At 36.6% G+C, this 115343-nt stretch carries 91 protein-coding genes, 7 tRNA genes and 1 pseudogene (1 of these 99 only partly in view); 28 read left to right on the top strand and 71 right to left on the bottom strand.

From position 1 onward, the window contains the following. From ME3_RS05035 to mazG, 7 genes are all read left to right on the top strand, one after another. Positions 1-2108, top strand: the 3' portion of a protein-coding gene (locus ME3_RS05035; protein WP_007477685.1) for an NADP-dependent malic enzyme. 226 nt of this gene lie to the left of the window's left edge; 2108 of the gene's 2334 nt are visible here — the last part of the coding sequence; the start codon falls outside the window, past its left edge; it ends in the stop codon at positions 2106-2108. A 200-nt stretch (positions 2109-2308) separates the two neighbouring features. After that, on the top strand, positions 2309-2593 hold the full coding sequence (locus ME3_RS05030) for an acyl carrier protein (RefSeq protein ID WP_007477683.1): 285 nt from the start codon (positions 2309-2311) through the stop codon (positions 2591-2593). An 11-nt stretch (positions 2594-2604) separates the two neighbouring features. Next, the gene (locus tag ME3_RS05025; protein WP_007477681.1) at positions 2605-3780 is read left to right on the top strand and encodes a beta-ketoacyl-ACP synthase; all 1176 of its coding nucleotides are present in this window, start codon (positions 2605-2607) and stop codon (positions 3778-3780) included. Between the two features lie 11 nt (positions 3781-3791). Continuing rightward, entirely contained in the window at positions 3792-5069 is a 1278-nt protein-coding gene (locus ME3_RS05020) for a beta-ketoacyl-ACP synthase (protein ID WP_007477679.1), read from the top strand. Between the two features lie 61 nt (positions 5070-5130). After that, the gene (locus tag ME3_RS05015) at positions 5131-6159 is read left to right on the top strand and encodes a zinc-binding dehydrogenase (protein WP_007477677.1); all 1029 of its coding nucleotides are present in this window, start codon (positions 5131-5133) and stop codon (positions 6157-6159) included. A gap of 30 nt (positions 6160-6189) precedes the next feature. Next, on the top strand, positions 6190-7095 hold the full coding sequence (locus ME3_RS05010; RefSeq protein ID WP_007477675.1) for a lipid A biosynthesis lauroyl acyltransferase: 906 nt from the start codon (positions 6190-6192) through the stop codon (positions 7093-7095). Positions 7096-7128: 33 nt separating this feature from the next. Then, positions 7129-7950, top strand: coding sequence for a nucleoside triphosphate pyrophosphohydrolase (gene mazG / locus ME3_RS05005; protein WP_007477673.1), 822 nt, complete (start codon positions 7129-7131; stop codon positions 7948-7950). Between the two features lie 46 nt (positions 7951-7996). On the opposite strand, the gene ME3_RS05000 is transcribed toward mazG, so the two are convergent. Beyond that, positions 7997-8371 (bottom strand): iron-sulfur cluster assembly accessory protein, encoded by a 375-nt coding sequence (locus tag ME3_RS05000; RefSeq protein ID WP_007477671.1) that lies wholly within the window; start codon positions 8369-8371, stop codon positions 7997-7999. A gap of 293 nt (positions 8372-8664) precedes the next feature. On the opposite strand from ME3_RS05000, the gene ME3_RS04995 reads away from it, so the two are divergent. Then, positions 8665-8741, top strand: a tRNA-Pro gene (locus ME3_RS04995). A 406-nt stretch (positions 8742-9147) separates the two neighbouring features. On the opposite strand, the gene ME3_RS04990 is transcribed toward ME3_RS04995, so the two are convergent. Next, positions 9148-9648 carry an Hsp20 family protein gene (locus ME3_RS04990; protein WP_007477669.1) on the bottom strand — a complete coding sequence of 167 codons (501 nt, stop codon included), beginning with the start codon at positions 9646-9648 and terminating at the stop codon, positions 9148-9150. 830 nt (positions 9649-10478) lie between these two features. On the opposite strand from ME3_RS04990, the gene cpdR reads away from it, so the two are divergent. Beyond that, a complete protein-coding gene (cpdR, locus tag ME3_RS04985) occupies positions 10479-10841 on the top strand; it encodes a cell cycle two-component system response regulator CpdR (protein ID WP_007477667.1) in 363 nt (120 codons plus the stop codon). Positions 10842-10948: 107 nt separating this feature from the next. Beyond that, positions 10949-11023: transfer RNA gene (locus ME3_RS04980), tRNA-Val, on the top strand. A gap of 1300 nt (positions 11024-12323) precedes the next feature. On the opposite strand, the gene ME3_RS04975 is transcribed toward ME3_RS04980, so the two are convergent. The 3 genes and pseudogenes from ME3_RS04975 to ME3_RS04965 all read right to left on the bottom strand — a co-directional run bounded on the left by ME3_RS04975 (position 12324) and on the right by ME3_RS04965 (position 16433). Next, positions 12324-13700 (bottom strand): amino acid permease, encoded by a 1377-nt coding sequence (locus ME3_RS04975; RefSeq protein ID WP_007477664.1) that lies wholly within the window; start codon positions 13698-13700, stop codon positions 12324-12326. 460 nt (positions 13701-14160) lie between these two features. Then, positions 14161-15700: pseudogene (gene hutH / locus ME3_RS04970) on the bottom strand (histidine ammonia-lyase). Positions 15701-16356: 656 nt separating this feature from the next. Beyond that, positions 16357-16433: transfer RNA gene (locus tag ME3_RS04965), tRNA-Arg, on the bottom strand. A gap of 226 nt (positions 16434-16659) precedes the next feature. Between ME3_RS04965 and ME3_RS04960 the strand changes: the two genes are divergently transcribed. Both ME3_RS04960 and ME3_RS04955 read left to right on the top strand, forming a co-directional pair. Then, positions 16660-17433 carry an NAD kinase gene (locus ME3_RS04960; RefSeq protein WP_007477660.1) on the top strand — a complete coding sequence of 258 codons (774 nt, stop codon included), beginning with the start codon at positions 16660-16662 and terminating at the stop codon, positions 17431-17433. Between the two features lie 141 nt (positions 17434-17574). Continuing rightward, positions 17575-18978 carry a DEAD/DEAH box helicase gene (locus ME3_RS04955; protein WP_007477659.1) on the top strand — a complete coding sequence of 468 codons (1404 nt, stop codon included), beginning with the start codon at positions 17575-17577 and terminating at the stop codon, positions 18976-18978. A gap of 76 nt (positions 18979-19054) precedes the next feature. On the opposite strand, the gene gltX (ME3_RS04950) is transcribed toward ME3_RS04955, so the two are convergent. From gltX (ME3_RS04950) to rpiA, 6 genes are all read right to left on the bottom strand, one after another. Beyond that, positions 19055-20437 carry a glutamate--tRNA ligase gene (gene gltX, locus ME3_RS04950; protein ID WP_007477658.1) on the bottom strand — a complete coding sequence of 461 codons (1383 nt, stop codon included), beginning with the start codon at positions 20435-20437 and terminating at the stop codon, positions 19055-19057. 10 nt (positions 20438-20447) lie between these two features. Further along, a complete protein-coding gene (locus ME3_RS04945; RefSeq protein WP_007477657.1) occupies positions 20448-22124 on the bottom strand; it encodes an NAD+ synthase in 1677 nt (558 codons plus the stop codon). 122 nt (positions 22125-22246) lie between these two features. Further along, a complete protein-coding gene (locus ME3_RS04940; RefSeq protein ID WP_007477656.1) occupies positions 22247-23626 on the bottom strand; it encodes a class II 3-deoxy-7-phosphoheptulonate synthase in 1380 nt (459 codons plus the stop codon). A 76-nt stretch (positions 23627-23702) separates the two neighbouring features. Next, positions 23703-25091: a glutathione-disulfide reductase gene (gene gor / locus ME3_RS04935; protein WP_007477655.1), complete on the bottom strand. Its 1389-nt coding sequence runs from the start codon at positions 25089-25091 to the stop codon at positions 23703-23705. 194 nt (positions 25092-25285) lie between these two features. Next, positions 25286-25840: a DUF2059 domain-containing protein gene (locus ME3_RS04930; protein ID WP_007477653.1), complete on the bottom strand. Its 555-nt coding sequence runs from the start codon at positions 25838-25840 to the stop codon at positions 25286-25288. A gap of 92 nt (positions 25841-25932) precedes the next feature. Next, positions 25933-26637, bottom strand: a complete 705-nt coding sequence (rpiA, locus tag ME3_RS04925; RefSeq protein WP_007477652.1) for a ribose-5-phosphate isomerase RpiA — start codon at positions 26635-26637, stop codon at positions 25933-25935. Between the two features lie 531 nt (positions 26638-27168). On the opposite strand from rpiA, the gene bfr reads away from it, so the two are divergent. Then, complete coding sequence (gene bfr / locus ME3_RS04920) at positions 27169-27651, top strand: bacterioferritin (protein ID WP_007477650.1); 483 nt, start codon at positions 27169-27171, stop codon at positions 27649-27651. Between the two features lie 88 nt (positions 27652-27739). Here bfr and ME3_RS04915 read toward each other — a convergent pair whose 3' ends face one another. Continuing rightward, positions 27740-30037: a ComEC/Rec2 family competence protein gene (locus tag ME3_RS04915; RefSeq protein WP_007477648.1), complete on the bottom strand. Its 2298-nt coding sequence runs from the start codon at positions 30035-30037 to the stop codon at positions 27740-27742. Between the two features lie 111 nt (positions 30038-30148). Between ME3_RS04915 and gltX (ME3_RS04910) the strand changes: the two genes are divergently transcribed. The 6 genes from gltX (ME3_RS04910) (at position 30149) to ME3_RS04885 (ending at position 36650) form a co-directional block, all read left to right on the top strand. Then, positions 30149-31576 carry a glutamate--tRNA ligase gene (gltX, locus tag ME3_RS04910; RefSeq protein ID WP_007477646.1) on the top strand — a complete coding sequence of 476 codons (1428 nt, stop codon included), beginning with the start codon at positions 30149-30151 and terminating at the stop codon, positions 31574-31576. Positions 31577-31838: 262 nt separating this feature from the next. Beyond that, positions 31839-33128, top strand: coding sequence for a citrate synthase (gltA, locus tag ME3_RS04905; protein ID WP_007477644.1), 1290 nt, complete (start codon positions 31839-31841; stop codon positions 33126-33128). Between the two features lie 413 nt (positions 33129-33541). Beyond that, positions 33542-34294 (top strand): transporter substrate-binding domain-containing protein, encoded by a 753-nt coding sequence (locus ME3_RS04900; RefSeq protein WP_007477642.1) that lies wholly within the window; start codon positions 33542-33544, stop codon positions 34292-34294. Between the two features lie 71 nt (positions 34295-34365). Continuing rightward, the gene (locus ME3_RS04895; protein WP_007477639.1) at positions 34366-35079 is read left to right on the top strand and encodes an ABC transporter permease; all 714 of its coding nucleotides are present in this window, start codon (positions 34366-34368) and stop codon (positions 35077-35079) included. A 4-nt stretch (positions 35080-35083) separates the two neighbouring features. Then, complete coding sequence (locus ME3_RS04890) at positions 35084-35791, top strand: ABC transporter permease (protein ID WP_007477637.1); 708 nt, start codon at positions 35084-35086, stop codon at positions 35789-35791. A 79-nt stretch (positions 35792-35870) separates the two neighbouring features. Beyond that, positions 35871-36650 (top strand): amino acid ABC transporter ATP-binding protein, encoded by a 780-nt coding sequence (locus tag ME3_RS04885; RefSeq protein ID WP_007477634.1) that lies wholly within the window; start codon positions 35871-35873, stop codon positions 36648-36650. Between the two features lie 27 nt (positions 36651-36677). On the opposite strand, the gene lpxB is transcribed toward ME3_RS04885, so the two are convergent. The 13 genes from lpxB to ME3_RS04820 all read right to left on the bottom strand — a co-directional run bounded on the left by lpxB (position 36678) and on the right by ME3_RS04820 (position 50859). Further along, the gene (gene lpxB, locus ME3_RS04880; protein WP_007477632.1) at positions 36678-37862 is read right to left on the bottom strand and encodes a lipid-A-disaccharide synthase; all 1185 of its coding nucleotides are present in this window, start codon (positions 37860-37862) and stop codon (positions 36678-36680) included. Beyond that, positions 37855-38727 (bottom strand): LpxI family protein, encoded by an 873-nt coding sequence (locus ME3_RS04875; protein ID WP_007477631.1) that lies wholly within the window; start codon positions 38725-38727, stop codon positions 37855-37857. Before ME3_RS04875 ends, lpxB begins: the two co-directional genes overlap by 8 nt. 2 nt (positions 38728-38729) lie before the next feature. Further along, positions 38730-39554: an acyl-ACP--UDP-N-acetylglucosamine O-acyltransferase gene (gene lpxA, locus ME3_RS04870; protein ID WP_007477629.1), complete on the bottom strand. Its 825-nt coding sequence runs from the start codon at positions 39552-39554 to the stop codon at positions 38730-38732. Between the two features lie 10 nt (positions 39555-39564). After that, positions 39565-40044, bottom strand: a complete 480-nt coding sequence (gene fabZ, locus ME3_RS04865) for a 3-hydroxyacyl-ACP dehydratase FabZ (RefSeq protein WP_007477628.1) — start codon at positions 40042-40044, stop codon at positions 39565-39567. A 1-nt stretch (position 40045) separates the two neighbouring features. Then, the gene (gene lpxD, locus ME3_RS04860) at positions 40046-41092 is read right to left on the bottom strand and encodes a UDP-3-O-(3-hydroxymyristoyl)glucosamine N-acyltransferase (RefSeq protein ID WP_007477627.1); all 1047 of its coding nucleotides are present in this window, start codon (positions 41090-41092) and stop codon (positions 40046-40048) included. Between the two features lie 68 nt (positions 41093-41160). Beyond that, on the bottom strand, positions 41161-43557 hold the full coding sequence (bamA, locus tag ME3_RS04855; protein WP_007477626.1) for an outer membrane protein assembly factor BamA: 2397 nt from the start codon (positions 43555-43557) through the stop codon (positions 41161-41163). 229 nt (positions 43558-43786) lie between these two features. Then, the gene (rseP, locus tag ME3_RS04850) at positions 43787-44938 is read right to left on the bottom strand and encodes an RIP metalloprotease RseP (RefSeq protein WP_007477625.1); all 1152 of its coding nucleotides are present in this window, start codon (positions 44936-44938) and stop codon (positions 43787-43789) included. 16 nt (positions 44939-44954) lie between these two features. Next, positions 44955-45770, bottom strand: a complete 816-nt coding sequence (locus ME3_RS04845) for a phosphatidate cytidylyltransferase (protein ID WP_007477624.1) — start codon at positions 45768-45770, stop codon at positions 44955-44957. Positions 45771-46598: 828 nt separating this feature from the next. Then, a complete protein-coding gene (gene frr, locus ME3_RS04840; RefSeq protein WP_007477623.1) occupies positions 46599-47159 on the bottom strand; it encodes a ribosome recycling factor in 561 nt (186 codons plus the stop codon). 36 nt (positions 47160-47195) lie between these two features. Continuing rightward, positions 47196-47915: a UMP kinase gene (pyrH, locus tag ME3_RS04835; protein WP_007477621.1), complete on the bottom strand. Its 720-nt coding sequence runs from the start codon at positions 47913-47915 to the stop codon at positions 47196-47198. 148 nt (positions 47916-48063) lie between these two features. Continuing rightward, positions 48064-48987 carry a translation elongation factor Ts gene (gene tsf / locus ME3_RS04830; RefSeq protein WP_007477619.1) on the bottom strand — a complete coding sequence of 308 codons (924 nt, stop codon included), beginning with the start codon at positions 48985-48987 and terminating at the stop codon, positions 48064-48066. Positions 48988-49093: 106 nt separating this feature from the next. Continuing rightward, positions 49094-49870, bottom strand: a complete 777-nt coding sequence (rpsB, locus tag ME3_RS04825) for a 30S ribosomal protein S2 (RefSeq protein WP_007477617.1) — start codon at positions 49868-49870, stop codon at positions 49094-49096. A 164-nt stretch (positions 49871-50034) separates the two neighbouring features. Then, positions 50035-50859 carry a cell envelope integrity EipB family protein gene (locus ME3_RS04820; RefSeq protein WP_039952635.1) on the bottom strand — a complete coding sequence of 275 codons (825 nt, stop codon included), beginning with the start codon at positions 50857-50859 and terminating at the stop codon, positions 50035-50037. 148 nt (positions 50860-51007) lie between these two features. On the opposite strand from ME3_RS04820, the gene ME3_RS04815 reads away from it, so the two are divergent. Both ME3_RS04815 and ME3_RS04810 read left to right on the top strand, forming a co-directional pair. Beyond that, entirely contained in the window at positions 51008-51469 is a 462-nt protein-coding gene (locus tag ME3_RS04815; protein ID WP_007477613.1) for a RidA family protein, read from the top strand. Between the two features lie 146 nt (positions 51470-51615). Then, positions 51616-52038, top strand: coding sequence for an HIT family protein (locus tag ME3_RS04810; protein WP_007477611.1), 423 nt, complete (start codon positions 51616-51618; stop codon positions 52036-52038). Positions 52039-52046: 8 nt separating this feature from the next. Here the strand turns inward: ME3_RS04810 and clpA are convergent, their stop codons facing one another. Then, positions 52047-54407 carry an ATP-dependent Clp protease ATP-binding subunit ClpA gene (gene clpA / locus ME3_RS04805; RefSeq protein ID WP_007477609.1) on the bottom strand — a complete coding sequence of 787 codons (2361 nt, stop codon included), beginning with the start codon at positions 54405-54407 and terminating at the stop codon, positions 52047-52049. Positions 54408-54420: 13 nt separating this feature from the next. Continuing rightward, positions 54421-54780 carry an ATP-dependent Clp protease adapter ClpS gene (gene clpS, locus ME3_RS04800; protein ID WP_007477607.1) on the bottom strand — a complete coding sequence of 120 codons (360 nt, stop codon included), beginning with the start codon at positions 54778-54780 and terminating at the stop codon, positions 54421-54423. A 234-nt stretch (positions 54781-55014) separates the two neighbouring features. On the opposite strand from clpS, the gene ME3_RS04795 reads away from it, so the two are divergent. Further along, positions 55015-56364 (top strand): D-alanyl-D-alanine carboxypeptidase, encoded by a 1350-nt coding sequence (locus ME3_RS04795; protein ID WP_007477605.1) that lies wholly within the window; start codon positions 55015-55017, stop codon positions 56362-56364. Between the two features lie 32 nt (positions 56365-56396). After that, the gene (locus ME3_RS04790; RefSeq protein WP_007477604.1) at positions 56397-56675 is read left to right on the top strand and encodes a hypothetical protein; all 279 of its coding nucleotides are present in this window, start codon (positions 56397-56399) and stop codon (positions 56673-56675) included. 474 nt (positions 56676-57149) lie between these two features. On the opposite strand, the gene ME3_RS04785 is transcribed toward ME3_RS04790, so the two are convergent. The 14 genes from ME3_RS04785 to ME3_RS04720 all read right to left on the bottom strand — a co-directional run bounded on the left by ME3_RS04785 (position 57150) and on the right by ME3_RS04720 (position 74329). After that, positions 57150-58547, bottom strand: coding sequence for an L-serine ammonia-lyase (locus ME3_RS04785; RefSeq protein ID WP_007477603.1), 1398 nt, complete (start codon positions 58545-58547; stop codon positions 57150-57152). 353 nt (positions 58548-58900) lie between these two features. Beyond that, entirely contained in the window at positions 58901-59578 is a 678-nt protein-coding gene (locus ME3_RS04780; RefSeq protein ID WP_007477601.1) for a nitroreductase, read from the bottom strand. Positions 59579-60250: 672 nt separating this feature from the next. Then, a complete protein-coding gene (rpoC, locus tag ME3_RS04775; protein ID WP_007477600.1) occupies positions 60251-64462 on the bottom strand; it encodes a DNA-directed RNA polymerase subunit beta' in 4212 nt (1403 codons plus the stop codon). 170 nt (positions 64463-64632) lie between these two features. Then, positions 64633-68781: a DNA-directed RNA polymerase subunit beta gene (gene rpoB, locus ME3_RS04770; protein WP_007477599.1), complete on the bottom strand. Its 4149-nt coding sequence runs from the start codon at positions 68779-68781 to the stop codon at positions 64633-64635. Between the two features lie 281 nt (positions 68782-69062). Further along, complete coding sequence (gene rplL / locus ME3_RS04765; RefSeq protein WP_007477598.1) at positions 69063-69434, bottom strand: 50S ribosomal protein L7/L12; 372 nt, start codon at positions 69432-69434, stop codon at positions 69063-69065. Between the two features lie 103 nt (positions 69435-69537). Beyond that, the gene (gene rplJ, locus ME3_RS04760; protein WP_007477597.1) at positions 69538-70056 is read right to left on the bottom strand and encodes a 50S ribosomal protein L10; all 519 of its coding nucleotides are present in this window, start codon (positions 70054-70056) and stop codon (positions 69538-69540) included. A gap of 359 nt (positions 70057-70415) precedes the next feature. After that, the gene (rplA, locus tag ME3_RS04755; RefSeq protein ID WP_007477596.1) at positions 70416-71114 is read right to left on the bottom strand and encodes a 50S ribosomal protein L1; all 699 of its coding nucleotides are present in this window, start codon (positions 71112-71114) and stop codon (positions 70416-70418) included. 4 nt (positions 71115-71118) lie between these two features. Further along, positions 71119-71547 (bottom strand): 50S ribosomal protein L11, encoded by a 429-nt coding sequence (rplK, locus tag ME3_RS04750; RefSeq protein ID WP_007477594.1) that lies wholly within the window; start codon positions 71545-71547, stop codon positions 71119-71121. A 155-nt stretch (positions 71548-71702) separates the two neighbouring features. Next, a complete protein-coding gene (gene nusG / locus ME3_RS04745; RefSeq protein WP_007477592.1) occupies positions 71703-72233 on the bottom strand; it encodes a transcription termination/antitermination protein NusG in 531 nt (176 codons plus the stop codon). Positions 72234-72250: 17 nt separating this feature from the next. After that, on the bottom strand, positions 72251-72466 hold the full coding sequence (gene secE, locus ME3_RS04740) for a preprotein translocase subunit SecE (protein ID WP_007477590.1): 216 nt from the start codon (positions 72464-72466) through the stop codon (positions 72251-72253). Positions 72467-72673: 207 nt separating this feature from the next. After that, positions 72674-72749: transfer RNA gene (locus ME3_RS04735), tRNA-Trp, on the bottom strand. A 46-nt stretch (positions 72750-72795) separates the two neighbouring features. Then, positions 72796-73971 (bottom strand): elongation factor Tu, encoded by a 1176-nt coding sequence (tuf, locus tag ME3_RS04730; RefSeq protein ID WP_007477058.1) that lies wholly within the window; start codon positions 73969-73971, stop codon positions 72796-72798. 174 nt (positions 73972-74145) lie between these two features. Beyond that, a tRNA-Gly gene (locus ME3_RS04725) sits at positions 74146-74219 on the bottom strand. Between the two features lie 26 nt (positions 74220-74245). Then, positions 74246-74329, bottom strand: a tRNA-Tyr gene (locus tag ME3_RS04720). Positions 74330-74533: 204 nt separating this feature from the next. On the opposite strand from ME3_RS04720, the gene ME3_RS04715 reads away from it, so the two are divergent. Then, positions 74534-75364, top strand: a complete 831-nt coding sequence (locus tag ME3_RS04715) for a TrmH family RNA methyltransferase (protein ID WP_007477588.1) — start codon at positions 74534-74536, stop codon at positions 75362-75364. Here ME3_RS04715 and ME3_RS04710 read toward each other — a convergent pair. The 7 genes from ME3_RS04710 to ME3_RS04680 form a co-directional block, all read right to left on the bottom strand. Next, a complete protein-coding gene (locus tag ME3_RS04710; RefSeq protein ID WP_007477586.1) occupies positions 75354-76091 on the bottom strand; it encodes a rhomboid family intramembrane serine protease in 738 nt (245 codons plus the stop codon). The genes ME3_RS04715 and ME3_RS04710 overlap by 11 nt on opposite strands. A gap of 107 nt (positions 76092-76198) precedes the next feature. Continuing rightward, positions 76199-76510 carry a hypothetical protein gene (locus ME3_RS07195; RefSeq protein ID WP_007477584.1) on the bottom strand — a complete coding sequence of 104 codons (312 nt, stop codon included), beginning with the start codon at positions 76508-76510 and terminating at the stop codon, positions 76199-76201. Between the two features lie 307 nt (positions 76511-76817). Beyond that, positions 76818-77243: a DUF2155 domain-containing protein gene (locus tag ME3_RS04700; protein ID WP_007477581.1), complete on the bottom strand. Its 426-nt coding sequence runs from the start codon at positions 77241-77243 to the stop codon at positions 76818-76820. An 84-nt stretch (positions 77244-77327) separates the two neighbouring features. Further along, entirely contained in the window at positions 77328-77723 is a 396-nt protein-coding gene (locus tag ME3_RS04695; RefSeq protein WP_007477579.1) for an NADH:ubiquinone oxidoreductase subunit NDUFA12, read from the bottom strand. A gap of 194 nt (positions 77724-77917) precedes the next feature. Then, the gene (gene gatB / locus ME3_RS04690) at positions 77918-79417 is read right to left on the bottom strand and encodes an Asp-tRNA(Asn)/Glu-tRNA(Gln) amidotransferase subunit GatB (protein ID WP_007477577.1); all 1500 of its coding nucleotides are present in this window, start codon (positions 79415-79417) and stop codon (positions 77918-77920) included. A 123-nt stretch (positions 79418-79540) separates the two neighbouring features. Beyond that, positions 79541-80953, bottom strand: a complete 1413-nt coding sequence (gene tig / locus ME3_RS04685; protein WP_039952632.1) for a trigger factor — start codon at positions 80951-80953, stop codon at positions 79541-79543. Between the two features lie 132 nt (positions 80954-81085). After that, positions 81086-81168 (bottom strand) — tRNA-Leu (locus ME3_RS04680). Positions 81169-81357: 189 nt separating this feature from the next. Here ME3_RS04680 and trmFO point away from each other — a divergent pair. Then, the gene (gene trmFO, locus ME3_RS04675; protein WP_007477573.1) at positions 81358-82752 is read left to right on the top strand and encodes a methylenetetrahydrofolate--tRNA-(uracil(54)-C(5))-methyltransferase (FADH(2)-oxidizing) TrmFO; all 1395 of its coding nucleotides are present in this window, start codon (positions 81358-81360) and stop codon (positions 82750-82752) included. A 491-nt stretch (positions 82753-83243) separates the two neighbouring features. Here trmFO and ME3_RS04670 read toward each other — a convergent pair whose 3' ends face one another. The 7 genes from ME3_RS04670 to ME3_RS04640 all read right to left on the bottom strand — a co-directional run bounded on the left by ME3_RS04670 (position 83244) and on the right by ME3_RS04640 (position 94434). After that, complete coding sequence (locus tag ME3_RS04670) at positions 83244-83522, bottom strand: HU family DNA-binding protein (RefSeq protein WP_007477571.1); 279 nt, start codon at positions 83520-83522, stop codon at positions 83244-83246. 245 nt (positions 83523-83767) lie between these two features. Next, on the bottom strand, positions 83768-86191 hold the full coding sequence (gene lon, locus ME3_RS04665) for an endopeptidase La (protein WP_007477569.1): 2424 nt from the start codon (positions 86189-86191) through the stop codon (positions 83768-83770). Positions 86192-86363: 172 nt separating this feature from the next. Then, entirely contained in the window at positions 86364-87638 is a 1275-nt protein-coding gene (gene clpX / locus ME3_RS04660) for an ATP-dependent Clp protease ATP-binding subunit ClpX (RefSeq protein ID WP_007477568.1), read from the bottom strand. Between the two features lie 217 nt (positions 87639-87855). Continuing rightward, positions 87856-88488: an ATP-dependent Clp endopeptidase proteolytic subunit ClpP gene (gene clpP / locus ME3_RS04655; protein WP_007477567.1), complete on the bottom strand. Its 633-nt coding sequence runs from the start codon at positions 88486-88488 to the stop codon at positions 87856-87858. A 949-nt stretch (positions 88489-89437) separates the two neighbouring features. Next, positions 89438-90814 (bottom strand): Trk system potassium transporter TrkA, encoded by a 1377-nt coding sequence (gene trkA, locus ME3_RS04650; protein WP_007477566.1) that lies wholly within the window; start codon positions 90812-90814, stop codon positions 89438-89440. Positions 90815-90817: 3 nt separating this feature from the next. After that, positions 90818-92173 (bottom strand): nitrogen assimilation response regulator NtrX, encoded by a 1356-nt coding sequence (gene ntrX / locus ME3_RS04645; RefSeq protein WP_007477565.1) that lies wholly within the window; start codon positions 92171-92173, stop codon positions 90818-90820. 47 nt (positions 92174-92220) lie between these two features. Then, on the bottom strand, positions 92221-94434 hold the full coding sequence (locus tag ME3_RS04640; RefSeq protein ID WP_007477564.1) for a sensor histidine kinase NtrY-like: 2214 nt from the start codon (positions 94432-94434) through the stop codon (positions 92221-92223). A 169-nt stretch (positions 94435-94603) separates the two neighbouring features. On the opposite strand from ME3_RS04640, the gene rirA reads away from it, so the two are divergent. Together rirA and ME3_RS04630 are read left to right on the top strand one after the other, a co-directional pair. Further along, entirely contained in the window at positions 94604-95017 is a 414-nt protein-coding gene (gene rirA, locus ME3_RS04635) for an iron-responsive transcriptional regulator RirA (RefSeq protein WP_007477563.1), read from the top strand. Positions 95018-95079: 62 nt separating this feature from the next. Then, complete coding sequence (locus ME3_RS04630; protein WP_007477562.1) at positions 95080-96279, top strand: bifunctional 2-C-methyl-D-erythritol 4-phosphate cytidylyltransferase/2-C-methyl-D-erythritol 2,4-cyclodiphosphate synthase; 1200 nt, start codon at positions 95080-95082, stop codon at positions 96277-96279. A gap of 448 nt (positions 96280-96727) precedes the next feature. Here ME3_RS04630 and ME3_RS04625 read toward each other — a convergent pair whose 3' ends face one another. The 13 genes from ME3_RS04625 to tpiA all read right to left on the bottom strand — a co-directional run bounded on the left by ME3_RS04625 (position 96728) and on the right by tpiA (position 110058). After that, positions 96728-97189 carry a type II toxin-antitoxin system RatA family toxin gene (locus ME3_RS04625; RefSeq protein ID WP_007477560.1) on the bottom strand — a complete coding sequence of 154 codons (462 nt, stop codon included), beginning with the start codon at positions 97187-97189 and terminating at the stop codon, positions 96728-96730. 11 nt (positions 97190-97200) lie between these two features. Further along, complete coding sequence (gene lipA, locus ME3_RS04620) at positions 97201-98154, bottom strand: lipoyl synthase (protein ID WP_007477558.1); 954 nt, start codon at positions 98152-98154, stop codon at positions 97201-97203. A 76-nt stretch (positions 98155-98230) separates the two neighbouring features. Next, complete coding sequence (lpdA, locus tag ME3_RS04615) at positions 98231-99691, bottom strand: dihydrolipoyl dehydrogenase (RefSeq protein ID WP_007477556.1); 1461 nt, start codon at positions 99689-99691, stop codon at positions 98231-98233. A gap of 226 nt (positions 99692-99917) precedes the next feature. Next, entirely contained in the window at positions 99918-101246 is a 1329-nt protein-coding gene (locus ME3_RS04610; protein ID WP_007477554.1) for a pyruvate dehydrogenase complex dihydrolipoamide acetyltransferase, read from the bottom strand. 16 nt (positions 101247-101262) lie between these two features. Next, entirely contained in the window at positions 101263-102615 is a 1353-nt protein-coding gene (locus tag ME3_RS04605; protein WP_007477552.1) for a pyruvate dehydrogenase complex E1 component subunit beta, read from the bottom strand. A 16-nt stretch (positions 102616-102631) separates the two neighbouring features. Then, positions 102632-103672, bottom strand: a complete 1041-nt coding sequence (gene pdhA / locus ME3_RS04600) for a pyruvate dehydrogenase (acetyl-transferring) E1 component subunit alpha (RefSeq protein ID WP_007477550.1) — start codon at positions 103670-103672, stop codon at positions 102632-102634. Between the two features lie 127 nt (positions 103673-103799). Continuing rightward, complete coding sequence (locus tag ME3_RS04595) at positions 103800-104129, bottom strand: FtsB family cell division protein (protein ID WP_039952628.1); 330 nt, start codon at positions 104127-104129, stop codon at positions 103800-103802. A 155-nt stretch (positions 104130-104284) separates the two neighbouring features. After that, positions 104285-104683, bottom strand: coding sequence for a TM2 domain-containing protein (locus ME3_RS04590; protein WP_007477547.1), 399 nt, complete (start codon positions 104681-104683; stop codon positions 104285-104287). 100 nt (positions 104684-104783) lie between these two features. Beyond that, on the bottom strand, positions 104784-106052 hold the full coding sequence (eno, locus tag ME3_RS04585) for a phosphopyruvate hydratase (protein WP_007477545.1): 1269 nt from the start codon (positions 106050-106052) through the stop codon (positions 104784-104786). Positions 106053-106129: 77 nt separating this feature from the next. Further along, the gene (kdsA, locus tag ME3_RS04580) at positions 106130-106963 is read right to left on the bottom strand and encodes a 3-deoxy-8-phosphooctulonate synthase (RefSeq protein ID WP_007477543.1); all 834 of its coding nucleotides are present in this window, start codon (positions 106961-106963) and stop codon (positions 106130-106132) included. Between the two features lie 36 nt (positions 106964-106999). Next, positions 107000-108628, bottom strand: a complete 1629-nt coding sequence (locus ME3_RS04575) for a CTP synthase (RefSeq protein ID WP_007477541.1) — start codon at positions 108626-108628, stop codon at positions 107000-107002. A 141-nt stretch (positions 108629-108769) separates the two neighbouring features. Continuing rightward, positions 108770-109213 carry a preprotein translocase subunit SecG gene (gene secG / locus ME3_RS04570; protein ID WP_007477539.1) on the bottom strand — a complete coding sequence of 148 codons (444 nt, stop codon included), beginning with the start codon at positions 109211-109213 and terminating at the stop codon, positions 108770-108772. Between the two features lie 80 nt (positions 109214-109293). Beyond that, complete coding sequence (tpiA, locus tag ME3_RS04565) at positions 109294-110058, bottom strand: triose-phosphate isomerase (protein ID WP_007477537.1); 765 nt, start codon at positions 110056-110058, stop codon at positions 109294-109296. Between the two features lie 151 nt (positions 110059-110209). On the opposite strand from tpiA, the gene ME3_RS04560 reads away from it, so the two are divergent. Then, positions 110210-112096 carry a peptidyl-prolyl cis-trans isomerase gene (locus ME3_RS04560; RefSeq protein ID WP_007477535.1) on the top strand — a complete coding sequence of 629 codons (1887 nt, stop codon included), beginning with the start codon at positions 110210-110212 and terminating at the stop codon, positions 112094-112096. Positions 112097-112201: 105 nt separating this feature from the next. Here ME3_RS04560 and ME3_RS04555 read toward each other — a convergent pair whose 3' ends face one another. From ME3_RS04555 to yajC, 3 genes are all read right to left on the bottom strand, one after another. Next, positions 112202-113062: a phytoene/squalene synthase family protein gene (locus tag ME3_RS04555; protein WP_007477533.1), complete on the bottom strand. Its 861-nt coding sequence runs from the start codon at positions 113060-113062 to the stop codon at positions 112202-112204. Further along, positions 113059-113445, bottom strand: coding sequence for an Mth938-like domain-containing protein (locus ME3_RS04550; RefSeq protein ID WP_007477530.1), 387 nt, complete (start codon positions 113443-113445; stop codon positions 113059-113061). The genes ME3_RS04555 and ME3_RS04550 overlap by 4 nt, the downstream gene beginning before the upstream one ends. A gap of 435 nt (positions 113446-113880) precedes the next feature. Then, on the bottom strand, positions 113881-114339 hold the full coding sequence (yajC, locus tag ME3_RS04545; protein ID WP_007477528.1) for a preprotein translocase subunit YajC: 459 nt from the start codon (positions 114337-114339) through the stop codon (positions 113881-113883). Between the last annotated feature and the right edge of the window lie 1004 nt (positions 114340-115343).

Raw genomic sequence — 115343 nt, 5'->3', positions numbered from 1 at the left:
ATTTAGTGGCTGTTATATCAAATGGAACAGCTGTTTTAGGATTAGGAAACATTGGCCCGCTTGCTTCTAAACCTGTCATGGAAGGAAAAGCTGTTTTATTCAAAAAGTTTGCAAATATTGATGTTTTTGATATCGAACTTGATGCACCTGATATTGCGCAAATGGTAGAAATCGTATCTGCATTGGAACCGACATTTAGTGGTATCAATCTTGAAGATATCAAAGCTCCTGAATGCTTTGAAATCGAAGAGCAACTTCGTGCTAAAATGAATATCCCAGTCTTCCATGATGACCAACATGGAACTGCCATTATTGTTTCTGCAGCCGTATTAAATGGATTACATCTTGCTGGTAAAAAAATTGAAGACGTAAAAATAGTTACCTCAGGTGCAGGTGCTGCCGCTTTAGCTTGTCTTAATCTTTTAGTTCATCTTGGAGCAAAAGTTGAAAATATTTGGCTTAGTGACTTAGACGGTGTTGTTTATGAAGGCCGCAAAACACTTATGGATCGTTGGAAAATAAATTATGCGCAAAAAACTGATGCACGAACTTTATCCGAGATTATTGATAATGCAGACATTTTTTTAGGTGTTTCAGCAGGTGGTGTTTTAAAACCCGAATATCTCAAAAAAATGGCCCCAAAGCCTTTAATTTTAGCACTCGCTAACCCAACACCGGAAATCATGCCAGAAGAAGCGTGTGCTGTGCGACCAGACGCCATGATCTGCACAGGGCGTTCTGATTATCCCAATCAAGTCAATAATGTCCTTTGTTTTCCTTATATTTTCCGTGGTGCATTAGATGTTGGTGCCACTGCAATTAATGAAGAAATGAAAGTAGCGGCAGTTCATGCTATTGCTGCCCTTGCCCGTGAAGAATCTTCAGATATTGCAGCACGTGCTTATTCAAAAGAAACATCTAACTTTGGTCCAGATTATCTTATCCCCTTTCCTTTTGATCCACGCTTAATACTGCGTATTGCACCTGCTGTTGCCAAAGCAGCAATGGAAACCGGTGTAGCAATTCGACCAATTGAAGATATTGCTGCTTATTATGATAGCCTTAATCGCTTTGTGTACCGCTCTGGTCTAACAATGAAACCTGTTTTTGCTACTGTAAAAACAGCAAAACGCAAACGTGTAATTTATGCCAATGGTGAAGATGAACGTGTACTTCGTGCAGCACAAATTGTTCTTGAAGAACAAACTGCAATTCCTCTTCTTATTGGCCGTCCACATGTAGTGGAATCTAGATTAGAACGCTTTGGTTTAAGAATTCGTCCCGGCGTAGATTTTGAACTCACAAATCCAGAGGATGATCCACGTTTTCGTGATTATGTTAATTTATTGCTTCGTTATACAGGTAGATGTGGTGTATCACCTGAAGTTGCAAAAACAATTGTAAGAACATCAACAACAGCTATTGCTGCCCTTGCAGTTATGCGTGAAGAAGCTGATGCAATGATTTGCGGTTTAGAAGGACGTTTTGAACGTAATCTTCAATTAATCGAGCAAATTATTGGACTTGATTCTAATGTTAGTCGTTTTTCTTCTGTCAGTTTACTCATCTCTCCACATAGTACTCTTTTCCTAACGGATACTTACGTTAATGAAAATCCCTCCGCTGAAGAAATAGTGGAAATGACAGTTTTAGCAGCACAAGAAGTTGAAGCTTTTGGTATAATACCAAAAGTAGCGTTATTATCGCATTCAAATTTTGGATCTAAAAATACAGAAAGTGCGCGTAAAATGCGTCGTGCAGCTGAAATCTTGGCACAGTTATACCCAGATTTGGAATCAGATGGAGAAATGCATGGTGATTCAGCACTTTCTCAAATTTTTCGTGACCGTGTTTTTCCTGATTCACGTCTTAAAGGTGAAGCTAATTTGCTTGTTTTTCCAACACTTGATGCGGCCAATATTACACTTAATATTGTAAAAAATCTAACAGATTCACTCCATGTGGGCCCTATTTTAATTGGAGCCGCACGTCCTGTACATATTCTCACACCTTCAGTAACTTCACGAGGAGTTGTCAATATGACAGCACTGGCAGTGCTTGCAGCAAATAGAAAAAAATCTCATAGTAAGGCAAATAAAAATAAGTAATCCTCGTCTTACGATAAAATTTAGCGTTTCTTCTTATAAACTAATCAAAAAGAGGGGCTTAATTCATTGCAAATTCACTTTTCATATTGAAAAGACAGTTGCATTTTGGATTAAGTCTTTTTTTTTTAGGTAAAAAAAGCTAGATAGAGTTATATTTAAATATTTTATGAAGCTATCAATCTATAATAAGGAATTATACATTGCCCTCTACTTTTGATAAAGTTGCTGATGTTATTGCGGAAATCAGTGAAATCGATCGCAGCATGATTACGCCTGAAAGCCATACAATTGATGATTTAGGAATCGACAGTCTGGATTTTCTTGATATCGTTTTTGCTCTTGATAAAGCTTTTGGAATTAAAATTCCATTAGAACAGTGGACTCAAGAAATTAATGAAGGTGCAGTTGCAACCGAAGAATATTTTGTTCTTAAAAACCTCTGTGCAAAAATTGATGAACTCACTGCCTTAAAACAGGCTAATTGATTTCTTTTATCATGCAGAATCAATCTGTATTTATTACTGGTATAGGACTGGTAAGCTCCTTAGGTGAAGGGGTTGATTACCATTGGAAAAAATTGAACGATCCTACAGTCACACCAAATCTGGATTGTACGAGTTTTTCACCCTACACTGTCCATAAATTAACTGAAGTCGATTGGAATTTACAAATTCCCAAACGTAGTGACCAACGACAAATGGAAACATGGCAGCGTCTTGGTACCTATGCAGCTGGCCTTGCTCTTGAGGATGCGGGAATAAAAAACAATGAACAGTTAACATCAACAATGGATATGATTGTTGCAGCCAGTGGAGGCGAACGCGATATTGCTGTTGATACACAAATCCTTGCTAAAGCACGCACAACAGATGATCATGCTTCTATGCTTAATTCTGTCCTTTCAACTGAACTTCGCCCAACTTTATTTTTAGCACAACTATCCAATCTTTTAGCTGGTAATATTTCAATTGTTCATAAAGTAACGGGTTCTTCTCGTACATTTATGGGAGAAGAAGGTAGTGGGCTTTCTGCTGTGCAAGTAGCTGTTGCCCGAATTCGAGCAGGACAGAGTACGCACGTTTTAGTAGGTAGCTCCTATAATGCTCAAAGCTATGATATGCTGTTAGCTCACGGGCTTGGAGGCCTCTTAGCACGCAATGGGTGGTCACCAGTTTGGGAGCGTAAAAACTCTCTTGGTAGTGAAATAATAACCGGTTCTGCAGGTATTTTTCTAGTGCTTGAAAACGGCGAACAAGCAAAAAAACGAAATGCCCGTATTTATGCTGAAATCAGCCAAATCATCACAGATCAAACAAATAGGACAAAAATTCCACTTAAAGACACAATTGCTACAATGTTAAAAACAATAAAGGCTAAATCTGCTTTTACAATTTCAGGTGCTTCAGGTTCCCATGAAGCAACAAAAGCGGAACAAAGTGTACTTGACGCTGCTAATATACCTTACCGTGGTATGACAACATTATTTGGCTACTTACGAGAAGCACAGTTTCCTTTAGCGCTCGCATTAGCTGCAGTTGCTGTTGAGAAAAAGCTTAGCTTTCCAATACTGAGTGCTCATGAAAAACCATTTTCTGGAGAAGTACGTGAAGCATTAGCCACTACAGTTGGTATAAAAAGAGCTGAAGGTATAGTGCACTTAGCTGCTGTTTAAAAGGAATTTCTATGACGGAATATAACGATCATTTCGGACGTCCACTTATAGCAATAACTGGAGCAGGAATTGTAACATCACTGGGGCAAGGCAAACAAGAAAACTGGCAAAAATTAATCAATGGCATTAGTGGTATTCATAAAATAACACGCTTTCCCGTTGAAGGGTTAAATACAGTTATTGCAGGAACTGTTGATTTTCTTCAAGAAAGTACAATTGGAGCTTCAGCTCTTTCTGAAAAACTAGCACATCTTGCAGCAGAAGAAGCTTTAGAGCAAGCCAATCTTGATAAAACAAATTTTAATGGACCATTATTCTTAGCAGCTCCCCCTGTTGAACTTGAGTGGAAAGCTCGTTTTGCTCTTGATCAAGAAGAGACATCTAATGATGAACCTTCTTATGCGCATCTTCTTGAAGTGTGTAGCCGTAAACCTCAGCATGCACTTTTTGAAACAACGCAATTTGGAGCAATTGCAGAAAAACTTCAAAAAACATTTGGTACAAAAGGACTTCCTGTTACACTTTCAACCGCTTGTGCATCTGGTGCAACAGCAATTCAATTAGGTGTGGAATCTATTCGACGAGAAGAAACAGATCGCGCACTTATTATCGCTACAGACGGTTCAGTTTCAGCGGAATCCCTTATTCGTTTTTCTTTATTATCTGCTCTTTCAACCCATAATGATCCTGCAGAAAAGGCATCAAAACCATTTAGCCGTGACCGAAATGGCTTTGTCATGGCAGAAGGATCGGGTGCTCTTATTCTTGAATCTCTTGAGAGTGCTTTAAATCGTAAAGCAAAAGTTCTAGGGATTTTAGCAGGTTGTGGAGAAACAGCAGATGATTTTCACCGTACTCGTTCAAAACCCGATGCATCCCCAGCAACTGAAGCAGTCCGTAAAGCCTTAGCTGATGCACAAATAACAATTAATGAAATTGATTATATCAATGCACATGGAACTTCCACACCTGAAAATGAAAAGATGGAATATCTAGCATTATCAACAGTATTTGGCGATATTTTAGAACATATTCCCGTTTCTTCCAATAAATCAATGATTGGACACACTTTAACTGCTGCTGGCACTATAGAAGCTGTCTTTTCACTTTTAACTATCCAATCGGGAATACTTCCCCCTACAATCAATTATGATGATCCAGATCCTACTATCCCTTTGGATGTTGTTCCTAATTATAGCCGTAAAGCTTGCGTTAATGCGGTTTTATCTAATTCATTTGGCTTTGGTGGTCAAAATACTAGTCTTGTTATTATGGCATATACAGGGTAATCCTTTAATGATTAAATTTCGAAAACACCAATTTTAAGCAATATATTAACAGAGAATAATGATGCGTGCACTGCAACTACTCAATGAGCGTCAACTTGAGATCACTAATATTGCCCCACCACCACCGCCTAGCCCTGGTGAAGTGACAATCCGTATAAAGGCCGTTGCCCTTAATCATATTGATGTATGGGGATGGCGTGGTATGGCCTTTGCTAAAAGAAAAATGCCGCTCATTATAGGTGCAGAAGCTTCTGGTGAGATAGTCCAACTGGGAGATAGTGTTGAAAATCTACAACTTGGGCAAATTGTTTCAATTTATGGTGCACAAACTTGTGGCGTGTGCAAACCCTGTCGTGAAGGGTGTGATAATCTTTGCAGTGATGTAAAAGGCGTTTATGGTTTTCATCTTGATGGCTTTGCTTGTGAACTTGTTAATCTTCCAGCACGTTTATTGGTACCAGCTCCACTAAAATGTGACGCAATAAAAGCAGCTGTTGCTCCGATTACCTTTGGTACTGTAGAGCATATGCTTTTTGATAACGCGAAACTACAAGCTGGAGAAACAATTTTAATACAAGCTGGTGGTTCTGGTATTGGTTCAGCAGCCATCCAGATCGCAAAAGCTATGGGGTGCACAGTCATTACCACTGTTGGTTCAGACAACAAAATTGCAAAAGCACAATCCCTTGGAGCGGATTATGTAATTAATTACCGTAAAGATCGTTTCGAAGGTATAGTCCGCAAATTAACTCAAAAAAAAGGTGTTGATGTTGTTTTTGAACACGTGGGTGCCGATACATGGACAGGTTCTATACTGTGTATGAAACGGGGAGCTCGTTTAGTAACTTGTGGTTCAACTTCTGGTGTTTCAGTACCTATGAATTTAATGCAACTATTTCAGCAACAGCTTAAAATATTTGGTTCATTTGGCTGTCGTATGGAGAATATGGCAAATGCTATGCAGAAAATGGTACAAGGGATTGTGTCTCCCATTATTGATACGATTGTCGACTTTGATAAAATAGACACAGCTTTAAAACGAATGGAAAGCCGTGATGTTTTTGGTAAAATTATCCTCAAAATTGATTGAATCATGATAAAGTATTTTATCAAAACTTCAATGCATCGTATTAAAATCATTATTAAAAATTCTGCAAATTGGCTGTGGGCACATTTGCTTATTGCTTTTCTAGCTATTTTACGACTTCTCCCTATTAACATTGGATTTTCTTTTATTTCCTGGTTAGCAAAGATATTTGGTCCTCTTGTATCTCGTCATCAAATTGCACTTGCAAATCTTAGAGCTGCATATCCAGAAAAAACGGAACAAGAACTACATGCAATTGCACTAGAAATGTGGGAAAATATGGGGCGACTTCTTGTCGAATATATCTTTCTCGATAAAATTTTTGATTTTGATCCCAATGCTAGCCAACCTGGTTTAATTGAAGTCAGTGGTGCTGAAATATTTCAACGATTAAAAAATGAAAAAAAGCCTCATATTTTTTTCACAGCTCATACCGGAAACTTTGAACTTCTTCCTATATGTGCACAAAGCTTTGATCTTAATGTTACAGTGTTATTTAGACCACCCAACAACCCTTATATTGCAGATCGAGTTTTGAAAGCTCGACAAAATTCTATGGGACATCTTGTACCATCTGCAGTGCATGTAACTTGGGCATTAGCGGAAAAATTAGCAAAAAATGAAAATGTTGGTATGCTTGTTGATCAAAAATTTCGCCGAGGTATTTCTGGTACATTTTTTAATCGACCACTTAAAACTAATCCCTTAATCATAAAACTTGCCCGGCAATATAATTGTGATATTTATCCAGTACGTTGTATCCGATTAGCTGGAGGTCGTTATCGTTTGGAATTATATGAGCGTATGGAACTTCCATTTGATGACAAAAATGAAATTGACATAAATGCCTCTGTGCAAAAATTAAATGATATTGTTGAAACTTGGGTGCGTGAATATCCCGGACAATGGATGTGGTTTCATAGACGCTGGAGTGAATAATGTGTCTATATCATTCTCACAAAAGAGATAGAAGTGTTAGCATCAAAAGATATTAATGACCTTATTACAATTATTACGATGTTACGAAATCGCGATAGTGGTTGTGCTTGGGATATAAAACAAACTTTTGAATCTATCATACCTTATATGATCGAAGAAGTTTATGAAGTTATTGATGCCATTGAGCGAGGTAACCTAATAGATCTTTGTGATGAATTGGGTGATCTTCTCTTACAGATAGTCTATTATGCTGCGATTGCTAAGGAGGAAGATAGCTTTTCTTTTGATGATATGGTTTATGCTATTACCGCAAAAATAATTCGCCGCTATCCTCATGTTTTTGGAAATGCAGAACAAAGAAATTTAAATTTCCCAGAGAATATATGGAAACATATCAAAAAAATAGAAAAAGCTGAACGGAAACAACGGCTCAAAGAAGCAGGTTTACCAGACAATACACCGACAGGCTATCTTGCACAAGTAAAGCAAACTCAACCAGCAGATCGAGAAGCGCTCGCTTTACAAAATATGGCTGCTAAAGTAGGTTTTGATTGGCGTAAGAAAGATAAAGTCTTCAAAAAAATAAAAGAAGAAATCAATGAACTTAAAGAAGCAATTAAGGCTGATAAAACCTCAGAAATAGAAACTGAATTTGGTGATCTTTATTTTGCCATACTTAATCTTGCACGCCATTTGAATATTGATCCCCAAAAGGCATTAAAAAAAACAAATATAAAATTTAGAAATCGCTTCACCTATATTGAAGAAAGTCTATCAAATCAGTCAAAAAAATTAATTGATGTATCTTTAAAAGAAATGGAAACTCTTTGGAATGAAGCTAAAAATACACAATAAAAAAACTAACGGCCCCCCTACTTTACTAAACGCAATCTCACAAAACTCAATAAGTTTCATATATTTCATTCAATTTATTTTGTAAAGCAGGACGAATCTCTACTGATTCACCACACCCACATGCTGAAATTTGATTGGGATTGTTGAATATAAAACCAGAACGAAGTGTGGTTACTTCATAATCTATCTGTGTTCCTAATAAAAACAATATTGCATCGCGCGCAATGAAGACGCGAACACCATCAATTTCAACAACATCCGCATCGTGCATTTCTTCTTTTGCAAGAGTAATTGTATATTCCATTCCCGCACAGCCACCTTTTTTGATACCAATAAGAATACCGCACGCATTTTTTGTTTTCATAATATCTTTAATGCGATCTATTGCGGCTTCTGTCAAACTTATTACTGAACGACCCATCGGTTCACTTTTCCCTTACCAAACAAGCATTTTCAATAACTTTATCTACGATAATTTCATTTTTTGATATATTAAAAACGAAATAACAAGACATAAATTGGAATGTTTAACCTTTTCTGTAAACTTGAACTTTGATTTCTTGTTTTAAATCTACCCCGAGATGAAGTACCAAATCTCATTTTTATTTTTTTAAGCTTTTTCTTAAAGCAGAAAAAGGCGTTTCATTAGATTTTATTCTGCTTATTTTTTCTCTTGCCTTTAAAGAGACAGTCGTTTAGTCGTTTTGGACAGCTCGGAGCGTAGCGCAGCCTGGTAGCGCACTTGACTGGGGGTCAAGGGGTCGTGGGTTCGAATCCCGCCGCTCCGACCATTTTTTATACTCTATTTCAAAAAGTAAGAAATATACATTTTTTCAAATCAGAATAATCGTTTTGACACCTACTTTAGTATATACAATAAACACGCTTACTCTAATCTAATATCTTGCTGCCTCATTAAACATTCTATTGAACTATCAAAAAAATCGTTGTTCATATAAATAGCTATTAGGAAGTAAGTTATAGTATTTTTCACAGTTACTAATTGATCTACAGAAATTATCCTTACCTTTAGCTATATTTAATCCATCTCTATTATCTTGTATAATTGAAAATAATGCTATTATTCACAATTATTATTTACGCAACAAACTTTTAATTAAATAGCTTTTTTATCAGCAGAAAATAAAAAACGCGAGACTTTTGTCTCGCGTTCTGAATATCTCTAAAAATTATAATTTATTCTGTTGTTTCAACTTCTAAACTCGCTTTATGTATATTATGACCATTGCTGCTTTTAGCAACAGATGGCGATGTTTGTTGTACAACTATCTTCTTTGGTTTTAATTCAGCGGGCATTTCTCTTTTAAGCTGGATATGAAGAAGACCATCTCTTAATTCTGCTCCTATGACCTTAACATGATCAGCTAAATGAAAACGCCTTTCAAAAGCACGCGAAGCAATTCCTCGATAAAGGAATTCTCGCCCTTCGTTATCATTTTCAGATATTTTCTCACCTTTAATGGTTAGTTGGTTACAATGCGTTTCAATATCGATTTCATTTAAAGAAAAACCAGCAATAGCCATAGAAATCCGATAAGAATCCTCACTTAAACGCTCAATATTATATGGTGGATAAGAAGAAATATCATCCGGTTGTGTTCTGGAATCAAACCAGTTTAAAAGATGATCAAAACCTACTGTTGAACGGTAGAATGGTGAAAAATCTACTTGACGCATAATTGCCCTCCTTTAGAGCGACTATAATTAATTTACAAAGTCTCCAAATGGCAGACTTTCTTACAAATCAACAATCCCATCATGGCGATTGTGATATTTATTTGGTAATCAATCTTTTCCATTTCAACTCTTTTGTATTTTAATTCATAAAAGAGAGCAAAAATAAGGATAACTGTTTCTTATTTCTTCATCACCATCACAATTTAGTATTAAATTTTTTCTTGTTAGTACCAAGTGCTTTTTTGGTTTTAACACTATGTAATAAGGAAAATATAACTTTTTGCATTGATTTAAGAGTTTCAGTAAGAAAGTTTTTATAAAAATTTACCTATTTTCTCCTATCTTTTTCTCTTTGAATAACCAAAAATTCGGTGAGGAAAAAATATATTGGGATTAAACCCACATATCTTACAATTCATATTATTAAAAACAGGTAATATCGACAGCTCAAAATATTGTTTTTTATATATGACGTTTTAAAGTAGAAAATTAATATACTAACCCTCTGATTTACTCATATTAACGACGTCTAAAACCAATGTATCTATAAAACTTTAAAACTGAATATACCCAAAATGAGAAAAATTTAAAAACAAAACACACAACTAAGAAAACCCAAAATATATAAAATGCCCGGTCTTCTTTCAATGTCATACATATTTTTAATTGAATTCAATTAAAAATAACATTATGTATCCTTGACAAATATGCAAGAGTTAACCATTTTGCTATTCATTCTAATTATAAAACATTTTACCGCTTTTATAAATACTTTATATCGTATACACCAGTATACGAAAAACTGATAAATGGAGCAATTGGACATAATCATGAAACGAATCTTGCTCGCGGAAGACGATAATGATATGCGCCGCTTTCTAGCAAAAGCACTAGAACGTGCAGGTTATGAAGTCATTGACTTTGATAATGGTGCTAGTGCATATAAACGTCTACAAGAAGAGCCATTTTCTCTTCTACTCACTGATATCGTGATGCCAGAAATGGATGGAATTGAGTTAGCACGACGTGCTACTGAAATTGATCCTGATTTACGGGTTATGTTCATTACAGGTTTTGCAGCAGTTGCTTTAAATTCAAATAATGATACCATTCCCGATGCTAAAGTGCTCTCCAAACCATTTCATTTGCGTGAATTAGTTAGTGAAGTTGAAAAAATACTTATAGCTGCTTAACAGAACATTTTCTGTAAATTATCTGCATTTAACCAAATAAAAAATTAAATCAGACATTGACGTTTATAATTCTATATGCAGTATGCGCGTATACACCATCATTGAATGGGCGTGTAGCTCAGCGGGAGAGCACTACGTTGACATCGTAGGGGTCACAGGTTCAATCCCTGTCACGCCCACCATATTTTTTGTCCTTCTTCATCCATTTGATTTTATTATTTTTCAAGGTTAGGGATGAAATAATAAGGTTAGAAAATAAGATTCTCTCAACATAGACTTGTTTTGTATTACATCATAGTTACAAAATGGATAGAAAATTTAATAACGGAAAAAATTTAAACTGGTATTCCTGATGAAATTTAGGAGGCTACAGTTACTATCATCAAATCCACAAGTCTTATTATATCAGGTGCAGTGTGCATGTTTACGACCGGCATTACTAGGAATCGAGTGTTATCATTTGATTTATTCTAATTCACCCCGAAAACATTACACAAGCTATTAAGTTGCTAAAGTAAATCGTGTTGAACGTACATCATTAAACAGTTTACGAAATATGATCTGCGACGACAAAGCTAAAGAAGTTTGCGAAGCAATCTTAGTTAGCTATGTGGAAAATCGTTTATACTCAATCGTTCCGCAAAAATCTTAAATGCGAAAAAATAGGTATGCTAATACACTAGAGGTGGATTTTGTCGCTTGTGACTAAAACATTAGCGGAAAATAAACCACTAAAGATACACTGGCGAGATCATGCATTGACGATCAAAGGTATAAGTGTTGTAATTATCATATCGAACTAGATTTAATTTTCATCTATGGAAAGCTAAACATTAAAACACTCAGAACTCCTACGGCTTGGTTTCTACTTTGAAGTATATTTATAACTAGATCCAAATCTATGAAGGATTCTATACCGATAATAGCAGCATATTCGTCTAAACACTGCTATTTATCTGTTAAGCATATAGTCTTTAAGTTATCATTGAACCAATAAGCTTAGTATCATACAAATAAGCTCAACTAATGCAGCATATTATGATGTAATAATTGTATTAATGCGTTAAATAACAGAATGGACATAAATTCTACTATAACAATTCAAGTGGTAATTAGTTATTCCCCTTTTTATTTAAGGCGATTATCTTAATATGGAAGCAAGAAAAGTTAAGATGTGAATTTGATATATTTGTATGAGAGTTGTAAATTTATAAATAATAATTATACCCTCCTCAGCTATTTAAAACATTTTATAAAAAAATTAACTTAAATGATTATCAATAATACATAAAATAACTTTCATATATACCACATTATGCTAATTTATCAGTAATATAGAATTTCCATAAAGTGGATTTTTCTACCCACTCAATTACTAAAACTCGGTTTACCAATGAAATTTGTGCTTATAATATTTACCGCATTTGCAATGATTATTTATCAATAATAGCAAAAGTTTCTTATTGTTAAGAAATGAAAAATTTAATTTTTACAGATAGTTTCTCTACTTTTTTTATTTAAAAAATTAAGTATGTAAAAACAAACTACAAGCCAACTAATCCAAGCCACTCCTATGATTAAAACTGGTCGTGTATCATTAAAAAAGCATAACAAAACGAAAACAAAAATCATAAACAAAATAGCAAAAATCGATCCTATTGGCCAAAATGGAATTGGAAATTTTAGATTATGCTGTTCTTCTTTGGGCATTTTAAGTCGCATAAAAATTTGCGAAAGCAAAATCATCACCCAAACGAAAACTGTCGCAAATGTTGCCATTGCTGCAATAAGAAAGAAAAGTTGATCATGATAAAAATAGTTAAGAACAACACCAAAAAGAAATACGATAGATATTAGTAAAATAACAAAAATTGGTATACCGTTTTTTGACAGATATTGAAATTTCTTAAATGCATGACCTTCTTGTGATAGCCCATGAATCATGCGACTGGCGCCATACATTTCGCTATTAATAGCTGAAACAGCCGCTGTAATAACAACAACGTTAAGAATATTAGCTGCTGATGAAATACCAAGGTTTTCAAAAATTGAAACAAAAGGACTATCAATAAACCCAATTTTATTCCAAGGATAAAGTATCATTAAAACCGTCAAAGTCATAACGTAAAATAGTAAAATCCGAATCGGAATAGAATTAATTGCTTTTGAAATAGTTTTATTAGGATCTTGCGTTTCCATAGCTGCTATTCCAACAATCTCTACCCCACCAAAAGAAAAAACAACGACGCTAAAACAAGCTAAAAAACCAAACCAACCATTGGGAAATATACCACCATTTTGCCATAAATTATGAATGGTGGATTGTGCCCCCATATTCCAATTAAATACAATAATTGCTATGCTTAAAACAATCATAACAACAATAGCAATTACTTTGATAGAAGACAGCCAAAATTCTAGCTCACCGTATACTTTTACTGCCGCTAAATTAATAGCGGTAATGATAAGTGTAATGCTCAATGTCCAGATCCAAGGAGAAACACTAGGATACCAAAAACCCATATAAGTGGCAAAAACTGTGATATCAGCTAAACCAACAAGAAGCACTTCAAAAACATATGTCCACCCTGTTAAAAAACCAGCCAAAGGTGATATATGATTTGCAGCGTAACGGGCAAAAGAACCTGGCAAAGGATTATGAATAATCATCTCACCTAGAGCCCGCATTACCATAAAAACAGCTAAACCTGCAACACAATACGCAATAAGAACACTTGGACCAGCAAAATTAATCGCTTGTGCAGACCCGTAAAAAAGACCTGTTCCGATAGCAGACCCGAAAGCTAAAAATATAACCTGACGTTTATTCATACCTCGTTTAAGTTGGTTTATTGACATTTTTTTCCTTTTTCAAATGCTATATAATCCTTGTAAAGGCGCAAATTTTCAGACTAACAAGTACCGAAGCCGACTGAAATGCAAAAAACTTTAATGGATCTGAAAGATTTTGAAATTTCTATTTTTTCATCTCATAAAAAATATAATATCATAACGGTTAAAATGCATAATCATTATATATGGTGATGTAATTTGCACTGTTCATAACAAAAAATTGTATTCTTTTGTTCTCTCAGTTGTAGGAGGTGTTGATAATAAATAATGCCTTTTTTATGATGCTTTTGATGTATTGCCATTACATTATTACAAACCCAATCATAGAAATGATGAATATGCTGTTTGATTTATAAATCGTCTTTACTTACTTAATCAATCAAATATATCATCCGACACCAAACCTATATAAGGAAAGTCTAGAAATATAATGAGCTTTTTGCTTCGTCTAATCTCAAAATAAATATTATTTCAGCTCCAATTGCGGAAAAATTGTTTTTGGCAAAATAGATAATAAATGTCCCCCACTTACAAGTACATGCACCTTTTCAAGATCTACAACCATATAACGATCCGCTTTAAGAGTCGTTATATCCTTACGTAAATATTCCATAACAGACTGCAATAAAGGACTTGTTTTTAGAGGAGAACGGCATTCAATTCCCTGTGCTGCAACAAGTGTTTCAATACCAATAATAGTAAAAAGATTTTCGCTCATAGCTAATAATCGACGAGCGTCATGGCAAGCCATTGAAACATGATCTTCTTGATTTGCTGAAGTTGGTGTTGAATCAACCGAAGCGGGATATGCCATTTGTTTATTTTCAGACATTAAGCAGCTGCTGTTATTTCAGCGATCATGAAACCTGAATTAAGACCTGCATTTTGTACTAAAAAAGCAGGAAGTCCATAGGAAACTGCTGGATCAACCATAAGAGCAATACGTCTTTGAGAAATTGAACCTATTTCACATAAAGCAAGCGCGATCTGATCAGCAGCAAAAGCCACAGGTTCAGCATGAAAATTTCCACCCGATACAACTGCACCGTTGCTTAAAATCAACGGATTATCTGTTACTGCATTTGCTTCAATAATTAGTATTTTTGCTGCTGTAAGAATATCAAAACAAGCACCCATAACTTGTGGTTGGCAACGTATACAATAAGGATCTTGGACACGTTTATCATCATGCAAATGCTCTATCCGAATTCCCGAACCTTCTATAAATTTCTCTAATGCTTGCGATACAACAATTTGTCCATGATGGCCACGTAAAATATGGATATCGGGATGAAATGGAGCCGTTGAGCCCATAATGGCATCTGTAGACATTGCGCCAGAAAGAAGCCCTCCACACAATGCCCGATAAGCGTGAAAAAGACCTGCAAGTGCAAGTGCTGTTGACGTTTGAGTGCCATTGATAAGAGCTAAGCCTTCTTTTGCTTCTAAAACAATAGGTGATAATCCTGCTTTTTCTAAAGCAGCTACTCCACTCATACGAATATTCTGAAAGAACGCTTCTCCTTCACCTATCATAACAGCTGTCATATGAGCAAGTGGCGCCAGATCACCTGATGCACCAACTGATCCCTTTTCAGGAATGACAGGAATAATTCCCTTTTCAAGCATATTTTCTAATAAATGCACTAATTCCAGACGAACACCAGAAACCCCTCGCCCAAGCGAAATAAGCTTTAATGTCATCATCAAACGTACAATATTTTCAGCTAAAGGAACCCCTACACCACAACAATGCGATAAAATAAGATTTCTTTGTAAAATGACCACATCATCTACATCAATTTTAATGGAAGCTAACTTTCCAAAACCGGTATTAATGCCATAAACTGGCTCATTACCCTACCCGCAGCAATTTCAGCAATGCGTGCCGCCCCCTTCTTGATAGCTAGATGGGTATCTTCATGAAGTTTGCTTATTTTACCACCCCAATAAACAGATTCAAGTTCGCTAAGTGTTACCTCGCCTGGCTTGAGTATAATCGTCATAATTTTCTTTCTTATTAATCTAGTATAACGCAAGATTAGCGTCTTGCTTATGAAAAGAAAAAATATCACAGCTCTATACAGCTTGTATTTATTTCACCAAAACTAATTCTAGGTCATTAAAATTTAATATCAAATATTATAGTGAATATACCTAATTTATAAGCATGATTTTTAAACGTCTCAATAATAAAATATGCCTATAAAATACCGCGTAAATAGAGATAATTGTTTGAAATTAGAAACTAACAATACATCAACGAGGATTGTTGCATTAGATTAGAATATCTTAGCCAGTTTTATAATTAATTGATGATAACAAATATATTAAATAGCGTCATCAATTGTAAAATGGTATTCTAATATAATGAAACTAATCTACTATTTTACTAATGAATATTAATTTTAACAAAAATATTGTTAGAATAATTTGTCTATTAATATAGTTCTGTAAAGTATTATATTTCAGATATTTTAGCAGATACAAAAGCTTCAAAACTTTATAAATAAAACTCTCTTAGTTTTTAATAAAATAACAAGCACACAATAAAGAAAAATTTCCTTAAGCTTTGTAAGTATCCGTCATTCAACTTTTTATTTAAGTACATAAACTAACGGTATATTATTTATAATGATATTCAATAGTATTGAAAAAAGTTTGGTGCACCCGACAGAATTCGAATCTGTGACCTCTGCCTTCGGAGGGCAGCGCTCTATCCAACTGAGCTACGGGTGCCGAAAAACTGTTTTAAAACCAATTTAAGCCTTTTAACTGATCATGCTCTGAGCTTCAATGATGAATTGCCATTTTGAAAAAAAATTGCAAAAAGAAAAATATTGTCCCACAATAGATTAACTTTTCATACAAAATTTCTTCTTTTTACAAAAATGGTGCTTATATAAAACTTCTAAATTCTAAAAAATACATTAAAAATAGACCACAAATATCAGGACAATTTTCAATGCCACCATTACCAAGTCGCTTTCATTTCATTTCTGCTGAAACTGAAGAGGCTATTAAAGTCACCAATCAATTAATCTCCGTTTATGGCCATTCTTCTCTTGAAGAAAGCGATGTAGTTGTTGCACTCGGCGGTGATGGAACAATGTTACGAGCAGTGCGAGATGTTATGAATACTGGAAAACCTATTTATGGCATGAATCGAGGTTCAATAGGATTCCTTATGAATGAGTTTCATGAGCAGAAATTGCCAATCCGCATTGCTGCTGCGCATAAAAAAGAAATTCATCCCCTACGCATGATTGCAAACACTGAATATCAACAACATATTGAAGCACTTGCAATTAATGAAGTATCCTTATTTCGTCAATCTTATCAAGCTGCTAAGATTCGTATCAGCATTGATAACAAAGTGCGCATGGAACAATTAAATTGTGATGGTATCCTTGTTGCCACACCAGCAGGATCTACAGCATATAATTTGTCAGCACAAGGTCCCATTTTGCCTCTCATGGCGCCTCTTATGGCCCTCACTCCTGTTAGCCCTTTTCGCCCTCGACGCTGGCATGGAGCATTACTTCCCAATACGGTAACAGTACGTTTTGATATGCTCGAAGCAAATAAACGCCCTGTAAATGCTGCTGCTGATAATGTGGAAATCAAATCTGTTCATTCAGTTATCATTTCATCAGCTTCAGAAGTAACAGCTTCTATTCTTTTTGACCCTGACCATTCATGGGATGAACGTATTTTATCAGAACAATTTCGTTATTAATTATTTTTATCGTTGTTTTCTTATACATATAGAGTAGTTACAGTTGACTTTTTTGCAAATGCATCTTAACCCTCTTCAATAATATGGGATGCGAACCAACCTAACTAACTGGGTTAAAATTGCAGAACAATTGATAGAAAAATGACACCACCTTTGAATAGTTTTGACGATTTAGGCCTTTCCGAAAAAGTTATTAAAGCTGTAAGATCAGCAGGATATACGGCTCCAACACCTATTCAGAGTGAAACAATTCCTCATGTGCTTCAACGCAAAGACGTGCTTGGGATCGCTCAAACTGGTACTGGTAAAACAGCCTCATTTGTGCTCCCTATGCTTACATTACTGGAAAAAGGCCGTGCAAGAGCAAGAATGCCCCGTACTCTTATATTAGAGCCAACGCGAGAACTTGCAGCTCAAGTTCAAGAAAATTTCGATAAATATGGAATGAATCATCGTTTAAATGTCGTTCTTTTAATTGGTGGAGTTTCTTTTGAAGATCAAAATCGCAAACTTGAACAGGGTGCTGATGTTCTTATAGCAACACCAGGACGTCTTCTTGATCATTTTGAACGTGGTAAATTGCTTTTGATAGGTACTGAAACTCTTGTCATTGATGAAGCCGATCGTATGTTAGATATGGGTTTTATTCCTGATATTGAACGCATTTGCAAACTAACTCCGTTTACCCGCCAAACTTTGTTTTTCTCAGCAACAATGGCACCAGAAATTACAAAATTGACAGAGCAATTTTTACATTCACCCATCTGTGTTGAAGTTACAAAAGCATCATCAACAGCTACAACAATTACGCAACGTCTTGTCAAATCTGGAAGCAAAGCGTGGGATAAAAGAGCTGTTTTGCGAGAGCTTATTTATAATGAAGGTGATGAACTTAAAAATGCTATTATTTTCTGCAATCGGAAAAAAGATATTTCTGAACTCTTTAGATCACTTACCAAATACAATTTTAGTGTAGGTGCACTTCATGGTGATATGGATCAGCACTCACGCATGAATACATTAGCTGATTTTAAAGACAATAAACTCACACTTCTTGTTGCTTCTGACGTTGCCGCCCGTGGGCTTGATATTCCAGATGTCAGTCATGTTTTCAACTATGATGTACCAACACATGCCGAAGATTATATTCATCGGATTGGTCGTACAGGGCGTGCAAAGCGTAGTGGAAAAGCTTTTACCATTGTTACACACGATAACCAAAAATACATCAGCGCCATCGAAAAAATAAGTAAAGAAAAAATTGAATGGCTCAATGGGGATCTTTCTACTTTATCTACCAATGATCAGACAAATGATTCTATTGTAAAAACAAAATCTGCAAAACTTTCAAAGAAATCCACCCCTAAAAAACACACTGCTCACACTAAAAAAGCATCAAAAGAAGATAAAACATTTCACAGTGAAACTACAAAAAATAAAGTAAATTCACCCGACTTATCCCATTCAGGGAAAAATCAAAATCATACTCCCCTTGGTTTTGGTGCCGATATCCCAGCATTTATGCTCATAAAAACCCGCTCTTAAATCGCAAATCTGATTATTGAGAATAACGATAAGATCGATAAAATATTTTTAAATTGTTCTTTACTAAGTGATTTTTTTAAACAGTCAATCTATTTACGACTTTTTCACGCCCTAAAAGCTTCAAAAGTTTACCCATTTCGGGACCACGTTCCATTCCAGTAAGCGCTTGACGCAATGGCATAAATAAAGCTTTCCCTTTACGGCCTGTTTTTTCTTTTAATGCTGTTGTCCAAACTCTCCAACTTTCATCATTTAATACACCTTTCGGTAACAAATCAACAGATTGACGTACAAATGCGTGATCCTCAGGAGAAATCGCCTTGAAATCCTGACCATCATGCATATCACCATGAATAATTGTCCACCATAAAGCTGCATCATTCACTTTATCAATATTGTTTCTTATCGCATTCCAAAACTCTTCTACCTTTTCTCCATCGATAGAAAGCTTCTCAAGCCGTTCTTTGACATCCTCATACGTCAATTCATGAACAAGATGACTATTTAGAGAAAGAAGATCAACAGAATCAAATTTTGCGGCTGATTTTGATGTGTTTTGGAGATCAAAATGCTCTAAAAGAGCAGCCTGATTAGGATAAATCTGCACATTTTGTGATGTTCCAGTCAAAACAGAAAGACATTGAACAGCCATCGATTCAAACCCTTCTTGTCGTAAAGAACGAACAGAAAGGTCATTGTTACGTTTTGAAAGCCCTTTTCCTGAAATCGTAGTCAACAAATTAATATGCCCTAAAATCGGCGGCTTTACACCGAGAGCTTCAAAAATAGCAATCTGTGCACCTGTATTGGTAATGTGATCATCACCACGAATAATATGTGTAATCGCCATATCTATATCATCAACTACAGAAGGCAGTGTATAAAGATAGCTCCCATCCTCACGAATTAAAACGGGATCTGAAATAGAAGCTAAATCAATCAGCTGTTTTCCCTTTACAAGATCATCCCAATGAATTTCTGTTCGCTTTGTTTGAAATGGATCATTTTCAAAATTAGGTAAAAGAAAACGCCAATAGGGTTTACGATCTTGAGATTCAAAGTTTATTTTATCTTCTGGGGTCAATTTTAACGCCTCACGATTATAAACAGGAGGTAGTCTGCGTGAAAGTTGGATTTTGCGACGCCGATCTAATTCTTCCGCCGTTTCATAACAGGGGTAAAGAAGACCACGTTGTTTAAGAGTTTCTGTAACCTCATCATATCGATTAAATCGTTTAGATTGATAATGAATTTCATCAGGATTAATACTAAGCCACTCAAGATCAACCATAATACCATCAATATATTCTTGTTTAGAACGCTCAATATCTGTATCGTCATAGCGTAAAACAAATGTGCCATTACATGCTTGCGCATAAAGCCAGTTAAATAAAGCAATACGGGCATTGCCAATATGAATATAACCTGTTGGAGATGGGGCAAAACGAACTTTTATCATTAAACAATGCTCAACTTTTATCGCGAAACCGATTGATAATAGGATAACGACGGTCACGTCCGAAGCTTTTAGAACTGATTTTTACACCAGGTGCGGACTGTCGCCTTTTATATTCAGCTAAATAAAGCAAGTGTTCAATTTTCTCAACCGTTTCTCGTAAATGCCCACATTGAACAATCTCACTAACACTCATGTCATCTTCTACAAGAGATTGTAAAATATCATCTAAAATAGGATAAGGAGGAAGAGAGTCTTCATCTTTCTGATTTTCCCGTAACTCCGCGGAAGGTGCTTTCATGATAATATTAGATGGAATAACAACTCCTTTTGCTCCTAATAAATTCTGCAAGTGATTTTTATTACGCCATTTCGCCAATGCATAGACCTGCATTTTATAAATATCTTTAATAGGATTAAAACCACCGTTCATATCACCGTAAAGTGTTGCATATCCAACTGCCATTTCTGACTTATTACCTGTTGTAATCACCATTGAACCAAATTTATTCGAAAGAGCCATTAAAATAGTTCCACGTGTACGACTTTGAAGATTTTCTTCTGTAAGATCAGACTTCAACTGTGAAAAAACAGGTGCTAGTGCATTTAAAAAGCCCTCAACAGGTTGAATAATTGGTATAACCTCGTAATGACACCCTAAAAAACGCGCGCAATCTTCAGAATCTTTCAACGATTCTTGTGAAGTATAATGATAAGGCATCATTACAGTGCGAACTCGTTCAGCGCCAAGAGCATCTACTGCCATTGTTGCGCAAAGTGCTGAATCAATACCCCCTGAAAGGCCAAGAATAACATCTTGAAAACAGTTTTTGTTAACATAATCTCTTAAACCTAAAACACAAGCTTGATAATCAGCAGCTAGTCCGCTTAAAAGTTCTTCATTAGGACCAGAAATACATTGCCATCCGATAGATTGTCGTTGCCAGTGACTTAAAGCAATATGGCTCTCAAAATGCTTCATCTGAAATGCCATTTTGCCTTGTCCATTCAATGCAAAAGATCCTCCATCAAAAACTAACTCATCTTGACCACCAACTTGATTAGCATAAATAATTGGCACACACGATTGGATAGCTTGCGCCCGAACAACATCTAAACGTTTGAGTGTTTTATGACGCTTATAAGGAGATCCATTAGGAACAAGAATAATCTCCGCTCCTTTATTGCTAAGCTGTGCACAAATAGAAGAATCACTCCAAATATCTTCACAGATCACAATCCCGAGTGTTACTCCACGGTAAATAATAGGCTCAAGACACGAATCAGAAGAAAATACACGCTTTTCGTCAAATTCTGCATAATTAGGCAAATCAAACTTTAAGCGTTCAGCAACTATTTGCCCATCGTTAAGGAGCATAACACCGTTATAAATAGCATCATCACGTCTTAGCGGAACACCAATAACAATACCTGGTCCATTTTTTGTTACTTTTGCTAATTTCTGCACAGCATTTTCACATGCCTTTATAAAAGCAGGCTTAAGCACAAGGTCTTCCGGTGGATAAGCACTTATAAAAAGCTCAGTTAATAATACAAGATCAGCAGCTTGTTCTTGAGCTTTCTGATGTGCCATTATTGCGAGAGCAAAATTTCCTTCAACATCACCGATAACAGGATTTAATTGGGCAACTGCAATCCGAAAATCATTTTCTATAAGTTGTTGTGTCATTAAATTAATTTAGTGTGACTATAACTTAGTTTCAATCACCAAAGCATTCCTTTTCTTAAAAAGCGTTTAATTTCACAAATAGAAAAGCATTAATTATAAATTATGCTAAGTGATTTTCCTCTTTACGTATTTGACTCAACCGTTAATGAACTAGCATCACAACTCTTTTTAAGAAGTTCAGCTACAAAAAAAGCTAATTCTAATGCCTGATTCGCATTTAATCTTGGATCACAATGAGTATGATAGCGATCAGAAAGATCTTCTACTGAAATAGTATGTGCACCACCTGTACATTCAGTCACATCACGACCAGTCATTTCAATATGAATGCCACCTGGATAAGTTCCTTCCCTCTGATGTATCGAAAAAAAACTTTCAACTTCTTTTAAAATATGATCAAAGGGGCGAGTTTTATAACCATTCGCCATAATTGTATTGCCATGCATTGGATCACAAGACCATAAAACATTGCGTCTCTCACGCTCAATTACACGAATGAGTCTAGGAAGATAATTCTCAATCTTATCATAACCAAAACGTACAATGAGAGTAAGCCTACCTGGCTCATTCTTAGGATTAAGAATATCAACTAACCTCAAAAGCTCACCAGGATCAATAGAAGGACCACATTTTAATCCAATAGGATTTTTAATACCGCGGCAATATTCAACATGTGCATGATCAAGTTGGCGTGTACGATCACCTATCCATAACATATGGCTAGATGTCGCATACCAATTTCCAGAACTTGAATCAATTCGTGTTAAAGGTTCTTCATAGTTAAGCAAAAGTGCTTCGTGGCTTGTATAAAAAGACGTTGTGTACAATGAAGAATTTGCTTTGGCCGTAATTCCTATTGAACGCATAAAATCTATTATTTCAGAAATACGTTTTGCCAACAATTCATAACGTTCACCTTGTGGGCTATTGGAAATAAAACTCAACATCCATTTATGAACATTTTCTAAGTTAGCATAGCCACCTTGTGAAAAAATACGTAACAAATTAAGCGTTGCAGCCGATTGACGATAGACCATTAACATTCGTCGCGGATCAGGAATACGAGAATTTTTGTCAAATTCAATGCTATTAATAATATCACCCCGATAAGCAGGAAGCTTATCTTTACCTTTGCTTTCCATATCGCAAGAGCGTGGCTTTGCAAATTGACCAGCAATACGACCAATTTTAACAACTGGCTTAGAATTGCCAAAAGTTAAAACAATCGCCATTTGCAAAAACACACGAAAAAAATTACGGATATTATTAGCCTCATATTCTGCAAAGCTCTCTGCACAATCACCACCTTGTAACAAAAAAGCCTGACCTTTAGTTACTACTGCTAATTTATCTTTCAAATCATGAATTTCACCAGCAAAAACTAAAGGAGGATATCTGCACAGCTCATCTTCAATATTTGCTAATAGAGATTGATCTGGATAAGTTGGAACTTGCTTAATTGGCCTTTCTCTCCAAGATCCAGGTGTCCATTTTTTTACCATCGTAACTCTCTCTAAAGCCCCTCCATGCAGATTATAGCACAAAAGCCTTAAGTTAGTTCACCATAGTACCCAACGTTTAGTCTTCTAACTTCTTTCCATTTTCATATATATAATTTGGTTCATACATCGTTACCAGTTCTTCTGCTGCCGTTGGATGGACTGCCATAGTTTCATCAAATATATCTTTTGTCAGTTTTCCTTTGAGAGAAATTCCAATAAGTTGCGCCATCTCACCAGCGCCTTCGCCTAAAATATGTGCACCAACAACGATACGGCTTTCACCATCAACAACAAGTTTCATAAACATTTTTTCTGAATTACCAGAAAGAGTATTGCGCATAGGACTAAATAACGTACGATAAATTTCAACACGTTTATAACAGTGTATTGCATCCTCTTCTGAAAGACCAACTGTCCCAATCTCCGGTTGTGAAAAAACAGCTGTCGCAATTAAATCATAATCAGGTATAGTTGGAGTATTCTTAAATGCGGTTTTAATAAAACACATTGCCTCATGGATAGCGACAGGTGTTAATTGACGACGACCAGTCACATCACCAACAGCCCAAATATGGGGTATATTGGTGGTCATTTTTTCATCAACAATAACTGCACCAATTTCATCAAACTTAACCCCTGCCCGCTGAAGCCCTAAACCTACAGTATTTGGTACACGCCCCGTAGCAAACATAACCTGATCAACACTGATAGTTTGTCCATCTGACAAAATAGCATCATAGCCATTACCGTTGGTTTTAACTTGAGAGACTGTTGCCCCATAGACAATAGAAATCCCCTTTTCAATCATTGCATCACTTAATAACTGCCGCAAATCATGATCAAAATTACGAAGAATTAAATCACCATGATGGAGCAATATTATTTTTACACCTAATCCATGAAAAATATTAGCAAATTCAACACCAATATACCCCCCACCAACGATTATTATTGATTTTGGTAACTCTTTAAGATCAAAAATCTCATTAGAAGTAAGACATAAATCGCTACCTATTGCAGTATTGGATAAAGTTTTTGCCCCTGTTGCGATTAAAATTTTTTCTGCTGTTACTCGCTCACCTGTTGCAGAAAGCTCTAATGTATGATCGTCAACAAAAACAGCACGGCTTTCATAAATATGAACATTATTATTTTTTAATTGTCTTCGATAAAGTTCTTCTAGTCTTGATATTTCTTTATTTTTAGCCGCAACTAATTTTTCCCAGTTTAAAATTGGATCAGTACATTGCCAACCAAAACCAACGCTATCACTGAATTCTTGTGCGTACTTTGACGCATAAACAAATAATTTTTTGGGGACACAACCACGAATAACGCAAGTACCTCCTATGCGATATTCTTCTGCTATAGCTACACGCTTACCAAGCCTTCCCGCGAGACGAGCAGCACGCACACCGCCAGAACCGCTCCCAATAACAAATAAATCAAAATCAAAAGATGCCACAAATTATTCCTTCCCATACACTTATACCGTACAGGTTATTAATCTTTATCACTGAATGAAAGTCTTTTTTGTCTTTAATAAAATTTTGTACAGATACGATATTAAAAAGCGCTCATTTTCATTAAAAACGACGGTAAAACCGCCGCTTTTAGTAAGTAAAAATATTGATAACTATATATATATTACCAATAAAACTATTTTGAATCCGTTGAAGAATCAGGTTCTGAAGTAATAGGTTTATTCAAACCGAGTATCTCAACCATTTCTTTTTCTACATTTTGTACAAGATCTTGCATGACAGTAGAACGCCACTTATCAAAGACAGAATAAGAGTCACGTGCAACATTTGGAACTTCTGTTAAAAACTTTTTACCAGCAGCAGAATTATAAAATGCTGCAATTGTATCTAGTTCTTCCTGACTAAAATGTTTTACGTATACATGAGCAATTTCTTCTTCCAAATCAGCACGTCGTTTAGCCAAAGTAAGTGCTTGCTTATCAACAACTTCAGAAATAGTTGTTGCTAAATTTGGATCGCCACTTATTAGTTCATTTTTAAGGTTATATGCAGCACTTGGTAAAAAATTATCAAATTGATTGGTCGCGTGAATGGCTTTGATCATCTTTCTTGCTGAATCTAAATGTTGGGCTTTCACATCTTGTGCATAAACCATTCCGATATTCACAATAAAAATAGCAACTACACCAAGCAATACCACAAAGCGTTGGAGAGAAAATATAGTTCTCATTTTCAATTATTACTCCATAATTATATTATTTCTATTCAAAATTTTAACAGCCTTTTATTATAACCAATACCTCAGCAATATAAATATTTCGTTCAAAAATCACATGGTTCTAAAATTTTTATTGTACTATCTACCATCGCTATAATTGCACGTGAAGCTAAACCCAAAAAAAGACCGTGCTCAACAACACCAGGAATCTCCAATAATGCATCTGATAATATTTTGGGGTGCATAATGCGACCCCAAAATGCATCAAGAATAAAATGGCCTTCATCTGTTTTAAAAGGAATATCTCCATTCATTCGTAACCTAATTTCCCCTGAAAGCCCTAGATTATCAGCTACTTTTTCAATTGCTTTGCGTGTAGCGCTCATACCAAATTGATTGACTTCAACCGGCAGTGCAAAGGAACCAAGCGTTTTTACCACTTTTGTTTCATCTGCGATAACAAGCATCGTACGAGATGCTGCCGCTATAATTTTTTCACGCAATAATGCTCCCCCTCCCCCTTTAATTAAAGTCATATCAGGACCAATTTCATCAGCCCCATCAATATCAAGGTCAAGTTCAGATATTTGTTCCAAAGTAGTGACTGGTACTCCGTATTTAAGACATAATTGTTCAGAATAATGAGAGGCGGTAACACCAATCACACGCAGACCATTTGCAACACGTTCACCAAGTAGACGAATAAATTCATTGACTGTAGAACCAGCGCCTATACCAAGGCACATATCATTTTGAACAAACTCAAGTGCTTTAGCAGCGGCCATTTTTTTTAATTTCTGAGTATCCATGAATCACTTTTCCTGTTACCAATTAACTTTATTTATTACGAATTAATAACAAAAAAGCGCTCTGTTTTCCTAATTCTCACAGACTCATTTGCCATTTTCTGTTTAAAACATCAGTTTATTATAACAAAACATATCACTCTATAGAATACAATGATTAACTACAGTTCCTTTGAAGTTTGTTTATATTTTCTTCATTTAGTAAACAATTTTAGCATCAATCTTCATTATTAAAATTTATATTGATCATACATTCTTGCAAAACTATCAGCAATTAAGCAGTTAGATAATGAAAAATCGTCCTTTTTCTTTTCTAAAAAGAATGTTGGTCATTGATTACAGCTCATAAAAAATTATATAATTTTAATGAGGTAATGTAAGAAATGTTGAGGTTATTTTTCTAATACTGTAGAAATTATTATTAAGGTAATAGAAAATTATTCTCGTAAACATAATTAGGCAGAATAATGCATCACCCTCTTATTTTAGTCTTGTTCACCCATTAAAGAAATCAACATAGGGAAATTAAATACCATGAAAGGTCATCCAGAAATCATCAAGCAGCTCAATGAAGCCCTTGCTCTTGAGATTAGTGCCGTTAATCAATATCAGTTGCATTCTTGCTTGACAGAAAGTTGGGGTTACACAAAGTTAGCTGAAATAGAACGTAAAGAAGCTACAGAAGAAATGAAACATGTAGATAGAATTGTTAAGCGTGTAACTTTTCTTGAAGGGCACCCTAACCTCGAATTCCCTGCGCCATTGCGTATTGGAAAAAACCTTAGAGAAGTTTTAGAATATGATCTTAAAAGTGAGTATGATGCTCGAGAATCTTATCTTAAGTCGCGGGAGATTTGTTCTAAGCTCTCTGACCATGTTTCAAAGAAGTTATTCGATGAATTGCTTGAAGATGAAGAAAATCATATTGATTTTCTTGAAACTCAGATTCAACTTCTTAACACTATTGGAGAAGAAAGATACAGTCAGCTTAGTGTGAGTTTTTCTGAGTTAGAATAAAATTTGCCTTCAGTGTATTTTTCATAAACTAGCTGTTATGTTAAAATGTTTTTGAAATATAACTTTATTTTAGAGTTTCTAAATAGAGTTATATTTTTTTGATACGATCGCTCCATGGTCTTTGAGAATTTTGTCTATGTATGTTCCAAGGTCTATGAAACCCATTAGAAGACCAAATAATATTTCCGCTTTTAGTTATCATAACACTTCCTCGTGATAGTAATTGTTGAAGTGTAAATGTTATAGGTGCGATCTTATCGCATGTTTGTTTTTTTATTGTAGATGCTTCAATTACAATATCTGCGATTATACACTGATCTATTTTCCCATGTAAAACAGCAATTTTTAACTTATTTCCTAAAAAGGCTGTACAAATATTATCACTACAAATAAATTGCCCGTTGAGTGATGGACCATTTTTTGTTGGTCTGATAGTACTTTGTGTGTGGAATGAATTTGCCCATACAGATAGTGTAAACCTGGAAGCATAGTAACGATCAATATATAATTTTCTCTCATTAATGATTCCCACAAGGCTCATATTATTTGCTATGATTAATTGCACGGGTGAGTACATCATACAAACAAAAATACCTATAAACATAAAAATACTAAAAAAGAATCTGATAGGTGTTTTGAAAAAACTAAGGCCTACTAAGCCTAAACTTAATAAAACCAATGCAGATAATGGCATAAATCCAGGATGAAAAGCAGGAGAAATAACTGTTACAGCATAAACAATTTTTGTTACAACAGAGATACCAAAACCCATAATCTGTAGTGGCAACCATTCAAGTCCCACAAGCATTGCAAATGCTCCTATTAACCCAAAGGGCATAACAAAAATAAAGACAATAGGTAAAGCTAAAATATTACTGATCATGCCAAGTGGTGCTACATTTGCAAAATGGTAAGCAGCGTAAATTCCACTTGTAGAACCTGCTATAAGTGAAGATACGCAGATTGAAATAAGTGATGAGAAAATAAAACGAAGTACTCCACCTCCAACATAAGAAGGTGTTGTTCTTTCTGTATAAGAAGATCGCCTTTCACTCCACCAACCAAAAACGGCAATCAAAGCTGCAGTTGCAGAAAATGACATTTGAAAACTGGGACTTAATATTGCATGCGGAATAGTAGCTACAGTTACCAAACCAGCAATAGCGAAATTGCGCATTGTCACAGCAGAACGATTACATAATACAGCAATCAACAGAACAGAAACCATTACAAAGCTTCTTTGCGCCGCTATATTCATGCCAGATAACATCAAATAAAAAGCTGTTATTATTAATGCAACAACAGCAGCAAATTTCTTAGCTGAATAATAAGATGAAAAAATAGGAAAAAGCGCTAAAAAACTACGAATAACGATAAGAACCATACCACTAAGTAGAGCCATATGCAAACCTGATATTGACAAAATATGAGCTAACCCAGCTACACGCAATGCATTATTGGTATCCTTTGAAATACCACCCCTTTGCCCAGTTATCAAAGCAGCAGCAATTTGTCCTTCCTCTCCACCAATTGCTGCATTGATTTGTTGAGTCATTACCATCCGTAAATTTTCAATTTTTTGCAAAACTCTATCTAATATTGTGTCGGGGTGTGTAACTGATATCTTAATTGGTTTTCCCAGATAAATTCCATGAGCACCAATTCTTTTAAAATAATTATGGAAACTAAAATCATAACTTCCTGGACGTACAGGCCCAGATAAAGCACGAAGCCTTACTTTCCCATATAATCCATCACCGGAAGCTAATCCATCTGGCAAATGTTTTGCTATTAAACGAACACGATAAGGTGCATGACGTAACATTGGTTTTTCTGTGTTTAAGACATCTACATTTAAACGGAATCCTCCTTTTTCTATTGGTTCTATAGAAACAATTCTCCCTGTTAATGTGGTGGAAACATCGCTGTCCAACATTGTTGTAGACATACGCCAAGTTTCTATCTTTGCTGCTAAAGCACCCAATATAACACAAAATAAAAAACCAGTTATGAGCCACATTCCTCGATAACGGCGTAAAATATACAACATTCCAAGAAATGTACTAATCAATATAATAAATGGCTTCCAACTTGGTTCTCTATCCAAATTGAAATAAAAAATAACACCTGTGGAAAAAAATATTAAAATTAGTAAGAAAGGCAGTCCAAAAGAAATTTCCTTTTGTATGCAGTTTGTCAACCACCTCCAGAAGATAATTATATTTTCTTTTAAAAATGTGAGTAAATAAATGCTTTGCCTAGTACAAATAATATTATCTACACTATTACGAATAGAAAAATCGTCCTGTTGTATTAGATCCAAATTTTTCTCTTTCGAGAAGCTTCTCCTTGATAGACTACCATTAACTTTATTTGGACCTAACATCCGCAAATCCCCACTTTACTCGCAATGCGGCTATTGCACACCCTATTGGCTATGCTAACATAATCTTTTAGTAAAGTCCCAGAAATAACATCTTAATTAAAGGATATGTCCGTGCCTGTTATCACCCGTTTTGCCCCCTCACCCACAGGTTTTCTTCATATTGGTAGCGCCCGCACTGCTTTGTTTAACTGGCTTTATGCAAAACATAACGGTGGCAAAATGCTTCTACGTATCGAAGATACAGATCGAGAACGCTCAACAGAAGCAGCAGTTAAAGCTATTATAGATGGTTTGCATTGGATGGGACTCAATTATGATGGAATTCCTATCTCACAATTTGAACGAGCAGAACGCCATCGTCAAATTGCTGAACAATTAGTCAAAGATGGCAAAGCTTATTATTGTTATGCTTCACCTGAAGAATTAGCTGAAATGCGTGAAATTGCTCGTGCAGAAGGCCGACCACCACGTTATGATGGGCGTTGGCGCAACCGTGATGCATCTGAAGCTCCTAAAGGGATTAAGCCTGTTATTCGTATTAAAGCACCACAAGATGGTGAAACAATTTTACACGATCGCGTTCAGGGGGATATTCGTTTCCCTAACAAAGATCTGGATGACTTTATCATTTTACGTTCTGATGGTACCCCAACCTACATGCATGCTGTTGTTGTTGATGATCATGATATGGAAATAACACATATTATTCGTGGGGACGATCATCTCACGAATGCAGCCCGCCAAACAATTATCTACAATGCAATGGGATGGGATATCCCTATTATGGCGCATATCCCACTTATTCATGGTGAAAATGGTGCAAAATTATCAAAGAGACATGGTGCATTAGGTGTTAATGCCTATCGAGCAATGGGATACCTTCCTGATGCTTTACGTAATTACCTTGTTCGTTTAGGCTGGAGTCATGGCAATGATGAACTTATCTCTACAGAAGATATGATTTCTTGGTTTGATATTAATGATATTAACAAAGGTGCTGCTCGTTTTGATTTCAAAAAACTAGATGCCATTAATGGGCATTACATTCGTATGAGTAATGATCAAAGCCTTTTTGATGCAGCTCTTAGTATTTTGCCAGAAATTGAAGGCGGTTTAGAAATCATGAAAAAACTTGATGAACACAGACGTGTCCAATTTCTAACTGCAATACCAAATTTGAAAAAACGTTCGAAAACGCTGCTTGAGCTCATTAATGGTGCCTTCTTTATCTTTACACAACGACCGTTACCCCTCGATGAAAAAGCCAAAACACTCTTAAATGGAAATGGTAGAACTATTTTAAAAGGGGTCTATCTTGCTTTAAAAACGTGTTCTCATTGGAATTCAGAAACGCTGGATGAAACTCTTCGAAACTATGCACAAACACAACAGCTCAAATTTGGAGATGTTGCCCAACCTCTGCGAGCAGCTCTCACAGGATGTGCATCATCCCCTGGGGTTTTTGATGTTCTTGTTCTATTGGGACAAGATGAATCTCTCAATCGCATTAATGACCAAATTGTTTCATCTGAATGTTAATTCATATGAATACAAACACAGTGAACACAATAAAGATCGAAAGTACAAGTGCCTTAGTGCAAAATGAAATTATTTTTTAACTTAAAAAATTGAAATACATATTTATTAAAACTGAAAATAAAAAATATTTTTAGATTGCATAAACTAACTTTTAGAGTAAATCTATTCTTAATATAAGTAGGAAAATCTTTAACTATATAGCTCCTTATCCGACAAAGCAGCATCTCAACTTCAGAGATGAAGGATCTAAAAGGAATATTTAATGTCTGAGAATAAAGCATATATTATCGTAAATGATAAAAAAATAGAATTGCCAGTGCATAAAGGAACCATTGGGCCTGATGTAATTGAAATTACTTCTCTTTATAAAGAAACTGATAGTTTTACTTATGATCCTGGGTTTACCTCAACCGCTTCTTGTGAATCAAAAATTACTTATATTGATGGCGATGAAGGAGTATTACTTTACCATGGTTACTCTATCGACCAATTAGCTGAAAACGGAGACTTTCTCGAAGTATGTTATCTTTTGCTTTACGGTGAATTGCCAACTAAACAAGAAAAAGCTGATTTTGACCGCCGGATTATGCACCATACAATGGTGCATGAACAATTTTCACGTTTTTTCCATGGATTCCGTCGTGATTCTCATCCTATGGCAGTTATGGTTGCTTGTCTTGGAGCCATGTCTGCTTTTTATCATGACTCCATTGATATTACAGATGCAAAACAAAGAATGATCGCTTCTATTCGTCTTATTGCAAAAGTTCCAACTCTTGCTGCTATGGCTTATAAATACAGCATTGGACAACCTTTTGTTTATCCACGTAACGATCTTGGTTATGCTGCAAATTTCCTCCACATGTGCTTTTCTGTTCCTTGTGAAGAGTACAAAGTTAATCCAGTTCTTGCGCGAGCTATGGACCGAATCTTTACTCTACATGCAGATCATGAACAAAATGCATCCACATCAACCGTACGTCTGGCAGGTTCATCAGGAGCAAATCCGTTTGCGTGTATTGCAGCAGGTGTTGCGTGCCTTTGGGGACCAGCCCATGGTGGTGCTAATGAAGCATGCTTAAAAATGCTGCAAGAAATAGGTTCTATTGAAAAAATTCCTGAATTTATCGCACGTGCAAAAGATAAAAATGATCCTTTCCGTCTTATGGGCTTTGGCCACAGAGTTTATAAAAATTATGATCCACGTGCAAAACTTATGCAAAAAACCTGCCATGAAGTTTTAAAAGAACTAAATATTAAAGATGATCCACTTCTTGACATTGCTATGGAGCTTGAAAAAATTGCCTTGAGTGATGAATACTTTATTGAAAAAAAGCTCTATCCTAATGTTGATTTCTATTCTGGAATTACATTAAAAGCTTTAGGCTTTCCTACCGAAATGTTTACTGTTCTTTTTGCATTGGCACGTAGTGTCGGCTGGGTTGCACAATGGAAAGAAATGATTGAAGATCCAGCGCAAAAAATTGGACGTCCGCGTCAACTTTATACAGGTCGTGCTGCACGCAAATATGTTTCTTTAAATGAGAGATAAACTTAAACAATAAAAAACTAACCAATAAAGCCTCAATTCACTGAGGCTTTATTTTTGAATGTTAAAAATTTCATAATTGCTTAAACAGCATTAAGGCCGAAATAGTTACCAAACTTTAATTAAAAATCTTTTTGCAAAAGTATAATACCATTGTTGAAATCATACTCGCTCTACGTCATAAAATAACAGATTTTAACTACTTCAGATCAACAATTTATACCATAGTAGATTTATTATAATATGTATTTTAACACACTGATATTTAACAGAGAAAATAAAAACTCTCATGATAAATATTTTATACTCGTAACAAAGCAAATACCAATAAATTTTTGCATTGCTCTTAATAGAGTTTACAGATTATAAAAATGTAATGCTTTAACATCTTGCTGTACATTCAACGGGAGAACATAATGAAATTATTAGCAATAATTCTTATGGTAAGTGTAACGCTATTTACCCAATTGGTGAATGCTAAAACACTAAAAATTGCAACTGAAGGTTCTTATCCCCCTTTTAGTTATATTGATTCAAACAATAAACTTCAGGGGTTTGATATTGATATATCTTATGCACTTTGCGAAAAAATGAATGTTGAATGCTCAATCATTCTTCAAGATTTTGATGGAATTATCCCCGGTCTTCTTGCAAAAAAATATGATGCTATCATTGCATCCCTCGCTCCTACACAAGAGCGATTACAAAAAATTGACTTCACAGATGCTTACTATAGAACAGCATTAGCTGTAATTATTCCTAAAGACTCACAGATTAAAGAAATCTCAGCGGAAGCATTTAAAGGCAAAAATCTTGGTGTACAATCAAATACGACACAATCTATGTATGCAGAAGATAATTATGCCTCTAAAGGAGTGAATATTAAACTCTATCCTACAGCAATAGAAGTAAATCGTGACCTTTTAAGTCATCGCCTTGATGTTGTTATTCTTGATAAATTACAAATATTAAGCTGGCTTGAAAATGAAGGGAAAGAATGTTGCCGACTTTTGGGAAGCATTGAAGGAACACAACTGCCCATTGCTATTGGCATACGCCAGAATAATGATGATCTTAAAAACAAGTTTAATGAAGCTATAAAGGAAATCCGTATGGATGGAACATATGATAAAATTAGAAAAAAATATTTCGAGGTTGATATTTATTAAAAAATGGAAATTGAATCCGCTATTTATTCTTCCAGAAAATAATTATCCATACCTTTATTAGGAGCGCGGAAATGATTGAAAATTTGGCGTTGCTATCACTTAGCAATGGGGGGTGGGGCGTGGTTATACTTTCTAGTGCAGGAATAACACTGTCATTAGCTTTATGTAGTGTACTTTTAGGACTTCCTTTAGGTCTCCTAAATGCAGTGATGATTCAATCCAATATCAAGATATTTAAAGTTATAGCTATTCTATTTTCATCAATATTCCGTGGATTACCAGAACTTTTAACCTTATTTCTTGTTTACCACGGTTTACAAAATCTGATCCAAGCTATATTTGACTATTTTTATATCGAAACAACATTTAGCATTAACGCTTTTACCGCTGGTGTTCTTGCACTTAGTATGGTTTTTGCTGCTTTTTCTTGTGAAGTTTGGCTTGGAGCATTCAAAATTTTTGATAAAGGTCAATATGAAGCAGCTAAAGCTTTAGGTTTTTCGTGTTTTACTACATTTTTTCGGATTGTCTTTCCTCAACTTACTCGCAATGCCTTACCAGGGCTTTCCAACACTTGGCTCACTTTGCTTAAAGATACATCTCTTGTTTCAACTATTTCACTGGTCGATCTAATGCGACAAACTAATTTAGCAGTTGCTGCTACCAATAAACCCATGTTTTTTTATTTTGTGGCGTGTTTACTCTATTTATTATTTTCCGCAGTTTCTTCTACAATCTTACGTTATTTAGAAACATACACTCAAACAGCCTATCAAAAGGTCTAATCTGATGTTTCCTGAGTGGCTCCATTTTCTTTCCAATACTGAATTCCTAAGCCATTACGGCCTAAGATTCATTGATGGCCTTATTATTACTCTTGAGCTAACTTTTATTTCTTGCTTTATTGGCTTTTTTCTTGGGATACTTATTACGCTTGCACATCTATCAAGCAATAAGCTTTTACAGTATTTATCACGTGCTTATACCTACTTTTTCCGTGGTTCTCCTTTATTGGCGCAATTATTCCTCTTTTATTATGGCCTTGGATCAATGAGCGACTTTTGGCAAAAAATCGGTTTATGGTGGTTTTTTCAAAGCGCATGGTATTGTTGTCTTTTTATTTTTGCGCTCAATTCAGCCGCATATCAAGCTAAAATCTTTATAGGAAGTTTTCAATCTGTAGCAACTGGACAACATGAAGCATCAAAAGCTTTAGGGTTGAGTAATTCTACAACATTTTTTAGAATTCTCATTCCTCAAGCAATGATCCTAGCATTACGTCCCTTAGGAAACGAGTTTATTTTAATAATTAAATCCAGCGCTATAGCTTCATTAGTAACTATTTATGATCTAATGGGTATTGCCAAACTAATTTATGCACGCACATTTGATTTCCAAGTTTATGTTTGGGTTGCTATTATTTATCTTTTTATCGTTGAGCTTATTCATGGTTTTATCGTTCTTATCGAACGCCGTCTAACTCGACACTTACGTTAAATGAAACATGGCACAAAATTTTCACCTAACCAAGATGCCAAATGAATTGAATAATTCATCAATAAGAGAACCCAATAAAATGAATCTAGAAAATAAAAAGAATAAACCTGTAAATACTGCTAAAGATCCAATTATTTCTATTCAACATTTAAATAAATGGTATGGAACCTTTCAGGTATTACACGATATCAATCTGCATGTAGAAATTGGTGAACGTATTGTTATTTGTGGTCCTTCTGGATCAGGAAAATCAACCTTAATTCGTTGTATTAATCAATTGGAAAAAGCACAAGAAGGCTCAATTCGCATTCATGATGTTGATATTCATACTGCTCCCATACAACAACAAAAAGCTGTCCTACGTAAAATAGGAATGGTCTTTCAGAACTTTAACTTATTTCCTCATATGACTGTTATACAAAATTGTATTTTAGCACCTATGACAGTTCAAGGGCTCTCCAAAAAACAAGCAAAAGAACGGGCAATTCGTTATCTTACGCATGTTGGTATTGAAAAACATTGTGACAAATATCCTTTACAACTATCTGGCGGGCAACAGCAACGCGTTGCTATTGCCCGTGCACTTTGTATGGAACCTAAAGTGATGCTCTTCGATGAGCCAACATCAGCGCTTGATCCGGAAAGTGTCGGAGAAGTTTTAGAGGTTATGGCTCAACTAGCAAATACAGGGATAACAATGCTCTGTGTTACTCATGAAATGAATTTTGCCCGTGAAGTTTCAGAAAGAATACTTTTTTTAGAAAATGGAAAAATTATTGAAGATACAGCATCTAATATATTTTTTACTAATCCTAAAAACCAACGTGCTCGTGAATTTCTTGCTAAAATTAAACATTAATTATTAGCATTATTAGCATTATTTTATCTACACTTCTAAATGCCCCGATTTTTTCTTGAGAAAGTCTGTGATCACTTGAGCCGCGATAACTCCTGATGGCGACTCGGTTTTCATCTTCTCTTCTATCATATCAAAAGCATCTAACTGCGCTTTTCGTAATAAACGATTATACAAAAGTTGCTCTATCTGTCTTGCTAACATACCAGGTCGCAAAAATTCATTGAAATATTCTGGAACAACAGGTTTATCAGCAATAATATTTGGAAGAGCAGCACTCCATAATGTTATCTTTGGAAAAATGAATAATTTAGACAAATAATCAAGTTTATAACAAAGTACCATTGGAATTCTTGCTAAAGCTAATTCAAGGGATACCGTCCCAAGTGCTGCAAGCGCTACACTAGCGTCCGTAAAAGCACACCATTTTGCATCTTCACCAGCAACAATCTCAACTTCGCTTTTCCAAGCTTGCGCTAAAAAATGAACTTCATCCATCAAACGTGGTAAAGTCAATACAACAATCCTTAAATTAGGGATACGTTGTTTAATAATTTCCACTGTTCTTCCAAAAATAGGCATTAAATGACGAATTTCCGAACTACGTGACCCCGGCAAAACAATCATTGTAGATAATGATACCTCTTCAAAAGGCAAACGTTTTTTTTCTGATTGAACAGTCAAGAGCGGTGGGTAAGTTAAAAGGTGATGCCCAACATAGGTAGTAGGTGGCCCTTCTAAATCCCTCATAATCTTTTTTTCAAAAGGAAAAATGGCTAAAATATGATCAACAAATTTGCGTATAGCTTTGGCACGTTCTGGTCGCCATGCCCAGACAGTTGGTGCAACATATTTAATAATAGGAACAGAAGGCGCTAAAATGCGTACCTTTTTTGCAACACGATGAGTAAAATCAGGGCTATCAATAATAATTAAACAATCAGGTTTTTCCCGTGCAATAAATTTGGATAAATTATAAATATGTGCCAATAATAATGGCATTTTTTTTAATACCGCCCCTAAACCTATTAAAGCAAGATCATCAGAATTAAAAACGCTTTTTAAACCTAGTGCCTTTAAATGTCTCCCTCCAACACCAATTAAATGAATATCATGCCCTGTCTTATAAGATAAAGAAGCAATCAAATCTGCTCCGAGTAAATCACCAGATTCTTCGCCTGCAATAATAGCAATTTTAAAAGAACGATCATTCATCATCAAACTTTTCAAATGTTTCTATAAACAACGAATGCCTGTTAGCTTCCTCTATTGTTTCTCTTAAAGACAATATCAAACTTCTATTTGCCTCTACTGCAATGCCAGCTAATCCACTTTTTGCAATATTAATTACTGTTGTAGGCCCAATTGATGGCAAATCAACCCGATGATCTTGTTGTGGTTTTGCTGATTTAACAAGAACACCACCTTTTAACGGAATTTGCTTTCTTTCCCGCATTTCATGGACCCGCCGCAACATATCATCGGTTCCTTCTGCACCCTCTAATGCAACAACTCGGCCATTAATAGCTACGGCTGCTTGCCCAACATCTAATTGACCTAAAAGTCTTGTTGCCTTAGTCGCTAATTGGATATCCATATTTTCCTTTTGAGTAGCACGCCGTGATGTTAAATTAAATTCTATCGGAGCTAATAGATCTGGTAGTACTTCATGAGCACCAATAACTTGAAAACCATGCGCTTCAATAACTTGTATGCAGGCTTTCAATAATGAATCATCCCCACTCCCTAATGCTTTAAACAACTTAGGTAAAGCCAATAAAGTTGTCCAATCAGGTCGTAATTGTAAAAGAGTCGGCCGCTTTTTTACACCACCTGCTAAAATAACATTGCAAATCGCAGCTTTTTTTAAAGTCTTAAACAACCGCGCTAATTCTCCAATCGATAGTTCGCAATGTTCATAGTTATATAATGCAGCGTCTACTTCATCACGCAAAAGTACAAGAAAAGGCTTTTGTCCACTTTCTTCAAGTGCCCGAGCAACAATAACGGGTAAAATACCATTCCCTGCTATGATGGCAACTCTCCCGGAAAGAAAATTTCTGGTACCGGAAAAAGACATTTTCAACTCCTATTTGAGTTCATTGTATCACTTTCAAATCGAGGTGTACAATAAAAGCGTTTTCCTCCTTCTTGAATAAAATTAACTATATCAACTACAGATTGAAATGTAGAATAAGAAGAAAAAACATCATTCACGCGTTCTTTAAGTGGTTTATAGTGATCAAAAAGCATATTAACTGCATGACGTAATGTATGAATTTCTTTACGTTTAAAACCAGCACGTTTCATACCGACAATGTTTAATCCCGCAAATTTTGCCTGCACGCCAACAGCCATTCCATAGGGAATTAGGTCACCAACCAATGCAGATACACCGCCAACAAATGCATGATGCCCAATACGAACAAACTGATGAACACCAGAGCCACCACCGATAACAACATAATCGCCAACTGCAACGTGACCACCGATCATCGCATTATTTGCAAATGTTACACAATTTCCTACATGGCAATCATGTGCAACATGCGCATAAGCAAAAAATTGACAATCATTACCAACAATTGTGGTACCTATACTTGAATCAGACCCCCTATGCATTGTTACACCTTCACGAATCGTGCAATTTCTACCAATAGAAAGCGTTGTATCACCACCTTTATGCTTATTATTTTGTGGATCTCCACCTAAAATTGCATGTGGAAATACTTTACTATTAGCACCCAACGTTGTCTTTCCCATTATTACAACGTGACTCATCAAATTGCATCCATCGCCAATAACAGCTTTGGGACCAATATGACAAAATGGTCCTATTGACACATGCTCACCAAGCTGTGCTCCCTCCTCTACAAAGGCAGTCGGATGAATTTTTGTACCAAACATTTTAAAATTCCTATTTCATTGTTTGCTCTAATTCGACAATCATTGCAGAAACTTCTGCTTCAGAAACGCGAATACCCTCTACTTCTGCAACACATGAAAAACGTCTAACACCGGATCGCTTTTTTAACAGTTGAACATGAAGCTTTAGTTGATCACCAGGTACAACTGGTTTACGAAATTTTGCATTATTAACAGTCATAAGGTAGATTAAACTTGTTTTTTTATCATCTAATTTTAAAAGTGAAATAGCTCCTGCTGTTTGCGCCATAGCTTCTAAAATTAAAACACCAGGCATAACTGGTTTTTCAGGAAAATGCCCCATAAAATAAGGTTCATTAATTGTCACATTTTTAATACCAATAGCTTTTTGATCGCCATCAATTTCAATGATACGGTCAATCAATAAAAACGGATAACGATGCGGTAATATTGACAGTAATTTATCAATATCCACAGTTTCTAGACTTTTGATCTCTCCCGTGTTGATCATATCAACGTTTCTCCCTTTTGACTTTACCAATACTACGCAGTGCCGCCACTTCACGAAACCACTGTTTAAATGGTCGTGCTGGAATGCCACCCCATTTTTCACCATCTGGAATATCATTCATAACGCCACTGCCAGCAGCAATTTGAACACATTCACCTATCGCGATATGATCTGCAACTCCAACACTTCCACCAAGCCTGGACATATCGCCTATAGATGTACTTCCAGCAATCCCACATTGAGCAGCAATAAGGCAATAACGACCAATTTTTACATTATGAGCAATTTGTACTAGATTATCGATTTTGCTTCCCTCACCAATAATTGTATCTTCAAGCGTTCCGCGATCAATCGTTGTATTTGCACCAATTTCTACACCATCTTGAATGATCACACGACCAACATGTGGATTTTTTTCAATTTCAGCAACACCATTAACATAGCCAAAACCATCCTGCCCAACACAAACACCAGGATAAAGATAAACCCTATCACCTATTAAAGAGTACTGAACTGTAACTTTAGGAGCAATATAACATTCACGTCCAATACGACAATTTTCTCCAATAACAGCAGTTGATGAAACAAGTGTACCAGAACCAATTTCAACATTTTTACCAATAACAGCCCCAGCTTCAACACACACATCGTGTTCAAGTTTAGCACTTGGATGAATATGTGCATGTGGTGAAATTTCTTTTTTACCAAACCAAGGTATTGGCTTAACAGAATTAGGAAATAAAATGCGTCCAATCTGAGCAAAATCACGTTGCGGTGTTGATGTCACCAAAATTGCAATAGATTTAGGAATTTTAAGAGCTATATCATTTGTACAAAAAACAGCAACTGCAGAACTTCCTAATAAAGCATCAGAAAACTTTTGATTCTCTATAAAAACAAGAGAACCCTCCTCAGCACTTTCAATAGAAGAAAGAGTATTTATAACTATATTAGAAAACTCTGAATTAAGAAGTTTTGCACCTGTCAGCTTTGCAACATCAGCGACTGTCAACCACCGAGAGGGCGTAAAAAAAAATGCACCCGCCATCACAAACACTCTTTCCTAGCCTATTTATTTTTTAATGAAATTTCCCCTCCTCCCAGAGAAAATTCAAATTAAAACTTAGTAGAAATACCAAACTCAAATTTCTGCACTTGATCACCTTTCTTCTGAGTTATTGGCCAAGCATAATTAATACGAAGAGGACCAAATGGGGATTCCCACATCAAACTAACACCCGCAGATGTACGCCATGCACTCCCTGTATCTGTAACCGGCATTTCATTTTCAAGAACAGGTTTATAGTTATGGCCATAGAGCGTTGCAGCATCTGCAAATATAGCACCACGGAAGCCTAAACTTTCAGGTACAACAAATACAGGAAACTGTAATTCAGCAGTTGCATTCATATACGTTTTTCCACCTAGGAAATATGCTTCACCACTATTAGAAACCTGACGAGGACCAATTCCATTATATTTGAACCCCCTGATCATATCAGTATCGCTTTTAAACATATCAAAGATACGGACACCATCTTTACCTATTGGATGAATATAACCACTACCAACAGACAGCAGACTGACAAGATCCATCTCATCAGAAAGTGTCTTGTACATCATTGCCTTACCAGTTGTTTTCAAGAATTGAGCGTTTCCACCTAGCCCTGCATATTCCTGCATAGCGCGAACGTATAAACCATCATGCGGATTATTCATATCATCAATAGAACTATAGGTTAGACCATAAATAATGGATGAACGCTTCCAAGGGCTATGCTTTGCAGCTTGAACAATCGCACCAGAATATTTTCCATATAATTCTGCTATGACATCATCATTAGTTAAATCATAGCCTTTACCAAAATCATATTCTTCTTGCACATAAGAATAACCTAAATTAGCAGATAATTGCTCAAAAATTGATACACCAAACCGGAGCGATCCCCCTGTTTGTCGTACATCATACGCATTATCAGCACGATAAGTACTACGGAAAATATCAACACCAGCAGACAAACGATAACCCAAGAAATGAGGTTCAACAAACGACAGATTATAATTACGAGACTTCTCTTGTCCAGCACCCAGACTCAATCGAGCATACTGACCACGTCCACCAAGGTTGCGCTCGGTAACAGAAACCTCAAGAGACATACCTGGAGTATTACCCCCTGTTGTATAACCACCCGAGAAAGAAAGATCTCCTGTTGGAACCTCTACGACATCTACAACCAATACAACCTGATCAGATTCATCAGTTGGAACCATTGAAATATTAACCGCTTTGAAAAAACCTAAATTTTCTAGCCGACGTTTTGCTCGTTGTACTAACGTTTGATTATAAGCATCCCCCTCATTTAAATCAATTTCACGACGAATAACATAATCTCGAGTTTTTTCATTACCACGTATTTCAATCCGCTGAACATAAACCCGAGGACCTTGTTCAATATTATAGACAATCGAAATTGTACGATTTGCAAAATCACGATTTCCTCGTGGATCAACCTTAGCAAACGCATATCCAGAATCAGCAACCTTATTATTAATAATTGCAACAGATTTCTCAATATACGCCGCGTTATAAATAATACCTGGACGGGTTTTAAGTGCCTCTTTTATAAATTGGGTATTAATCCCCTCAATATCACTTTCAACCTGAACATCGCCAATTTTATAGCGTTCCCCTTCATCAAGAATGAAATTAATTTTGTAACTATTACTCTTTTCATCAAAAACTACTTTAGATGAAACAATCCGAAAATCTGCATAACCACGATTATAATAAAAACGACGCAATGCCTCTTCATCTGCAGCTAAACGTTCCTCATTATAAACATCACCTCTCATCAATAATGAGATTATTCCTGTAGGTCTTGTTGAAATGACATCGCGCAAGCGGCGCGTTGGAAATGTATTATTTCCTTCAAATGTAATATCGGCAATTTTCGTCTTCTGACCTTCAACAACATTGAAAACTACATTTACACGCCCTTTCCCTAAATCAATAGTCTGAGCTGTGACCGCAACATTCTTTCGACCAACAGTGCTATAAGCCTCACGAATTATCCTTATATCAGCTGAAAGCTTAGCAGAACTAAAAGTTTCATTTGGTTTCAAAGAAATAAAACGCTTAAGATCAGGATCTTTGAGTGTTTTATTACCTTGAAATAATACCTGATTAACTACTTCATATTCTTTAACTGCAACAATCAGCTTATTACCCACTTGATTTATTTTAATGTCATAAAATAAACCTAATGCAAAAAGACGTTTCACTGCAGCATCAATATCGTCACTTGTTAAACTTCTTCCAATTACAATTTGTATGTTATCTCGAATTATTTGAGCATCCACAAATTTATTACCATGAACCTCAATAGAATGAACGACAGACGCCTGTGCTTTTTCAACCATCGAAATTGACGTAACGGCTACCGTTGGAGCAACTATAACCATAGCTAACACCAACATAGATGATGCGTTAAGAAGTTTCGAATTCGTAGTCATTAGTTTCTTTACCTTGATCTTTTTCTTTAAACATGACGTCTCAAAAAATATGTATAAAATAACTTTTTATTCAACGAGACTCTCATGTTCTATCCACTTATTTTTTTACTGACTATAGCATATAACGCCATAATATTTTGCAGATATAGTAAATCTATGGATATGGTAAACAGCTTTTAATCTCCATTTTTTTCACCATTATCTAATTTATAAAGCAATTTCCATAAGTTTAATAACCAAACCAACAAAAATAATCATTAAATAGTGCAAAAATCATAAATATGAAAACAATAAAGAAACCTATGTAGAAAATGATTTCCTGAATTTTAATTGGTACTCGTCTTCCAACAATAGCCTCAATGACATAAAATAATAAATGCCCACCATCAAGCGGAGGAATTGGAAAAAGGTTAATCAGACCAATGCCAATTGAAAGAAAAGCTGTAAAATTTAAAAGAGAGATAAATCCTGACTCACTAATCTGCCAAGCAATCTTAACAGTTTTAGAAGGGCCACTTAACTGGCAACGATCTCCTTGCCCCTCGATTAAACGATTAACAAAAAAAACTGTTTGAGTAATGATAAACGCCGTGCGTTTTGACGCCTCTCTTACTGCTCCTAAAAGATTATAGTGAATATGTTTCTTATAAGCTTGATCCAAACGCATAGGATTAACTGAATCAACAGGTGCTCCCACACCGATCATGCCCACCCGAATCCGATTGCCAAATCCATCATCCCTCTCAGTCATTATTGGTGTAATAACTGTCTTAAACACTTGCCCCATACGTTCTAGCTTAAATTCTATAGGATCTTCACCATGAAAAGTCACATAAGTTACTAAATCTTCAAAACTTTCAACCTGCTGACCATCCATTTCAACAAAACGATCACCTAATACCAAACCTGCTTGAATAGCAGGAGCATTTTCCACCAATGAGCCAACAACAGGTTCAATAGCGATGCGTCCATAAGAAAAGAAAAAAAATGTTAAAACAACAATACTAAAAAGAATATTAAATAAGGGACCTGCAAAAACAGTTGCTGCTCTTTTCCAAGCATGAGCACTCACAAATGAACCACACACTTGTGGAAACGATTGTGATGAGAGCATACTTGTCCCATCTTTATCCCCTACAAATTTCACATATCCTCCCAAGAGAATAAGTGCTAAACGCCACTGTGTACCGCGTTTGTCTGTATAACTGAATATTTGTGGCCCAAACCCAAGCGAAAAAACTGATACCCTAATACCGCACCATCGCCCAATAAGATAATGTCCCATTTCATGTACAAAAATGATAACCATAATAACGAAAACAATACCTAGCCCCCTTAAAAACAAATCACCTACACTAAATATATGATGAAAAAATTCCAAAATTCCCTCCCCCAATTTAAATCATATAAAAGAAATTAAAAGGTGTGTTCATACCAGACATAAATGAACCAATGATATATAGAAGAAAAGCGGCACCAATTAAACCATCCATACGATCCATAAATCCGCCATGTCCAGGCAATAAAGAACTAGAGTCTTTAACAGAAAATCGCCTTTTCAGCCATGATTGCCCTAAATCGCTTATTTGTGAAATAATTGACAAAACTAAAGCAAGTAATGGCATAAAAAAATTTACTAGGCTTTTGTCAAAAGCCCAAAAAGCGACTAATATACCACCTAAAATTCCGGCAAGTGTACCACTAACCGCTCCTGACCATGTTTTATTAGGCGAAAACCGCGACGCTAATTTGGGACCACGAAATGCACGACCTCCAAAATACGCAACAATATCTGTTCCCCATACGACCACAAATAAAAAAATAACTACCCAAAACCCTAATACTTCATGACCTCGTAAAAAGGATAGAGCCACCACAGGAACAGATGCATACAAAAAACCACAAAAAACCCAACCAATATTCCCAAGAGATCCAATGCTTAACAGTGTTGCTAAAACTATTAAAACACCAAAAATCAATAAGGCAGGTGCACTTAAAATTAAAAGCAAACCAAAAACCAGATAAAAAATTCCGGCTAATATTTTTTGTAAAGTGCTCCATTTTTCTTTAGTAATATTAACCCATTCATAAAGGATGAAACCTCCAATTCCCCACACAAATAAAAAAAATAAAACCCCTCCAAACCACGTCAAGCACAAAGCAATAGTGCCAAAAATAAAAGCTGTCAGAATACGAGAAACAAGATTAGACAAAACGATCTCCAAATAATCCAAAAAGGGTATAAAACAAAAATTAACATGAGAAAAATCTGCCCATGCGATATGTATATATTCATATTTTTTACAGTTTTATCGACACTGATCACAAATTATTTCAGCATATTAAAGTAGTGCCCATTAAACCAATAATTCTTAAGTTACAGTCGCCTTAAAAGTTTGTTCATCAAAATCAAACAAAAACAAAAATACAATTCAGAACACACTGCCTGACACGAAAAATTAGAAAATTGTTATTCACTACTTTTGCAAATAATTAAATCAAGGCCCAACATCTGTTTCAGATCTAGGTCATTTTTCTGCCAAACCATCTGTAATTTACTCAAGAGATAAAAAAACATTAGAAACTAATCTGGGCGAAATAACAGAGCGTTTAACTTATTTTATTGTACTCCCCGTTTAAAAGTAACGATAAGATTTAGACATTTTATATTGCGCTATATACTCTGTACTCACAAGTACTTCTAAAACACCTTATGAAAAACTGAATCGATTACCCACAATATAAAGTACGAACATTTCCTATTATGCAGATCAATAAGATCACACTTAATAAAAATCTTTAATAATTTTATCGAGAATTTAGCTAGTAACAGATGGCCTTATTTAATTTTCAGATAAAAACACAAAAACTATCAACCACTTCAAACCTATTCTTCTTGCAGAGCATACAATGCAATAAAGAACGTTTATTTTTGATGTTTTGTTATCAAAGTTAATTGTTATATGTGCCTATCAATTCTTTTTCATTCACAACAATGACTATATAATGCAGATATGACATTATTTTTTAACAAAAATAAATTAAACTTGCATAATATCTGCTTCTTTCACACCCAAAATCTTATCGATATCTGTAATGGTTTCATTTGTAAGTTTTTGAACTTTTTCAGACAAATTACGGGATTCATCTTGGCTAATTTCACCTTCCTTCTCTAATTTTTTCAAATTATCCATACCATCACGACGAACATGACGAGTGGCAACACGAGCTTGCTCTGCATATTGATGTGCAATTTTTACTAGTTCCTTACGGCGCTCTTCATTTAATTCAGGTATAGGAATACGCAAATTCATACCATCTGTAATGGGATTGAAACCAAGGCCAGAATCACGAATAGCGCGCTCAACAGCCCCTACCATCGTTTTATCCCATACAGAAACTGAAAGCATACGCGGTTCTGGAACAGAAATATTGGCAACCTGTTGTATAGGTACAGTAGAACCATAAGCCTCAACTATTAATGGCTCTAATAAACTAGCTGAAGCTCGCCCAGTTCGCAAACCACTCAATTCGTGTTTAAAAGCTGAAACTGCGCCATCCATGCGACGCTTTAGATCATCCATCATCGATGTAACATTCATATTTCTATCTCCTTTAATTACGCCCTGAAAATTATTTTATTCCGATACTATTGTAAATCGACCCGTTCCATTCAATACCTTAATCAAACCACCTTTTTCATGAATAGAAAAAACAATAATCGGTACATTATTTTCACGCGCTAAAGTTACCGCTGTCGTATCCATAACAGATAATCCCCATTGTAAAATCTCAACATGTGTTAATTGATCAAAACGCTTAGCTGTAGGATCTATTTTTGGATCAGCAGAATAAATGCCGTCCACTTGCGTTCCTTTCAATAAGACATCTGCTCCAATTTCTGCCGTACGCAAAGTAGCAGCAGAATCAGTCGTAAAAAATGGATTACCTGTACCACCAGCAAAAATAACAACTTTCCCCTGATTCATATAACTTATCGCTTTACGCTGCGAAAAACTTTCACAAATTTGCGGCATCGCAATCGCAGATAGTACAACCGCCTCAATCCCCAATTTCGTTAATGATGTTCGTAACGCTAAAGAATTAATAGCTGTGGCAAGCATTCCCATATGATCGCCAGTTACACGATCCCCACCCCGTGAAGCAACAGCAACCCCACGAAAAATATTGCCACCACCTATAACAATAGCGACTTCCACACCCATTGCCCGCACTTCAGCAATATCGGAAGCAATACGATCTGCAACTGAAACATCAATTCCAAAACTTTGCCCCCCCATAAGTGCTTCACCAGACACTTTTAATAGAATACGTTTATATCGAAGAGCTAACGTCATCCATGATCTCCTAAAGAGCACATTTATTTTCTACTTTCGATACACTAAGGGCATCACCTTGTCACATGATGCCCTTTAAATTAGCTATACTTTTTTTATATTAATGGTATAAATTTTAGGCTTCTGTCCAACAATTTTCCAAAAACAATTAGCTCTTTGCTGCAGCCGCAACTTCCGCAGCAAAATCAGTTTTTTCTTTTTCCACACCATCACCTAATGCAAAACGAATAAAACCAGTGATCGTTGCTGGTGCCCCAATTGATTTTTCAGCATCCTTCAAAGCAGCCTCAACAGTAACATCAGGATTCATAACAAAGGCTTGAGAAAGCAAGACAACCTCTTCGTAAAATTTACGCATACGTCCTTCTACCATTTTTTCGATAATATTTTCAGGCTTTCCAGATTGACGTGCTTGATCTGAAAAAATCGCTTTTTCACGCTCAACAGCACTAACATCAACGTCCTTTGCAGTTAACGCTAATGGATTGGTTGCAGCAATATGCATTGCAACCTGACGACCAAAAGCAACAGCAGCATCTTTATCTCCTGAAGTTTCAATAGCAACGATAACCCCAAGTTTGCCAAGACCATCAGCCACACTATTATGAATATAAGTAGCAACAACACCATCTTTAACAGACAATTTAGCCGAACGACGCAATGTCATATTCTCACCAATTGTGCCAATTGCATCTTTAATTGTTGCATCTATAGTTTTTTCAGAGCCTGGATAAATAGATGCAGACACAGATTCAACACTACCCTGTGCATCCAAAGCAGCAACTGCTACATTACGCACAATTTCCTGAAAAGCATCATTGCGCGCAACAAAATCTGTCTCAGAATTTACTTCAACCAAAACAGCACTTAACCCCTTCGATACCGCACCGATCAACCCTTCAGCCGCCGTACGTCCAGCTTTTTTATCTGCTTTGGCTATCCCTTTTTTACGAAGCCAATCAACCGCAGCTTCCATATCACCATTAGTTTCCGCCAGAGCTGTTTTGCAATCCATCATACCAGCCCCTGATAATTCGCGAAGTTCTTTTACTTGTAAAGCAGTAATGCTCATATCAGCCTCTTTATCCTATAACGGCAAAAGCGCGCATAGACGAAACCCCTCTGCACGCTCATAACCTTTCCTTTAGAAAATAAATGCCTCAACAGGCGTTTTTAAATCATGATTCCACAACCGAAACCGCATCTTCCAAAACAGGCTCCACAGGTACATCAGCCTGAGCTCCTACATCAATATTCATTGTACCTTGTTGACGAGCAATACCATCAAGAGCAGCACGTGCAACAAGATCACAGTAAAGAGAAATCGCACGCGAAGCGTCATCATTACCTGGAATTGGATAATCAATACCATCAGGATCACAATTTGTATCAACAATAGCAATTACAGGGACACCCAAACGCTTTGCTTCTTGAATAGCAATATTTTCCTTATTTGTATCAACAATAAACATAAGATCTGGAACAGACCCCATATCCTTAATACCACCCAGTGCACGATTCAATTTCTCACGATCACGTTCAAGATTTAACCGTTCTTTTTTAGTAAAGCCCTGCGCTTCAGTAGTTAGAATTTTATCAAGTTTACGCAAACGATGTATTGAATTAGAAATTGTTTTCCAATTTGTCAGCATACCACCAAGCCAACGCGCGTTAACGTAATATTGAGCCGATCGACTAGCTGCATCAGCGATAATATCAGACGCCTGTCGTTTGGTGCCAACAAATAGAACACGCCCCCCCTGCGCAACCGTATCTGAAACAAGTTTAAGTGCTTGATACAAAAGAGGAACAGTCTGAGCAAGATCAATAATATGAATATTATTACGCTGACCGTAAATATAGGGAGCCATTTTTGGATTCCAGCGCTGTGTCTGGTGACCAAAGTGCACACCTGCTTCTAAAAGCTGGCGCATAGTAAAGTCTGGTAATGCCACAATTTTATCCTTTCCGGTTTAACCTCCGCGAAAAAAGTAAAAAAACTTACTACCGGTGGACACTTGATAGTTTTTTTCTATAAGTACCCGAATTTCGCGTGTGGAATAAAAATATCATACTAATATTTGATTTTTTTTCAAGTCATTTTCTGCATATCATTTATTTAATGATTGCAAGTATCAGAATGCTTTCCAAGATCGAGTAGTTCAAATTTTTTTAATTTTGCGCGTATCGAAAAATCCCCATAATCTATGCGCAGGTCTCGCATAATACCGTTTTCATATAAAAGAAAGCTGGTACGATAAAGAGGCAAACCATCTTTATTTTTTGTATCATCAAAATAAGAAATTGTAACAGGCCAATGACTTTCCTCATTTAATTTTCCCAATTTTTTTGTTTCAGAATCAGATATTAGCTTCTTTTTGTCTCCAATAACTATACTTTCTTTTATCACTTCATTTGCATTGTTTGTTCCATCAAATACAGCTGTGTGATAAAAATGACGCGCTGCTTTTGCCTGCTGAATAATAGTTTTCAATTGCATAATTGGAAATTCAGCTGTTGCAAGTTTATAGACATCCTTTTTTGGCTTTTTTAATTTAACTATAATTCCATCTTTAGTACGCTCAGCCACTCCTTCGATATTATCTGAAACATCTTCTCCAATCTTATTTTGAACATTAAAATGAAATTCATGACTATTATCTGTTTCATAACTCGTCATTTGTTGATCCGTTAAACGTATTGGTGCATCTTTCATATAAATACGGTTCACAAAGCGAGACCTTGTAGTATAACCATGGCATGCTGAACCTGTAAGCTCATAAACCATCCGCCCAGAAACTCCTAAGATCGATATTTCATGAGAAACACTTTCAAGTTGAAAATCGTAAATAGCTCGATGAGGCACCAAAAAAATAGGTTTTTCAGCTCCTGCGGAACATAGAAGAACATTGTATAAACCTATCATAAATAATGGTTTGATTATTTTTGACTTCCAATTTTTTATTCTGCACACAATCATATAAAAAACGAAAAACCTCCCCTTAAATCATTTCAATACATTTCTTTAAACTAGAAAATAGTTTACGAGACACATTATATCACTATATCATAGAAAATATGGAAGTTAAAATATGACCAACTCAATTGAAAATCGTTTAAAAAAATTTGGTATTGTTATTCCTGAAGCAATACAACCCATTGCAAATTACATAACAACATCACAAATTGGTAATCAACTTTTCATTTCTGGCCAGCTACCACTGTCTTGTGGAAAACCAGTAGCAATCGGAAAAGTTGGCGCAACTGTCAGTGCTGAACAAGCAAAAAAGTCCGCAGAAGTATGTGCTCTTAATATCCTTGCACAAATAAAATTAGTGCTTGGTGATTTAAGTAAAATAAAACGCGTAATAAAAATTACCGTCTTTGTTGCAACAGATCCTAATTTTACCGATATACCTCTCGTTGCTAATGGAGCTTCTGATCTATTTGTTAATATTCTCGGTGACGCAGGTAAACATGCCCGTTCTGCTGTCGGGGTCTGCTCTCTGCCTATGGGCGTTCCTGTAGAAGTAGAAGCTATTATAGAAATCTAGCTCTTTCATAAATGTCAACATCTGCGCAAAATAGAATATTATAAATTGCCTTGAGTTTATATTCTCAAAGAGTTTACATTTTTTAGTCCTTAAAAAACAGATGAATTAAGTCTATTTCTAGATAAATACTACTGAAAGAAAATTTTATGAAACAAATATATGACGATAACAATATTTTTGCTAAATTGATTCGTAACGAAATTCCTTCTGTTCGTGTTTATGAAGATAATGATGTTATTGCATTTATGGACATCATGCCCCAAGCTCCAGGGCATACACTTGTTATTCCCCGAAAAAGCTGTAGAAATTTATTAGATGCAGATACGGAAATATTGTTTCCAGTCATTAAAGTTGTTCAAAAAATTGCTAATGCTGTTAAAAAAGCTTTTCAAGCGGATGGTGTAACAGTCATGCAATTTAATGAAGCAGCTAGTCAACAAACCGTTTATCATCTTCATTTCCATATTATACCACGGATGGAAGGAGTAGAACTTAAACCCCATAATAATGTCATAACGCCTACAGAAATACTCAAAGAACATGCACAAAAAATCCGATCAGTTCTTTAAAAATGATTTTAAGTTGTAGAGCTCTTTTTTCTTACATATTTTGTAGAATTCAATAAGCCCTTATGAACTTTGCTATCATTTGAGCCAACAGAAGGGTCAGGAGATAAAATTTCTAATTCTAGTTTTTCCCTACCATTGTTTAACTTGTGCGTAAACACGCGAACTATGCCACCGGTGCGCAACTTTCCAAATAAAATTTCATCAGCTAATGGCTTTTTAATATGTTCTTGTATGACACGACTCAACGGACGTGCTCCCATTTGAGCATCATACCCTTTATAAGCAAGCCATACCATTGCAGATTCACTGAGTTCAAAAGCGATTCCTCTATCAATTAATTGTGCTTCAAGCTGAAAAATAAATTTCTGCACAATTTGATTGATTACTAATCGAGATAAAGGTGCAAATGGAACGATAGCATCTAACCGATTACGAAATTCTGGTGTAAATAATTTATTGATAGCTTCTATATCATCACCATCACGATGTATTTTACCAAATCCCACAGCTGACTTTACCATATCCGAAGCACCAGCATTGGTTGTCATAATTAAAATGATATTGCGGAAATCAATTTTTTTACCATTATGGTCTGTTAATTTACCATAATCCATCGCCTGCAATAAAATATTAAACAATTCTGGATGAGCCTTTTCTATCTCATCTAACAACACAACTGCATAAGGATTCTGATCAACAGCATCTGTGAGAAGACCACCCTGATCAAACCCTACGTAGCCTGGAGGAGCTCCTATCAAACGTGCTACTGTATGCCGTTCCATATATTCTGACATATCAAAACGCAACAACTCAATTCCCAAAGAAGATGCCAGTTGTTTTGCAATTTCAGTTTTCCCAACACCTGTTGGTCCTGAAAATAAATAACTTCCTATCGGCTTTTCCGATTCACGTAATCCCGCTCGTGCTAACTTAATGGACGATACAAGTATTCCAATCGCCTGATCTTGCCCATAAACAACATGTTTGAGCTCTTTTTCAAGATTTTCAAGGACTTTGCGATCATTATTAGAAACTGTTTTTGGTGGAATCCTTGCCATAGCTGCAATTGTAGATTCAATTTCTTTAACACCGACACTCTTTCTTCTTTGTTTCTTTGGCAAAAGCATCTGCGCAGCACCACTTTCATCAATAACATCAATTGCTTTATCCGGCAATCGGCGGTCAGCCATATAACGCGAGGATAATTCTACTGATGCTATCATTGCTGCATCGGTATATTTAATTTGGTGAAATTCTTCAAAATAAGGCTTCAATCCTTGCAAAATCTTAATTGCATCAGCGACAGATGGCTCATTAACATTAATTTTCTGAAAACGACGCGTTAAAGCTCGATCGAGTTCAAAAATTTTTCTATATTCCTTATAAGTTGTCGAACCAATACATCGAATCATACCTGAAGATAATACAGGTTTTAAAAGATTTGCTGCATCCATATGCCCCCCAGACGTAGCTCCTGCCCCAATCAGTGTATGAATTTCATCAATAAATAAAATAGCACCAGGATATTGTTCTAATTCTTTAACAACCTGCTTTAATCGCTCTTCAAAATCACCACGATAGCGTGTTCCAGCAACAAGTCCCCCCATATCAAGAGAAAATATTATTGCATTTAATAAAACTTCGGGCACCTTTTCATCAACGATGCGTCTAGCCAACCCTTCAACTATAGCCGTTTTTCCAACACCAGGTTCGCCAACCAACAGTGGATTATTTTTTGACCTTCGACATAAAACCTGCATTATTCGTGAAATTTCCACGTCACGACCAATTAATAAATCAATTTTTCCACTGCGTGCTTTACAATTCAAATTAACACAATAAGTAGCAAGCGCACTGGCCACTTTGTCATTGTTTTCCAAAACATGTTGATCTAATTGCTCTTCAAGATCTTCAAGTAATAGGGATAACCCATCATCACGCACAATACCGTGTAAAATGAAACGCACAGCATCATAGCGCGTCATTCCCATTTCTTGAAGAAAATATGCTGCATGACTTTCACGTTCAGAAAAAATTGCAACAAGAACATTTGCCCCCGATACTTCATCTTTTCCTGCTGATTGAGCATGAATCACTGCACGTTGAATAACACGCTGAAAAAATGCTGTTGGTTTTGTATCCTTATCGGTTTTAATTTGTGCATCCAATTCCGATTGGATATAATTAGTCAAACGTTCCCGTAATTCTTCCAAATCTACCTGACAAGCGCGGATTACTGAACTTGCATCAGCATCATCTAACAAAGCAAGTAAAAGGTGCTCTAATGTTGCGTATTCATGCTGCGCTTGAGTAGCAATTGTTAATGCACGATGCAAAACTTCTTCAAGGCTGGGCGTAAAAGACGGCATAATCCTCTCTCTTCTATTCCATTACACATTGTAATGGATGTTCATTTTGACGTGCACATTCCATAACTTGCACAACTTTCATTTCAGCCACTTCATAGGTATAAATACCGCATTCACCTACCCCATTTTGATGAACATTTAACATAATACGAGTTGCTTCCTCAAAACTTTTTTTAAAAAAGCTCCCCAAAATAAAAACAACAAAATCCATAGGTGTATAATCATCATTCAGCAAAAGAACACGGTATAATTTAGGCTTTTGAAATTTCGGCTTAATTTGAGGTATAACAACAGTATCATATTTATCTTCACTCCAGCTCTTGCCCTTTTTATTTTGCATAGTATGAAATGCGGGTTTTTCAGTTAATATCATTATCATTTTCCATGTAGTATGCTTTTTATTAATTTAAAATCCTCTCATAACCTATTGCAATATTTGAGTATATGAAAAATAAATTTTCTTTTATGATCAAATTTAAGTCAAATGGAGAGACTTACAAAATGATTTTATAAATAAATTAGTAACACCATTCATCTAAATTGTGTTAAACTAACTGCAACAAGAAAGATCTTGATGCGATTATTTGGCATAAATAAGGTATTACACGTGTATATTAACTGGCGAAAAATTGCACCTTTCTACAAAGGAATAGTAATTACTTTTATTGTTTTAGCTATTTCTTATTCTTCAGCAAAAGCTACTCCTAAAGAAGCTTACCCTGATAAATATGCGGCTATTGTTATAGATGCACACACAGGAAAGACCTTATTTCAAGCCAATGCAACTTTAAAACGTTATCCTGCTTCTTTAACAAAAATGATGACGTTGTACATGCTCTTCGAAGCTATGGAAGTACGTCGCGTAACGCCAAACACACCCATTCCTGTTTCAGCTTACGCAGCTGCACGCCCACCAACGAAAATAGGCTTTAAAGCAGGTCAAACAATTTCTGTAGAAGAAGCTGCTAAAGCTCTTATTACCAAATCAGCAAATGATGTTGCTACTGCTGTAGGTGAATATCTTGGTGGCAGTGAACCAAAATTTGCTCAAATGATGACAGTGAAAGCCCGTAAACTTGGTATGACAAATACTCGTTTTGCAAATGCTTCAGGTCTTCCAGACGCACGCAATTATTCTACAGCAAAAGATATGGCCACTTTGGCATTAGCTTTGCGCAAACATTTTCCCCAGCAGTATAAACTGTTTAAAACAACAAGTTTCTCTTTTCGTGGCAAAACAATTAACAACCATAATAAATTAGTAAAAACAATAAAAGGTGTTGACGGAATTAAAACAGGCTATACACAAATGTCAGGTTCTAATTTAGCCACATCAATGCATATTGAAGGACGCTCTATTGTGGCCGTAGTAATGGGAGGAAAATCATCTACAGAGCGTGATATTCACATGACTAATTTGTTGAACCGATATTTGCCAAGAGCAAGTCGTAAGAAAACAAATGAATATTTAGTAGCTGCAGTGTCTCATAATTTACCTACCGGAGCAGCCACCCCTATACCTGTCGCTAAAACAAATCTAACTGATTTAGATGATGATGTTTCTGCACTTCTAACAGCACTTGCAGCACAACCTAATGAATTAAACACAGCTATAGCTGCCGTAAATCAGGTGATTATACCAACTCCTAATCCTCACAAAACTATATCTGGGGAGATAGATAAAATCATTACTGCTTCTTTATCTACAACTGGTGGATGGGCTATTCAAATCGGTTCTCTTTCCAGTAAAGAACAGGCAAACTCTCTACTTTCAAAAGCCAAAAATACAGCTTATTCAGCTCTAAAACATACATCTGCACATATGCAACTGTTTGAAAAAAGCGGACATCGTTATTATCGTGCTCGATTTGTTGGCTTTCAATCAAAAAAAGCTGCGCACGATGCTTGTTCTGCCCTAAAGAAAGCAAATTTTAACTGCTACACTGTAATCTATTAAAAGTTTTTGAATTCTGTATTAAGGACAGTGCCATGACACATAATGTTATTTCCCCGTCTCTTGAAAAGGGAAAGCAGTCAAAACAATCGTCTCTCCTCTCATTACGTTCTCTTCACGATGCTGCAACTAAACTTGCCAATTTAAAGCATACCCCAATGGTGCCAAACACACATTCTCTTGTTAGTCTTCTTATTTGTCAAACAAATCGAAACCGTCGTTTAGCTACGCCTCCTGTACGCATTCATTTACGAGTTGCAAGTCGCACAGGAAATATACCTGTCAAACTCCGTTTAGGGGCAACCAATACTTAATTATCAGCTATCCCTTATAAGAGATACTCAATTGATAACAAAACATTTATTCGCTATATGAGATTTAAAGAAGTTTAAATGCGTGGATTTTTATCTTAAATTTACAAAAATTGCAGCGTGAATTTCTATTTTTATTATTTAACATTTACAGTGTTAAATGACATTGTTCTTAAAAAGACGCAAAGATGGCAAAATTATTAGTATCAATGCAGAATCTAACATTAAACGGTATATTGCTTACACCTTCGTTATAGTAAAAAAGAAAATATCTATGAAACGATAATAGCAATACTGAATATTGATATTAATGATTTACTAAAAAGAAATTCTTCCGATCACTTGCTTACTTCACTTAAACAACATTTCCTTATCAAAACCACGTTCTTGCACTGCTAAAGCACTCTTAAGAAAGTAATGCGTTTCTTGATGCGTAAATAACCCGACAATTTTATCAAATAAAGTACCTTTATTTAGCTAACATGATATAACATTGCGTGCAAGGCCGCCTTTACTTGTCTCTTTATAGCGCTCACTCATATCATGACCTGTTTGACGCATCGTTTCAATACAAGCATCAAGAGGAACAAAATGTGCTCCATTACCATGTAAAGCAAGAGAAGAAGCTGTTACAGCCTTAACAGCACCCATAGCGTTGCGTTCAATACATGGAACCTGTACAAGACCCGCAACTGGATCACATGTCATTCCCAAATGATGTTCAAGAGCAATTTCAGCAGCGTTTTCAATTTGAGCGGGCGTACCACCCAATGCTGCTGTTAATCCTGCAGCTGCCATTGAAGATGCTGTCCCCACTTCACCCTGACAACCAACTTCTGCACCAGAGATAGAAGCATTATGTTTAATGATACCGCCAATAGCTGCTGCTGTTAACAAAAAATTATGCACCCCTTCCCGATTGGAACTATTATTAAATTGCAGATAACAACGTAGAACAGAAGGTATAACACCAGCTGCACCATTCGTCGGTGCAGTAACAATACGGCCACCTGCTGCATTTTCTTCATTTACTGCTATAGCGTATACAGAAAGCCAATCATTGATCCAAAGTGAGTGGTTACGATTTTTTTTACGATCTTCTAAAAGCTCTTTATACAGTTTTTTAGCACGTCTTGGAATACGCAACCCGCCCGGTAACTCACCTTCTTGTGAAAGCCCCCTATCAATGCAATCTGACATAGCTGAACAAATCTCATCGAGTGCAGCATTAAAAGCAGCACGCTCTATCTTTGTTTCTTCATTGATGCGTTTCATTTCAGCAATTGAAAGACCTGAATTTTCTGCCATTAATAACATTTCACTCGCTGAGTCAAAAGGGTACGGCACCTGAGATGTTTCCAATTTTGTATTATAATTCGCATCATTTAATTCATCTTCGGTTACCACAAAACCACCACCGATAGAATAATAAACCCGCCGTAAGAGGATATTTCCATCATAATCAAGCCCTTCAAATGCAAGACTATTAGCATGCCCAGATAAAACTTTTTTTTGTTCAAAAATAAGATCATTCTGCAAATCAAAATGATAAGCAGGGTGGCCTATTGGTTGCACCTTTTTTTCATGTTTAACTTTTTCTAAAAGCATCCCCATACTATTAGGATCAACAGTAGACACTCTTTCTCCCAGCAACCCTAATATAATAGCTTTATCTGTAGCGTGACCAACACCAGTAAAAGCCAACGAACCGTAAAGATAAACACGAATATGAGAAACTCTCATATGAGATGAACAAGATAAACCCTTTGCAATAATTTCTTGCAAAAACATATTAGCAGCTGTCATCGGCCCCATTGTATGAGAACTAGAAGGGCCAATACCAATTTTAAAAAGTTCAAAAACAGATAGAAACATCACTTACCCCAAAACAAAATACAGATTTTGAGTATAAGTTCTTTTATTATTTTTGTCTCATTAAAAATCAAATTGTAAGATAAGCTAAAAAAATGACAGCAATAAACACCAACGTCGCGCGCCTTGCTACCGCCCAACAATTTTTCTCTATAGTATCTTCCATTTTCAACCTTTGAGGAATCAATTAGTTACCCAAAATACCACTATTTTAGCGTTATAAGTTTAGTAAAATAAGCTTTAATATGCAATATTAAAATAAAATGGAGACTATAAATTTTATTGAAATATTTTTTATAATGTTTCAAATTTTAAAATTAACCATCCAATACACAAGAACATTTCATTAGCACAAATCAAACAAAACGTACAAAATTTTCGATCGGTTCGCGTTCAGTTTCAAAATTATTTTCTGGAGCATTTGCATCACGATAACCAAGTGCCATACCACATATAAGCCGTTGCTCAAAAGATATTGATAAAAGTGTACAAATTTGCTTATGGTAGTCAGCAAAAGCTGCTTGAGGGCATGTGTCTAATCCAAATCCACGTGCTACTAACATAATTGTCTGCATAAACATACCTAAATCAAGCCAGCTACCAATTTCCATATCTTGATCCATTGTAAACAAGAGTCCAACAGGTGCACCAAAAAATGAAAAATTTCGCGCATGTTGTCGAAGCATTTTTTCCTGTTCACCTTTCTGGATTCCAAGACTTTTATAAAGATCCAAACTAACTTTTCGACGCCGTGAAAGATAAGGTTCTCGCCATTGGCGAGGGTAATAATGATATTCACGCTTTCCTTTTACACCTGATAGTACAAGCCGTGAAAGTTCTTCCCCTACTTTCTGCAACATATCCCCTGTTATAACAATTACTTGCCAAGGCTGAAGATTTGCTCCTGATGGTGCTCGCGCTGCGAGTTTTAAAATTTTCTTGATTGTTTCCTGCTCAACAGGCTGATCAGTAAAAGCTCTAATTGATTTCCGTGATAAAATAGATTGAAAAATATCAAAAGTAGAATTAGCCATTATTTTTACTTTCCCCCTACAAGAAAATAAACTGAAATACCATTGCTGTTTAATAGAGAAAATTTTCTATGGCATAAGAAAAACCAATGCAATATAATTAAATAAAACACGCTTGCTTCCAAAAATTTGAGTTCTCAAACGTCATGACTTTAATTAGCATGAAATATTACCTAAGCTAAGATTTGAGTGATGTTTCACATATTTTTCCACTATATCAACTCGCGAAAATCTACAAATTTTTATGCATTAATAGCACATTTTATTTTTTTGCTGCCTTTAACTTCTAACACTTCCATCAGTAATAGGGAAATGCCTGAATTTTATTCAGGCATTTTTTTGAGTTTTGAAATGCAGAAATGGCAGATTATTCCTAATAAATATAACTGTAAAATTATAAGCAATTATAGTTTCGCTTTATTTTTACATCCATTGATAATGATTGCTATCAGCAATGCTTATTGTTTAGCTGTAAAGTTTTAATTGTTGTGCAACCAAATGAAAATTCATGTCGACTGATATTTTCTATAAAAGGTCATAAGAGAGGGGGTGAAGAGCGACAGATTGTCTCAAATGATTTAAAATGACGGAAGTAAATTTGTTAGATCAATTCTGTATTATCTTTTTCCAGAAAGATGCTAGGGTGGTATACTCTTTGGCATATATTAATCAAAATTATTCAACAGCAGCATTAGCCGTCATATCCGTCAACATAGCTTTACTCTCTTCACTATGACTAGATTTACGCTGTTCATCTACAATCAAATCATCACGAATCGTGGCAATACGACGAATTTGAGCGATTGTGCCACCCGTACCTGCAGGAATAAGCCGGCCAACAATAACATTCTCCTTCAACCCCTGCAAAGTATCAATCTTTCCTGAAACTGCTGCTTCAGTAAGTACCCGAGTTGTCTCCTGAAATGACGCCGCTGAGATAAAGGATGGTGTCTGAAGAGATGCTTTTGTAATCCCAAGAAGTATAGGGTTACCAGATGCAGGTTTTTTACCTTCCGCAATTAAATTATCATTGATTTCATCTAACTCAATACGGTCGACATTGTCACCTGGAATATAACCAGAATCTCCAGATTCTGTAATTTCAACTTTTTGCAACATCTGACGAACAATTACTTCAATGTGCTTATCATTAATCAAAACACCCTGTAAACGATAAACTTCTTGAATCTCATTAACAAGGTACGACGCCAAAGCTTCAACACCCTTAATTGCTAAAATATCATGAGGTGCTGGATTACCATCAAGAATATAATCACCTTTTTCAATCTGATCGCCTTCTTGTAAATGAAATAGCTTACCCTTTGGAATTAAATACTCTACTGGCTCAAGATTTGCATCATTTGGCTCAATAATAATACGGCGTTTATTTTTATAACCACGACCAAATCGAACTGTACCACTGACCTCAGCAATGATAGCGTGATCTTTCGGACGTCGCGCTTCGAAAAGTTCAGCCACACGTGGCAAACCACCCGTAATATCTTTGGTCTTAGCACTTTCCAGTGGCAAACGCGCAATAACATCACCCGCCTTAACGTAAGAACCAAGCTCAACAGAAAGGATAGTATCCACTGACATCATGTAACGAGCTTCCCCCCCTTTATGCAATTTAGCAATATGCCCACCTTTCTTATCTGCGTGGATGATAATTGCTGGTTTTAGCTCAGCACTGCGTGGATTAGTACGCCAATCAATCACCAAACGCTTCGTAATCCCTGTAGATTCATCAGCTGTTTCAGTTACTGATAAACCATCAATCATATCTTCAAAACCTATATAGCCATCAACTTCAGTAAGAATTGGGCGTGTATAAGGATCCCACTCTGCTATACGTTGTCCACGTTTAATAACATCACCATCATCAACAAAAATGCGTGAACCATAGCTAATACGATGTACAACACGCTCTTTACCAGTCTCATCCTTGACAATAACAGCCATATTGCGCCCCATAACCACCAAATGGCCTTCAGAATTGCGAACTACATTACGATTACGTAGTTCTACTGTACCTTCATAAGAGGCTTCAAAATAAGATGAATCAACAACCTGCGCCGTTCCTCCTAAGTGGAATGTACGCATAGTAAGCTGCGTTCCTGGTTCACCAATTGACTGAGCCGCAATCACACCAACTGCTTCACCTTGATTGACCGGCGTTCCACGTGCCAAATCACGACCATAACATTTAGCACAAACACCAAGACGCGTTTCACAAGTCAAAGCAGAACGAATCTGAACAGACTGAATTCCAGCTTCTTCAATCTTAGCGACATCAGCCTCTTCAATCATCGCACCACCCTGAAGAATAACTTCACCAGAAACTGGGTGCAAAATATCAAAAAGTGCTGTACGACCAAGGATTCTCTGACCAAGTGACGCAACAATCTGTCCTGCATCAACGATTGGCTGCATAGTAAGACCTTTTACAGTACCACAATCAACCGCTGAAATAATAGCATCCTGCGCAACATCAACAAGACGCCGTGTTAGATAACCAGAGTTAGCAGTTTTTAATGCAGTATCAGCAAGCCCTTTACGAGCACCATGGGTCGAGTTAAAGTATTCGTTAACAGTTAAACCCTCTTTAAAATTAGAAATGATCGGTGTTTCAATAATCTCACCAGATGGTTTTGCCATTAATCCGCGCATACCAGCTAATTGCCTCATCTGATTAGCAGAACCACGCGCACCCGAATGCGACATCATGTAGATTGAATTCATTTGCCGCTGAGAACCTGTCTTTGGATCAAATGCAACAGCCTGAATACGCTTCATCATTTCATCCGCAATGCGATCAGTACATTTACCCCAGGCATCCACAACTTTGTTATATTTTTCACCCTGTGTAATTAAACCATCATTATATTGCTGCTCATATTCCTTAGCCAAAGCTTCCGTTTCTGCAACCAAACGTGACTTGCTATCAGGGATAACCATATCATCTTTACCAAAGGAAATACCAGCACGACAAGCATGAGAAAAACCAAGTTGCATAATACGATCACAGAAAATAACCGTTTCTTTTTGCCCACAATGCCGATAAACTTGATCAATTATTCTAGAAATGTTCTTTTTAGTCATCTCCTGATTAACAATATCAAATGAGATATTCGGATTTTTAGGTAAAAGCTCGCCAATAATCAAACGACCAGGCGTTGTGTCGTAAAGCTTGGCAACCTCTTTACCATTTTCATCTATATTTTTAAAACGGCCTTTAATCTTCGTATGAAGAGTCACAACTTTGTTCTCTAAAGCATGATACAGCTCACCCATATCAGCAAATGCCATCCCTTCACCTGGTTCTTTGTCGGAAACAATTGAAAGATAATAAAGACCAAGAACCATATCTTGTGATGGAACAATAATCGGCGCACCATTGGCTGGATGTAGAATATTATTAGTCGACATCATTAAAACACGAGCTTCAAGCTGAGCTTCAAGTGAAAGAGGAACGTGCACCGCCATTTGATCGCCATCAAAATCCGCGTTAAAAGCTGTACACACCAATGGGTGAAGTTGTATCGCTTTTCCTTCAATCAAAACAGGCTCAAAAGCTTGAATCCCTAGACGATGAAGCGTTGGTGCACGATTTAGCAAAACAGGATGTTCACGAATAACTTCATCCAAAATATCCCAAACTTCCGAATGTTCTTTTTCAACAAGCTTTTTTGCTTGTTTTACAGTCGATGAATAACCCTTTGCATCAAGACGTGCATAAATGAATGGCTTAAACAATTCGAGAGCCATTTTTTTGGGAAGGCCACATTGATGTAATTTCAATTCAGGCCCTGTCACAATAACCGAACGACCTGAATAATCAACACGCTTCCCAAGTAAGTTTTGACGGAAACGCCCTTGCTTACCTTTTAGCATATCTGAAAGTGACTTTAATGGACGTTTATTTGCCCCAGTAATCACGCGTCCACGGCGACCATTGTCAAATAACGCATCGACCGCTTCTTGTACCATACGCTTTTCATTGCGTACAATAATTCCAGGAGCACGCAACTCAATCAGTCGTTTTAAACGATTGTTACGATTTATAACACGTCGATAGAGATCATTTAAATCCGATGTTGCAAAACGACCACCATCAAGCGGGACCAATGGACGTAAATCTGGCGGAATCACCGGAATTGTTTTCATAATCATCCATTCCGGTTTATTACCGGATTCAAGGAAGCTTTCAACAATCTTGAGCCGTTTAATCAGTTTTTTTTGTTTTAATTCCGAAGTCGTTTCAGCCAATTCAACGCGTAAATCATTCGCTATTTTATCCAACTCCATTGCAGCAAGAAGCTCATAAATAGCTTCTGCACCAATCATAGCAGTAAATTGGTCCTCTCCAAATTCATCAATAGCCAGCATATACTCTTCTTCGGAAAGAAGTTGGTGCATTTTGAGCGAGGTCAGACCTGGTTCGGTAACAATATAATTTTCAAAATAAAGAATTCTTTCGATATCCTTTAAAGTTAAGTCTAAAAGAGTAGAAATACGACCCGGCAATGACTTAAGGAACCAAATATGAGCGACTGGCGCTGCAAGTTCAATATGCCCCATACGTTCACGGCGCACACGTGAAAGAGTAACTTCTACACCACACTTTTCACAGATAATGCCTTTATATTTCATACGTTTATATTTGCCACATAGACATTCATAGTCTTTAATAGGACCAAATATACGCGCACAAAAAAGACCATCACGCTCTGGCTTAAACGTCCGATAATTAATAGTCTCTGGCTTTTTGATCTCGCCGTATGACCAGGACAGAATCTTCTCAGGACTCGCAATTGAAATACGAATAGAGTCAAATGTCTGCGTCGGTACCTGAGGATTGAAAAGATTCATGACCTCGTGGCTCATGCTGTTCTCCTTCAAAGATTTTTAGAACCCGCTGCGATGGCTCTTTTTCATCACAGTCTTATTTAAAACCTATTTCTACTTTTTAAATCAGCTTTTACTACCTTAATAGAATTTTTATTATAGCCTTTCAAAGTGATTAAAGCGCACTGTTTTCTGTGCGCCTTCATTCATTACTCTGTTGCATCAGACAACGCCTGGTGCGCTACAAGTCCGCGCGCATCATCAAGTTCTACATTAAGACCAAGTGAACGCATTTCTTTTACCAACACATTAAAGCTTTCAGGTATACCTGCCTCAAATGTATCATCACCACGAACAATCGCTTCATAAACCTTTGTCCGACCAGCCACATCATCTGATTTAACTGTCAACATCTCCTGCAAAGTATATGCAGCACCATAAGCTTCAAGAGCCCATACTTCCATTTCACCAAAACGCTGACCACCAAATTGCGCTTTACCACCTAATGGTTGCTGAGTAACAAGCGAATAAGGCCCAATTGAACGTGCGTGAATTTTATCATCAACAAGATGATGCAATTTTAGCATGTAAATATAACCTACCGTCACCGGACGATCAAAAGGCTCCCCCGTACGACCATCGTAAAGCGTCACTTGTCCTGAACTATCTAACCCCGCATCTTCCAACATCATGTTGATATCAGCTTCATGAGCACCATCAAAAACAGGTGTTGCAATTGAAACACCATCTCTCATCTGAAGCGCCAACTTAAAAAGGCTTTCATTATTATACTGACGCACTGGTTCATTACGATCATTATCAGGAATGAGATTCTCAATACACTGACGTAAAGGAAGTATATCCCCAGTCCCTTGATAAAGCTCAACCAAATCACCAATTTTTTTACCCATCCCTGCACACGCCCAACCAAGATGCGTTTCAAGAATTTGACCAACATTCATACGACTAGGCACACCCAGTGGATTTAACACGATATCAGCATGCGTTCCATCTTCAAGAAAAGGCATATCCTCTACAGGAAGAATGCGCGACACAACACCCTTATTACCATGGCGCCCTGCCATTTTATCTCCTGGTTGGATTTTGCGCTTTACAGCCACAAAAACCTTTACCATTTTCATGACACCAGGAGGCATCTCATCGCCCCTTTGAACTTTTTCAACCTTATCCATAAAGCAACGTTGCAATGTTTCTTTTGATTCATCATACTGCTTACGTAAAGCTTCAATTTCATTTTGAATCTTTTCATCATCAACAGCAAATTGCCACCATTGCGATCGTGGATAAGAATTCATTATTGCGCTATCAAGATTCTTGCCTTTTGAAAACCCTTTTGGACCTTCTATTGCAACTTTATCTTTCAACATATCTGCAAGACGTGCATAAACATTTCGATCAAGAATCGACTGCTCATCATCACGATCTTTAGCTAAACGCTCAATCTCCTCACGTTCAATCGCCATTGCACGTTCATCTTTTTCCACACCATGACGATTAAAAACACGCACCTCAACAACAGTACCAAAAGTTCCAGGAGGCATCCGCATAGAGGTATCACGGACATCTGAAGCTTTTTCACCAAAAATCGCACGCAAAAGCTTTTCTTCCGGCGTCATTGGACTTTCACCTTTTGGTGTAATCTTACCAACTAAAATATCGCCAGGCTGAACTTCAGCACCAATATAAACAATACCAGCCTCATCAAGATTCCTTAATGCCTCTTCTGCAACATTAGGAATATCACGGGTAATTTCTTCTGGTCCAAGTTTAGTATCGCGTGCAGCAACTTCAAATTCCTCAATATGAATTGAAGTGAATACATCATCAGCAACAATACGCTCAGAAAGCAGAATGGAATCTTCATAATTGTAACCATTCCAAGGCATAAATGCTACAAGAACATTTCGTCCAAGAGCCAAATCACCAAGATTAGTTGATGGGCCATCAGCAATGATATCACCTTTTTCCACCCGATCACCAACATGCACGAGAGGACGCTGATTAATACAAGTAGATTGATTGGAACGCTGAAATTTCTGCAAACGATAAATATCAACACCAGATTTTGAAGGATCCAAATCTTCTGTTGCACGAATAACAATACGCGTTGCATCAACCTGATCAACAATACCACCACGTTTTGCGCCAATAGCAGCACCAGAATCACGAGCAACTATCGCTTCCATACCTGTACCAACAAATGGTGCCTCAGCACGTATAAGTGGAACCGCTTGACGCTGCATGTTTGAACCCATCAACGCACGGTTTGCGTCATCATTTTCCAAAAATGGAATAAGAGCAGCAGCCACTGAAACTAACTGTTTTGGTGAAACATCCATCAAATCCACATGATCACGTGGAGCCATCAAAACTTCACCTGCATGACGGCAAACTACAAACTCTTCCGTAAAACGCCCTTCTGAATCTAATGAAGAATTAGCCTGAGCTACATAATGTTTCGATTCTTCCATTGCAGAAAGGTAAATTACCTCTGTTGTCACTTTACCATCAATAATTTTGCGATATGGACTTTCAATAAAGCCATATTTATTAACTCGTGCAAATGTTGCTAAAGAATTAATAAGACCAATATTAGGACCTTCTGGTGTTTCAATTGGGCAAATACGACCATAATGCGTAGGATGCACATCACGCACTTCAAAACCCGCACGCTCACGCGTTAAACCACCTGGCCCAAGAGCAGAAAGACGACGTTTATGGGTAATTTCTGACAAGGGGTTAGTTTGATCCATAAACTGCGACAATTGCGAAGATCCAAAAAATTCACGAACCGCTGCCGCTGCTGGCTTTGCGTTAATCAAATCTTGTGGCATAACAGTATCAATTTCAACCGACGACATACGCTCTTTTATTGCGCGCTCCATACGAAGCAAGCCAATTCGATACTGATTTTCTATTAACTCCCCAACTGATCGAACACGACGATTGCCGAGATTATCAATATCATCAATCTCACCATGGCCATCGCGTAATTCAACTAACATTTTAACAACGCCAAGAATATCCTCCTGACGCAAGATACGAACCGTATCAGGGCAATCAAGCCCCATACGCAAATTCATTTTAACACGACCAACAGCTGAAAGATCATATCGTTCAGGATCAAAAAACAACGAAAGAAACATCGCCTCTGCCGTATCTATTGTTGGAGGCTCACCTGGACGCATTACCCGATAGATATCAAACAGTGCGTCTTGCCGACTTTCATTTTTATCCACCTTTAAAGTATTGCGGATATATGCACCAACATTCATGTGATCAATATCAAGAACATCAATTTGATCAGCATTAATATCAAACAAAATCTTCAATGCTTTGTCGTCAATTTCATCGCCTGCTTCAAGATAAATCTCACCTGTTTGATAATTAACAATATCTTCCGCTAGATAAGACCCTAGCAAATCATCTTCACTGACTCTAATCACTTTTAGACCTTTTTCTGCCAAAAGTTTTGCAGTACGAACTGTAAGCTTTTTACCCGCTTCAGCGACCACCTCACCACTATCTGCATCAATAAGATCAGAAACCAGCTTCATTCCCTTAAAGCGATCAATTGAATAAGGAACACACCAACCATTTTCAACACGCTCATAGGTAATTTTATTATAAAACGTTGATAAAATATCTGACGCATCCATACCCAACGCCATCAAAAGACTCGTAACTGGAATCTTACGCCGCCGATCAATACGGACATAAATAATATCTTTAGCGTCAAACTCAATATCAAGCCAAGAACCACGATAAGGAATTACACGAGCCGCAAAAAGTAATTTTCCTGATGAATGCGATTTCCCTTTATCATGATCAAAAAACACTCCTGGAGAACGATGCATCTGCGAAACAATAACACGCTCTGTACCGTTAATGACAAAAGTACCATTACTCGTCATTAAAGGCATATCGCCCATATAAACGCCCTGCTCTTTAATATCTTTGATATCTTTCGAACCTGTATCTTCATCAATATCAAATACGATTAAACGCAATATTACTTTTAATGGAGCTGCATAAGTCAAATCACGCTGACGACACTCTTCAACATCAAATTTTGGCAAATCAAATTCGTAACGAACAAATTCAAGCATAGCTGTACCAGAAAAATCCGAAATAGGAAATACTGATTTAAAAACAGCTTGCAAGCCTTCATCTGGACGCCCACTTTCTGGCTCCTCAATCATGAGAAATTGGTCATATGATGCTTTTTGGACCTCAATAAGATTCGGCATTTCTGCCACTTCAGGAATCTTACCAAAAAACTTGCGTACGCGCTTACGACCATTGAATTGAGACATCATCGCTAGGGTCTGAGCCATCATCGTTCCTCGATCTTTATTATTCAAGGTAGACTAAACCTTGAAAGCTCCATACCATTAGCCTGCATACACAGACCAGTTTATTTGATACCCTGTGAGCACCGCTTACTTTCATACACATAACCAAATATTTATCTATTTAGTTCTGTTACTAAAGTTCTCACAGATTAAACCCACTCCTCTTACAGCTACTAAACTGTCAGAAAAAAGCTATATCAATCAAGCCTTTTTCTTAGAAAGAGGAAGTCGATGGACATAAACGTCCACCGACATAATTAAGATTACTTAAGCTCAACCTTAGCACCTGCTGCTTCGAGCTGAGTTTTAATTTTTTCTGCTTCGTCTTTCGAAACACCTTCTTTAATAGGCTTAGGTGCCCCTTCAACCAAGTCCTTCGCTTCCTTAAGACCAAGACCAGTAAGAGCACGAACTTCTTTAATGACATTAATTTTTTGAGCACCACCATCAACAAGAACAACATCGAAATCTGTTTTTTCTTCAGCAGCTGGAGCAGCTGCACCACCAACAGCAGCAACAGCCACAGGAGCAGCAGCAGAAACACCCCATTTTTCCTCAAGTAATTTTGAAAGCTCAGCAGCCTCTAAAACAGTAAGGTTAGAAAGATCTTCTACGATCTTTGTTAGATCAGCCATTTTTAAATTCCTTCAATTAAAAGGTTTGAATCATTGTTTAAAATTTATCTCAAAAACAGAAAAGCATTAAAACCTTTCTGCAATTGTCAAACGCAAAACAGTACTAAGCCGCTTGACCCTCCTGAGCATATGCACCAACAACACGTGCAACTTGACTTGCAGGAGCATTGACAACCTGAGCAACACGAGTTGCAGGAGTGGAAATCATACCTACAAGCTTTGCCCGCAATTCGTTCAATGAAGGCAACGAAGCTAATGATTTCACAGCATCAACACTCAAACTTATTGCACCCATTGAACCACCAAGGACGACAAATTGTTCATTTGTTTTTGCAAAATCAACAGCAACTTTCGGGGCTGTAATCGGATCTTCTGAATAAGCAATAAGCGTCTGCCCAGTAAACAGATCTCTCATTGATTCAGAATCCGTGCCTTGAAGGGCAATTTTAGCAAGGCGGTTTTTGGCAACTTTAACAGCACCACCTGCTTCGCTCATTTTTGAACGAAGATCGTTCATCTGCGAAACCGTTAAACCAGAATAATGTGCAACAATGACAGAACCAGCCTTTTGAAAAGCCTCGTTAAGCCATGTGACAAATTCGCGTTTTTCCGCTCTATTCACTGTTTTTCTCCATTTAACAGGCCTATTTAAAACAAACCTGTTGGTTACCTTTGATAACATAAAATCATTCTTCTATGCTACCGACGAGGATCCTGCCCCCTCTTCACGCATAAACGATCAAAGGCAACCTTGGCTCAAACCCTTTAAGTCTCTTAACTTAAAGCTTTTACCCTAGTCTCATGCAGGTTTTTTCGATTAAGATACCCAAAGTATCACCCACAATCTCGGACAGGACATCCCGGAATTTCTTCCGGTATGACCTAAGCTTTAAAAAAGCTCAGATAACTGGACGCCGGATGAAACCCGACAACCTAAAAATTGCAATAATTACTTATAGTAAAATCATAAGTTTGCTCAACCTACTCTGCACAAACTGTTGCAGGATCAATCTTAACCCCAACTCCCATTGTTGAAGAAACTGCAACTCGCTTAATATATTCACCTTTTGCACCTTGCGGTTTAGCTTTAGTAACTGTATCAGCGAAAGCTTTAATATTTTCCACGATTTGATCAACCCCAAAAGAAGCCTTACCAATACCAGCATGCACAATACCAGCTTTTTCAACACGAAACTCAACAGCACCGCCTTTAGAAGCTTTAACAGCAGCAACAACATCAAGCGTCACAGTACCAACCTTTGGATTTGGCATCAAACCCCGCGGACCAAGAACTTTACCAAGACGACCAACAAGAGGCATCATATCCGGCGTTGCAATACAACGATCAAAATCAATAACCCCAGCATTAATAGTCTCAAATAAATCTTCAGCGCCTACAATATCAGCACCAGCAGCTTTAGCTTCCTCAGCATTGTCACCACGTGCAAAAACAGCAACACGGATATTTCTTCCTGTCCCATTAGGTAAATGAGCAACACCTCTGACCATTTGATCCGCATGACGAGGATCAACACCTAAGTTCATCGAAATCTCAATTGTTTCATCGAACTTAGCAACCGCACGCTCTTTAACCATTGAAACAGCATCTGTTAAGGCATAGAGTTTATTAAAATCAATACCTTCACGAATTTTTTTTATTCTCTTTGCTACTTTTACCATAACATTAGCCTACGACTTCTAAACCCATCGAGCGAGCAGAACCTTCAACCATACGCATCGCCGCTTCAATATCATTTGCATTAAGATCTTTCATTTTTGCCTCCGCAATCAAGTGAATCTTATCACGAGAAATAGTCCCTGCAGATACCTTACCAGGCTCTTTTGAACCAGATTTCAAATTTGCCTCTTTCTTTAAGAAAAATGATACAGGAGGAGTTTTTAGAGAAAATGTAAAAGACTTATCTTGATAATAAGTAATAATTACTGGAATCGGAGCTCCCTTTTCCATTTCCTGCGTAGCCGCATTAAACGCCTTACAGAATTCCATAATATTGATACCACGCTGACCAAGAGCAGGACCAATTGGAGGAGAAGGACTAGCCGCCCCCGCTGGAACCTGCAATTTTAGCTGTCCTACATTTTTTTTTGCCATAATAATCTGCCTTTAATTTAAACTGGTAAACTGACAATTCATCACACAGAATACCTGCTGCAGTTGGGTAGTTCGGATCATTAAGCCGGCAAAAACCATAAAATCACCTTCTACCTATTATTTTTCAAAGCGACCAAACATCACTTTAAGTTCAATCAGAGCTTTTCAACCTGACTAAATTCTAAATCAACAGGTGTAGGACGCCCAAAAATTATCACCTCAACCTTAAGGCGAGAGCGCTCTTCTTCAACCTCTTGAACAATACCATTAAACGAGACAAAAGGTCCATCAGCTACCCGGACCTGCTCACCAACCTCAAACAAAATGGAAGATTTAGGAGACTCAACACCTTCTTGCACCTGTTTAAGAATATGCTCAATCTCCCGATCAGAAATAGGAACAGGCCGTGCACCTGAACCCAAAAAACCTGTTACTTTAGGAGTATTTTTAATAAGGTGATAAACCTCATCTGTTAATTCGGCACAAACCAAAACATAACCCGGAAAAAATTTACGCTCAGAATCGATCCTACGACCCCGACGAACCTCAACAACACGCTCAGTTGGAACAAAAATCTTTTCAAATAAATGATCAAGCCCTTTTTGTTTTGCTTCTTTTTCAATAGCTTCCGCTACTTTTTTTTCAAAGTTTGAATATGCTTGAACAATATACCAACGAGCAGCCACAGTCACACTTCCTTGCACTATCGACCAAAAAGGTACTTTAGAAGATCAATACCTTGCCACACACCAAAATTTATAACTTGATCCACAACAAAAAAGAAAATCGAAGCAAACGCCGCCAATACCAATACCATAACAGTAGAGACTACTGTTTCACGCCGCGTAGGCCATTTTACTTTAGCTGTTTCCGCAAAAACCTGCTTAAAAAAAGTAATGGGATTGGTTCTAGATGCCATAAGTTACACTACATTCTTTCTAAACTTATCGTAAATCATATAACAAAACACATAATAAAACCTGAAAAGCATAATCAACTTTACGCAGTCTTCATTTACTCAATACCGATTCATACATAAAAAAACAAGTCCTGTATAAAAAAAAGCAAGAAGGAAGTTCAAAAAGACCTCCTTCATTAACAATATGATTAAAAACTATAGACTACATGGCAGGGGCAGCAGGATTCGAACCCGCGACCTGCGGTTTTGGAGACCGCTGCTCTACCAACTGAGCTATACCCCTAATCTTTGAAGCCCTTCCTTCAAAGCCTTCTGATAATTTATTGATATTATTCAATAATCTTAGAAACGATACCAGCTCCGACAGTACGCCCCCCTTCACGGATAGCGAAACGAAGCTTCTCTTCCATTGCAATCGGAACAATCAAAGAAACATCCATTGCAACATTATCACCCGGCATAACCATTTCCGTACCTTCTGGAAGTGTAACAATTCCTGTCACATCCGTGGTGCGGAAATAAAACTGTGGACGATAATTCGTGAAAAACGGTGTATGACGACCCCCCTCATCTTTCGTCAAAATATAAGCCTCAGCTTTAAACTTGGTATGGGGCGTAACAGAACCAGGCTTCGCTAAAACTTGTCCACGCTCAATACCTTCACGATCAATACCACGAAGCAATGCACCGATATTATCACCTGCCTGACCTTGATCTAAAAGCTTACGGAACATCTCAACACCTGTAACCGTCGTCTTAGAAGTCGGACGAATACCTATAATCTCGATTTCTTCACCAACTTTAATAATTCCACGCTCAACACGACCCGTTACAACCGTTCCACGCCCAGAAATCGAAAAAACATCCTCTATAGGCATCAAAAATGGTTGATCAACCGGACGCTCAGGCGTTGGGATATAATTATCAACCTCATTCATCAAACGACGAACCGCATCCTCACCTATACTTTTATCTGAATCCTCAAGAGCTGCTAATGCAGAACCTTTAATTATCGGTATATCATCACCAGGAAAGTCATATTTCGAAAGAAGCTCCCGAACTTCAAGCTCAACAAGTTCTAAAAGTTCAGCATCATCAACCTGATCAACCTTATTTAAAAAAACTACAATCGCAGGAACACCAACCTGACGTGCCAACAAAATATGCTCACGCGTCTGAGGCATCGGACCATCAGCTGCTGAAACAACCAAAATCGCCCCGTCCATTTGCGCCGCACCTGTGATCATGTTCTTCACATAATCCGCGTGGCCTGGACAATCAACATGCGCATAGTGACGCTGCTCTGTTTCATATTCAACATGCGCTGTTGAAATGGTAATTCCACGCGCACGCTCCTCAGGCGCCGCATCAATTTGGTCATACGCTTTAAATTCACCAAAATACTTCGTAATCGCCGCTGTTAATGACGTCTTCCCATGGTCAACGTGACCTATCGTTCCTATATTAACATGCGGCTTCGTACGTTCAAATTTGCTCTTTGCCATCGCCGTCGTTCTCTTATCTTTTTCGTACCTGAAAAACAGGCCTTTAGAAGTGAATCCCATCGACCTGATATATCAAGCCGATTACTACAACTCTAAGACGAAAATATTCGCCTCATTTATTATGATGAAAGCATACTCCCATCATAGTCATTCGCCTAACCACTAACAACTATTTGGAGCGGGTAGCGGGAATCGAACCCGCATATTCAGCTTGGAAGGCTGCTGCTCTACCATTGAGCTATACCCGCCCATGCATCGACTTTACTGCAATGAATGGTGGAGGGGGTTGGATTCGAACCAACGTAGCATACGCAACGGATTTACAGTCCGCCCCCTTTAACCACTCGGGCACCCCTCCATTCCATCATCGGTAAAGTTGCGCGATAAGGCATTATAGCAACCAATTTTCTCTTGTTCAATTTAAACTGGCCGCGGGGCGGTTATGACGATTACTAGCGTATCTGTCAACAGAATAAATACGGTTCTGTACAAATTTCCTACTAATTTTTTAAACTTTATGTTTTTTCTACTACATTTACTTTGAACACGCTATAAGAAAAATATGAAAGAAAAAATATCTAAAAATTCTTATTTTCCTCATCCTCGTCGCCAATATCGCGATATAAAAAACTCCACTCGTGTGCCTTCAACACACCTAAAATACCAATCTACTCCACTAATACAAAGTACAGTTTACCTTTATGGTATCCATTCAGTCAAAGAAGCACTTAAAAATCCCAAGAGAGTTTTAAATCATCTCTATGCTACACCCAATGCCTTAAAACGACTAAATATAACCGAATCAGACTTACCTTGCCCTTTAAAATTATACCCACCTAAAAAACTTGATACGCTTGTTGAAAAAAATGCAGTTCATCAAGGTGTTGTCTTAGAAACTGAACCTCTTAAACCACGGCATTTATCCGAACTTACAAATACTAACCTTATCATTGTAATGGATCAAATTACCGATCCACATAATGTTGGCGCTATTATGCGTTCTGCAGTTGCATTTAAAGCTGGAGCAATTATCACCACCTATCGCCATTCACCACAAGAAAGCGGCGTGCTTGCCAAAGCAGCTTCTGGAGCTTTAGAGCTTATCGATTACATTACCGTACGAAACCTCGCTGAAGCACTTAAAGAAATTCATCAAGCCGATTTTAATAGTATTGGGCTTGATTCAGAAGGTGAATTGCCTTTAGAGACAGCATTAACAGGTAAAAAAATTGCTCTTATCCTAGGAGCAGAAGGTAAAGGTTTGCGCCAAAAAACACGCGAAACTGTTCACTCATTAGCACGCCTTAATATACCTGGAGATATTAAATCATTAAATGTATCGAATGCAGCAGCAATAGCACTTTATGCGGCTCATAACTATCTTAAACATTAGTCTTTGACTTTTTCCGTGGGCTATCAAAAAAACTAATCAATATAAAACCTGAAATAAGTCCACCAACATGAGCTTCCCATGCTATTAAAATATCACTGTCTCCAAATAAATATGGAAATATACCTGTGAGATAGTTAATTATAAGCCACATACTAATATAAACAAGAACAGTCTTTGAACGAAGTGCCTCCTTAATAGACCAAACAGAACCTAAAAACCTCTCATTGTGCATATTGGAATCAAAAACAGAAAAAAAACCATAACGCGCAATAGCACCCATCATTCCAGAAATTGCTCCCGATGCTCCAACAAGTGGTATCATACTATCTTGATGAAAAATAAAATAAGTCAACGCAGAAACACCTGCTGTTAACATCCAAAAAAGCAAAAAACGTAAATTACCAAAATGCTTTGCTAAAGGAGACCCAAAAACTAAAAGCCAAACCATGTTCATAGCAATATGCCCAAAACTGTTATGCATAAATGAGTAACTAACAACGGTATAGCAAAACATTAAAGGCTCAGTTTGAAAAAAAAGCGGTATAAATGAAAAAAGAACAAGACTTTTAATATATAGCTGATCAGAAAGGAAATATTGAGGAATAATATAACTTAAAAAACAAAACACTATCAAAACAATTATAATAAACGGAACATTGTACAATGGTTCTTTAAGTTGTTTTGATAATAAGGGAGAGTTATTATGTCGAGAAGTAAAATCCCACATTTTTAAAAATCTCCATCTTATTTATGAATCAATAGTACTTTGCAAAACCCAAATATATCAATTATTATAATGAAAGGCTAATCTTTGCATTCTTCCAGTGTGCATTCTTAAATGCCAAATACTATTCTGCGTGGTAATATTTGCACCTTATATAAAACACACTGAAAAGCACGGGCATTAAGAAAACTATCTATAGAATTACTACACCCTATTAATTTAAATGTAAAAACTGTATGTGCATATGTACGGAACTCATTTTTAGGAATAAACAAGCGCCCCTTTTCAGACACCGTACAACCAACGGCACACACTAGTGCCGATTTTCCATCTGGAACATACCTATAATTGCGATTTTGAGACCATGCTAAATTTAAATTAAGATCATCCGAAGAAACTGAAGTTGTTACGATATCAATCATAACCTCAATTACTTATCCATTTAGCCCGCATTTTAAGTAGAATTAAAGGGTTATTGGTATAAAAAAAACTTCAGAACTTATCTCTGTAACCCATGTATAATTATTATGTTTGACAGTTGGCTGACTTGAAAACTGACACCCCGCTAACACAATTATAAACACGACAGTAAATAATCTGCTTGTTAAACGCAAGGACGAGAGCATAAAAGAACCTTTAATTTCACAATCTGATTATTATAGTTTAGAAAACTATTCTTGCACCAAGCTTATATAAAAACACCCACCAAAAAACAAAGAAACTATTAAATTACTGGACTGAAAGAATATCAGAATTTTGCTTGCAATCTTTTAACCATATATCATAAATAGGATGCTCTACAGCATTCAAACCAGGACTATCTGCGAACATCCATCCTGTAAAAATACGTCGCGTTTCTTTGTTTAATGTTATTTCATCTACTTCAACAAAACCGTTAGTGCGAGTCGGCTCACCTTCAGAACTTGTATAGCACACCCGTGGTGTTACTCGTAAAGCACCATATTGATAAGCTTGCCCAATAGAGACTTCAAAACGAATAGTTCGGCCAGTAATCTTATCAAGACCTGCAAAAACAACAACCGCATTGCTAACACGTTCAGCCTGCACACCACTAACGGAGGACAAAATTACTATAATTCCTATTAAATAAGCACAAAAAAGACGTCTTACTTCTAACTGTAGGAAAAACTTCATAAAACTAAATCAACCGCGTTTAACAAAAACTACTTATAAGATAGTGCAACATTAAAAAAACAACACACCATACAAAAAAATACTTCATTTTTCAGGTGACCATGCATGATAATCCTTACGAACAATATGTTCATCATTATAACCAATAGAACCTTTTGGCCGATAAGCTTTGCTTGTCCCTGTCATGTTTGAAATATGGGGTTTTTCCCATTCATGCGATTGATAATTTTCTTCCGTAGGTGGTCTATTACAACGATGATGAATCCAACCGTGCCAACCTGGAGGAATGCTAGAAGCTTCAGAATAATCTTTATAAATCACCCAACGGCGTGGATAACCATCCTTATGGCAACCACCTTCATAATAAACATTTCCTAACTGATCTTCCCCTACACGCTTACCTTTAAGCCACGTAAAAAAACGTGTGTTGATAGTATTACCATTCCACCATGTAAAGGTTTGTTTTAAAAAACCAGCCATTTCCGATTCCACTTCTTTAGCGCACCTATAACCTCACCTGTTAGAATAAATTGTTACGATGCCTAAAATTACCAAAAAATAAAAAAACTATCATAAAACTCAATCGTACCCTTTTGAAAAACGAACTCTTATTTCGTATATTTTATATTACAAATAAATATCATATCGATAAACTTTCCTCCACCCTATAATATTTAATCCATTTTTAGTTTCGTTTTAACCAATTCATTGACAGCCTGAGGATTTGCCTTACCCCCTGTTGCTTTCATAACTTGCCCAACAAACCAGCCAACTAAAGCAGGTTTTTCCCTCGCTTGAGCAACTTTATCAGAGTTATTAGCAATAATTTCATCAACAACACTCTTAATAACTTCTGCATCCGTTACTTGTTTCATGCCACGCTTTTCTACAATTTGACGTGGATCTCCACCTTCATTCCAGACAATCTCAAATAAATCTTTGGCAATTTTTCCAGAAATAGTCCCTTCTTTAATAAGATCAATAATCGCCCCTAATTGATCTGGAGTAACTGGCGTATCCTCAATTTCACGATTATCCTTATTCAAAGCACCTAAAAGGTCATTGATCACCCAATTAGCAACTATTTTTCCATCGCGTCCATGTGCCACTTTTTCAAAATAATCAGCAATTGCTTTTTCTGTCACAAGAATAGATGCATCATATGCACTCAACCCCATCTCATTGATAAAACGTAGCTTTATATCATCAGGAAATTCCGGTAATTCTGCAGCTAAAGCATCTACAAATGCTTGATCAAACTCCAATGGCAAAAGATCAGGATCAGGAAAATAACGATAATCATGCGCCTCTTCCTTTAAACGCATAGAACGTGTTTCACCTTTAGCGGCATCAAAAAGTCGAGTTTCCTGATCTATTACACCACCATCTTCTAAAATCGCAATCTGACGACGTGCTTCATATTCAATCGCCTGACCAATAAAGCGAATGGAATTAACATTCTTAATTTCACAACGAGTTCCAAAAGTCTCACCAGGACGGCGAACTGATACATTCACATCCGCACGCATGGAGCCCTCATCCATATTACCATCACAAGTACCCAAATAACGAACAATAGTGCGTAATTTCGTCATATAGGCTTTAGCTTCATCTGATGAACGCATATCCGGTTTGGAAACAATTTCCATAAGAGCTACACCAGAGCGATTAAGATCCACAAAAGACATTGTTGGATGCTGATCATGCATGGATTTGCCTGCATCCTGTTCAAGATGCAACCTCTCAATTCCAATTTCAATATCTTCAAATTGGCCATTCGAATCTGGCCCAACAGAGACAACGACTTTCCCCTCCCCTACAATCGGATACTGAAATTGCGAAATTTGATACCCTTGTGGCAAATCCGGATAAAAATAGTTTTTACGATCAAAAACAGATCTTAAATTAATTTTAGCCTTTAACCCCAAACCAGTCCGAACAGCTTGGCGAACACATTCTTGATTAATAACAGGCAACATACCAGGCATAGCCGCATCAATAAACGATACATGATTGTTTGGCTCAGCACCAAATTTAGTTGATGCACCCGAAAAAAGTTTTGAATCTGATGTGACTTGCGCATGAACCTCCATGCCAATGATAACTTCCCAATCGCCTGTAGCTCCGGAAATAAAACGCCTAGGATCAGGGGTACGAGTATCAACGATTTCCATTGCTAATCCACTATCAATATTGAAAATACACTCAATAGCCAGTTTAAACCACTATAAGTGCAAATTTAAGAATATAAGTCTAATAAAACCCCGGTTTTATTGGACTACTTTTATTGTATACAATTAATCCTTTTTAGGCACTTTCTTTTTAGCTGAAACTTTTTTTACACCTTTTTCCTTCACTGCGGATTTTTTCTTAGTTAAATCTAATTCGTCATCTTCTTTCATTAACTCCTCAACAGTCACTTTTTTATCTGTGACTTTTATCTGTGCCAACAAATAATCAATGACTTTTTCTTCAAAAATCGGTGCACGTAGGCTCACTACAGCTTCCGGTGTATTCCGGAAAAAATTCATAATTTCTTTCTCTTGCCCAGGATATTGACGAACCTGATCAAAGATTGCTGCTTGTAACTCATCTTCGCTTACCTTAACATCGGCTCTCACCCCAATCTCAGAAAGTACTAGACCAAGACGAACACGACGCTGAGCAAGCATATGATATTCTTGCCGCGCTTGTTCTTCTGTAGTGCCCTCATCTTCAAAACTACTACCAGCTTTTTGTAAATCGTTATTAATCTGACCCCATATATTATTAAATTCAACGTCCAAAAGGCATCTAGGAATTTCAAAATTATAGTCAGCATCTAATGCATCAAGAATTTGACGTTTAACTTTTTGACGTGTCATTGAGCCATATTTACTCTCAATTTGCCCACGCACAATTTCACGTAAACGATCAAGAGACTCTACACCAAGCTTTTGAGCTGATTCATCATTAATCTCTAATTCATCTGGTTTGAACACAGCTTTAACAGTGACATCAAACACAGCATCTCTACCAGCTAAGTGTGCAACACTATAATCATCAGGAAATTTAACAGAAATTGTTGCTGTATCGCCTGCCTTTACACCAACCAATTGCTCCTCAAAACCAGGAATAAATTGTTTTGAACCAAGAATCAATTGCGCATCATTACCTGCTCCATTATCAAATGGAACATCATCAAGTTTACCAATATAATCGATTGTAATGCGATCACCTTCTACAGCAGGAGCATTTTTCTCAGAATAATTACGAGTAGAAGAAAGAACATTCTTTATCTGTTCATCAATCTCTTGTTCGGGAATATCAGCAAGCTCACGGATAATTTTTATGTTCTTAAAGTCTTTAATGTCAAACTTTGGTAAAACTTCATACTTCAAATTAAAAACAAAATCAGCCTTGCCATCCAGAACTTCTTTATCTTCATTTATATCAATGTGCGGCTGTGTTGCAGAACGTTCATTGCGATCAGCCAAAATGGAGCTTGGAGCATTCTTAATAATCTCATTAAGAACATCAGCCATAAAAGATTTACCATACATTTTTCGCAAATGGCTAGCGGGCACTTTACCGGGACGAAAACCATTAAGTTTAATCTTATCTTTGGTTTCATCCAACCGTTTATTCAATTTTATTTCCAAATCTTTTGCTAGAACCACGATTTTAATTTCGCGCTTCAGTCCTTCATTAAGCGTTTCGGTAACTTGCATCGAACAACTTTCATATTTCTGAGGAATGGATAAATCCACTCCGGTAACAATTACACCCCAACACTGCAGTGTTAGATCTACATGAAGCGGATTTTCACATACGCAAAAAACCATGGTATGTAAGGATTATTTTGGTGCGGATGGAGGGACTCGAACCCCCACGGTCTCCCGCCAGAACCTAAACCTGGTGCGTCTACCAATTTCGCCACATCCGCTTAAACCCGTTAACCAATAACCTCATATAAGCGGCGTTTCTATACCACTCAATCCCAACTAATTAAAGCAAAAAAGAAAGTAAATATATTTAAAAACTCAAATATATATACTTCTATATATACTTCTTATAAATCACAGAAGTAAAATCTATGCTTTTCAGATAGCACTACTTCCATTAAAAGGAGATTATGTCAAATAAATTTAACATTCCAATTCATATCATCGGTGGTGGTCTTGCTGGCAGTGAGGCAAGTTGGCAAATTGCCCAATCAGGAATCCCTGTCATTTTACATGAAATGCGACCAAAAAGAAAATCCGATGCTCATAAAACAGACAAACTTGCAGAACTTGTCTGCTCAAATTCATTTCGTTCAGATGATTCATCCACAAATGCCGTTGGTCTTTTACACGCTGAAATGCGATTAGCAAAATCCCTAATTATGAAGGCTGCAGATGCTAATAAAGTGCCAGCAGGAAGCGCTCTTGCTGTTGACCGTGATGGATTTTCCCAAACTATTACAGAAGCACTTGAAAATCACCCCCTTATAACTATAGAACGTGAAGAAATTCATAACCTTCCTGAAAACTGGCATAATATTATTATTGCAACAGGTCCCCTTACTTCACCAGCACTTGCACAAACAATACAAGCAATAACAGGAACAGAAGCACTTTCTTTTTTTGATGCTATTGCACCTATCATTTATACTGATAGCATTAATATGGGCATCTGTTGGCATCAATCTCGCTATGACAAAATCGGCCCTGAAAAAACTGAAAAAGATTACCTTAACTGCCCCCTTAATAGAAAACAATATGAAACATTTGTTCAAGCACTGAAAAGTGCAGAAAAAATAGAATTTCGTCAATTTGAAAAAACACCCTATTTTGATGGATGCCTACCAATTGAAGTGATGGCTGAACGTGGACTTGAAACCCTCAGATATGGGCCAATGAAACCTATAGGACTAACAAACGCTCATAACCCTACAGTTAAACCCCATGCCGTTGTTCAATTACGTCAAGACAACACACTTGGCACTCTTTACAATATGGTTGGCTTTCAAACAAAATTAAAATATGGTGAACAAATTCGTATTTTTAGAACAATACCTGGACTTGAAAAAGCAGAATTCGCACGCCTTGGTGGTCTTCATCGCAATACTTATCTCAATTCACCAATCATTCTTGATAAAAGTCTTCGTTTAAAACAAAGGCCTCAATTACGTTTTGCTGGACAAATCACAGGTTGCGAAGGTTATGTAGAATCATCTGCAATTGGGCTTTTAGCTGGGCGCTTTGCTGTTGCTGAATATAATCATACTTGTCCTTCTTTACCGCCAAAAACTACAGCATTTGGAGCTCTTTTAAACCATATTACTGGTGGATACATTGCAACTCAAGAAATAGGCAAACAATCTTTTCAGCCAATGAATATCAATTTTGGTCTTTTTCCACCTGTTGACTGTGTTCATCACTCAGAAAAACGTTTATCTAGCAAAGAAAAAAAACTAGCAAAAAAACAAGCTATAATTACACGAGCCTTAAATGATTGTATTCAGTGGTTAACACATGAAGAATAAAAATAATCTCTAAACTAATCATTATCCTTTTAATCTTAATAAAGCACTGATTGCTTCTGCCTTTAGACCATTAAACAAACTTTAATTAACCTTAAAACAGTGGGTCATTCAATACATTGTAGTGCTTATTAATAGGGTTAAAAAGCTATTCTAGATTTGCTTATAATCTAATATTTCAGTATTTCAATAGATCTAGCTTGTATGAATAAACTCGTGATAATTATTACCCTAACTTGAACTATCAGCTATTATTCACAACAGATATCTAATTTGTAATCGAACGCTTTATTTAAAATGTAAGGTAAATACATTTTGAACATCTAGCTTGAATATATAGCTATTACCCCATCTCAGCTATTTAAAAGGACTTTTTAATAAATAGCCCTATCGTAAACAGTACCGTTACTTGTGCAAAGTCGCGCAAAAGTATTTTTAAAAAAACTTTTAAAAAACCCGATTATACATAAATCGGGTTTTTTCATGTAGCTCAATTATTTTTTATTAACGGCTTCTTTAAGGCTTTTACCTGCAGAAAATTTAGGTACAGAGCGCGCTGGAATATGAATTTCAACACCTGTTGAAGGGTTGCGCCCTTTTGTAGCAGCACGTTTAGAAACTTCAAAAGAACCAAAACCTGGAAGACGAACATCACCTCCTGAAGCCAAAGATTCTGTTACAGAAGCAATAAAAGCATCGAGAATTAAACCAGCCTGTGTTTTTGAAACACCTGCCTTTTCAGCAATAGAATTAACCAATTCACTTTTATTCATTGAATTTTTCCTTTCCCTATATTAGTCGGACAATATAATTCATCCGATCATCAATAAGTTTATTGAAAAGCGCAGCAAACAGAAGTTTTATTTTCTTTGAAAATATTGTTTTTTAGCATTAATCACAGTTATTCACGGAATTTTTCATTTTTTTTCTAAAATAAATAAAGTAGTAACCCTAAAAATGGACTTCACCGTCTTTAAAATTTGGAAATTATAGAACAAAATAAGAATCAAAATAAGAATCAGTGCGCTACCGGTACCCCTTCATTATCGCTTTCCGTTCTGATAGACGTAGACACTGTAGAAGGCTCTGTCCATTCAATTGCTTCAGGAAAACGAACCAAAGCGTGTTTAAGAACTTCACTCACATGACTTACTGGAATAATCTCCATATTATTTTTAACGTCATCAGGAATATCAATCAAATCTTTTGCATTTTCCTCAGGAATAAGCACCTTTTTAATACCTCCTCGAAGAGCCGCAAGCAATTTCTCTTTCAATCCACCAATCGGCAAAACGCGTCCACGTAAGGTAATCTCACCAGTCATAGCAATGTCCTTATGAACAGGGATCTCTGTCAATACTGAAACAATTGCCGTTACCATCGCAATTCCAGCTGATGGACCATCTTTTGGCGTAGCACCTTCTGGAACATGAACATGGATATCACGCTTATCAAAAAGAGGCGGCTCGATACCAAAATCAACAGCACGGAAACGCACATAAGATGCTGCCGCAGAAATTGATTCTTTCATGATATCTCGCAAATTCCCAGTAACAGTCATTTTGCCTTTACCTGGCATCATAATACCTTCAATAGTCAACAGTTCTCCGCCAACTTCAGTCCACGCAAGCCCAGTAACAACACCAATTTGATTTTCACCCTCAATCTGACCAAAGCGATAACGCTTCGTTCCCAAAAAATCATTAATATTATCTTCTGTAATTTCTATAGACTTTTGATTCGTTTTAAGAATTTTTGTAACCGATTTACGCGCCATCTTCATTAATTCACGCTCAAGATTACGAACACCGGCTTCACGTGTGTAAAACTGGATAACCGATTTTATAGCACCATCAGAAACACTAAACTCTTTTTTGGATAAAGAATGATCTTTCAATGCTTTTGGTAAGAGGTGCCGCTTAACAATCTCTACCTTTTCACATTCAGTATAACCAGCAATACGAATAATCTCCATCCGATCCATTAGCGGCCCTGGAATATTAAGCGTATTTGCAGTTGCAATAAACATCACATCAGAAAGGTCATATTCCACTTCTAAATAATGATCAATAAATGTGCTATTTTGCTCAGGATCAAGTACTTCCAACAAAGCTGATGCAGGATCCCCACGGAAATCTTGGCCCATCTTATCAATTTCATCAAGTAAAAAAAGAGGGTTAATCTTTTTAGACTTTTTCATAGACTGAATAATTTTTCCAGGCATAGAACCAATATAAGTTCGGCGATGCCCACGAATTTCTGCCTCGTCGCGAACACCCCCTAATGAGATGCGGACATATTCACGGCCCGTTGCCTTTGCAATAGAACGCGCAAGTGATGTCTTTCCGACGCCTGGAGGACCTAAAAGACAAATAATAGGACCTTTTATTTTCGATGATCGACTTTGTACTGCTAAATATTCAACGATTCGTTCTTTAATTTTTTCAAGACCAAAATGCTCATTGTCCATGACTTTTTCAGCAAAGTTCAAATCATTCTTAATTTTCGACTTTTTTCCCCAAGGTATAGTTAAAAGCCAATCAAGATAGTTACGTACAACTGTTGCTTCCGCAGACATGGGAGACATATTACGTAATTTTCTGAGCTCTGCCCCAGCCTTTACACGTGCCTCTTTTGAAAGTTTTGTTTTTTTGATACGATCCTCTAATTCAGACAACTCATCACGGCTATCATCACCCGCTCCCAGCTCTTTCTGAATAGCTTTCATTTGTTCATTGAGATAATATTCTCGTTGAGTTTTTTCCATCTGTCGCTTGACATGTGAACGAATACGTTTCTCAACTTGTAAAACAGAAATTTCCCCTTCCATGAAGAAAAGTATACGTTCGAGACGATCACGAACAGACAATAATGTCAAAATCTCTTGTTTTTCTGAAAGTTTAATCACCAAATGTGAAGCAACAGTATCAGCAAGTTTAGAAGGATCATCAATCTGGCCGATAGCACTTACAACTTCAGGAGAAATTTTCTTATTAAGTTTTACATAATTTTCAAAATAAACAATCACTGACCGAGAAAGAGCTTCAATCTCAACTTCATTCTCTTCAGACTCTTCTATAACAGTTGCATAAGCTTGATGATAACTTTCATTTTCAGTAAATTGGTTAATTTTTGCACGCGCAGTCCCCTCAACCAAAACTTTTACAGTGCCATCAGGAAGTTTTAAAAGTTGAAGAACATTGGCAAAAGTACCAATATCATAAATATCTTCCGATTTTGGATCATCGTCAGAAGCATTTTTTTGTGTGGCTAATAATATCTGCTTATCTATTATCATCGTCTCTTCAAGAGCGTGAATTGATTTCTCTCGACCAACAAAAAGCGGAACAATCATATGTGGAAAAACAACAATATCACGAAGCGGCAAAACAGCGTAAAGCTCTTCTGCTACCTTTTTTGTCTTTTCATCAATATGTTGCATATTTTTCCTTTCTAGAGCCTATAATTACCCCCACATAAGCTTATCTATAGAAAATAGCAGCTTCTCTATAATAAATGAAGTAGTAATTACGAATAAATAAATCAAGCATTACGCTATAATACTTCAGAAGATCCATTTAAAATAATACTCATTAACGATATTTACTATAACGTCATGCTGATACGTTTTCTTTATCTTCTGTACGCTCCGAATAAATGTAAAGAGGGCGAGCTTTTCCTTCAACTACATCACTTGAGATTACCACCTTTTGGACCCCTTCAAGAGTTGGCAATTCAAACATAGTATCAAGAAGAATTTTTTCCATAATAGAGCGCAAACCGCGTGCTCCAGTCTTACGCTCAATCGCTTTATTAGCAATAACCCGCAAAGCATCTTCCTGAAATGTTAATTCAACATTTTCCATTTCAAAAAGACGTTTATACTGCTTAACCAATGCATTTTTTGGTTGCGATAAAATTTGAACAAGCGCATTAATATCTAAATCTTCTAAAGTAGCTATAATAGGAAGACGGCCAATAAACTCTGGTATTAAACCAAACTTTACAAGATCTTCAGGCTCTAAATCATGAAAAATTTCACCAACCCGACGCTCATCGGGAGTCTTCACAGTAGCAGAAAAACCTATTGAAGTTTTTTCACCCCGCCCTGAAATAATTCGCTCTAAACCAGCAAAAGCACCTCCACAAATAAACAAAATATTCGTCGTATCAACTTGAAGAAACTCTTGTTGTGGATGTTTACGCCCACCTTGGGGAGGAACAGAAGCCACTGTCCCCTCCATAATTTTCAACAATGCTTGCTGAACCCCCTCACCTGAAACATCTCTTGTAATAGAAGGATTGTCAGCTTTACGAGAAATTTTATCAACTTCATCAATATAAACAATGCCACGTTGTGCACGCTCAACATTATAATCTGCAGATTGTAGAAGTTTTAAAATAATATTCTCAACATCCTCACCCACATAACCTGCTTCAGTCAAAGTGGTCGCATCTGCCATAGTAAAGGGCACATCAATAATACGTGCCAATGTTTGTGCAAGATAAGTTTTACCGCATCCCGTTGGACCGACAAGAAGAATATTCGATTTAGATAATTCAATATCACTATTCTTAGACTGATGTGCAAGACGTTTATAATGATTATGAACAGCAACAGAAAGGACACGTTTTGCATACCGCTGACCAATAACATAATCATCAAGAACTGTTAAAATTTCTTGTGGAGTAGGAACACCATCACGCGCTTTGACCCCTGAAGATTTACTTTCTTCACGAATAATATCTGTACAAAGTTCTACACATTCATCACAAATAAATACAGTAGGCCCTGCAATAAGCTTACGTACTTCGTGCTGGCTTTTGCCACAAAATGAGCAATAGAGAGTATTTTTTGATTCGCCCCCACTACTACCAACTTTGCTCATCTCATTTTCCTTTCACCTCAATATCCAAGTACTTTATCTTCTTAAAGAGGTTTTTTATAATGACAATCCCAAATATATCAAAACTACGATTATCACAATATTTTTGGGTATTTTCTTATTATTTTATGACAAATTTTATAAAACCTATATTTTAAAATAGCTATTTTAAAGGCAATTTTTATGTACGTCACAATAGCTACTTTTTCTATAAAAATTCTTAATCTGTTTCTTCTTTTTCAGTTACCATGCGATATTGTATAACATCGTCAATTAAACCGAATTTTTTAGATTCTTCTGCTGTCATAAAATGATCGCGATCAAGAGTTTTTTCAATAATTTCATAATCCTGACCTGTATGTTGAACATAAATTTCATTTAAACGTCGTTTCATCTTTATAATATCTTGCGCATGCCGTTCAATATCAGAGACCTGCCCCTGAAAACCACCAGACGGTTGATGTACCATGATGCGTGCATTTGGCAACGAGAAACGGTGACCTTTTGCTCCAGCTGTTAAAAGTAATGACCCCATAGATGCTGCTTGCCCCATGCATAAAGTAGAAACAGGAGGACGAATAAACTGCATAGTGTCATAAATCGCCATTCCAGATGTTACCACACCACCAGGTGAATTAATATAAAGGCTGATTTCTTTTTTAGGATTTTCCGCTTCTAAAAAAAGCAATTGAGCGCACACAAGCATTGCCATACCATCTTCAACAGGGCCATTAATGAAAATGATTCGTTCTTTCAGGAGACGGGAAAAAATATCATAAGCACGTTCACCACGATTTGTCTGTTCGACAACCATAGGAACCAAATTCAGTGCTGTTTTTATTGGATCGCTCATATTTTTCTTCCATTAATAAAAATTGCTATTAACGCATATAGACGCATATAATTGTATTAGTCATAGGCTAGCAATAGTCCCTGATGCAAGCCACAATCAATCATGATTAAATAGAATTAAAACTCCAATAGCTAAAATAGTTATAAAAACTCTACTCCAACAAATTCTGAACATCAAATATGTGCAATTTTGCTTAATGCTAAAAACTTTCTTCTTAAATAAGATATTTCTAATATTTTGTAGAATGGAACTCTATACAAAGTAGTGTATTCATTATTTCAAAATTAAAAGTTAAATTAAAAATCCTCCCACTTTTGCACCTTGTTTAATAAAAAAATTTTCTTGTTTATGAAAAAAATCATATTATTTAGTTAATCACACAATGTCATCATTACTAGATATCGTTACTCCAAACCTTCTTGGTAGAATTAGGAATTTTTCTTTTTATTAATTATGGCTCTCAGATGCAGTGTTTAAAACTCCAATTAATATCAAAAATAATTTTTGAACTTGCAAAATAACCTTCAAACATTTTTATCATTGGGATTATCAGATAAACAGTAAAATGCTAAAATTCTCAATCTTTTAGCATTGTTTTGCGAACCACATTTGATTTGCTATTAGATGAAACCATTTTCAAGATAAATACTTAGATCTAACCAAACACTTTGTTAATTTGAACATTAATATAACACAAAAAAATCTGAAAATTGAGTAACTTACATAATTGTGCTCATAACTTATAAAAATTGAAGCTAAAATAATAGTGTATCAAATACAATAGAATTGATTCGGTCTTATATGATTATTAATACCAACAGGTAAAAGTGCATTTTTTCATCATTAAAATTTAAGATACTAACCAGTTTCAATTTTTGATTGCTTAACAAAAGCCAATTAATCAAGCTTTATTATGATCACACTAAAAAATACAAATATCCTAGGTAACTTAAAAATATTCTAAACTTACACGAAATAATTGCTCAACATCACGAACACTATCAGCAAGAGCAAACATCACTACTCGATCACCCGGTAAAATACGCGTATCTGCTAAAAGCTGTATAATTGTATTATTGCGATAAATTGCACCAATCCTTAAACCATCTGATAACTTGAGCTCTGATAATGACTTACCAATCAATGAGGAAGTCTGCATTGCTTCAGCTTCAATAATTTCTGCAGCACCATTAAAAACAGAATGAACAGCACGAATGCGTCCCCGACGCATTTGCTGTAAAATTTTTGATACAGTAACACTACGAGGATTTAAGTGCGCATCTACACCAACTGTACGACTAAATTCCTGATAAGCGACATTATTAATCAAAACCATGTTGGCTTTGCACCCCAGTCTTTTAGCTATAATAGCACTTAAAAGATTAACCTGATCTTGATTGGTTAATGTAATCATTAAATCAGCTTGGTCAATTCCAGCTTCTTGAAGAATTACCGGGTCTAACACATTGCCATATAAAACAGTTGTTTTTTCGAGTTGATCGGCAATTGTTAGTGCTCTTTCTTTATCTGCCTCTATAATTTTCAATTTTAACTTATGTAGGCGTTTTTCAATAGCCTGAGCAACGTATAGACCAATGTGACCACCCCCTGCAATAATTATGCGATGTGCCTCCTGTTCTTTATGACCAAAAAGTCCAACTGCACGACGTACCTGATCACGAGCTGCAATAAGATAAGTAACATCACCAATGCGCAATTGTGTATCTGAATGCGCTACCAGTAATTCTGAACCACGTTTAATAGCAGTAACTGTTGTTCGAAGATCGGGAAAAAGCTCCGTTAACTGGCGTAAAGGTGTATTAATGACTGGGCAATCCTCCATACACTCCAAAGCAAATGCAACAATATCATCATTACAAAAATAGAGAACATCTATCGCCCCAGGCAAGGCAATACGTCGTAGAACCATTTCTCCAACTTCAACTTCTGGCGAAATAACTACATCAATAGGAATATTCTCCCTTGCAAACAGAGTTTTATAACGTGGATCTAAATACGATTGTGAACGAATACGCGCTATTTTAGTTGGAACATTAAATAATGAATGTGCCACCTGACAAGCCACCATATTGACTTCATCAAATAAAGTTACTGCGATTAGCATATCAGCTTCATCAGCACCAGCAGCCAAAAGAACTTCAGGGTGTGAACCATGACCAACAAAACTTCTAACATCTAATGCATCGCGAATTTTTTCAACCAATCTCGCTTCAACATCTATAACAGTTATATCATGATTCTCAGCAGCAAGACGCTCTGCTATCCCATAACCGACCTGTCCTGCCCCACAAATAATAACACGCATAATTTATGAAACTCCAAGAGCTTTAAGTTTACGATGTAAAGCTGAGCGTTCCATACCTATGAATTCAGCAGTACGAGATATATTCCCACCCAAACGTCCAATCTGTGCCACTAAATATCTCTTTTCAAATAATTCACGTGCTTCACGCAATGGTAAATCCATTATATTCTCATCTGTATCTATTTTAACACGTGGAAAAGAATCACTCACTTCAACAGGAAGTAACTCTGTTGTTATTGGTTCATCATCACGCACAAGAATGAGGAGGCGCTCAATATTATTACGTAATTGGCGTACATTACCTGGCCACGTATGTGCTTGCAAAACAGCTATAACATCATCACTGATTTCACGTGGTTTAATACCAAGTTGATATGATATGGTTCTAACAAAATGCCGAACAAGCTCTGGAATATCTTCACGACGTGCAGAAAGCGGTGGAACAGTAATGGGAACAACTGCAAGACGATGAAAGAGATCTTCTCTAAATCGCCCATCAGAAATTAAATTTTCAATATTTTGTGCTGTTGAAGAAATTACACGAACATCCACTTTGACACGCTTTGTACCACCAACTCTTTCAAATGTTTGTGTCGTTAACACCTGAAGAATCTTAGCCTGAGTTTCACGCGGCATATCAGAAATTTCATCAATATATAATATCCCGCCGTGAGCCTCTTCCAATGCACCGATCTTGCGTTCACTGCCCTCTATTTCATTACCAAATAATTCTATTTCCATTCTTTCGGGAACAATCGTTGCGGCGTTTATCGTAACAAATGGTCCATTAGAACGCGTTGAAAGTGCGTGAATAGTACGCGCCACCATTTCTTTCCCTGCCCCTGAAGGACCAGTAATCATAATACGACTATTAGTCGGCGCAACCTTTTCTATAACTTGGCGCAAATGCTTCATAACAGTCGATGTTCCAAGCAATTCTTGTACCTCACTTGAGCGTTGTCGTAATTCTAAAAGCTCACGTTTTAATTTTGAATTTTCAAGAGTTCGTTCAGCAACCAAGATAAGGCGATCGGTCTTAAAAGGCTTTTCAATGAAATCATACGCACCTCGTTTTATAGCAGAAACAGCTGTTTCAATATTACCATGACCAGAAATCATCACTACTGGGAGAGAAGGATGTCGAGTTTTGATTTCATCAAGCAATGTCAAGCCATCAAGACGACTTCCTTGCAACCAAATATCTAAAAAAATCAACTTTGGAACACGCTCATTAATTTGTGCTAATGCTTCATCAGCATGACACGCAACACGTGTTTCATAACCTTCATCATTCAAAATACCAGCAATAAGCTCACGAATATCTGCTTCATCATCAACAATTAAGATATCTGCTACCATCTCATTCCCTTATCTTATGATTTGTGGTTTGTGCCGCACTATTTTGCTCAAACCGCCGGAAACACCATACGAATCATCGCACCACGACCTTCATAAAAACTATCTAATGCATCATGTAATTCCATGTAGCCACCATGATCTTCAATAATTTTACGGACAATAGCTAAACCAAGCCCTGTCCCTTTTTCCCGCGTTGTTATATAAGGCTCTAATAATTTTTGTCTTTGTTCTTTAGGAAGCCCTTTACCATTATCAATAACATCCACAACCAAGTACTCTTTTTGACGATAAGAACGTATCAGAATATGGCCATGAACACCTTTTTCTCGCGCAATTGAATCAATCGCTTCACTTGCATTTTTAATAACATTACTGAATGCCTGAACAATAAGACGATTATCAAACTCACCTATAAGCGGTACATCTCCCAAATCTTGCTCAAAATGGATATCATGTCGTGCAACCTCTATCAAAAAACACGCCTCATGCAGTAGCCCACGTACATCTGAAAAACTCATGTGTGGTTTGGGCATACGTGCAAAAGAAGAAAACTCATCAACCATACGCCCAATATCCCCAACTTGTCGAATAATTGTATTAACACACTGATTGAAAACTTCTTGATCTTGCGTAACAATTTTGCCGTAGCGTCTACGAATACGTTCAGCCGATAACTGAATAGGTGTAAGTGGATTTTTGATTTCATGCGCAATACGGCGTGCAATATCTGCCCATGCTGATGAACGTTGTGCTTCTACAAGGTCTGTAATATCATCAATTGTTAGAACCCAAGATTGCCCTTGCCCATCATCTTCCTCCATCGTAATTTGTACATTGCAGACGCGCTCTTGCTCTGCAACGCTTAAAGTCACCTGCTCACGATGGTTTTTGCGCCCTGACGAACGAACAAACTCAAAAACCTTCCCGATTTCAGCACTTAATGATAAAAGGCTGTGTCCTATAACTTGTTCAGAATTAATACCAAACATTGTCTCAATAGACCTATTAATAATTGTAATATTCCCATTATCATCAATTCCAGCCACACCTGCTGTTACACCCGATAAAACAGCTTCAGAAAAACGCCGTCTTTCGTCGATTTGATCGCGAACTGCTATTAACTCATTGCGCCGACTCTTAAGTTCACTGACCATGTAATTAAAAGTTTTTGATAACTGCGCAATATCCCCATCCTTCGCACGTACCGGCACAAAAACTTCCATATTTCCAGAGGCCACATCATCAGCCGCACCTATAAGAAGCCGAATAGGACGTACCAAACGATCAGCAACAGCGATACCAGCCCAAATAGCTGATAAAAATAAACTTAAAAAAAGACATAAATAAAGCATACCAAACGCAATTTGCGTTGGCAGACGATTCTCATTTAAACCACGATACCGATCTGTATTAATTTCCGTTAAACGCAAAGCAGATAATACATCTTTATCAACATCGCGTACTAAATATAAAAATGTATTTGAAATATTCGTAAATTTCAAAACAATACCAAAATAATCATGAACTCCCGGCTGAAAAGAAAAAGGCCTTTCACTAGTTGCTTGAGCAATAAGATGGGATGGTGGAATGGGCAATTTATCTTCATCACCAAGATCACTTGAAGCAAAAATAGTCCCTGTCGAGCTTAATAAAAACGCACCACGAAGATTACGACCTGCTGCATGACGTGTTAATTGTAACCGATATTCAACTGGATTGTATGTTAGGAGCTTTTTATTATCAAGCGCAAACGCCATAGCATAAGATAAATTTTTCAAATTTTGGAGCATTTCATCCGCATAAGCATTAGCTAAATCGATAGAAGAGCCCACAATTTGCCGAGTTGTTGTATCAAACCACCGATCAAGCCCTAAATTAAGAGCAGGCCCTGAAACGAGAGCAACAGCAACAGCCGGCAATGTTGCTACAAGTGCAAACAATGAAATAAGACGCACATGAAGACGTGAAGCAGCACGCCTTAACCGCCACGCACGCATAATAGGAATTATTTCATATAGAACAATAACTACCAGCCCCAAAACCCAAATACTATTAATTCCTATAAGGACTAGTGTTACAGCTCTATTAGGTACAATAGAGGTTAACCCGACAAGCATAATAAATGAAACAGAAGCTGTTAGCAAAGCTAATACAATAATTGTGATACCCCAAAATGTATACACATTACTTAAACGACGCGACTCATCGCTATAAGTATTTTGGTTTATATCCTGGATATTTGTCACAGATGTTGTATTCATGGTGATCTTACGTTACTTATCTCCTTGTCCTCACACAACCCTTTGTGATAAAAATTGGTAATGCTATGTTTACAATATAACTAATTCAGAAAATTAAGAAAGAATTTCTACATTTTTGAAATAATTTAAAAATAAAGTATGTCTGATTAATACTTTTCAAGGAGATGTCATGCGATTAACAAAAAAAACAAATTATGCTCTCCGAATACTCATGTACTGCGCATCTAATCAAGATAGTTTAAGTTCTATCCCTGAAATTGCTAAAACATGTGCCATTTCTGAGCTTTTTTTATTTAAAATCCTTCAACCATTAGTGGAAGCAGGTTTTTTACAAACAGTACGTGGACGCAATGGTGGCATCAAATTGGCTAAACCAGCAACAGAGATCTCGGTGGCTGATGTCGTAAAAATAATAGAAGATAATTTTTCCATGGCAGAATGTTTTGATAAAACAGAAGTTAATTGTCCACTGGTTAATTCCTGTAACTTAAATATCGTACTCAAAAATGCATTAAATGCTTTTTTTGATGTATTATCAACAACATCCATTTCTGATTTACAACAACCATTATTACAACGTTAATAAAGAGTTAATCATAGAAAAAATAATAAAATAATTAGCTAAAACCAAACTTTAAAAAGGAATTGAGTATTTCTATTGCAGCTATAATATTAGCCGCTGGACACGGCGAAAGAGCAGGATCTTTACAAAATAGTCCAAAACAATACCGACTTTTAGGACACAAGCCGGTTATTTATCATACCGTGCGTTGTTTTTTGCAACATTCAGCTATCACAACCATTATTTTGGTTATTCACCCAGATAATCACCAAATATGTGAAAATGCTATAGCTGATTTTAAGAAAGATCTCATCATTGTAGAAGGGGGCGCTACACGGCAACTATCTGCTTTATACGGGCTTCATGCACTCAAAGACATCAAACCAGACTATGTTCATATTCATGACGGTGCACGCCCTTTTGTCGAAAGCAAGCTTCTTGAGCAAATTCATACTACTGTCAACCATCAAGAAGGTGTTCTGCCTGTTCTTCCCATTTCTGATACTCTTAAACGTGTAAATAATGCACATTATGTTGTAGAAACAGTTCCGCGTACCAATTTCTATAATGCACAAACTCCGCAGTGCTTTCCATTTAAACTTATTTTAGCAGCTCATGAAAAAGCAATACAATCTTGCAAACAAAATTTCACCGATGATTCAGCAATTGCCGAATGGTTTGGTATTCCTATGCGAATTATTCCTGGAAATCCTAATAATATAAAAATTACATGGCCGGAAGATCTTGAAACCGCACATTCACATCTCCAGAAAAGAGCACCTATGTTCCCTGATATTCGTACTGGAAATGGTTATGATGTCCATTCTTTTATAGATGGTGATTATATCACATTATGTGGCGTAAAAATCCCTTTTACAAAGAAATTAAATGGGCATTCAGACTCTGATGTTGCTCTTCATGCACTAACAGATGCTCTTTTAGCCACTCAAGGTGCCGGAGATATAGGTACCCATTTCCCCCCCTCTGAGCCCCAATGGAAAAATGCATCATCAGAAATTTTCCTACGCCATGCTGTTAATATTATTAAGAAAGCAGGCGGTCGTATTGCTAATGTTGATATCACACTCATTACCGAAAAACCTAAAATCAGTCCTTATCGTCATAGGATGGTAACACACCTTATGAATATACTCACAATTTCAGCCGATCGTATTTCTATTAAAGCAACAACTAACGAAAAACTAGGATTCATAGGTCGTGAAGAAGGCATTGCCTCTCTTGCAACAGCTACTGTTATTTACCCAGGAGAAATTTTAAAATGATATGCATTTGTGAAATGCAGACCATGTAGTTCTAACGATTTGTCTTTCAAAAGATCTATTACTCACAATCGTAGTATTTTTATAAAGAAATCACCGTCGCAAATCCTACCGATATTGTAAAATCAGTAGATAGATCCGATTGGCAAATTCATTGTTTATTCAAAGAAATTAAAATAAATCTGATAGTTATATGCACTAAATTTATAAACGTATTATGTCATTTTGCAAAAATTTGTTCTTACGATAGCTAAAAATAAAAAATACTCAAAAGGCTATAATCTCAATTTTTGTTATAAACATGAAAAATTTTGAAAATAGCGCCTCAATAAATCTATAAAATTTGTGCATTTTTATAATATTCTTTTGCATCCAATTTTTAGTTTTAGATCTTGTTATAATGCAGCCTGCAAAATGCAATATTCGTTACGCGTCCAAGCAAACTCAACTATTATATCTCTAAAACACCGTAAATCTGATGAGCACGTTTTTCAAAAGCATTTGTAAATTTATGAAAAGCAATATCAAACATCGATCCCGTGAGTAATTCTAACATTTTGCTCTTAAATTCATAATTAATAAAAAACTCTACATTACATGCATTCATATTTTGAATTTGATGAAATACCCAATGATTTTCAAGATATTTAAATGGACCATCAATATATTTAACCTCAATAAGATTTTTCTTAGGTTGAAGAAGTACCTGTGTCGTAAACATTTCTCGAATCATTTTATAACCAACTGTCATATCAGCAAGGAGCAATGTCTTTTCCTTATACTCCTTCCGAGAACGTATTATTAAAGCCTCACACATTGGTAAAAATTCAGGATAAGACTCAATATCTGCAACAAGGTTAAACATTTCATGAGCAGTATGGGCAATTTGCCGATGTGTTGTAAAAGTTGGCATAACTCTCTCTATCAAGCAAATTTTTCAGCACGTGCTTTTTGCAAAGCTTTAAAGTCATCTCCAGCATGATGAGATGAACGTGTCAGAGGATTAGAGGCCATATGTAAAAAACCTTTTGCCTTACCAACCTTGGCAAAAGATTCAAATTCATCAGGAGTTACAAAACGAATAACAGGATGATGCTTTCGCGTAGGCTGCAAATATTGCCCAATTGTCATAAAATCTACATCAGCAGAACGCAAATCATCCATCAATTGAAAAATTTCATTCCGTTCTTCCCCAAGACCAACCATAATTCCTGATTTTGTAAAAATTGTTGGATCAAGTTCTTTGACACGTTGTAACAATCGAATTGAATGAAAATAACGTGCCCCTGGGCGTACCTTCAAATATTTAGATGGAACTGTTTCCAAATTATGATTAAAAACATCAGGTTTAGCAGCAACTACAATTTCTAATGCATTATCCTTATGGCGAAAATCAGGTGTAAGGACTTCAATTGTTGTTGTAGGAATCTTTTGACGAATAGCATGAATAACTTTCGCAAAATGCTGTGCACCACCATCAACCAAATCATCGCGATCAACAGATGTAATGACAACATGCTTTAACGCCATCTGTGCAACAGCATCTGCCACACGCTCTGGCTCATCATCATCAACCGCAAGTGGAATACCTGTTGCAACATTGCAAAAAGCACAAGCTCGTGTACATATTTCACCTAAAATCATAAAGCTAGCATGTCGCTGGCTCCAACATTCACCAATATTTGGACAACCAGCTTCCTCACATACTGTCACCAATTTATTGGAACGTACAATACTATGGGTTTCCTTATAGATTTGTGATGTTGGTGCTTTTACACGAATCCAATCTGGTTTTTTCTGAATGACCGTATCTGGACGATGCACCTTTTCAGGATGACGAACACGTCTATTCGTAACTCTATCAACCACCGTAACCATCTAAGATCTCTGCCTTCTCAAGAGCGAACGCCGATGAAAAATCATAAAATACAAAATTCTTCATATAACCTAATTATCAAGCATTTAAAACTTGATCGTACGCATCTAATACACTTTCTTTCATCATCTCTGATAATGTCGGATGTGGAAAAACAGTGCTCATTAATTCTTCTTCGGTTGTTTCAAGATTCATGGCAATAACAAAACCTTGAATGAGTTCTGTTACTTCTGCTCCTACCATATGGGCACCAAGAAGTTGCCCTGTTTTTTTATCAAAAATAGTCTTAACCAACCCTTGATCTTCACCTAAAGCAATTGCCTTACCGTTAGCTGAAAAAGAATAACGACCGATACGTATATCGTAACCAGCCTCTTTTGCTGCTTTCTCTGAAAATCCTACAGAAGCAACCTGTGGTGTACAATAGATACATCCAGGAATTTTCCCTTTATCAAGTGCATGAGCGCTTTTCAGGCCTGCAATACGCTCAACGCAGATTACGCCTTCTTCTTCTGCCTTATGAGCCAACATAGGGGGACCAGCAACATCACCAATAGCATATATCCCTTCTACACCCGTCCAGCTCCATTCATCAGTTATAATGCATCCACGATCAGTTTTGACACCTAATGCTTCTAATCCAAGATTCTCAATATTACCTTGAACTCCAACAGCTGAAATCAATTGATCAGCTGTTATTGTTTCTGTTTTACCTTTAACATCGATATGCGCTGTAATAGAATCAACAGCTTTTTCAACCTTTGTCACTTTTGCATCAGTCAAAATACGTATGCCTTTTTTCTCTAACTGTTTACGCGCAAATGTTGAAATTTCAACATCCTCAACCGGCATAATTTGAGGCATCATTTCAATGACAGTTACTTGAGAACCCATATCATGATAAAAAGAAGCAAATTCAATACCGATTGCTCCAGACCCCATCACCAACAGTGACTTTGGTAGTGTATGCGGTACCATCGCTTCAAAATAAGTCCAAATAAGCTTTCCATCTGGTTCAATACCGGGAATAGAACGTGGACGGGCACCAGTCGCAATAATTATATGTTTTGCCTGATAAGTCCCCTCACCTAATGTTCCCTTAGGCACTGGATTTTGTGGTTGCACAATAGCTTTAGATGATGGAGAAACCACAATTTCTGCAAGCTGGCTACCTTTAGCTGCCTTAGTTAGCTTTGCTTCACCCCAAATAATATCAATCTTGTTTTTCTTCATCAGAAAACCAATACCAGCATTTAAACGTGCTGAAACCCCACGTGAACGTGCTACAACATCCTTAATATTTACTTCAATTGAACCATTAAGTTTTAGCCCATAATCTTCTGCATGTTCAGCAAAATGCTTCATTTCCGCTGAACGCAAAAGAGCTTTTGTTGGAATACACCCCCAATTTAAGCAAATACCACCTAAATGTTCACGTTCAACAATTGCAGTCTTGAAACCACATTGTGCCGCGCGAATTGCAGTTACATATCCGCCCGGTCCTGAACCAATTACAATTATATCATAAAGATTTGCCACAGTAATCCCTCCATGGACATAAATAAAACGGATCCAGACTATCCAAGCTTAAAACAGAAAACTAACAGGATAAATTTTTTTAGTATATCCTGTTTCTAAGAATACACATAAACACCTTCATTAAATCAAAAGAAGCTACAAAACTATTATTAAGATTATTCAGATCTACTTTTTCCATATCACCACTCTTGCACATGCATAATTTATGTGAAGTACTTAACAATCACTACATTAACATTGCTAGTGGATTTTCAATCAGCTTTTTAAAGGCTTGAGCAAGTTCTGCTGCTAATGCACCATCAACTGCGCGATGATCAGTGGAAAGTGTAACTGACATCATAGTAGCAATTGCTAATGCACCATCCTTAACAATTGCTCGCTGTTCACCTGCACCAATCGCAAAAATCGTTGCATGTGGTGAATTAATAATGGCAGAAAACTCTTTTACACCATACATACCCATATTCGATACTGCTGTTGTCCCCCCCTGATATTCTTCTGGCTTCAACTTACGTTCACGGGCGCGCGTTACAAAATCCTTCATCTCATTAGAAATAATAGGCAAAGATTTTTCTTCTGCATGGCGAATAATTGGTGTAATTAACCCATTTGGAATAGAAACAGCAACACCAACATCACAGTGTTTGTGATAAAGCACTCCACCTTCAAGCCACGACACATTAGCATCAGGTATAGCTTTCAAAGAAAGTGCAATAGCTTTAATAACCATATCATTTATGGACAATTTATAAGCGGATTTAGTACCTTCTTGTGTTTTAACCATTGGAGCAGCAGCATTAAGTTGCGCACGTAATGCCAACAACGCATCAAGCTCACAGTCTACTGTTACGTAGAAATGCGGCACCATTTGTTTTGATTCAGTCAAACGCTTAGCAATTGTTTTACGCATACTATTATGAGGTGTAAGTGTATATTCACCTTCTCTAAATAGTTTTATTATTTGTTCATCCGCAATACCAGTTGCCATTGGTTGAGCAACTTGTAATGAACAAGAAGCTTTAAGAGTGCCATCACTTAAAATTTTCTCCAAGTCACGCTTAATAATCCTCCCATGAGGGCCTGTGCCAGAAATAAGTGATAAATTAAGGCCTTCTTGAGCCGCTAACCTCCGCGCTAAAGGTGATGAAAAAAGACGTATATTATTTTCATGTTTCTGCACTGATAGCTGAGCTTGTGGTGCATTAGAAACCTGTACATCCTTTGATACCACCTGCTTTTCATCAACTGGTACTCTCTCCGAAACAGAAGAAGATTTATTTTCCGCGATTTTAGCCACTTCACTTAAGTCTTCACCTTCTTCTGCCAAAATCACGATTAAAGTATTAACTTTAACTCCCTGCGCTCCAGCAGGAACAACAATCTTTGCAACTGTTCCTTCATCAACAGCTTCTACTTCCATCGTTGCTTTATCTGTCTCAATTTCAGCAATAACATCACCTGTAGAGACCTTATCACCTTCCTTGATATTCCATTTCAGCAAATTTCCTTCTTCCATTGTGGGAGAAAGCGCAGGCATTGTAATCTTAATAGGCATAGTGCTTTTTCCTTCGTTATGCTCGATAAGTCACAGCCTTAACAGCTTCGACAATTTCAGTAATACTCGGTAAAGCCAATTTTTCAAGATTGGCAGCATAAGGCATGGGAACATCTTTGCCAGCAATTGTAGAAACTGGTGCATCAAGATAATCAAAAGCCTGCTGCATAACACGTGTTGCTATTTCAGTACCAACAGATGATTGAGGATACCCCTCTTCAACCGTTATTAAACGACCAGTCTTTTTAACTGAAGCAAGAATTGTTGGAAGATCCATTGGGCGAATAGTACGCAAATTAATTAATTCAACATCAATGCCAAGCTTCTCAATTTCCGGCAATGCCTGAACTGCATAATGCATTCCAATCCCATAAGCAACAATCGTCACATCCTGGCCAGATTTATAAATATGCGCCTTACCAATAGGTAAAACAAAATCATCCATTTTAGGAACTTCAAATTGATAACCATACAAAATTTCATTTTCAAGAAAAATAACAGGATTATCATCACGAATAGCAGCCTTTAGCAAACCTTTTGCATCCGCTGCATTATAAGGCATAACAACTTTCAGACCCGGAATATGACTATACCATGCAGCATAACACTGTGAATGCTGAGCCCCAACACGTGCAGCAGCACCATTGGGGCCACGAAAAACTATAGGGGTAGACATCTGTCCACCAGACATATAACGAGTTTTTGCCGCTGAATTAATAATTTGATCAACCGCCTGCATAGCAAAATTAAATGTCATAAATTCAACAATAGGACGCAAACCTCCAAATGCAGCACCAACACCCAACCCCGCAAAACCGTGTTCTGTAATTGGTGTATCAATAACTCGGCGCGTACTAAATTCTTCTAATAAACCTTGGCTGACTTTATAAGCACCTTGATATTGCGCTACTTCCTCACCCATTAAAAAGACCGTCTCATCGCGTCGCATTTCTTCAGCCATAGCTTGATTAAGTGCCTCACGTACCGTCATTGTAACCATTTCAACATCCGCAGGAATATCAGGATCACTTCCAACATCAAAAACAGGACGAACCGGCATTGATAAAGAAGAAGAAGCTTTCTCTATTTTTTTAGTTGTGATTTGTGAAATGTTTGCAGCATTTTCACCCTCTTCCAACAATATAGCAATAGCAGTATTAACCTTCACACCTTCAGTACCTTCAGGAACTAAAATTTTACCAATAGTACCCTCATCAACAGCTTCTACTTCCATTGTTGCTTTATCAGTTTCAATTTCAGCAATCACATCACCGGAGCTGACGTTATCACCCTCTTTCTTGAGCCATCTAGACAATTTACCTTCTTCCATCGTTGGTGAAAGTGCTGGCATCAAAATATCAATAGACATATTCACGTTCCCCACTTTAAACTAGAATATCAGTATAGAGCTCAGAAGCATCTGGCTCTTGATCATTTTGTGCAAAATCTGCTGCATCAGCGACAATTGCACGGACTTCTTTATCAATAGACTTCAAATCGTCTTCACTAACCCAACCTTGTTTAATAACGTGTTGTTTTACTTGGTCAATCGGATCTTGCTCTTCTCTTATTTTTTGTACTTCCTCTTTTGATCTATATTTTGCTGGATCAGACATGGAATGACCACGATAACGATAAGTCTGCATATCAAGAATGATCGGCCCCTTCCCCGAACGTGCCCAAGCAATTGCCTCATCAGCAGCCCCTTTTACTGCATGAACATCCATACCATCAACGACAATGCCTGGAATTTCAAAAGAAAGGCCACGACGGGAAAAATCCGTTTCCGCAGATGCACGAGAAACTGACGTCCCCATAGCATATTGATTATTTTCAATGATATAGATAACAGGAAGCTTCCAAAGTGAGGCCATGTTAAAACTTTCATAAACTTGCCCTTGATTTGCAGCCCCATCACCAAAATAAACCAATGTCACATTATCTTTACCAAGATACTGATTCGAAAAAGCCAAGCCTGTACCAATTGGAACTTGCGCACCAACAATGCCATGCCCACCATAAAAATTCTTTTCTTTGGAAAACATATGCATTGAGCCGCCTTTTCCTTTGGAAAAACCTCCCTGACGCCCTGTCAATTCCGCCATAACACCACGCGGACTCATACCAGCCGCTAACATATGTCCATGATCACGATAAGATGTGATGATCTGATCACCTTCTTTTGCTGCTTTTAATGTACCAACAACAACGGCTTCTTGCCCGATATAAAGATGACAAAACCCACCAATTAAGCCCATACCATAAAGTTGACCTGCTTTTTCTTCAAAACGACGAATCAAAAGCATTTCGCGATAAACAGCAATTGTTTCATCTTTTGTAAAATTAGCTTTCTTCGCTGTTTTGGTAACGTTTGATAATGTGGCTTGCATTACCGGCGTAGATTTTTTTTTAGCCCGTTCTGCCATATTAAACTCCCTTCGATGATTATCTAGAAATAACCTTTACGAACAAAAGTTACAAGTGTTATAAAATCAGTTCACATTTCATCATAAGTGACTGTTTTAAATTGTTTTTTTAGTTAACCGATTCTAGTTAACTTTTAATCTCGTCAGGAGAAATTAAAATTGTTAATTCATTTGGTTTGGAAAAGTTTAAATTTTTCCTCACATATTCATCCAACATATCTTTTTCAATATGCCCATCACGTAAAAGAGAAATACGTTTTTCAATAGACATTCGCTCAACTTCTATTTTATAAAGCTCCTCCTTCAATTCAGTAATATGCTGAATAATTTTGCTGCGTGCAGAAAGTCCGTAGTCACCATGATAAATATGATAACCAAAATAGCTAAAAACCCCAACCGTTATAAATGGTAGAATAAAGCGTGCTGTAATCGATCTACGTTTTTGTTTTGTCCACATAACAGTCATGATCTTTTTAAAATATTCTATTCAATTTATGCATGACTTTGATTAACAGCTTATTATCAAAACAACCGTACGCAGCCTATTTTTATACTTTATATTACCCGCAACAATAACAATGTCACACTTTATAGCGAAATATAAAATATCCGCTAACTTCTGATTTTATTTCCATCTTTGTCAGTAAACCCCCCTACTAAAATGACGATAAAATCAATAAATGCCCAAATTCCAGAAATAGGTAACCCCAAAATAGATAAAGATAGGATAAGCATAAAAACACCAGTCCCAGTTTTACCAACTATAAAACGATGAACACCAAAAGTACCTATAAGGAAACAAACAAGTGCAAGAACTAATTTTGAATATTGTTGTTTCACCAATGGAAAAACAGAAGTAGCGGCACCATCCTTACCAACAAAGTCAAGATAATCACCAACTTTTGGTGAGCTTTTTCCTAACCAATCACAAAGTGCAAATTGATAACGTTCACCATCATCACCTGAAATAAGGTATGTCCCCTGTTCCTGACTAATAATTCTTCCTCTCATCACAACCACCTATAAAACTATTATTTACTTATTATTAATAAAATAGTAAAATTTAAAAATGCTGTTAATATAAAGAATGTAATATTTTGTTTAACAGCTATTAACAATGCAAATTGCCCGTATAAAGAGCCTGTGTTCCTAATATTTCTTCAATACGAATAAGTTGATTATATTTTGCTAATCTATCTGAACGTGCAAGTGAGCCAGTTTTAATCTGCCCACAATTTGTTGCAACTGCAAGATCAGCAACAAAAGAATCTTCCGTTTCGCCTGAACGATGAGATATAATAGCACGATAACCTGCTTTATGTGCTGTTTCTATAGCATCAAGCGTTTCGCTCAACGTGCCAATTTGATTGACTTTAATAAGAATAGAATTGGCAACACCCATTTTAATACCATCGCGCAGACGCACCGAATTTGTCACAAATAAATCATCACCAACAAGCTGGCATTTTTTGCCGATCGAATCAGTAAGAAGCTTCCAGCCTTCCCAATCATCCTCAGCCATTCCATCTTCAATCGTTATTATGGGATAAGCATCAACAAGTTGAGCTAAATATTCTACCTGTTGGTGTACATTACGACACTTGCCTTCACCTTCATAAAAATATGAGCCATTCTTATACAACTCTGTTGAAGCACAATCTAAACCAATGGCAATTTGTTCACCTGGTTTATACCCACATGCAGTAATAGATTCTATAATAAAATCAATTGCTTGCTCAGCACTTTTAAGATGAGGCGCAAAACCACCTTCATCACCAACATTGGTATTATAACCTGCATCCTGTAAACGTTTTTTTAGTGTATGAAAAATTTCAGCACCATAGCGAACCGCTTCTTTCAGTGTTGGCGCTCCCACTGGAATAATCATAAACTCCTGAAAATCAATTGGATTATCAGCGTGCACACCACCATTAATAATATTCATCATTGGTGTAGGAAGAAGGTGAGCTTGCGTTCCACCAATATAACGATATAAAGGTAGACCTAATGATGTTGCCGCCGCTTTTGCAACTGCCAATGAAACACCCAAAATAGCATTGGCACCAAGGCGCATTTTATTAGGTGTTCCATCCAAAGTAATCATTGCTTGATCAATTGCCATTTGATTTTTTGCATCTCGCCCACCAAGTTCTTGAAGAATTTCGCCATTAATTGCAGCAACAGCATTTTGAACACCTTTGCCTTGATAGCGCATACCACCATCACGAAGTTCTACTGCCTCATGCGTACCAGTCGATGCACCTGAAGGAACCATAGCACGACCAAAAACTCCATTTTCTAAATAAACATCAACCTCCACAGTTGGATTACCACGGCTATCAAGCACTTCACGCCCAATGATATCTACAATTACAGTCATACGAAATCTCTTATACAATAAATGTTTGATTCACATTATTCATAACGCCATTCATAGAAATTATCTATACTCGATATTCAATGCTTTTTTGCCAAGTAATCAAAATCCATCAAAATTTCAAGCAACCTTTTTAAGTTATCAATTTTAATCATATTAGGCCCATCAGATGGCGCATTATCTGGATCTTGATGTGTTTCTAAAAAAACACCTGCAACACCAACAGCAACAGCTGCGCGTGCTAATGCTTCAACAAACTGCCTTTGCCCCCCAGATGAATCGCCCTTACCACCTGGTTCTTGAACAGAATGTGTTGCATCAAAAATAACAGGCGTTCCAAATGAGCGCATAATTTGCAATGAGCGCATATCAGAAACAAGACGGTTATAACCAAATGAAGTGCCACGTTCACAAAGCATAACATTAGGATTACCACTCTGAGTTACTTTTTTTAAGACATTCTCCATATCCCAAGGAGCTAAAAACTGACCTTTCTTAATATTGATTACACACCCCGTTTTAGCTGCCGCAACTAAAAGGTCTGTTTGACGACACAAAAAAGCTGGTATTTGCAAAATATCTACTGTTGAAGCAACAGTCATACATTGCTCTTCTGTATGTACATCAGTCAATATCGGAAAGCCAAATTCTTTCTTAAGATCAGAAAAAATAATCATTGCTTTTTCAAGACCAATACCACGCATCGCATTAAGAGACGTTCTATTAGCTTTATCGTAACTAGATTTATAAACAAACCCAATGCCAATTTGATCAGTAATTGCTTTAAGCCGGCCCGCCACTTCAAAAGCGTGATCTCGACTTTCCATCTGGCAAGGACCTGCAATTAAAGAAAGAGGCGCATCATTAGAAAAAACAATATTTCCAACTTTAACAGAAGTATTTGATTTAGACATTGTATTCCTCAAAAAGTGAGCACGTAATTTATAAAGCTAAACCAACCTGCTCTGTTCCAAAGTAGCCTCAATAAAAGAAGAAAAAAGTGGATGCGGATCAAATGGACGTGATTTTAACTCTGGATGATATTGAACACCAATAAACCATGGATGATCTACATATTCTATTGTTTCTAGTAAAATACCGTCTGGACACATACCAGAAAAAATAAATCCAAATTGTTCTAGCCTTTCTTTATAATGAATATTGACTTCATAACGATGGCGATGCCGCTCGCAAATATTTGTTGTTCCATAAATTTGGGAGATATGGCTACCTTCTTTTAATTGAGCTGCAAAAGAACCAAGACGCATTGTTCCACCAAGATTTCCAGACGCTGTACGTTTTTCAAGCAAATCCCCCTTAAGCCATTCCGTCATTAAACCTACAACCGCATCCTCTGTCTCACAAAATTCACTCGATGAAGCATTTACAATATTTGCAATATTGCGAGCAGCTTCGATACAAGCTAATTGCATTCCAAAACAAATGCCAAAAAATGGAATTTTACGTTCTCGTGCAAATTGAATTGCTCGGATTTTACCTTCTGCACCACGTCCACCAAAAGCACCAGGAACCAAAATTCCATGAACTTTTTGTAAATAAGGCGCAGGATCTTCTTTTTCAAAAAGCTGCGCTTCAATCCATTCAATATTAACCTTCACTCTATTAGCTAACCCACCGTGCGCAATTGCTTCAATAAGAGATTTATAAGCATCTTTCAGGCCTATATATTTCCCAACAATTGCAACCGTTACTTCTCCTTCAGGATGATGAATGCGATATGTAATATCCTCCCAACGATCCATATTTGGTTGAGGTGCTGAATTAATTCCAAAAGCAAAAAGAACTTCTGAATCTAAACCCTCTTTATGATATGCTACAGGAACATCATAAATAGTCAGAACATCTAACGCCTGGATAACTGCACTTAGGCGAACATTACAAAAAAGTGACAATTTGCGCCGTTCTGATTCTGGAATAGGTCGATCTGCACGCACTAATAAAATATCAGAAGCAATACCAACTGATTGCAACTCTTTAACAGAATGTTGTGTCGGTTTAGTTTTTAACTCACCTGCAGAAGCAATATAAGGCATTAATGTAAGATGCATATAAACAGCACTTTGCCTTGGCAACTCATTACGCAGTTGACGAATTGCTTCTAAAAAAGGCATTGCTTCAATATCACCAACCGTTCCACCTATTTCACATAAGACAAAATCAAATTCTTCATTTCCTGTAGTAATAAATGCCTTAATTTCATCTGTAACATGAGGAATAACTTGAACTGTTTCTCCTAAATAACCGCCGCGACGCTCCCTTTCAATGATATTGCGATAAATACGCCCTGCCGTGATACTATCCTGGTTATTAGCAGAACGCCCAGTAAAACGTTCATAATGACCAAGATCAAGATCTGTTTCTGCACCATCATCGGTAACAAATACTTCACCATGCTGATAAGGCGACATCGTGCCTGGATCAACATTCAAATAAGGATCAAGCTTACGGATCCGTACACGATATCCTCGTGCCTGTAATATCGCAGCTAAAGCTGCCGCAGCAATGCCTTTTCCAAGAGAAGAAACCACACCACCAGTAATAAAAACATAACGTGCCATGGGCTTACGGTAATAAGCAGTTTATTATAATTTTTCTAGTCAAAAAAATGCTAAAAAGGAATTTTTATCTTCGCAAAGTAAAAAAGATGTAAAAACATTTTTTTACAATCCATACTTGATTTTAAAAATTATTTGACGCCATTAATCACTTGGATTTTCAATTGGTGATGGAATTGGATTTTCAACTGCAGGAGTAGCAGGTTTATTTTGTTTTTGAAAAGGTATCGAAGCACCACCTAATTGTTCAAGAATAGAAGGCTTGAAACTTTGATTGGATGATGGTTGACCTTCCTCTGTCGTACTTTTGTTTGCCGGATTTTGTTCTGAATTAATCGGAATACGGTTAAGAATATCAGAATCAGAGTTCGATATATTTCCAACCACAACTAGTACAATGGACATTGTAAAAAAACAAATTGCCAAGATAGTCGTTAAACGTGTCAACATGTTTTTGGTCCCACGAGCACTCATAAACCCTGAGCCACTACTCATACCAAGTCCGCCACCTTCTGAGGGCTGAATCAACACAACGCCAATCAAAGTAACAACAATCAAAAAATGAATTACAATTAGTACTGTTTGCATAAACTCTGCTCTTTATAAACACTTATAGTTATTTATATACAAATTGCGCATAATCCAAGAGATAATTATGAATTCTTTTCTTATAATTGACGATAAACATCGCAAATAGTTAAAAAATCAACCGCTTTTAAACTTGCTCCACCAATTAAAGCACCATTAACATGGGTAGTACTCAAAAGTTCAAGTGCGTTTGATGAGTTGACAGATCCACCGTAAAGCAAGCGCATGTTACATCCCTCGTTACCAAAACGATAGCTGATCTTATCACGAATAAAATTATGCACTTGTGCAACATCCTCTGAAGTAGGAGTTTTGCCCGTACCTATAGCCCATATAGGTTCATAAGCAATAATTATATTCTGTGCTGTCGCGTTATCTGGCAAAGAACTCTCAAGCTGGTGTGCGATTACATCTAATACTTTATCATTTTCACGCTCTTCCAATGTCTCACCGATACAAACAAGAGCAACAAGATTTGCCCGCCATACAGCCTGTACTTTAGAATAAACAATCGCATTACTTTCATGATAAGCTGTACGACGTTCTGAATGCCCAATAATAACGTGACTGGCTCCTGCCTCTTTAAGCATAGCAGCTGAAATATCCCCAGTATAAGGACCACTATCACTGAAATGACAATCTTGCCCCCCTAAAAGCAACTTTTCACCGCTCAACGTATCAGAAGCACGCGATAAAAGTGTTGCTGGAACGCAAATAAGCGCTTCAAATAAACAACCCAAATCAGAGCGAATACCAGTAGCGATGGCATGTAATTCTTTAAGAGATTCACCCATTCCATTCATTTTCCAATTTCCAGCAATTAAAGGCCGAATATTTGGAGTCATGTCTTTACCTCAAGAGCTTTTAAAAAAATTTATCGCTTTAAGTACCAAATTATGAAACGAAAGCAAGTCTTTAAGCTTGCATCTTGTGCATCTTTATTGCAAATTCGATTACTGCTTTGATAATCATTGTGTATATAAATGGAATTAAACGATGCTTGATACCCTAAGAAGCGCTAAAAATTCTTGGTTTGCTAGGCTTTTTTTTGCTGTTTTACTTTTATGTTTCATTTTTTTATGGGGTGTACCACAGTTATACACACAAGGCGAGAGAGATTTACTCACCTCTGGCAAGTCGACAACAACTGTTGATACTTACCGCCTTGCACTTGCTGATCAGAGTTTACGTTTAGCACTCAATTCCCCTCTTGGACGAATGTTCACCCCAGAGGAAATACAGCAATATAGAATCCCTGCTTTTGTCCTTAATCAGTTACAACAAGATATACTTTTTAATGAACAAGCACGTAAAATGAAAATTAATCTTTCAAAAGACATGATAGCCCAGACCATTAGTGCTGACAATATTTTTCAGGAAAATGGAGCCTTTAGTCGAGATTTATTTCTCAATTTTCTTCAGCAATTACGTGTTAACCAAAATGATTTCTTTGATTATTACACTCAAAAAGAAAAGCGCAATCAGCTCACTCTAGCTTTACTATCCGGCATGAAGGTACCAGACCTCTTCTATAAAGTCTTTGCTATTTATCAGGAAGAAACACGTATCGCTGATTATTTAATTGTTAATTTAAAAGAAAAAGAAAATACTGCTGATCCCGATCAAAAAACTTTACAAAACTGGTTTGATACGCACAAAAATGCATTTCGTGCTCCAGAGTATCGCACTGTCTCTTTATTGTCTATAACACCAGAGAAATTCGTGCAATTAGAAGATATTTCTAAAGATGAAGCTAAAGTCTATTACACTCAAAATATCTCACGTTTTACAACTCCTGAGAAACGCATAATTGAAGAATTACGCTTCTCCACACGCAAAGCAGCTGATGAAGCTGCAAAAAAAATAGCTGATGGTTTAAGCTTTGATGACTTAGTTAAAGCTGAAAAAAAGACTCTCAATGACATTAAAAAAGGACCCTTAGTAAAAAGTGAACGCCCTAATTACCTGGAATCTGAGATTTTTGAACTCAAAAAAGGACAAGTTAGTACTGTCATTGATGATCTGCAAGGTCCTGTAATTATTCGTGTTATAGATATTACACCTTCAAGTCTTATTCCTTTTGAAACTTTAGAAAAGAATATTCGCCAAACACTTGCACAAAACCGTTCTGCTACTGATATACATAATAAGTATACAGAAATTGAAAATGCCCGTTTTGAAGGAGCCTCTCTTAAAGAAATTGCCGACCAATATAACTTGCCTCTGCGTAAAGTCACTATCGATAAAAAAGGAACAACAATTGAAGGGATAACACTAACAGATTTACCTGAAAAAGATATCTTGTTAGATGCTATCTATCAAGCAAATGTAGAAACTGAACCTGACCTGCTCTCTCTTCAAGGAAGAGGGTATCTCTGGTATCAAGTAGATACGATTATCCCTGCCCGTGACAGAACACTTGAAGAAGTAAAACAAGACGCCATTGCTCAATGGAAAAGTGAAGAAATCCAACGCCTTCTCAATGAAAAAGCTGAAAATGCTCTTAAACAGCTCAATAAAGGGAAAAGCCTTGATTCTCTTGCTGCTGAATTTGGTGTTAAAAAACAAACGACTCAAGCTTTACGGCGCCAAGATTCATCAGAAGTTTTTGGATCTGAAGACATTAAAGCATTATTTTCTAATCCTAAAGGTCACTATGGCATCGCAAAAGGTACACTCACAACAAACCGTGTCGTCTATGAAATAACGGCCTCAGCGATACCTGACAATATCACTGCTCAAACCATTTCATCTGATGTCCGTAATAATCTGGATATGATGATAAGAGAAGATTTAAAGTTAGAAATACTCCAAGTTGCGAATAAAGAACACCCAGTGAAAATTAACAACTCTAACTATAATCGTATTTTCAATACTTTTTAGTGAAAATTTTATGAACGATTTTACGTATTCAATGATAAAATTATAATAAGCGCTTTGCTTAACAATGGAAAAAGTCAAATAAACTCTTTCCTAGATGACATTGATTTATAATAATTTTGGAAAATGTCCACTCATCGCTGTTTTTGTTATCAACCAATAACGATGAAGCTGCGATAAAGTCGCATTTTCTTGAAAAACTGCTGCTCCTAATTGCATCGTTCTTTGAAGAGATGCTGGTGTAATTGCCAATGGAAGGAATGCTGGTTTAAGCGTTTTAGGTAAAGTGATAGAATGTTCGTAAAACTTGAGATAATGATCTTTTGATAATGCTACCATAGCTTTAATGATCTCATGTTTTTGTTCATTATTGATGTGATTGAACTCCAACTCTTCCCTTTCTATCCCCATAACTTTTAACATATCAGAAGGGAAATAGCGCTGATATCGTGATTGCATAAGCGATAAAAGACGCAATATACCACTCAATGCCTGAGCAATTCCTCCATGTTCGTACGCTTTTGTGAAATTTTGCGCTACATCAAAATCTAATATTTGGCATGCAAGCTGTAAAATTGTACTTGCTGTCTTACTACAATAAGCTTCAAGATCATGAATGGTTATTATTGGATCATTATAAAGATCAAAAACCCGCACATCGCAATAACGTAAAAAAACTGTCTTAGGTAAATTAAACAAAGCGATTGTTGTCAATAAATCATCCAAAATTGGATTATGTTTATTATTTTTTATTTCAGCATTGGCAATAGAATCATACCACCAACGTAATCGTATCTCACCAATAAGTGGATTGTGCACACTTTCACGAATACGAGCAATTTCTGCATTAAAAGTGTAAAGAGCAGCTAATGCCCTGCGCTTGTTTTTGGGTGCAAATAAAACTGATATATAGCGATCACGGTCTGTAGCACGTAAAATATCAAGACAATAAGGGAGAAAATTTGTCATTCTACTGCAAACAACACTGCAGCAACTGCACGATTTTCAGCTAAAAGAACATTAAATGTACGTACTGCTGCCCCTGTACTCATAGTATCTGTTGAAATATGCTTTTCTCGTAAAAGTGCTCGTAATATTTTAGGTAATCGCAATAATTCGACTCCAGTACCCACTAATAAAACTTCAATCTGATCTGCTTCTTCTAAAATACGAGAAATATCATCCTGAGTAGGTATAGGCTCTACCATATTAATACTGTAAACGCCCGATGGTACACACATAATAGAACCACGATGTGACATATCAGCAAAACGAAAACCACCATTTCCATAGGCATCAATAGGCGCGCGTCCCGGAAAATGTGCTTCACGGATTTGAATTGCATGAAACATAATAAGCACCTTTTTTTAAAACCCAACTGTCCTTTTTCTTCCCCCCAAAAACTAACAAAAGACCAATAATAAAGTTATTAATAGCTCCTATAACAACACTGATACAAAATCTTTTATCAATATTATCAAACAAAACAGGTGAATATACAAAAAATATTACAAATGATATTTAAACAACTATGCACAAAAGAAAGACTTATCTTAGCTATTTGTTCAAAAAATAAGTAATTTCAGTCATATAATAATCATATTAATAGCTAAAACTGTTCTAATCCTTCATTAATTTAACAACGATTATTCAAAAAAATATACTCTCATAGAATAATAAACCAAGATACAATCTTTATTATTGATTATAAATACCCCTAAAACAAAATGGCTTTTCTATGAAAAGCCATTTTACCTCTATAAGGGTGAAAAATTCTACAAATGCAATTACAGTTTCGGTTTATTCTCCTTTGGTGCAACTTGCTCCTTCTTCGTTACTACCGTACTTGCTTTCTTTGCAGTTTTGGCTATAGGCTTTTTTTGTGCCTTTATCTTAGCAGTAGATTTTGGCTTTTCTTCCGAAAGTGGCTCACCTTTAATACGAACATCAGCCAAAGTTGAACGAACAACACGAATGCGTACACTGTCATTAATCTCAACCTCTAACTCACCCTGCTCATCATAAACCTTTGTAATTTTGCCGATAATACCGCCACCCGTCACAACTGTATCACCACGGCGTACAGCATTAAGCATTTCCTGACGCTTTTTCATTTGCGTACGCTGTGGGCGAATAATCAAAAAATACATAATAGCAAAAATCAGAATGAAAGGAACAAAAGTAATAAGCGACGACCCACCAGAAATGCCGCCTGCAGCTTGAGCATAAGCGTTAGTAATAAACATTTTGATCTCCTATAGATTAAACTTCATATATTTCCCCTCTACTAAAATAAGCTTTTGGCTTAGAGAAAGAAAAATTTCTTAGATACTATATATCCTAACCACTACATCATACAGTTTTAGCTTTTCCAAAGGAAATAAAACCTTAAAAGCTAAAACACAACAAGTAAATACTTCTAAAAAACGATTTCATTCTGTCCAATACATACAAAAAAATATAAAATCTCTCATAAATTGAAAAAACAACTAATGTAAAATAATTTTTTGTTTCCAAAATTAGATTAATTGATCGGCCAATCTTAATCGTATAATATCTTTCGCTTAAAAGCTACCTAAGCTGATTATTTTGCTAAATTCCAGTAAATTATATTTCGGGTTTGTTAATAACGTCAATTGAGTTGACATAAACTTTATTTGCAATCTTTAATTAAAGAACATCTCACTGAAAACATGTAACAATCTGTTAAAGGACAACCCATTTTATGGGGTTGCGGAATATATGCAACACAGGCTAGTCATTAGTGATTCAATAAATTATATAGTGTAATCAAAATACACTGGATATAGAAAAAACTCTTAAACTTATTGAAAATACTGTTTAACAGCGTCACCCTTCTTACTTTAATGAACTCCTTTAAAATAAGAAATATCACCTTATCATCTTCTGTAATAATTTGTATTTATTATAATAATCCATTATCTAAAGCTTTAAAAACTACTTTGATAATAGTATCAAAACACTTTCAAAATATCATGTTTTATGCAGCACCAAAAAGGTACCATCTATGACTATCAATATATAACTGACAACAAGTACCTTATAGTTATTACTATTTCTGCTCGGCTATAAAAAGAAGATTATCTAATCATTTTAGTTTTTAGCTTTTTTATAAATTGCAGTAAAAATTTACATTATAATATGATGGATACTTATTGTACTCTTTTTATAATAAACTACAAAATAATTTAAAAAACTCATAATCACATCTTAGAATGAGCAATAACAT

The organism is Bartonella melophagi K-2C (assembly GCF_000278255.1).
Taxonomy (GTDB): Bacteria; Pseudomonadota; Alphaproteobacteria; order Rhizobiales; family Rhizobiaceae; genus Bartonella; species Bartonella melophagi.
The sequence above is the reverse complement of the archived record's forward strand: the minus strand, read 5'-3'. Positions and strand labels throughout refer to the sequence as shown.

Excerpts from the sequence above, each read along its gene's own strand:
- ME3_RS05025 (WP_007477681.1), top strand. The coding sequence starts at position 2,605 with ATGCAGAATCAATCTGTATTTATTACTGGTATAGGACTGGTAAGCTCC.
- ME3_RS05020 (WP_007477679.1), top strand. The coding sequence starts at position 3,792 with ATGACGGAATATAACGATCATTTCGGACGTCCACTTATAGCAATAACT.
- ME3_RS05015 (WP_007477677.1), top strand. The coding sequence starts at position 5,131 with ATGCGTGCACTGCAACTACTCAATGAGCGTCAACTTGAGATCACTAAT.
- ME3_RS05010 (WP_007477675.1), top strand. The coding sequence starts at position 6,190 with ATGCATCGTATTAAAATCATTATTAAAAATTCTGCAAATTGGCTGTGG.
- ME3_RS05000 (WP_007477671.1), bottom strand. The coding sequence starts at position 8,371 with ATGGGTCGTTCAGTAATAAGTTTGACAGAAGCCGCAATAGATCGCATT.
- ME3_RS04990 (WP_007477669.1), bottom strand. The coding sequence starts at position 9,648 with ATGCGTCAAGTAGATTTTTCACCATTCTACCGTTCAACAGTAGGTTTT.
- cpdR (WP_007477667.1), top strand. The coding sequence starts at position 10,479 with ATGAAACGAATCTTGCTCGCGGAAGACGATAATGATATGCGCCGCTTT.
- ME3_RS04975 (WP_007477664.1), bottom strand. The coding sequence starts at position 13,700 with ATGTCAATAAACCAACTTAAACGAGGTATGAATAAACGTCAGGTTATA.
- ME3_RS04960 (WP_007477660.1), top strand. The coding sequence starts at position 16,660 with ATGCCACCATTACCAAGTCGCTTTCATTTCATTTCTGCTGAAACTGAA.
- ME3_RS04955 (WP_007477659.1), top strand. The coding sequence starts at position 17,575 with ATGACACCACCTTTGAATAGTTTTGACGATTTAGGCCTTTCCGAAAAA.
- gltX (WP_007477658.1), bottom strand. The coding sequence starts at position 20,437 with ATGATAAAAGTTCGTTTTGCCCCATCTCCAACAGGTTATATTCATATT.
- ME3_RS04945 (WP_007477657.1), bottom strand. The coding sequence starts at position 22,124 with ATGACACAACAACTTATAGAAAATGATTTTCGGATTGCAGTTGCCCAA.
- ME3_RS04940 (WP_007477656.1), bottom strand. The coding sequence starts at position 23,626 with ATGGTAAAAAAATGGACACCTGGATCTTGGAGAGAAAGGCCAATTAAG.
- ME3_RS04930 (WP_007477653.1), bottom strand. The coding sequence starts at position 25,840 with ATGAGAACTATATTTTCTCTCCAACGCTTTGTGGTATTGCTTGGTGTA.
- rpiA (WP_007477652.1), bottom strand. The coding sequence starts at position 26,637 with ATGGATACTCAGAAATTAAAAAAAATGGCCGCTGCTAAAGCACTTGAG.
- bfr (WP_007477650.1), top strand. The coding sequence starts at position 27,169 with ATGAAAGGTCATCCAGAAATCATCAAGCAGCTCAATGAAGCCCTTGCT.
- ME3_RS04915 (WP_007477648.1), bottom strand. The coding sequence starts at position 30,037 with ATGTTAGGTCCAAATAAAGTTAATGGTAGTCTATCAAGGAGAAGCTTC.
- gltA (WP_007477644.1), top strand. The coding sequence starts at position 31,839 with ATGTCTGAGAATAAAGCATATATTATCGTAAATGATAAAAAAATAGAA.
- ME3_RS04900 (WP_007477642.1), top strand. The coding sequence starts at position 33,542 with ATGAAATTATTAGCAATAATTCTTATGGTAAGTGTAACGCTATTTACC.
- ME3_RS04895 (WP_007477639.1), top strand. The coding sequence starts at position 34,366 with ATGATTGAAAATTTGGCGTTGCTATCACTTAGCAATGGGGGGTGGGGC.
- ME3_RS04890 (WP_007477637.1), top strand. The coding sequence starts at position 35,084 with ATGTTTCCTGAGTGGCTCCATTTTCTTTCCAATACTGAATTCCTAAGC.
- ME3_RS04885 (WP_007477634.1), top strand. The coding sequence starts at position 35,871 with ATGAATCTAGAAAATAAAAAGAATAAACCTGTAAATACTGCTAAAGAT.
- lpxB (WP_007477632.1), bottom strand. The coding sequence starts at position 37,862 with ATGAATGATCGTTCTTTTAAAATTGCTATTATTGCAGGCGAAGAATCT.
- ME3_RS04875 (WP_007477631.1), bottom strand. The coding sequence starts at position 38,727 with ATGTCTTTTTCCGGTACCAGAAATTTTCTTTCCGGGAGAGTTGCCATC.
- lpxA (WP_007477629.1), bottom strand. The coding sequence starts at position 39,554 with ATGTTTGGTACAAAAATTCATCCGACTGCCTTTGTAGAGGAGGGAGCA.
- fabZ (WP_007477628.1), bottom strand. The coding sequence starts at position 40,044 with ATGATCAACACGGGAGAGATCAAAAGTCTAGAAACTGTGGATATTGAT.
- lpxD (WP_007477627.1), bottom strand. The coding sequence starts at position 41,092 with ATGGCGGGTGCATTTTTTTTTACGCCCTCTCGGTGGTTGACAGTCGCT.
- bamA (WP_007477626.1), bottom strand. The coding sequence starts at position 43,557 with ATGACTACGAATTCGAAACTTCTTAACGCATCATCTATGTTGGTGTTA.
- frr (WP_007477623.1), bottom strand. The coding sequence starts at position 47,159 with ATGAATGTTACATCGATGATGGATGATCTAAAGCGTCGCATGGATGGC.
- pyrH (WP_007477621.1), bottom strand. The coding sequence starts at position 47,915 with ATGACGTTAGCTCTTCGATATAAACGTATTCTATTAAAAGTGTCTGGT.
- tsf (WP_007477619.1), bottom strand. The coding sequence starts at position 48,987 with ATGAGCATTACTGCTTTACAAGTAAAAGAACTTCGCGAATTATCAGGG.
- ME3_RS04815 (WP_007477613.1), top strand. The coding sequence starts at position 51,008 with ATGACCAACTCAATTGAAAATCGTTTAAAAAAATTTGGTATTGTTATT.
- ME3_RS04810 (WP_007477611.1), top strand. The coding sequence starts at position 51,616 with ATGAAACAAATATATGACGATAACAATATTTTTGCTAAATTGATTCGT.
- clpA (WP_007477609.1), bottom strand. The coding sequence starts at position 54,407 with ATGCCGTCTTTTACGCCCAGCCTTGAAGAAGTTTTGCATCGTGCATTA.
- clpS (WP_007477607.1), bottom strand. The coding sequence starts at position 54,780 with ATGATATTAACTGAAAAACCCGCATTTCATACTATGCAAAATAAAAAG.
- ME3_RS04790 (WP_007477604.1), top strand. The coding sequence starts at position 56,397 with ATGACACATAATGTTATTTCCCCGTCTCTTGAAAAGGGAAAGCAGTCA.
- ME3_RS04785 (WP_007477603.1), bottom strand. The coding sequence starts at position 58,547 with ATGTTTCTATCTGTTTTTGAACTTTTTAAAATTGGTATTGGCCCTTCT.
- ME3_RS04780 (WP_007477601.1), bottom strand. The coding sequence starts at position 59,578 with ATGGCTAATTCTACTTTTGATATTTTTCAATCTATTTTATCACGGAAA.
- rpoC (WP_007477600.1), bottom strand. The coding sequence starts at position 64,462 with ATGAGCCACGAGGTCATGAATCTTTTCAATCCTCAGGTACCGACGCAG.
- rpoB (WP_007477599.1), bottom strand. The coding sequence starts at position 68,781 with ATGGCTCAGACCCTAGCGATGATGTCTCAATTCAATGGTCGTAAGCGC.
- rplL (WP_007477598.1), bottom strand. The coding sequence starts at position 69,434 with ATGGCTGATCTAACAAAGATCGTAGAAGATCTTTCTAACCTTACTGTT.
- rplA (WP_007477596.1), bottom strand. The coding sequence starts at position 71,114 with ATGGTAAAAGTAGCAAAGAGAATAAAAAAAATTCGTGAAGGTATTGAT.
- rplK (WP_007477594.1), bottom strand. The coding sequence starts at position 71,547 with ATGGCAAAAAAAAATGTAGGACAGCTAAAATTGCAGGTTCCAGCGGGG.
- secE (WP_007477590.1), bottom strand. The coding sequence starts at position 72,466 with ATGGCATCTAGAACCAATCCCATTACTTTTTTTAAGCAGGTTTTTGCG.
- tuf (WP_007477058.1), bottom strand. The coding sequence starts at position 73,971 with ATGGCAAAGAGCAAATTTGAACGTACGAAGCCGCATGTTAATATAGGA.
- ME3_RS04715 (WP_007477588.1), top strand. The coding sequence starts at position 74,534 with ATGAAAGAAAAAATATCTAAAAATTCTTATTTTCCTCATCCTCGTCGC.
- ME3_RS04710 (WP_007477586.1), bottom strand. The coding sequence starts at position 76,091 with ATGTGGGATTTTACTTCTCGACATAATAACTCTCCCTTATTATCAAAA.
- ME3_RS07195 (WP_007477584.1), bottom strand. The coding sequence starts at position 76,510 with ATGATTGATATCGTAACAACTTCAGTTTCTTCGGATGATCTTAATTTA.
- ME3_RS04700 (WP_007477581.1), bottom strand. The coding sequence starts at position 77,243 with ATGAAGTTTTTCCTACAGTTAGAAGTAAGACGTCTTTTTTGTGCTTAT.
- ME3_RS04695 (WP_007477579.1), bottom strand. The coding sequence starts at position 77,723 with ATGGCTGGTTTTTTAAAACAAACCTTTACATGGTGGAATGGTAATACT.
- gatB (WP_007477577.1), bottom strand. The coding sequence starts at position 79,417 with ATGGAAATCGTTGATACTCGTACCCCTGATCCTAGGCGTTTTATTTCC.
- tig (WP_039952632.1), bottom strand. The coding sequence starts at position 80,953 with ATGCAAGTTACCGAAACGCTTAATGAAGGACTGAAGCGCGAAATTAAA.
- trmFO (WP_007477573.1), top strand. The coding sequence starts at position 81,358 with ATGTCAAATAAATTTAACATTCCAATTCATATCATCGGTGGTGGTCTT.
- ME3_RS04670 (WP_007477571.1), bottom strand. The coding sequence starts at position 83,522 with ATGAATAAAAGTGAATTGGTTAATTCTATTGCTGAAAAGGCAGGTGTT.
- lon (WP_007477569.1), bottom strand. The coding sequence starts at position 86,191 with ATGCAACATATTGATGAAAAGACAAAAAAGGTAGCAGAAGAGCTTTAC.
- clpX (WP_007477568.1), bottom strand. The coding sequence starts at position 87,638 with ATGAGCAAAGTTGGTAGTAGTGGGGGCGAATCAAAAAATACTCTCTAT.
- clpP (WP_007477567.1), bottom strand. The coding sequence starts at position 88,488 with ATGAGCGATCCAATAAAAACAGCACTGAATTTGGTTCCTATGGTTGTC.
- trkA (WP_007477566.1), bottom strand. The coding sequence starts at position 90,814 with ATGCGTGTTATTATTTGTGGGGCAGGACAGGTCGGTTATGGGATAGCA.
- ntrX (WP_007477565.1), bottom strand. The coding sequence starts at position 92,173 with ATGGTAGCAGATATCTTAATTGTTGATGATGAAGCAGATATTCGTGAG.
- ME3_RS04640 (WP_007477564.1), bottom strand. The coding sequence starts at position 94,434 with ATGAATACAACATCTGTGACAAATATCCAGGATATAAACCAAAATACT.
- rirA (WP_007477563.1), top strand. The coding sequence starts at position 94,604 with ATGCGATTAACAAAAAAAACAAATTATGCTCTCCGAATACTCATGTAC.
- ME3_RS04625 (WP_007477560.1), bottom strand. The coding sequence starts at position 97,189 with ATGCCAACTTTTACAACACATCGGCAAATTGCCCATACTGCTCATGAA.
- lipA (WP_007477558.1), bottom strand. The coding sequence starts at position 98,154 with ATGGTTACGGTGGTTGATAGAGTTACGAATAGACGTGTTCGTCATCCT.
- ME3_RS04610 (WP_007477554.1), bottom strand. The coding sequence starts at position 101,246 with ATGCCTATTAAGATTACAATGCCTGCGCTTTCTCCCACAATGGAAGAA.
- ME3_RS04605 (WP_007477552.1), bottom strand. The coding sequence starts at position 102,615 with ATGTCTATTGATATTTTGATGCCAGCACTTTCACCAACGATGGAAGAA.
- pdhA (WP_007477550.1), bottom strand. The coding sequence starts at position 103,672 with ATGGCAGAACGGGCTAAAAAAAAATCTACGCCGGTAATGCAAGCCACA.
- ME3_RS04595 (WP_039952628.1), bottom strand. The coding sequence starts at position 104,129 with ATGTGGACAAAACAAAAACGTAGATCGATTACAGCACGCTTTATTCTA.
- ME3_RS04590 (WP_007477547.1), bottom strand. The coding sequence starts at position 104,683 with ATGAGAGGAAGAATTATTAGTCAGGAACAGGGGACATACCTTATTTCA.
- eno (WP_007477545.1), bottom strand. The coding sequence starts at position 106,052 with ATGACTGTAATTGTAGATATCATTGGGCGTGAAGTGCTTGATAGCCGT.
- kdsA (WP_007477543.1), bottom strand. The coding sequence starts at position 106,963 with ATGTCTAAATCAAATACTTCTGTTAAAGTTGGAAATATTGTTTTTTCT.
- ME3_RS04575 (WP_007477541.1), bottom strand. The coding sequence starts at position 108,628 with ATGGCACGTTATGTTTTTATTACTGGTGGTGTGGTTTCTTCTCTTGGA.
- secG (WP_007477539.1), bottom strand. The coding sequence starts at position 109,213 with ATGCAAACAGTACTAATTGTAATTCATTTTTTGATTGTTGTTACTTTG.
- tpiA (WP_007477537.1), bottom strand. The coding sequence starts at position 110,058 with ATGACTCCAAATATTCGGCCTTTAATTGCTGGAAATTGGAAAATGAAT.
- ME3_RS04560 (WP_007477535.1), top strand. The coding sequence starts at position 110,210 with ATGCTTGATACCCTAAGAAGCGCTAAAAATTCTTGGTTTGCTAGGCTT.
- ME3_RS04555 (WP_007477533.1), bottom strand. The coding sequence starts at position 113,062 with ATGACAAATTTTCTCCCTTATTGTCTTGATATTTTACGTGCTACAGAC.
- ME3_RS04550 (WP_007477530.1), bottom strand. The coding sequence starts at position 113,445 with ATGTTTCATGCAATTCAAATCCGTGAAGCACATTTTCCGGGACGCGCG.
- yajC (WP_007477528.1), bottom strand. The coding sequence starts at position 114,339 with ATGTTTATTACTAACGCTTATGCTCAAGCTGCAGGCGGCATTTCTGGT.